Annotated in this window: 98 protein-coding genes and 4 pseudogenes; 33 read left to right on the forward strand and 69 right to left on the reverse strand. The window is 43.5% G+C overall.

All coding sequences use genetic code 11. The features are described 5' to 3' along the window. Positions 1 to 92 precede the first annotated feature (92 nt). Both R7F67_RS13905 and R7F67_RS13910 read left to right on the forward strand, forming a co-directional pair. Positions 93 to 608 carry an adenylate kinase gene (locus R7F67_RS13905; protein WP_017633773.1) on the forward strand — a complete coding sequence of 172 codons (516 nt, stop codon included), beginning with the start codon at positions 93 to 95 and terminating at the stop codon, positions 606 to 608. Positions 609 to 689: 81 nt separating this feature from the next. Beyond that, positions 690 to 1,460, forward strand: a complete 771-nt coding sequence (locus R7F67_RS13910) for a sulfite exporter TauE/SafE family protein (RefSeq protein WP_017633772.1) — start codon at positions 690 to 692, stop codon at positions 1,458 to 1,460. A gap of 293 nt (positions 1,461 to 1,753) precedes the next feature. Here R7F67_RS13910 and R7F67_RS13915 read toward each other — a convergent pair whose 3' ends face one another. The 14 genes from R7F67_RS13915 to sctW all read right to left on the reverse strand — a co-directional run bounded on the left by R7F67_RS13915 (position 1,754) and on the right by sctW (position 13,366). After that, positions 1,754 to 2,725: a TAXI family TRAP transporter solute-binding subunit gene (locus R7F67_RS13915; RefSeq protein WP_005388171.1), complete on the reverse strand. Its 972-nt coding sequence runs from the start codon at positions 2,723 to 2,725 to the stop codon at positions 1,754 to 1,756. Positions 2,726 to 2,984: 259 nt separating this feature from the next. After that, on the reverse strand, positions 2,985 to 3,350 hold the full coding sequence (locus tag R7F67_RS13920; protein WP_017821699.1) for a hypothetical protein: 366 nt from the start codon (positions 3,348 to 3,350) through the stop codon (positions 2,985 to 2,987). 353 nt (positions 3,351 to 3,703) lie between these two features. Beyond that, complete coding sequence (gene vopD, locus R7F67_RS13925; protein ID WP_017821326.1) at positions 3,704 to 4,708, reverse strand: type III secretion system translocon subunit VopD; 1,005 nt, start codon at positions 4,706 to 4,708, stop codon at positions 3,704 to 3,706. A gap of 10 nt (positions 4,709 to 4,718) precedes the next feature. After that, positions 4,719 to 5,918 (reverse strand): type III secretion system translocon subunit VopB, encoded by a 1,200-nt coding sequence (gene vopB, locus R7F67_RS13930; RefSeq protein WP_017634540.1) that lies wholly within the window; start codon positions 5,916 to 5,918, stop codon positions 4,719 to 4,721. A gap of 7 nt (positions 5,919 to 5,925) precedes the next feature. Further along, the gene (gene vcrH, locus R7F67_RS13935) at positions 5,926 to 6,411 is read right to left on the reverse strand and encodes a SycD/LcrH family type III secretion system chaperone VcrH (RefSeq protein ID WP_005377258.1); all 486 of its coding nucleotides are present in this window, start codon (positions 6,409 to 6,411) and stop codon (positions 5,926 to 5,928) included. A gap of 12 nt (positions 6,412 to 6,423) precedes the next feature. Further along, a complete protein-coding gene (locus R7F67_RS13940; RefSeq protein WP_318057228.1) occupies positions 6,424 to 8,247 on the reverse strand; it encodes a virulence-associated V antigen in 1,824 nt (607 codons plus the stop codon). Between the two features lie 10 nt (positions 8,248 to 8,257). Continuing rightward, positions 8,258 to 8,542: an LcrG family type III secretion system chaperone gene (locus R7F67_RS13945; RefSeq protein WP_005377254.1), complete on the reverse strand. Its 285-nt coding sequence runs from the start codon at positions 8,540 to 8,542 to the stop codon at positions 8,258 to 8,260. Positions 8,543 to 8,602: 60 nt separating this feature from the next. After that, entirely contained in the window at positions 8,603 to 9,016 is a 414-nt protein-coding gene (locus R7F67_RS13950; protein ID WP_053304394.1) for an LcrR family type III secretion system chaperone, read from the reverse strand. Further along, positions 9,016 to 11,142: a SctV family type III secretion system export apparatus subunit VcrD gene (gene vcrD / locus R7F67_RS13955; protein ID WP_104979251.1), complete on the reverse strand. Its 2,127-nt coding sequence runs from the start codon at positions 11,140 to 11,142 to the stop codon at positions 9,016 to 9,018. The genes R7F67_RS13950 and vcrD overlap by 1 nt, the downstream gene beginning before the upstream one ends. Next, a complete protein-coding gene (gene vscY, locus R7F67_RS13960; RefSeq protein WP_005377248.1) occupies positions 11,126 to 11,467 on the reverse strand; it encodes a type III secretion system chaperone VscY in 342 nt (113 codons plus the stop codon). Before vscY ends, vcrD begins: the two co-directional genes overlap by 17 nt. A gap of 5 nt (positions 11,468 to 11,472) precedes the next feature. Further along, a complete protein-coding gene (gene vscX, locus R7F67_RS13965) occupies positions 11,473 to 11,850 on the reverse strand; it encodes a type III secretion system protein VscX (protein ID WP_053350343.1) in 378 nt (125 codons plus the stop codon). Beyond that, positions 11,847 to 12,221: a type III secretion chaperone SycN gene (gene sycN, locus R7F67_RS13970; protein WP_042523772.1), complete on the reverse strand. Its 375-nt coding sequence runs from the start codon at positions 12,219 to 12,221 to the stop codon at positions 11,847 to 11,849. Before sycN ends, vscX begins: the two co-directional genes overlap by 4 nt. Further along, complete coding sequence (locus tag R7F67_RS13975; RefSeq protein WP_005377239.1) at positions 12,208 to 12,492, reverse strand: TyeA family type III secretion system gatekeeper subunit; 285 nt, start codon at positions 12,490 to 12,492, stop codon at positions 12,208 to 12,210. Before R7F67_RS13975 ends, sycN begins: the two co-directional genes overlap by 14 nt. After that, entirely contained in the window at positions 12,473 to 13,366 is an 894-nt protein-coding gene (gene sctW / locus R7F67_RS13980) for a type III secretion system gatekeeper subunit SctW (protein ID WP_005388156.1), read from the reverse strand. The genes R7F67_RS13975 and sctW overlap by 20 nt, the downstream gene beginning before the upstream one ends. A 185-nt stretch (positions 13,367 to 13,551) precedes the next feature. Here sctW and vscN point away from each other — a divergent pair, with 185 nt between their 5' ends. The 10 genes from vscN to R7F67_RS14030 all read left to right on the forward strand — a co-directional run bounded on the left by vscN (position 13,552) and on the right by R7F67_RS14030 (position 22,114). Further along, a complete protein-coding gene (vscN, locus tag R7F67_RS13985; protein WP_213916112.1) occupies positions 13,552 to 14,874 on the forward strand; it encodes a SctN family type III secretion system ATPase VscN in 1,323 nt (440 codons plus the stop codon). Beyond that, positions 14,871 to 15,332 (forward strand): type III secretion protein, encoded by a 462-nt coding sequence (locus R7F67_RS13990; protein WP_005377236.1) that lies wholly within the window; start codon positions 14,871 to 14,873, stop codon positions 15,330 to 15,332. Before vscN ends, R7F67_RS13990 begins: the two co-directional genes overlap by 4 nt. 9 nt (positions 15,333 to 15,341) lie before the next feature. Further along, complete coding sequence (locus R7F67_RS13995; RefSeq protein WP_318057229.1) at positions 15,342 to 16,553, forward strand: type III secretion system needle length determinant; 1,212 nt, start codon at positions 15,342 to 15,344, stop codon at positions 16,551 to 16,553. Next, positions 16,550 to 17,518, forward strand: a complete 969-nt coding sequence (gene vscQ, locus R7F67_RS14000) for a SctQ family type III secretion system cytoplasmic ring protein VscQ (protein WP_025768125.1) — start codon at positions 16,550 to 16,552, stop codon at positions 17,516 to 17,518. Before R7F67_RS13995 ends, vscQ begins: the two co-directional genes overlap by 4 nt. Beyond that, positions 17,515 to 18,165, forward strand: a complete 651-nt coding sequence (vscR, locus tag R7F67_RS14005; protein WP_005377232.1) for a SctR family type III secretion system export apparatus subunit VscR — start codon at positions 17,515 to 17,517, stop codon at positions 18,163 to 18,165. The genes vscQ and vscR overlap by 4 nt, the downstream gene beginning before the upstream one ends. A 13-nt stretch (positions 18,166 to 18,178) precedes the next feature. Further along, on the forward strand, positions 18,179 to 18,445 hold the full coding sequence (gene vscS / locus R7F67_RS14010) for a SctS family type III secretion system export apparatus subunit VscS (protein ID WP_005377227.1): 267 nt from the start codon (positions 18,179 to 18,181) through the stop codon (positions 18,443 to 18,445). Then, positions 18,442 to 19,227, forward strand: a complete 786-nt coding sequence (gene sctT / locus R7F67_RS14015) for a type III secretion system export apparatus subunit SctT (protein WP_318057230.1) — start codon at positions 18,442 to 18,444, stop codon at positions 19,225 to 19,227. Before vscS ends, sctT begins: the two co-directional genes overlap by 4 nt. A 15-nt stretch (positions 19,228 to 19,242) precedes the next feature. Then, the gene (vscU, locus tag R7F67_RS14020) at positions 19,243 to 20,292 is read left to right on the forward strand and encodes a SctU family type III secretion system export apparatus subunit VscU (RefSeq protein ID WP_042523790.1); all 1,050 of its coding nucleotides are present in this window, start codon (positions 19,243 to 19,245) and stop codon (positions 20,290 to 20,292) included. Positions 20,293 to 20,394: 102 nt separating this feature from the next. Further along, positions 20,395 to 21,105: an AraC family transcriptional regulator gene (locus R7F67_RS14025; protein ID WP_318057231.1), complete on the forward strand. Its 711-nt coding sequence runs from the start codon at positions 20,395 to 20,397 to the stop codon at positions 21,103 to 21,105. Positions 21,106 to 21,217: 112 nt separating this feature from the next. Then, a complete protein-coding gene (locus R7F67_RS14030; RefSeq protein WP_318057232.1) occupies positions 21,218 to 22,114 on the forward strand; it encodes a DMT family transporter in 897 nt (298 codons plus the stop codon). An 89-nt stretch (positions 22,115 to 22,203) separates the two neighbouring features. Here the strand turns inward: R7F67_RS14030 and R7F67_RS14035 are convergent, their stop codons facing one another. The 20 genes from R7F67_RS14035 to R7F67_RS14130 all read right to left on the reverse strand — a co-directional run bounded on the left by R7F67_RS14035 (position 22,204) and on the right by R7F67_RS14130 (position 38,312). After that, entirely contained in the window at positions 22,204 to 23,682 is a 1,479-nt protein-coding gene (locus R7F67_RS14035) for a hypothetical protein (protein WP_005387135.1), read from the reverse strand. A gap of 9 nt (positions 23,683 to 23,691) precedes the next feature. Continuing rightward, positions 23,692 to 24,150: a CesT family type III secretion system chaperone gene (locus R7F67_RS14040; protein ID WP_158156532.1), complete on the reverse strand. Its 459-nt coding sequence runs from the start codon at positions 24,148 to 24,150 to the stop codon at positions 23,692 to 23,694. A 230-nt stretch (positions 24,151 to 24,380) separates the two neighbouring features. Then, positions 24,381 to 25,358, reverse strand: coding sequence for a type III secretion system effector VopR (gene vopR / locus R7F67_RS14045; RefSeq protein WP_054579503.1), 978 nt, complete (start codon positions 25,356 to 25,358; stop codon positions 24,381 to 24,383). Between the two features lie 10 nt (positions 25,359 to 25,368). Continuing rightward, complete coding sequence (locus tag R7F67_RS14050; protein WP_054576980.1) at positions 25,369 to 25,815, reverse strand: type III secretion system chaperone; 447 nt, start codon at positions 25,813 to 25,815, stop codon at positions 25,369 to 25,371. A 255-nt stretch (positions 25,816 to 26,070) separates the two neighbouring features. Further along, on the reverse strand, positions 26,071 to 27,234 hold the full coding sequence (locus R7F67_RS14055) for a VopS family T3SS effector adenosine monophosphate-protein transferase (RefSeq protein ID WP_025768118.1): 1,164 nt from the start codon (positions 27,232 to 27,234) through the stop codon (positions 26,071 to 26,073). Between the two features lie 3 nt (positions 27,235 to 27,237). Then, entirely contained in the window at positions 27,238 to 27,669 is a 432-nt protein-coding gene (locus R7F67_RS14060) for a type III secretion system chaperone (RefSeq protein ID WP_025768117.1), read from the reverse strand. Between the two features lie 185 nt (positions 27,670 to 27,854). Beyond that, a complete protein-coding gene (locus tag R7F67_RS14065) occupies positions 27,855 to 28,493 on the reverse strand; it encodes an HrpE/YscL family type III secretion apparatus protein (RefSeq protein ID WP_005387146.1) in 639 nt (212 codons plus the stop codon). Further along, positions 28,472 to 29,137, reverse strand: coding sequence for a SctK family type III secretion system sorting platform protein VscK (gene vscK, locus R7F67_RS14070; RefSeq protein ID WP_318057233.1), 666 nt, complete (start codon positions 29,135 to 29,137; stop codon positions 28,472 to 28,474). Before vscK ends, R7F67_RS14065 begins: the two co-directional genes overlap by 22 nt. Next, positions 29,130 to 29,876: a type III secretion system inner membrane ring lipoprotein SctJ gene (gene sctJ / locus R7F67_RS14075; protein WP_086012989.1), complete on the reverse strand. Its 747-nt coding sequence runs from the start codon at positions 29,874 to 29,876 to the stop codon at positions 29,130 to 29,132. Before sctJ ends, vscK begins: the two co-directional genes overlap by 8 nt. After that, complete coding sequence (gene sctI, locus R7F67_RS14080; protein WP_005387149.1) at positions 29,876 to 30,220, reverse strand: type III secretion system inner rod subunit SctI; 345 nt, start codon at positions 30,218 to 30,220, stop codon at positions 29,876 to 29,878. Before sctI ends, sctJ begins: the two co-directional genes overlap by 1 nt. An 8-nt stretch (positions 30,221 to 30,228) precedes the next feature. Beyond that, positions 30,229 to 30,864, reverse strand: coding sequence for a YopR family T3SS polymerization control protein (locus tag R7F67_RS14085; RefSeq protein WP_206959796.1), 636 nt, complete (start codon positions 30,862 to 30,864; stop codon positions 30,229 to 30,231). Next, positions 30,861 to 31,220, reverse strand: a complete 360-nt coding sequence (locus tag R7F67_RS14090) for a YscG family type III secretion system chaperone (protein WP_005377200.1) — start codon at positions 31,218 to 31,220, stop codon at positions 30,861 to 30,863. Before R7F67_RS14090 ends, R7F67_RS14085 begins: the two co-directional genes overlap by 4 nt. A 3-nt stretch (positions 31,221 to 31,223) precedes the next feature. Further along, entirely contained in the window at positions 31,224 to 31,472 is a 249-nt protein-coding gene (gene sctF, locus R7F67_RS14095) for a type III secretion system needle filament subunit SctF (protein ID WP_005377199.1), read from the reverse strand. Between the two features lie 18 nt (positions 31,473 to 31,490). Continuing rightward, positions 31,491 to 31,694, reverse strand: a complete 204-nt coding sequence (locus R7F67_RS14100; protein WP_017821343.1) for an EscE/YscE/SsaE family type III secretion system needle protein co-chaperone — start codon at positions 31,692 to 31,694, stop codon at positions 31,491 to 31,493. Next, complete coding sequence (gene sctD, locus R7F67_RS14105) at positions 31,681 to 32,982, reverse strand: type III secretion system inner membrane ring subunit SctD (RefSeq protein ID WP_031781102.1); 1,302 nt, start codon at positions 32,980 to 32,982, stop codon at positions 31,681 to 31,683. Before sctD ends, R7F67_RS14100 begins: the two co-directional genes overlap by 14 nt. A 5-nt stretch (positions 32,983 to 32,987) precedes the next feature. Further along, positions 32,988 to 34,862 (reverse strand): type III secretion system outer membrane ring subunit SctC, encoded by a 1,875-nt coding sequence (gene sctC / locus R7F67_RS14110; protein ID WP_025768114.1) that lies wholly within the window; start codon positions 34,860 to 34,862, stop codon positions 32,988 to 32,990. After that, the gene (locus tag R7F67_RS14115) at positions 34,859 to 35,287 is read right to left on the reverse strand and encodes a YscB family type III secretion system chaperone (protein WP_017821346.1); all 429 of its coding nucleotides are present in this window, start codon (positions 35,285 to 35,287) and stop codon (positions 34,859 to 34,861) included. The genes sctC and R7F67_RS14115 overlap by 4 nt, the downstream gene beginning before the upstream one ends. 12 nt (positions 35,288 to 35,299) lie before the next feature. After that, complete coding sequence (locus R7F67_RS14120) at positions 35,300 to 36,280, reverse strand: T3SS regulon anti-activator ExsD domain-containing protein (protein WP_318057234.1); 981 nt, start codon at positions 36,278 to 36,280, stop codon at positions 35,300 to 35,302. Positions 36,281 to 36,428: 148 nt separating this feature from the next. After that, positions 36,429 to 37,289 carry an AraC family transcriptional regulator gene (locus R7F67_RS14125; protein WP_042523810.1) on the reverse strand — a complete coding sequence of 287 codons (861 nt, stop codon included), beginning with the start codon at positions 37,287 to 37,289 and terminating at the stop codon, positions 36,429 to 36,431. Positions 37,290 to 37,898: 609 nt separating this feature from the next. After that, positions 37,899 to 38,312 (reverse strand): YscW family type III secretion system pilotin, encoded by a 414-nt coding sequence (locus R7F67_RS14130; protein WP_318057235.1) that lies wholly within the window; start codon positions 38,310 to 38,312, stop codon positions 37,899 to 37,901. 388 nt (positions 38,313 to 38,700) lie between these two features. On the opposite strand from R7F67_RS14130, the gene exsC reads away from it, so the two are divergent. Then, on the forward strand, positions 38,701 to 39,147 hold the full coding sequence (exsC, locus tag R7F67_RS14135; protein WP_005377174.1) for a type III secretion system regulatory chaperone ExsC: 447 nt from the start codon (positions 38,701 to 38,703) through the stop codon (positions 39,145 to 39,147). Between the two features lie 8 nt (positions 39,148 to 39,155). Beyond that, on the forward strand, positions 39,156 to 39,461 hold the full coding sequence (gene exsE2, locus R7F67_RS14140; RefSeq protein WP_005377171.1) for a T3SS regulon translocated regulator ExsE2: 306 nt from the start codon (positions 39,156 to 39,158) through the stop codon (positions 39,459 to 39,461). A gap of 126 nt (positions 39,462 to 39,587) precedes the next feature. On the opposite strand, the gene R7F67_RS14145 is transcribed toward exsE2, so the two are convergent. Beyond that, a complete protein-coding gene (locus R7F67_RS14145; RefSeq protein WP_318057236.1) occupies positions 39,588 to 41,108 on the reverse strand; it encodes an aldehyde dehydrogenase family protein in 1,521 nt (506 codons plus the stop codon). Between the two features lie 239 nt (positions 41,109 to 41,347). Here R7F67_RS14145 and R7F67_RS14150 point away from each other — a divergent pair, with 239 nt between their 5' ends. Next, a complete protein-coding gene (locus R7F67_RS14150) occupies positions 41,348 to 43,114 on the forward strand; it encodes a sigma-54-dependent Fis family transcriptional regulator (RefSeq protein ID WP_318057237.1) in 1,767 nt (588 codons plus the stop codon). 61 nt (positions 43,115 to 43,175) lie between these two features. On the opposite strand, the gene R7F67_RS14155 is transcribed toward R7F67_RS14150, so the two are convergent. After that, a complete protein-coding gene (locus tag R7F67_RS14155) occupies positions 43,176 to 43,313 on the reverse strand; it encodes a hypothetical protein (RefSeq protein WP_005377165.1) in 138 nt (45 codons plus the stop codon). 578 nt (positions 43,314 to 43,891) lie between these two features. Between R7F67_RS14155 and R7F67_RS14160 the strand changes: the two genes are divergently transcribed. Beyond that, positions 43,892 to 44,095, forward strand: a complete 204-nt coding sequence (locus tag R7F67_RS14160; RefSeq protein ID WP_005377162.1) for a hypothetical protein — start codon at positions 43,892 to 43,894, stop codon at positions 44,093 to 44,095. Between the two features lie 10 nt (positions 44,096 to 44,105). On the opposite strand, the gene R7F67_RS14165 is transcribed toward R7F67_RS14160, so the two are convergent. The 4 genes from R7F67_RS14165 to zwf form a co-directional block, all read right to left on the reverse strand. Then, positions 44,106 to 44,633: a hypothetical protein gene (locus R7F67_RS14165; protein WP_151514835.1), complete on the reverse strand. Its 528-nt coding sequence runs from the start codon at positions 44,631 to 44,633 to the stop codon at positions 44,106 to 44,108. Between the two features lie 218 nt (positions 44,634 to 44,851). Continuing rightward, positions 44,852 to 46,300 (reverse strand): decarboxylating NADP(+)-dependent phosphogluconate dehydrogenase, encoded by a 1,449-nt coding sequence (gene gnd, locus R7F67_RS14170; RefSeq protein ID WP_005377160.1) that lies wholly within the window; start codon positions 46,298 to 46,300, stop codon positions 44,852 to 44,854. A 38-nt stretch (positions 46,301 to 46,338) separates the two neighbouring features. Further along, a complete protein-coding gene (gene pgl / locus R7F67_RS14175; RefSeq protein ID WP_005387158.1) occupies positions 46,339 to 47,055 on the reverse strand; it encodes a 6-phosphogluconolactonase in 717 nt (238 codons plus the stop codon). Continuing rightward, on the reverse strand, positions 47,052 to 48,554 hold the full coding sequence (zwf, locus tag R7F67_RS14180; protein ID WP_258476805.1) for a glucose-6-phosphate dehydrogenase: 1,503 nt from the start codon (positions 48,552 to 48,554) through the stop codon (positions 47,052 to 47,054). Before zwf ends, pgl begins: the two co-directional genes overlap by 4 nt. A 537-nt stretch (positions 48,555 to 49,091) precedes the next feature. Between zwf and R7F67_RS14185 the strand changes: the two genes are divergently transcribed. After that, positions 49,092 to 50,057, forward strand: a complete 966-nt coding sequence (locus tag R7F67_RS14185) for a helix-turn-helix domain-containing protein (protein ID WP_318057238.1) — start codon at positions 49,092 to 49,094, stop codon at positions 50,055 to 50,057. A gap of 99 nt (positions 50,058 to 50,156) precedes the next feature. After that, positions 50,157 to 52,292, forward strand: coding sequence for a TonB-dependent siderophore receptor (locus R7F67_RS14190; protein WP_017634564.1), 2,136 nt, complete (start codon positions 50,157 to 50,159; stop codon positions 52,290 to 52,292). A 91-nt stretch (positions 52,293 to 52,383) separates the two neighbouring features. Here R7F67_RS14190 and R7F67_RS14195 read toward each other — a convergent pair whose 3' ends face one another. Both R7F67_RS14195 and R7F67_RS14200 read right to left on the reverse strand, forming a co-directional pair. Further along, a complete protein-coding gene (locus R7F67_RS14195; RefSeq protein ID WP_258475337.1) occupies positions 52,384 to 53,070 on the reverse strand; it encodes a response regulator in 687 nt (228 codons plus the stop codon). Further along, positions 53,067 to 54,686, reverse strand: a complete 1,620-nt coding sequence (locus R7F67_RS14200; protein ID WP_005377131.1) for a sensor histidine kinase — start codon at positions 54,684 to 54,686, stop codon at positions 53,067 to 53,069. The genes R7F67_RS14195 and R7F67_RS14200 overlap by 4 nt, the downstream gene beginning before the upstream one ends. Positions 54,687 to 55,162: 476 nt before the next feature. Here R7F67_RS14200 and R7F67_RS14205 point away from each other — a divergent pair, with 476 nt between their 5' ends. The 5 genes from R7F67_RS14205 (at position 55,163) to R7F67_RS14225 (ending at position 60,257) form a co-directional block, all read left to right on the forward strand. Then, complete coding sequence (locus tag R7F67_RS14205) at positions 55,163 to 55,390, forward strand: hypothetical protein (protein ID WP_005377125.1); 228 nt, start codon at positions 55,163 to 55,165, stop codon at positions 55,388 to 55,390. Between the two features lie 130 nt (positions 55,391 to 55,520). Beyond that, positions 55,521 to 56,936 carry a TolC family protein gene (locus R7F67_RS14210; RefSeq protein ID WP_213968077.1) on the forward strand — a complete coding sequence of 472 codons (1,416 nt, stop codon included), beginning with the start codon at positions 55,521 to 55,523 and terminating at the stop codon, positions 56,934 to 56,936. Between the two features lie 3 nt (positions 56,937 to 56,939). Beyond that, positions 56,940 to 57,920 carry an HlyD family secretion protein gene (locus R7F67_RS14215; protein WP_005377122.1) on the forward strand — a complete coding sequence of 327 codons (981 nt, stop codon included), beginning with the start codon at positions 56,940 to 56,942 and terminating at the stop codon, positions 57,918 to 57,920. 22 nt (positions 57,921 to 57,942) lie between these two features. Continuing rightward, positions 57,943 to 59,109 carry an ABC transporter permease gene (locus tag R7F67_RS14220; protein ID WP_262630398.1) on the forward strand — a complete coding sequence of 389 codons (1,167 nt, stop codon included), beginning with the start codon at positions 57,943 to 57,945 and terminating at the stop codon, positions 59,107 to 59,109. Continuing rightward, a complete protein-coding gene (locus R7F67_RS14225; RefSeq protein WP_318057239.1) occupies positions 59,106 to 60,257 on the forward strand; it encodes an ABC transporter permease in 1,152 nt (383 codons plus the stop codon). The genes R7F67_RS14220 and R7F67_RS14225 overlap by 4 nt, the downstream gene beginning before the upstream one ends. Positions 60,258 to 60,543: 286 nt before the next feature. Here the strand turns inward: R7F67_RS14225 and R7F67_RS14230 are convergent, their stop codons facing one another. The 6 genes from R7F67_RS14230 to aspT all read right to left on the reverse strand — a co-directional run bounded on the left by R7F67_RS14230 (position 60,544) and on the right by aspT (position 67,810). Then, entirely contained in the window at positions 60,544 to 61,452 is a 909-nt protein-coding gene (locus R7F67_RS14230; RefSeq protein ID WP_017634569.1) for a LysR family transcriptional regulator, read from the reverse strand. 142 nt (positions 61,453 to 61,594) lie between these two features. Further along, entirely contained in the window at positions 61,595 to 62,023 is a 429-nt protein-coding gene (locus tag R7F67_RS14235) for a hypothetical protein (RefSeq protein WP_025768103.1), read from the reverse strand. Between the two features lie 17 nt (positions 62,024 to 62,040). Further along, entirely contained in the window at positions 62,041 to 63,210 is a 1,170-nt protein-coding gene (locus tag R7F67_RS14240; RefSeq protein ID WP_017634571.1) for a patatin-like phospholipase family protein, read from the reverse strand. A gap of 210 nt (positions 63,211 to 63,420) precedes the next feature. After that, positions 63,421 to 64,278 (reverse strand): pyridoxal kinase PdxY, encoded by an 858-nt coding sequence (gene pdxY / locus R7F67_RS14245; protein ID WP_033906186.1) that lies wholly within the window; start codon positions 64,276 to 64,278, stop codon positions 63,421 to 63,423. A 125-nt stretch (positions 64,279 to 64,403) separates the two neighbouring features. Then, entirely contained in the window at positions 64,404 to 65,999 is a 1,596-nt protein-coding gene (locus R7F67_RS14250) for a bifunctional aspartate transaminase/aspartate 4-decarboxylase (protein ID WP_230238510.1), read from the reverse strand. 95 nt (positions 66,000 to 66,094) lie between these two features. Continuing rightward, entirely contained in the window at positions 66,095 to 67,810 is a 1,716-nt protein-coding gene (gene aspT / locus R7F67_RS14255; RefSeq protein WP_042523827.1) for an aspartate-alanine antiporter, read from the reverse strand. A 426-nt stretch (positions 67,811 to 68,236) separates the two neighbouring features. Here aspT and R7F67_RS14260 point away from each other — a divergent pair, with 426 nt between their 5' ends. The 6 genes from R7F67_RS14260 to R7F67_RS14285 all read left to right on the forward strand — a co-directional run bounded on the left by R7F67_RS14260 (position 68,237) and on the right by R7F67_RS14285 (position 76,452). Next, entirely contained in the window at positions 68,237 to 68,449 is a 213-nt protein-coding gene (locus tag R7F67_RS14260; RefSeq protein WP_005377106.1) for a DUF1656 domain-containing protein, read from the forward strand. Positions 68,450 to 68,459: 10 nt separating this feature from the next. Further along, positions 68,460 to 69,323 (forward strand): HlyD family secretion protein, encoded by an 864-nt coding sequence (locus R7F67_RS14265; protein ID WP_262630401.1) that lies wholly within the window; start codon positions 68,460 to 68,462, stop codon positions 69,321 to 69,323. A gap of 13 nt (positions 69,324 to 69,336) precedes the next feature. Next, entirely contained in the window at positions 69,337 to 70,692 is a 1,356-nt protein-coding gene (locus tag R7F67_RS14270; RefSeq protein ID WP_318057240.1) for an FUSC family protein, read from the forward strand. A gap of 302 nt (positions 70,693 to 70,994) precedes the next feature. Beyond that, entirely contained in the window at positions 70,995 to 72,650 is a 1,656-nt protein-coding gene (locus R7F67_RS14275; protein ID WP_225466604.1) for a hypothetical protein, read from the forward strand. A 209-nt stretch (positions 72,651 to 72,859) separates the two neighbouring features. Further along, positions 72,860 to 74,899 carry a carboxylesterase family protein gene (locus tag R7F67_RS14280; protein ID WP_318057241.1) on the forward strand — a complete coding sequence of 680 codons (2,040 nt, stop codon included), beginning with the start codon at positions 72,860 to 72,862 and terminating at the stop codon, positions 74,897 to 74,899. A gap of 101 nt (positions 74,900 to 75,000) precedes the next feature. Continuing rightward, the gene (locus R7F67_RS14285; RefSeq protein WP_238844292.1) at positions 75,001 to 76,452 is read left to right on the forward strand and encodes a phospholipase D family protein; all 1,452 of its coding nucleotides are present in this window, start codon (positions 75,001 to 75,003) and stop codon (positions 76,450 to 76,452) included. Positions 76,453 to 76,509: 57 nt separating this feature from the next. Here R7F67_RS14285 and R7F67_RS14290 read toward each other — a convergent pair whose 3' ends face one another. From R7F67_RS14290 to R7F67_RS14360, 15 genes are all read right to left on the reverse strand, one after another. Continuing rightward, positions 76,510 to 78,168: an autotransporter assembly complex protein TamA gene (locus R7F67_RS14290; RefSeq protein ID WP_262637012.1), complete on the reverse strand. Its 1,659-nt coding sequence runs from the start codon at positions 78,166 to 78,168 to the stop codon at positions 76,510 to 76,512. Between the two features lie 335 nt (positions 78,169 to 78,503). Next, positions 78,504 to 78,968 (reverse strand): DUF2846 domain-containing protein, encoded by a 465-nt coding sequence (locus R7F67_RS14295; RefSeq protein WP_005377099.1) that lies wholly within the window; start codon positions 78,966 to 78,968, stop codon positions 78,504 to 78,506. Positions 78,969 to 79,137: 169 nt separating this feature from the next. Further along, on the reverse strand, positions 79,138 to 79,764 hold the full coding sequence (locus tag R7F67_RS14300; protein ID WP_005377098.1) for a LysE family translocator: 627 nt from the start codon (positions 79,762 to 79,764) through the stop codon (positions 79,138 to 79,140). 327 nt (positions 79,765 to 80,091) lie between these two features. Beyond that, positions 80,092 to 80,718, reverse strand: a complete 627-nt coding sequence (locus R7F67_RS14305) for a LysE family translocator (RefSeq protein WP_154204486.1) — start codon at positions 80,716 to 80,718, stop codon at positions 80,092 to 80,094. 129 nt (positions 80,719 to 80,847) lie between these two features. After that, a complete protein-coding gene (locus tag R7F67_RS14310; RefSeq protein WP_005377096.1) occupies positions 80,848 to 81,201 on the reverse strand; it encodes a DUF1428 domain-containing protein in 354 nt (117 codons plus the stop codon). Between the two features lie 97 nt (positions 81,202 to 81,298). After that, on the reverse strand, positions 81,299 to 81,904 hold the full coding sequence (locus tag R7F67_RS14315) for a hypothetical protein (protein WP_318057242.1): 606 nt from the start codon (positions 81,902 to 81,904) through the stop codon (positions 81,299 to 81,301). A gap of 92 nt (positions 81,905 to 81,996) precedes the next feature. Continuing rightward, on the reverse strand, positions 81,997 to 82,293 hold the full coding sequence (locus R7F67_RS14320; protein ID WP_005377084.1) for an antibiotic biosynthesis monooxygenase family protein: 297 nt from the start codon (positions 82,291 to 82,293) through the stop codon (positions 81,997 to 81,999). Positions 82,294 to 82,436: 143 nt separating this feature from the next. Further along, on the reverse strand, positions 82,437 to 82,724 hold the full coding sequence (locus tag R7F67_RS14325) for a putative quinol monooxygenase (RefSeq protein WP_005377083.1): 288 nt from the start codon (positions 82,722 to 82,724) through the stop codon (positions 82,437 to 82,439). Positions 82,725 to 82,852: 128 nt separating this feature from the next. Continuing rightward, positions 82,853 to 83,494 (reverse strand): alanine--tRNA ligase-related protein, encoded by a 642-nt coding sequence (locus tag R7F67_RS14330; RefSeq protein ID WP_031781320.1) that lies wholly within the window; start codon positions 83,492 to 83,494, stop codon positions 82,853 to 82,855. Positions 83,495 to 83,636: 142 nt separating this feature from the next. Beyond that, on the reverse strand, positions 83,637 to 84,182 hold the full coding sequence (locus tag R7F67_RS14335; protein ID WP_053304370.1) for a GNAT family N-acetyltransferase: 546 nt from the start codon (positions 84,180 to 84,182) through the stop codon (positions 83,637 to 83,639). A 253-nt stretch (positions 84,183 to 84,435) separates the two neighbouring features. Further along, positions 84,436 to 84,999 (reverse strand): sugar O-acetyltransferase, encoded by a 564-nt coding sequence (locus R7F67_RS14340; protein WP_005389307.1) that lies wholly within the window; start codon positions 84,997 to 84,999, stop codon positions 84,436 to 84,438. Positions 85,000 to 85,130: 131 nt separating this feature from the next. Beyond that, the gene (locus R7F67_RS14345) at positions 85,131 to 85,544 is read right to left on the reverse strand and encodes an RDD family protein (RefSeq protein WP_318057243.1); all 414 of its coding nucleotides are present in this window, start codon (positions 85,542 to 85,544) and stop codon (positions 85,131 to 85,133) included. A 141-nt stretch (positions 85,545 to 85,685) separates the two neighbouring features. Then, positions 85,686 to 86,294, reverse strand: a complete 609-nt coding sequence (locus R7F67_RS14350; RefSeq protein ID WP_149192529.1) for a pyridoxamine 5'-phosphate oxidase family protein — start codon at positions 86,292 to 86,294, stop codon at positions 85,686 to 85,688. 143 nt (positions 86,295 to 86,437) lie between these two features. Continuing rightward, entirely contained in the window at positions 86,438 to 86,839 is a 402-nt protein-coding gene (locus tag R7F67_RS14355) for a DUF2007 domain-containing protein (protein WP_005377076.1), read from the reverse strand. A gap of 1,078 nt (positions 86,840 to 87,917) precedes the next feature. Beyond that, complete coding sequence (locus R7F67_RS14360; RefSeq protein WP_017634591.1) at positions 87,918 to 88,439, reverse strand: GNAT family N-acetyltransferase; 522 nt, start codon at positions 88,437 to 88,439, stop codon at positions 87,918 to 87,920. 227 nt (positions 88,440 to 88,666) lie between these two features. Between R7F67_RS14360 and R7F67_RS14365 the strand changes: the two are divergent. Both R7F67_RS14365 and R7F67_RS14370 read left to right on the forward strand, forming a co-directional pair. Continuing rightward, positions 88,667 to 88,774, forward strand: a pseudogene (locus R7F67_RS14365) (type II toxin-antitoxin system Phd/YefM family antitoxin); the annotation flags it as partial. Then, positions 88,760 to 88,924, forward strand: a pseudogene (locus tag R7F67_RS14370) (type II toxin-antitoxin system RelE/ParE family toxin); the annotation flags it as partial. The pseudogenes R7F67_RS14365 and R7F67_RS14370, both read left to right, overlap by 15 nt. A 199-nt stretch (positions 88,925 to 89,123) precedes the next feature. On the opposite strand, the gene R7F67_RS14375 reads toward R7F67_RS14370, so the two are convergent. After that, entirely contained in the window at positions 89,124 to 89,633 is a 510-nt protein-coding gene (locus R7F67_RS14375) for an ATPase AAA (RefSeq protein ID WP_046876170.1), read from the reverse strand. Positions 89,634 to 89,776: 143 nt separating this feature from the next. Continuing rightward, positions 89,777 to 90,244: a cold shock domain-containing protein gene (locus R7F67_RS14380; RefSeq protein ID WP_029804521.1), complete on the reverse strand. Its 468-nt coding sequence runs from the start codon at positions 90,242 to 90,244 to the stop codon at positions 89,777 to 89,779. A gap of 749 nt (positions 90,245 to 90,993) precedes the next feature. Here R7F67_RS14380 and R7F67_RS14385 point away from each other — a divergent pair. Continuing rightward, positions 90,994 to 91,236, forward strand: coding sequence for a type II toxin-antitoxin system Phd/YefM family antitoxin (locus R7F67_RS14385; RefSeq protein WP_005442033.1), 243 nt, complete (start codon positions 90,994 to 90,996; stop codon positions 91,234 to 91,236). A 7-nt stretch (positions 91,237 to 91,243) separates the two neighbouring features. Next, a complete protein-coding gene (locus R7F67_RS14390; RefSeq protein ID WP_033006605.1) occupies positions 91,244 to 91,543 on the forward strand; it encodes a type II toxin-antitoxin system RelE/ParE family toxin in 300 nt (99 codons plus the stop codon). Positions 91,544 to 91,721: 178 nt separating this feature from the next. Here R7F67_RS14390 and R7F67_RS14395 read toward each other — a convergent pair. The 4 genes and pseudogenes from R7F67_RS14395 to R7F67_RS14410 all read right to left on the reverse strand — a co-directional run. Beyond that, positions 91,722 to 92,018: pseudogene (locus tag R7F67_RS14395) on the reverse strand (SMI1/KNR4 family protein); the annotation flags it as partial. Positions 92,019 to 92,269: 251 nt separating this feature from the next. Then, a complete protein-coding gene (locus R7F67_RS14400) occupies positions 92,270 to 92,905 on the reverse strand; it encodes a hypothetical protein (RefSeq protein ID WP_053304459.1) in 636 nt (211 codons plus the stop codon). A gap of 95 nt (positions 92,906 to 93,000) precedes the next feature. Continuing rightward, complete coding sequence (locus tag R7F67_RS14405) at positions 93,001 to 93,834, reverse strand: HNH endonuclease signature motif containing protein (protein ID WP_054577369.1); 834 nt, start codon at positions 93,832 to 93,834, stop codon at positions 93,001 to 93,003. A 150-nt stretch (positions 93,835 to 93,984) separates the two neighbouring features. Then, positions 93,985 to 94,091: pseudogene (locus R7F67_RS14410) on the reverse strand (GNAT family N-acetyltransferase); the annotation flags it as partial.

Raw genomic sequence — 94,091 nt, forward strand, 5'->3', positions numbered from 1 at the left:
TTTTTGATGCGCTCAGTATTTATCGAACCCACCCATAGCGGTGGGTTTTCTGTCTCTACCGTATGGGAAAAGCTCTCTTGGAGGCGGTCACAATGCAAAAAATAGCAGTTTTTGGTAAACCCGGCAGTGGAAAATCGACGGTAAGTAAAGTAATCGCGTCGGCTACCGGTCTTCCTCTTCATCAATTAGATTCAATAGTCTATAAACCAAACGGTGATCCCGTTGAGCGTAGCGTTTTTGATGAAGCTCATAGCAATATACTAAGCTCAGATCGTTGGATTATAGATGGCCTTGGACCGATCAGCTCTTTCAACGCTCGTTTAGATGCAGCCGATACTCTCATTTATATTGATCTACCATACTCAGTAAGCTATTGGTTTGTGACGAAACGTCTCCTTAAAGGACTATTCATTAAACCTGAAGGATGGCCTGATGGTAGTTCGGTACTGAAAGGAACGTTACAAAGCTACAAAGTTCTTCAGCAATGCCCTGCATTCTGGAATGATGACTTTATGTCTCGCCTCGAGGGGTACTCTCAAACTAAAGCCGTTCATGTCATCAAAAACGTTACAGAACTGAACAATTTTGTTTTAGAGCGGGTAAAGTAAACCTCATATCAGAACGTTAGAGCATGTGGGTTAGATCATCTGAAGCTCTAACAATGAAAAAGAACATAACAAGGATTGCTTATGCTTTTAGAACTAGCACTTTTATTCGTTGCTGGCGTAATTGGTGGGATCATTAACTCCATAGCGGGAGGCGGAAGCTTTATTACTTTTCCGGCTCTATTGGCAGTTGGTGTTCCTCCTATTATGGCTAACGCAACAAACACATATGCTTCATGTGCGGGTTACATTAGTGGAGCCGTCGGGTTCAGAGAAGAGATCATGAAGAACAAGCATGAACTGCTGTTCACAGTCTCATTCAGTTTAGTCGGCGGCGCTGTCGGAGCATATCTGTTGCTCAACACGCCAGAATCGCTATTTATGGAAGCCATCCCTTGGTTACTCTTATTTGCCACCGTGCTTTTTCTCATCGGTTCTCGTTTAACAATGCTAATCAAAACTGTCGCGAAAGAGCACAAACATGCTGGCATACTCGGAGCAATCGCGTTGGGTTTACTACTTGTTGGTGTCTCTGCTTACGGTGGTTTTTTCAACGCAGGTTTAGGGGTTATTGTTCTGAGCTATCTGGTAGTAGCTGGCCACCAAGACATTAATTTAATGAACGGTTTGAAATTGCTCGTATCTACGTGTGTTTCACTCATTGCTATCGTGATTTTTGTTGCCAATGGCTCCATTGACTGGCACACAGGTAGTGTTGTTTTGGTCGGTACGTTGGTAGGTGGGTATCTTGCAGCTCGTGTCTCTCGTCAACTGAATCCTAATCATGTTAAAGGGTTTGTTGCTCTTTCTTCTATTCTCATCACTATCTACTTTTTCATTGATGTTTATGTTTAAGCAAAACTTGTACAAGTGGATAACACTCCTACAAAAACGCCAGCGCGAAAGATTAATGCAGATGGCTTAACGATTTTTTGTGTCACTCCAGCGAGGTTAGGAATCTAATAGCACTACACTGAGCGGCTAATGAAACCATTTTGATCACAAAGTGCTCGGATGGAAGATCCTGTATCACGCTCCTTCGTCGCTGTACAGGATGACGAGAAATAGAAATATGCCACTCGCGGTTAAACGAGTGGCATTGATCGAGAAAGATGGCGTTTTACATCAATAATAAGAGAAAGTAACGCTTACTTAATCAGCCCTACTTCTTTGTAGTATTTTAGCGCACCTGGGTGAAGAGGCGCAGATAAACCGTCTTTTACCATTTCCTCTTTCTTCAAGTTTGCAAACGCTGGGTGGAGACGGCGGAAATCATCGAAGTTTTCAAATACCGCTTTAACCACGTTATAAACCACATCTTCTGGTACCGCAGTAGAAGAAACAAACGTCGCGCCCACACCAAAGGTTTGAACATCACTATCTGTGCCACGATACATACCACCTGGGACATTTGCGACACGATAGAAGCTGTTGTCTGCAACCAGTTTTTCTACATTAGGTCCAGCTACCGTTACGATATTACTATCACACGACGTAGTGGCTTCTTTAATCGCTCCACTTGGGTGACCAACGGTATAAATCATCGCATCAATTTTGTTATCACAAAGTGCTTTTGATTGCTCTGCTGCTTTTAACTCAGAGACAAGCTTAAAGTCGTCGTTACTCCAACCATACTGGTTCATTAGCACTTCCATAGTACCTCGCTGACCAGAACCAGGATTACCAATGTTAACGCGCTTACCTTTCAAATCATCAAAAGTTTTGATGTTCGCGTCTTTACGTGCAACGACAGTAAACGGTTCTGGATGAACGGAGAATACGGCGCGTAGCTCTTTAAAAGGCCCGCTTTCTTCAAACTTACTGGTTCCTTTGTAAGCATGATACTGCCAGTCTGATTGCGCGATACCGAGGTCCAATTCACCAGCACGAATAGTGTTGATGTTATAAATCGATCCCCCAGTACTTTCTACCGAACAACGGATACCGTGATCTTCTCGCGATTTGTTAACCAAGCGACAAATAGCGCCACCAGTCGGATAATAAACCCCTGTTACGCCACCGGTACCAATCGTGACAAACGTTTCCTCCGCAGACGCAGAAAAGCCTGTTGTGAGTGCCGCCAAAGAAGCCGCAAGTGCGATTTGCTTAAACTTAAACATTGAACATCCCTTTTACTTGTGTTGATGACCGTTTAAGTATAGCAACCGTTAACAATTTGATAACGTTTGAGTTCTCATCCTTGGCGGTTAGCTTAGTAATCACCATTTTATTGGCATATTCTGCCGTTATATAATGGCTCTATATAAGCGTAAACCGTATAGTCTAGAAAATTAAATCTTTAGACTGATATGTCCATTCTAAATTATCTATTAAATAGAAATACTCAGGTCAAATTACTATAATCTTGTTAAATAACCTTTATTCTATATAAATATGATGAGTTATAACTCCAGCCAGAAGACATGATGTACTTGAAATAAATAATACGAATGAGAGAACAAACAATCGTTGAATATGAATTGGAACCTTATCCCTCTTCTCTAACATTTTATATCGTTTCGCATGAAAAGTGCTCAGAAAAACAGTTCCATATTGTAATACTCCGTGACCTGATAAGAATATATTCAGAGTGTAGTATCGAACTCCATTATCAAGAGCATCTTCAAGATACTTCAACCACTTGGATTTCAAATAAATAACAAACAAAAACCAAGCAAATATACCTAAAATTCCAACCGTAGTCAGATAAATCACTAAATCTGATGCTAAACTGATATCTTCCATCTTCGACTACTTATTAAGTTGAGTTTTATATAATTCTGTTCCCAAATACTCACCAGTCGAACTACCATATTTTGTTATTGAGTATCTAATTACACCCTTCACTACAAAAAATTCTTAAACACACTTTTTGTGAATAATAATGGCACTTTAACTTAATTTTACGCAACAAGGCTACTATGAAGTTGTTAGCTTTGAGCTGAGTTCAACAAAAACAGTAACTTTTATGCAATGTAACTCACTACGTTATATTGCTTTACAAACAAATCACCCAGTAAATATCCGTATCTAGTTTAGATAGCTGAAATAAAAAAAGCGTTGTATAAACAACGCTTTGTAGTTAGTGAAACGGATGGTTACACCGTTGGGACTGACGCTCGCCACGCTTGGTTCTGGCTATCTGAGATAGATCGGAACAAGTCACGTAGCTCTTTCAATAAGCCTTCTTGGAAACCAATGTTTTCATCGGCTTTCTGTTTGGCTGCTTGTGCGCGAGTCGCTTGTACTTCATCATCTTTGCTGCGCGCTTGCGCTTTGGTTTGCTCTACATTCGATGCTGAGTTTGCCATCTGGCCCAAAGCTTGAAGAATCGCGTTCTTCGCTTGGTTTGAGCTCATCAACTTATCGAACTTACGGCCACCACTTGTCAGCTGCGCTGTCGTGTCTGCGATATTGTCTTTCGCTAGTGAGTGCGCACGCTTAACCTGATCTTGCTGCGTTTTAGACAAGCTATTGTTATTTAATAACTCTTCTGCTTGATCGAAGCCAGCTTTTTGCGTTTTAAGTACATTATTGCTCGCCATTTCATTCTTGATTTCTTTCCCTGCTTTGAAAGAACCAAGGGCACCAATAATTGCGGTAGCACCCGCTAGTACACCCGAAACGACTGCCATCGCGATCATCGCGCTTGCCGAGTTGTTGAGTTCTGCCGCTTGGCTTTCTAAACTCGCGACGTTTGCTTCAACAGCAATTTCACGTTGTAGCACTTGCTGCTCACGGCTCAGCTTTGATACTTGATACAACAATGTTAATAGCGTCAACGATTGTGATACCGCATCTGATGGTGACTTGATCACCTCCTCACCGTTAAGCGCTTTCATCGTTGTGCTCACTAATGAGCTCACCGTCGGCGCAAGAGCGCTCATTAGGTTTGCAACAACTTGAGCTTGATTACTCACTGTAGGAGCTTTAGGTGTCTCTAACTGGTAGCGTGCTGCACCAGAAACACCTGACTCACTTTGGCTTTTAACGGCGCCCGCTTCAAGCTTTGTTTCCGGCGCTTTTTCTGCTTTGTTGGTTTTAATGGTATCGCCTAAACCGTATAGTTCACCACGACCCGTTCCGCCTACTTTATCTAGCATAATAAACTCCTTATACCGTTGCAGGACGGCTTAACACCGTTTGCATAGTTTCACTTTTCGCTTGAATCATTTGCATGATGAGGCTCATCAGCTCTTGGAAGTCTTCCATCAACTTACCAATCTCTTCTTTGAGCTTATCAATGACAGCCTGGCTTAACGTCATTTTGGCTCGAAGGTCTGTGATATCAGCCTGAATCTCTGTCACGTGAGCATTGTTAGCAGCGTGGACACTGTCCGTTGCGCCTTTACCCACATTGACGGCAAGATCGACGGTTTCTGCGCCATAACGAATCGCTTTCGCTGTTGTTGTCGCAGCTTTTGTGCCCATATCCGCCACTTTCGCCATGTTTGCAGCGGCTTTCGTAGCGATTTCTGTGACCTTTTGAGCTACCTTACCAGCACCTTTTGCTGCAAGTTTCGCGATACCGCCAGCTGCTGCACCACCAAACGTCACAACAGCTCCAATAACCGCGACGGCGATTTCTAATGCCATTACGACTTTGTTTAGCACATCGACATTTATGCCCGCTTCTTTTAGCGCATCTTGAACGGCTGGCTCTTGCAGCGCCATGCTCACTGCTCCCATAACGCCACCAGCGATCATAAGTGCACCGGCTGCTGCACCAACACCCGTTGCCACCATTACGGCACCAACAACAATAGAAACCACCGCACTGATCCAACCAAAGATCTTCGCTGCTAAGCCTGATTTTTGGGCTTCTTTTGCAGCGGCTTCCGATTCTTTGATTTTGTCTTGGTTTTCCACCATCTCTTTTTCGTGCTTAGCTTTTGCGACCTTCACTTCCTGAATTTTCAGCTCGTTTTGAGCACTTTTCAGTTTATCCGTGATAGCAGCAAGCTCTACTTCAAAATCATCAGCAGATCCTGCGATGATTTTGACGGCAATCGAACCTGTTTGGTCTGCAACTGCATGGAGAGATTTTGCAATGGTATCGACGATCTTTTGCAGCTGTGCCATGGCTTTTAGCGTCAAATCATTCACTTTGTCACTAACAGCTGCGTTAGGTGCATCTAACTGAACTTTTACTTTTCCGGTGTTCAGTACATCTGCATCTTTACTCTTCACGTTTTCTACCGTCACAGAAGGCGTCGCTGTAGGCGCCGTTTTCTGCACGTTATCTAACGTGGCTTGGCCAGATTCAGGGCTATAAACCTGTGTCTGGATGCGGTCAAGTGCAATAGAACTCATAGTCTAATTACTCCTTTTTATTTCTCACCGCTTCTAACATGATGCCTGCACGCTCATGCAAATCTGCATATTGTGATTTTCCGGCAGACATCTCCTTCGCGCTGTAAAACCCACTCTCTGCTTCTGTCAGTTGTTCCAGTTTCAGGTGACATTCAGCAGAGTGAAAAGGTGGGCGTGGATCATTTACGTCCACTAGCGCTGCGTAGCTGTAGGCGTCTATTGCCTGCAGATACTCACCCAACTCCTGACGAGCCGCGCCAAGGCCAATGAAAAATCGCGCCTGATAATGATCAAGCATGCTGAGTAATTGGAATACTTTCGCTGCTTGCTCAATCTTTCCCGATTGGAAAAAGTTGTAACCTACGGCATAAATGTGTTCGATGGTGTCCTGAGACACATCGTGCAACATTTTTAGCGTGCCTCCCTCTTCCAAAAAAGACAGCAGTTCTTCTGCTTGCATTTGAGATGGATCGGTCGCGTTTGTTTTAGTCATGGTTGGTTATCCTTAAATGGCTCGTAGGATTTCTTGTAAAATACTGTGGTACTTCTGAACAAACTTGTTCATCGCTTCAACGGTCGAGTTGTATTGAGAACTGGTGTCGTTCAGCTCAGTGGTTTTGATTTGCACTTCATCGTTAAGCAACTTGGATTTAGCACTGACAGAACTAGAAAAATTAGACAGTTTTTTAGACTTCTCTTCGTCTTGGTACGACGCACCATCACCGATAGTAATACCTTGTGTTTGAAGGAAGTCTCGATGGTTGGTTATCTTATTATCCGTCAAATACTTGTACTCAGGTGAATCTTCAAAATCCGTTTGATTACTGTAGTTAAAGTCACTCGCTTTGAAGTTACTTTCTGGATATCCCGGTTTATAAACCCCATCAACACTTTGCGTAGAGTGAATTTTTGATTGCACAACACCAAAAACTTTAAGCTGTATTGTGAGATCCTCTAATGCCTCTTTCTGGTCATTACGTTTCTCTAAACGGTTAACACGACGCTCATTTAGTGCAAGCAGCACTTGCTCATCAAAACGGTCTCCAATGCTGGACTCAACAACGGCCAACAAATCACGAGCCGTTAGAGAGTGCTCTGCTCTCACCTCGCGATCCGCTTTCTCTTTATCGGTGATATTGAGTAGACGCTCTTTCAATGCCCCTAAGTTCTTGCGCAATGCCTCGTATCGCTCAGTAAATGAAGCCCCGGTAGATTCACCTTTTACTATTTTTTCAAACTGTAATCGGATATCTCGTTCGGTGTTTTCTTTGATCAAATTAACTTGAGCTGCCGTTATTTGTGTCTTTTGGACATCGGCTATCGCGCTGTCCTGGTAAAAGTCGTCGATTTCTATATTTGTTAAACTCACCGCGAAGTTGGCGAACAGACTAGAAAGGGTCAAAGGCTCAGTTCCACCAATAACAGTGTTAAGTGCTGCTTTTAGATTGTTCGTTCCACTCGCCTCACCATAAGCTGCGCTATATTGGCCTTTCACTTGAGCGGCCATTTCATCTAACGCTTCTTTAAGCTGCTGTTTAGAAATACCAGGAGTCCAGGTAATTCTGCTAGCTAGCGCACTTGCGTCATCGGTGCTTAAAGTAATACCAATGCCTTGAAAACTACTTTTTAATTGAGCTGAGACTTGAAGGGCGAAACTCTCTTTAGTCAACAGAAAGTCCGAGCTCTTCAGCTGCGCGAGATTAACGGAACCTAGGCTACTAAAGGCATTGCGAAGAAAAGAAATAGAAGCATCTCTCACTTCACGGGAGCCCATTTGATTAGCAAGCTCTGCAACAAAAAGAGAAATTTCTTTGGTGGCATTAGCCAGACCTGTCTCGGAGAGGTTGGCGATCTGCTCCGCTTGGTTACTCTGAGTGCCCAGATTAAATTGACTAACAAACTCAGTAGATAACGAGCTATCTACGTTTTCCGTCAGTAACTTACTAAACCAAGCCTGAAACTGATTTGATAGCGTTTGGTTTGTTTGAGCATTAAACTCGGCTGCGGTTAATTCGCCATCTGAGTTAGCACTTTGTAGCGACTTTATCCAAACAGATGCGGTGTCGGTCAATGATATATCAGCAAACGCGTTATTTTTCGCTTTTAGGTTTTCAAGTGTATCAACATAAAGCGCGATGCTTTGTGATTCCGTTTGTCCCGAGATAGTTGGCAATGAAGAGATTAGAGAGGCAAGTTGCTGAGTCTCTGCTTCACCCAGTACAGGGGTAAATGCCTCTATCAAGTTTTGTTGGAAAGTGGGTAATGGTGCACTACTCGCAGCTGTGTCTGTTGCTCCTATCGTAGAGCCAGTCGTTTTCATATTCGTCATTTCCAAACCTCTAAATCATCATGCCGCGCATCACTGTGGGACGCTTTCTGCGTTTACCTGACGTACCTTGTAGCTGAGTTTGTTGTTGCCGGCGGCGCTGGACTTCGTCTATTAGCTCTTGCTCTGCACGTTTCATGGTATCTACTGGTGCTTTTATGCCGCCAAGTAAAACATCACCCGCAACAGGACCAACACCTAAGCCTTCCAATAGCTCGTTAAAAATATCGGTTCTGTCTTCAGCTTTTCTAATGGCAAGCTCAGCGTTCTCAATCGCATCGGTAAACGGTTGCTTCATCTTGATTCCTATCTTAAAGCGGGTCATCTCATCGGTGCTGTCAGTAACAGTCGTGAGTTTTTACTTTTTCAACTTTTTCAAAGGTCTATAATCTGCTAGGCGTAAACAGTACCAGTCGTCTAGCTCATCATGGCTTGCACCGCATGCTTTTAGATAGAATTGTGCCAATCGCTGGCTGCTCATGTTGCTACCACGTAACACATCGACGTTGCCGCGAATGACCCAATCGGAGGGATAAAGTTGAATGGCATGTTCAGCCAAAAGAAATAAGCCGGCAAAGGGGTTACTCAACCCCAATTTGGGACGAACGCGTTTCAGAAGAACGATGATGATTTCACCGTCCTCCACCCGAAAAACGAGCTCTAAGCCTTCAACTTCAATTCGATAACCAAGTTGAATTTCACTTTGTTGCCAAAAGTATGGCGTCACTTCGATCCCCGCTTGCGCCAGCGAGAGTATTAGTTTTGTTTTCATTACATCCCCACCCTTCCAAGTGGCTGAATATTGATTTGCTGGGTTAGTTCTTGAAATGACAAAACGGGCAGATCGTAGTATTCCGATTCAATAAGCTTTCGCACATATCGGCGTACATCCATAGACACAACTAGCACAGGTTTATTCGGCATGCGGCTTAAGTCACCAATGGTCTGTTTCACATCACTGACAAATTGTTGCGTTACTGACGGGTCTAACGCCAAGTAACTCCCTGCTGAGGTTTGACGAATACCGCTGCGTATTGTGTCTTCGAGACTTTGATCCAATAAGTAAGCGGGCAACATGTTTTGTCCGCTCGCGTATTTGTAGCAAATGTAACGTTTTAAGCTGGAACGAATGTACTCCGTCAGCTGTACAACATCTTTCTCTTTTTGGCCCCACTCAACCATCGCTTCCAAGATCACGCGAAGGTTTCGGATAGAAATGTCTTCAGAAACCAAGCGTTGCAAGATTTCCGTCATTTTTTGCAACGGAACAATACGCTGGGCCTCTTTGACTAGCTCCGAATAACTGCCTTCCATCTGCTCCAACAGATAACGCGTCTCCTGAATACCAATAAAGTCTTGCGCGTACTCCTTAAGAACATGAGACAAGTGGTACGTTAAAATTCTGTCGGGTGTGAGAAAACCTACATGACTGGCTACGAGTTTTTGCTCATAACTCTGTGCCACCCAAATGCTAGAAATACCAGGTAGAAAATCTTCATCTTGCTCATAAGGCACGCCTAATAAATCGATCTGTTCATTCCCTTCTGTCACCAAGAGTTGATCTTTAACAATTCGTCCTCGTGCAACCGGGACTTCTTGTAACTGAATTAAGTACTCGCCATTTTGCATCCCCTCGTTAAAGCGCAGGTGGATGCCTGGGAAAGGCACGCCTAGGTCGAGATATAGTGCGCGTCTAACCCTTGCTAGCTCTTCATTTAATGCGACCGCTTCCAAGCTTTCCTGAAGGCTCGCGTCAAGATCGATCAAGAGTGGGACCGTCATGGCAAACTCTTCTTGCTCACCTAATTTGCCTTTACTGTTTCTAGATGGAGTGGGTTTGCTTGGCTTCGCTGCTGGCGAACCGGCCCCTTGCGAAACAAAGCTTGATAAGTCGGTGCTATCTGATTCAGCTTGTTTTTTCTGTTGATAGAAAAGGAAGAAACCACCACCACCAACCACGGCGGCCAAGACAAGAAAAGTGATTTTTGGAAACCCAGGGATGAGTGCGAACAGCACCAAAAGCACACCACCAATAAGAAGCGCACGTGGCTGAGCAATCACCTGCCCACCAATGTCCGACCCAAGATCAGAAGAGTCTTCATGAGAAACACGCGTCACGATAATACCGGCGGTAATCGCGATAAAGAGTGCCGGGATCTGCGACACCAAACCATCGCCAACGGTCAAAATCGCAAATAACTCAAGTGCTTCAGAAGCACTCATGCCTTTTTGCGTTACCCCGATCGTGACGCCACCTAAGATGTTGACCACAATGATGACCAGACCCGCAATGGAGTCGCCTTTAACGAACTTCATCGCGCCATCCATCGAGCCATACATTTGGCTTTCTTTTTCAATCAGTGATCGTCGGTGCCTAGCTTCGTGTACGTCAATTACTCCAGCACGCATGTCACCGTCAATACTCATCTGCTTACCAGGCATCGCATCGAGTGAGAAGCGCGCACTAACTTCTGCTACCCTTTCTGAGCCTTTGGTGATCACCATAAACTGAACAATGGTAATGATCAGGAACACAACAATACCGACCACTAAGTTACCGCCCACAACGAAGTTACCGAATGTATAAACGATTTGACCAGCATCGCCTTGTAGCAAGATCAAGCGGGTTGTCGTGATAGATAAAGACAGACGAAACAATGTCGTGATCAATAGCACCGCAGGAAATGCAGAGAACTCAAGTGGCGTGGTGATGTAAATCGCTAACATAAGCAGCACCACCGCAATGCTCATGTTGGTGCCAATCAGCACATCCACCAGTGCGGTAGGAAGTGGCAATATCATCATAAAGACGATCGCGAGTAACATCACCGCAAGCATGATGTCTTTGCGTTGCCCTACTTTGTTTAGAATATCGATCAACTTATTCATGTGATTCACTATTTAAAGATTGCAGATAGCGTCGGTGCGCTTGGCGTGCCCCATCGACGTCATTTTGTTTCCAACGCGCTTGGCTTAAACAAAACCAGAGTCCTGCCGAGTCAGGATGAAGGTCAGATTTTAATAAGTGCTCACACACCTCAATCGCCCGGGTATATCGACCACTTTGTAAACACGCCACAGCAAGTGTTTGCATCGCCTCTTTGTGCTGCGGTTCTATTTCTAGAACCGCATCGAGAATAGAAATGGCATGCTCTGGCTTTTGGTATTGAACTTGTAGCGCAGCGTGAACAAGTAAGAGTTCAATGTCTTTGGATCTCAACATGTTGGTTAGACCTGAATAAGGAGATTGAGCGCCATAGTGAGGTAACGCTGATCTAGTTGCGTACTTTGTAGCGTTTCAGATGCTTTGATAAAAGAAGCGGAGCCTGAATCCTGTGCAAGAACTTGCAGCTGAGCTAACGTTTCATCAAATTGTTGACGGTATTTTTCTGGACGCAACAACTCTGAGTGCAGCAGCTTGGGCTTAGTTAACGTGATGAGATATTGGTCTGAAGGCCTGAGATCATAGAGCTTCTCTAAATGTGTAGCGACCGCCTGCCCATCAGGAAGCAGTTGAAATCGCTCTGGGAAATCGGCCTTAACTTCACTATGAGTAACATGCGTAAAGGCTTCGATGCCTACGTTTAAAGTGCTGACTCGAGTCATGAGCCTGCCACATCGTTATGTAGACGAGCCAAAAGCGTAAACGCTTGCTCTAAGGTCGGAAGTGTTACTTCTTCTCCTTTTAGCCTTGCTGAAAAAACCAGAGTTTGTTCATCTAACAAGCCGGTTTTAATTTCGAAAGGCCAGCCTTGATCGGCATGACACAAACACAGTGCACTTTGAATAATGTCACTGGTTTGATGCCAAGATAACGCTCGAGACAACATCAAGAATAACTGCTCACCCTGTCGCTCAATATGCAGCGTACCACTTCGCTCAAAATCCAGCTGCACCCGTCCAGCTGAAGAGAAATCGACGGCATCGAGCCCCATTCCTCGGCAAAATTCATCGACGGATGCATCAATCCAACTCATCTTCCCACGCTTCCTCTTCTTCTATATCAATGGCTTCGTCTAGCGCCTTTTGTACCGCTTGGATTAAATTCTGTCGTTGTTCTTCATCGGCGAATACGTCAATTGGGATTGCGCGAACTAACTTATGGAACTCTCGAAAAAAATCGATTTTTTGTTCTACCGCCGTCAATTCCATTGCGTTGGCGACTTTCCATATCTCATCGCTGCTTACCCATCGCTGCTCTACCAACGCAATCACATCAGCCATCAAATTAGAAACTTGATAAGCCATAATTCGTCCTTTCCGGTTTAAACATTTGGAACAGCTGATTCACACGATCTTGCAACGTATTTAGAGTTTTGAGTTTTTGCATATCGGACATCAACCACTGCAACTTAACCGAATCGATACTGCTACCTTGAACACTAAGATCTGCACTCATGCCTTGCAGCATAAAGTCAACAGCGGTCGATACCTCCTGCTCACCAAAGCGCGCCACCACATCTTGATAAGCAGCGCCGAGCCCTTGATAACTATGAACGGTATCGCGGTAGAAGCCGCGCAGCTGATGCAAAGAGCTAAACTCTTGCTCTTGGCTGTATTCATCAGCAAAATTTGAGACACGGATTTCCGTATCAATTTGAGACCATGTATCTGGGTTTTGCTCGATTCTTAGAAGTGCTTGGTCAATCAGCGCTAGTAGGTGTTTACTTTCTGGACTCGCACTCAAAAACTTTTTCACGGCTTTTAACGCAAGGTATTGATGGCTTTTCTCCTCTGAAAATCCATTCAAATAAGCTTGCAATTGAGCGATGGTCGAGATATTCCCTCCCGCCATTTTTGTAGCCAAATCTTTGATCTTTTGGTTCTTTTCAAGATCAGGGACTTTTCGCAGATAGTCAGAAACGAGTTCGTGCGCTTCATTAACTCGAACACCACTGTCTTTCACTTTGCGCTTGGTCAGATCTTTCTCTGCTTTTTCGGAACCGAGTGAAGTGAGTTCTTCCATCGCATCAAAAAGTGATTGTGTGGCATTGTGAACACGGACGGTTTCACCGCGATAATTGCCTTTTTGTGAAACGTCGGGACGAGACGATTCCAACCCGTTTTGGATAGACGCATCAAACTTTGGATTTGTTGCGATATGATTGTTGATAATACTCATTCACTTGCACTCCTTCCGCACAATACAGGCGAATTATAGGAAGTGCGCTTTGTTGAAGCTGTCAAAATCAGACGTGTTTTTTTAGTGCGCTTTCAGTTTTCTAAAAACTCCCGACTGATATTCACTATAAATTGATTCTTATACTTTCTATCCTCTCAGCATCAATCATTGCGCATATTTTTACCTTGAACGATTTCTCATACATCACTGATATCCAACAATCTGCGATTAAACAAACGCGTTTGATCCAAATTCGCGGGCGCGTTACACAAGTCACCGGCACCATTATCAAAGCTGTCGTCCCTGGCGTTCGTGTAGGTGAACTGTGTGAGTTGCGTAATCCCGATCAAACTCTGTCTTTGTTAGCGGAAGTGGTTGGCTTCCAGCAGCATCACGCTTTGCTCACCCCGTTAGGAAATATGTTTGGGATTTCCTCAAATACAGAAGTAAGCCCAATGGGCAAAATGCACGAAGTGGGTGTTGGCGACCACCTGTTAGGTACAACGCTTGACGGGCTTGGGCGTCCTTTCGATGGTACGCAAAGTCAGGAACCAAGTGCTTGGTATCCTGTTTATCGCGATGCGCCACCACCAATGCAACGTAAACTGATTGAAAAGCCAATCTCTCTTGGCGTTCGATCCATTGATGGGCTACTGACCTGTGGTGAAGGTCAGCGCATGGGTATTTTTGCAGCGGCTGGCGGGGGTAAAAGTACCCTACTGGCAAAACTGATTCGCTCCGCAGAAGTTGACGTGACCGTTCTCGCTTTGATTGGTGAACGTGGACGCGAAGTGCGCGAGTTTATTGAGCATGACCTAGGCGAAGAAGGTATGGCCAAATCGGTTTTAGTGGTCGCTACCTCTGATCGCCCAGCAATGGAGCGCGCCAAAGCCGCCTTTGTTGCCACTTCTATCGCAGAATATTTTCGTGACCAAGGTAAACGCGTGCTACTGCTGATGGATTCGGTGACGCGTTTCGCCCGCGCACAGAGGGAGATTGGACTAGCCGCAGGCGAGCCACCAACACGACGTGGCTATCCACCTTCTGTTTTTGCCGCTTTGCCAAAGCTGATGGAACGAGCTGGACAATCAGACAAAGGATCAATTACAGCACTGTACACCGTGTTGGTGGAAGGTGACGACATGACGGAGCCTGTCGCGGATGAAACTCGCTCAATTTTAGACGGGCACATCATTCTCTCGCGCAAACTTGCGGCAATGAACCATTACCCCGCCATTGATGTACTTCGGTCAGCAAGCCGAGTGATGAATCAAATCGTTGAATCCGATCATCAGGTGTCTGCTGCTCATATTCGCGAAATGTTAGCTAAGTATGAAGAAGTTGAACTGCTAATCAAAATTGGCGAATACCAACATGGCGCAGATAGCCGAGCGGATATGGCCATTGCACAAAGTGATGATATACGCGCCTTTTTACGCCAAGGCACTCATGAACCAAGCGATCTTGATGGCGCTATCGCTCAACTTAAAGGGATGGCGAAACAATGATAGAACGCTTATTAGAAATCAAAAAAATTCGCGCTGACCGTGCGGATAAAGCCGTCAAGCGTCAAGAATACCGAGTGTCAAACGCCGCAGCACAGGTTCAAAAGGCCGAACGTTCTGTCGCGGACTATCACGTTTGGCGCCAGGAAGAAGAAGAGCGACGTTTTGCTAAAGCAAAACAACAAACGCTCGTTCTTAAAGAGCTGGAAACATTAAGACAAGAAATCGCGTTGTTAAGAGAGAGAGAAGCCGAACTTAAACAACGTGTGGCCGAGTCAAAAAAAGCGCTTGAAATCGAACGCTCGGCACTTAAAGAAAAGCAAAAAGAGGCGCGACAAGCCCATAAAACCAAAGAAAAATTCGTTCAGTTGCAGCAACAAGAAGTCGCGGAAAAATCGCGAGAAAGGCAATACCAAGAAGAACTCGAACAGGAAGAGTTTCGCACTGTCGACATTATCTAAAGGTTCACTATGCGCATTACCCCAACAACTGAAACATCGAATACGCTGCACAAATCAACGCCGGAACAAGTGCCTCTCGAGAAGGAGGCCGAGCTTCAATCACAATTCGAGTATGCAATGACGAAGAAGCCTAGCAAGGGAAAGGAGTCTATCGTTGCGAATCCCCAAAAAAATCATACTGGCGAAGAAGACATACCGCTAAGGCATAAGACATCTCAAGGTCTAGATAAGAAACCTAACTCATCGAACCAAGAAGCCAACGCTGACAAAAACACCTCCACTTTAAAAGGTAAAAGTGACGTCGTCACTAAGAGAGATATAGAGAAACCGCAAGACGACGCAGCAAATAGCGAAGAAATAATTAGCGAAAACAATAAATTGCTTAAAAATGATGGAAAAAGCGATGGCGACACAGTTCTAAGCTCCCCTTCTACCGAGCGTGTTGATCCTCACTTTCAAGCTCAAGCTCATTTGAAAGATGATAAACCGACGCCGATGGATAAACATACCTCGCCGGATTGTCTCTCTACGCTTGAATCTGGCTTGCTCCCCCAAAGTGCGACAGCGACAGAGCTCGCTCAAGATGGGATTAACATTGTTGGCTTAACGAAAAAGCAAACTGAAACAGCGCACAATAAGCGTGCAACTCCGCCGCTACAGAATACAGGCAAACGATCAGACCAAACTGGTGGCCTGCCTGAAACCAAGCCTCTTGAAAAAATCGTGACGAAAAGCGCACTAGTCGCCGTTAAAACGGATGAAGAAAAAGTGCCTTCTCAACCCCTTGCAAGTGCGGTAACACAAGGCGATGTCATCCTAAAAAGTGTTGCTTCGCAGGCTCAACCAAGCCCAACGCGAGACGTAAACCAATTACTCCAGCAATTGGTGGATAAAATCTATGTTGCTCTGCCAACCGCATCGGACAACAAAGAGGTTCGGCTGTTTCTAAGTGAAGGACAATTAAAAGGTGGCGAAATCCACATCAAGTTGGACGCTCAAGGGTATAGCGTGACGATTCGACAAGAGCATGCCCTTTCCATTATTAGCCAGCAAGCTAGACAAGATCTTGCTGAACGGCTAAACCGATTCGGTGGTGAGCAGCCACTTCGCTTAGCGATCAGCGAACAAACTCAACAGCTCGATCAACAACAACATGAACAACAACACTCACGCCAACAACGCAGCGTGTATGAAGAATGGCAAGCGGAGAATGACCTATGACACCGTTAATAATACCCAAAGTGGATGCAGAAAGTATCGCGCTCAGCAATCAACTTTGTGCAAAACAGTGCCACTTCCAAGGGACTGATGGTCAGAGCGTATCGATTACTGTTGCTCAAATCCCTTCATTTGAAGGGTTCCGTTTAACCACGTTGATTGGAGGGCAAACCCTACAAGTAGACTTTTCTCGTGCGCAGCTCCAACATTGGCTGAAATCGACCTTAAATGCTACTGCGTTTGAGTCCCTGCCTAACTCCCTCCAGTTAGCACTTTTGAGCTCACAGATAGAACCGCATAGTGAGGCAATCAAAGCGCTATTTGGTCAGTTACCCATTCTTAGTCAACTACAGCCGTTAGAGGCGAGCCAGGCCCAAGAGCATACTTTAATGTTAACGCTCAATAAGCCTAACGGCTCTCTTTGTTTGTGGGTTAGCGAAGGATCAGACGTGTTGTTGGATGCGCTACCAAACAGCGCTGCTCTACAAGCTCGACACCTCGCTTTACCTGTGTGGTTAAGTCTTGGAAGGACCCATTTGACGTTAAGCGAATTTAATTCGCTCGAGCTGGGAGATGTCATCTTTTTTGACGATGGTTACATCGCCAAGCAACAAGCCATTTTTCAAGTATCTAACCAGAATCTCTGGCGCTGCCAGCTAGATGACCAAACTCTTCACATTATTGAAAAAGAAACCAATATGAATGACGTAAACACTTCAGAAATGTTAACCGACCACCAGCAACTGCCTGTGGAACTCACGTTTGATATCGGCCATCAAACCATCACGCTAGAGCAGCTTAACCAGCTTCAGCCAGGGTACGTATTCGAGCTAAACCAGCCTGTATCTAAGCCGGTAACATTGCGTGCCAACGGCAAAATCATTGGTGAGTGTGAACTGGTTAATGTTAACGAACATTTAGGTGTGCGCGTACTGGAGCTGTTCGGTGGCACGCAGGAGCCAGCATGATCCAGTTACCCGACGAGCTCAATCTCATTGTCAGCTTAGCACTGCTGGCACTGATCCCATTTATCGCTATGATGGCGACGTCGTTTGTGAAACTCGCCGTTGTATTCTCACTGCTGCGTAACGCTCTCGGTGTACAGCAAATTCCGCCGAATATGGCGCTTTACGGATTGGCTATCATTCTGTCAATTTTCATCATGGCTCCCGTCGGGTTTGAAACCTACGACTACGTAAAGCAGCATGATATCTCCCTTGAAGATTCTGCAAGTGTAGAAGGCCTCATTGAAAGCGGTTTACAGCCTTATCGAGAATTTTTGAAAAAGCATATTCGGGAAACCGAAGCCATATTCTTCACTGATGCTGCACGCACATTGTGGCCGCAGAAGTACGTAGACCGTTTAGAGTCGGACAGCTTATTGCTCTTACTGCCCGCATTTACCGTCAGCGAGCTTACTCGCGCTTTTGAAATTGGCTTTCTGTTGTACTTACCGTTCATCGCTATTGACCTAATTGTGTCGAATATCCTACTCGCGATGGGGATGATGATGGTATCGCCAATGACGATTTCCCTCCCCTTCAAATTGTTGCTTTTTGTCTTGCTTGACGGCTGGACAAAGCTCACCCACGGCTTAGTGTTGAGTTACGGTTAATCACGGAGAAAGTATGCATTCTGCTGAAATCATTCATTTCACGACTCAAGCATTAACCCTAGTGTTGTACTTGTCATTACCGCCGATTTTAGTCGCAGCATTGGTTGGTACATTGGTGTCGCTTATTCAGGCGTTAACTCAGGTCCAAGAACAAACGTTAGGCTTTGTGGTCAAGCTTATCGCGGTCATTATTACGCTGTTCGTCACAACGCAATGGCTAGGGGCAGAGCTCCACGCCTTCGCCTCGCTTGCTATGGATAAAATTCCTCAAATACGATGAGTTATCACGACTTACACCAGGCTTTATTTTTGTACAGCCTGACGTTACCTCGGTTAATGGCATGCTTCATCTTTTTGCCTATTTTGAGCAAGCAAATGCTAGGCGGCACCATGGTGAGAAATGGTGTACTTTGCTCACTCGCGCTGTTTATATTTCCGATGATTAATCAGCAAAGCTTGCCTGCAGAAACCGACGGCATTTTGCTGATAGTGATTTTGGGTAAGGAGGTATTAATTGGGCTATTGATAGGGTTTGTTGCTGCTATCCCTTTTTGGGCGATAGAAGCGGCCGGTTTTCTGGTCGACAACCAACGTGGGGCTGCCATGGCAAGTATGTTTAACCCAACGCTAGGCTCACAATCCACACCAACAGCGGTATTACTGACCCAAACGTTGATTACCCTGTTCTTCTCTGGCGGGGGCTTTGTCACTTTTATCTATGCGTTATTCAAAAGCTATACATCTTGGCCGATCATGGACTTTTTCCCAACCGTTAGCGACGCATGGGTGAGCTTCTTCTACGCGCAATTTGAACAGCTTATGTGGCTTGGTGTGTTGATGTCCGCTCCATTAGTGTTGGCAATGTTTCTTGCTGAGTTTGGTCTGGCGCTTATCAGTCGTTTTGCACCGCAATTGAATGTTTTTTTCCTTGCCATGCCAATAAAAAGTGCCATCGCGAGTGTTTTACTGATCGTGTATCTCGGAATAATGATGGATCACTTTGAAGTACAGTTTTACGGCATTACCCGATTCGCAGAACAACTCAATACCATTTGGCAATAACGCTTAGGATTCTTTATGAGTGCAGAAAAAACAGAGCAACCCACCGCAAAAAAGTTACGCGATGCTCGACAGAAAGGTCAGGTTGCCAAAAGCCAAGAAATCGTATCGTCTGCATTAATTTTGGCGCTCATAATTGTACTGTTTGCGTTCGCCGATTATTACATGTCGCACATCTCAGCGCTTATTCTACTACCAAGTAAGCTTGCTTATCAGGGTTTCCAAGATGCGCTAGTCGATGTCGCTATTGCCATCGCAAAAGAAATTGCCTATCTACTCGCCCCGATTATTCTGGTTGCTGCACTCGTCGCCATCTTTTCCAATATGGGGCAGTTCGGCTTCCTATTTAGTGGTGAATCCGTTAAACCCGACATCAAAAAGATCAATCCCGTCGAAGGGGCCAAACGCATTTTTTCCCTTAAGAGTGTGATTGAGTTTATCAAGTCGATCCTTAAAGTCTCTCTTCTTTCCTGCATTATCTGGGTGACATTACGCGGTAACATCAACGCTTTAATGCAAATTCCAACTTGTGGGCTAGAATGTGTCCCGACCATTACTGGCGTCATGATTAAACAATTAATGATTATCTCTTCGGTAGGCTTCATCGTCATCGCTGCCGCAGATTTTGCGTACCAGAAATTTGATCACACGAAAAAGCTCAAAATGAGCAAGGACGAAGTGAAGCGCGAATACAAAGAGATGGAAGGCAGTCCAGAAATAAAAAGCAAACGTCGTCAGTTGCACCAAGAGCTACAAGCCTCCAATCAGCGCGAAAACGTTAAACGTTCTAATGTATTAGTTACAAACCCAACACATATCGCGGTTGGCCTTTATTACAAGAAAGGCGAAACGCCCCTGCCCGTCATCACTTTGATGGAAACCGAGGCGGTAGCCAAACGTATGGTCGCAATCGCTAAAGAAGAAGGCGTTCCTGTGATGCAAAAAGTCCCTCTTGCTCGTGCACTATACGCCGACGGCAACGTCGACCAGTACATCCCAAGCGATCTTATTGAAGCAACTGCGGAAGTGCTTCGTTGGTTGGCCTCGTTAGAGTCCGAGGCGGACTGACAAACCACATCCCATTCAAGATCTGGGCTTACAACTGCCCAGCTTTCAACCTCGATACTTTCAACGCTATAATGCGGTATCCTTTAACTGTATGTTGTTTTTATGAAATCTAGCTTAAGCATTCGCTCCTACACGAAACGTATGAGCCGACATACTCATAGTGATTATCATCAACTGGTGCTTCCTCTCCAGGGCAACATACATATTGATATGGATAGTTATGTCGGAAAGGTGGCGGTTGGCGACTGCATAGTCATCCCCAAAAGTTGTGCTCACGGTTTTAATGCCGAAGAGTTATCACGCTTTATTGTTGCGGATATGACCACTTTGCCCACTCATTTGATGGATAGTAGTGTGGCTGTGTTTTCGATTAGCCCGCCTCTACTGAGCTTTATCCAATTTGTCGAAAAGCAACTTGAGTATCAGGTTAATGATGAAATTGAAAACTCAATGGTTGCAACCTTCTATCTGTTGCTAGAGCAGCAAAAGCGGTCTCGCTCCGTAGATTCGCGTATTCGAGATGTACAGGTTGTGATCGCCGAGCAGCTTGATCAGCCACTCACCATTGCCTCATTAGCGAATGCCGCTTGCTTGAGTCCGACGCAGTTTAAAAAGCTTTTTAAAGAGCAATTAAAAGTAAGCGTCCATAAGTACATTACACTACAACGTATGGAAAAAGCCAAAGCACTACTGACTCATACAGACCTTCCAGTTCAGTTGATAGCTGAACGAGTTGGCTATAGTGACCTTTCCGCGTTTAGTCGACGGTTTTCAATGCATTTTGGTATGTCTCCTAGAGAGTTTTCCCGATAGTCACTAAAATAGTCTTCTGGAACAAGTATTCCGTCTTTTCAGCACAAAACTCTCTATCGCTTTCTTTTATTCTTACTACCCTAAAACAGCCATTCACTAGGTAGAAACTACAGTGTTAAAAAAACATTTCACCGACTATCAATTAGGAACTTTATCCATACTTTTTGCTTCAACCCTGTGGGGGACGACGGGCACCGCTGCTAGCTTGGCACCGGATGTCAGTGCTCTCGCCATTGGCGCATTTTCTATGGGTATTGGTGGTTTTATGCAAGCATGTCTATCTGCGAAGTCACTGAAGAGAGATTTTCGAAAAGTCGTACATAAGAAGAAAACGTTACTGATTAGTATTATCGCCTCAGCCACCTACCCACTGGCTTTTTATTCATCAATGCGATTCGCCGGTGTGGCTATTGGTACGGTTGTTTCTATCTCCACTGCACCTTTCTTTTCTGCTTTGTTAGAGTGTCTCTTTAGCCGAAATCAGACCATAACCAAGCGCTGGATGATGAGTTTCGCAATCGGGGTCATTGGCATTACCTTGTTGCTGGCTTCTGAGTCATCCGCAAATAGCTTATTTGATCAGGATATGAAGCATTGGGGTGTATTACTTGGCCTATTGGCAGGTTTGACGTACGCCATTTACTCATGGGGAGTAAAGGCTATGATTGACCACGGCATTGAATCGCAAACGGCCATGGGAAGTGTTTTTGGTATTGGTGGAGTTTTGCTTCTACCAACACTTTTTATCACGGGTGATAATCTATTTGCATCGTCAACTAATACGACGGTCATGCTCTACATGGCCTTGATTCCAATGGGGTTAGGTTACATCGCTTTTGGGTTTGGGCTACGGTTTGTTACAGCCAGTGGAGCTAGTATACTCACGCTATTTGAACCTGTTATCGCAGCAGCACTAGCAGTTGCGATTGTTGGGGAAGAAATTTCTCTCATTGGTTGGGTTGGTATAACGTTGACACTTGTGTGTTTGTTTCTTCAGTCGAAAAATTAAATTCAATGGCGATGAGCCAGCCCCAAAAAGTAACGCTGACGGTAGATAAAGTAAGGAGCAGCACCTACTCCCTACTTTACCATTTGAAATTACACCCAGCCTTCTGCCAAGTACATCAATCGCAATTGACTTGGTGAGCCTAGTTTTTCTAGCGCATCTAATTGGACGTCACTCAGGTTTGGGCATTTATCAAGATAAACCCGTCCGTTTGCTGCATCTAGGGGGAGCTTGTAGGTGAGCTTTTCGTTGATTTTACTTGCTTCCCCTTTATCAATCGCTCGAACAGCTGGCATGAGCCAATCCCAATCTTCTCCTAACAGTTTTTTAAACGCCCCGTTAGCAATAGACTCGGTTTTACTTGGTGCATCCTCTGGGCTTAGCTTCAAGATAGAGTCTACGTCAGGAACCAAGTGCTCACTTGGCTCTGAACCCAACATCTTTTTCAGTGTTAATCGAGCGGCTTCCATCTCTTGTGCCTCTTTAGGCGCTTGAGGAGAAGTCATTGCAGTATTCTCCTTAGGGCCAAGGTACGCCATTAATGCGCGGACAGAAGCCGGATCTTGCATACTGAAGGTAAAGTCTCCTTTTGCATTGGAAACTTCAAGTCTAGGTAAAACACCAGACATTTCGCCTTGCATAAGTTGCTCTTTTACTTCCGTATTTAGCCCGTATGCCCCAGCTTGGTTCGCCACAAAGCCACCGCCACTCATGATAGCAGTCGTTGCCGCAGAACCGATTGCCTCTTTTGCTATCGGTGTGACGCCCACCGTTGCTACAGAGCTAACACCGAACGTGCCCAGGCTCCCCGTCGCCATACCTAACGTAGCTCCAATGCCACCTTCAGCCGACAGTATCGCATGACCTTGAGCCAAGGTTTGCTGCATCGGCATAGAAAGACGTTGATCTCGCCCTGGCAACTGTGAAATTTGTTCTAACTGATGATGGTAAGCCTCAGCATCACCATTTACGGCCGCTTTGTGCAACTCTCGACCTGTAGAAATCAATAAGCCAACGCCAGGTAATGCCAAGTTAATAACGGCGTTAACACCAGAACCTTTTAGCTTTTCTTTGCCCATCTGCAGCAGTTCAGCAGCAAAGCCATCCATTTTTCCCGGATACTGGGCTTCTAAGCTCACCTGCATACGCGGATCTTTGCTGATCGCATCAAACGTATTTTTAAGCTGCTGGTACGTATCGCTGCTCACTTTTATTTCATCCAATAGGCTGACAACTTCTAAGATTTTACGCTCAGTAAGTGGCTCACCGCGATAGCCTGAAGGACTCACTAGGGAGTAAGCCAACAGCGCAACCTCAGGTTTTTCTTGCTTAAGTAGCGCCTGCTTTAAATCAAGGTGAGTTTTGATGTTTTCTTGGAAAAACTTAGTGTATTTGCTTCTCAATACGCCTTCGTGAATAGAAGCAAACTTGTGACCTTTGTGGAATGTGGAAGGTTCTTTTACTTCACCTCTTTTACTGATCACTCGGTCATCTTTTTGCGCAGCAACTGCACGAAACTGCTCTAGATCAGGTACTGGGCTTTGGCTGATTTTTTGTGTTGTATTAACCATTTTTCTCTCCTACACACGAAGTGATTGAACATGAGCTTGTTCATGATTAGAGGTGGTTGGAATCGCTTGATCCAACATTGCGAAACGCGCTTGCCACAGCTCGGCCTGTTCAATAACTTCGTGAAACCAAGCGGTAAGGTTCGTCGTATTTAGATGCTCAAAGGGTTTACGTCCTGCTAAGACAAGCTGTCGACCATTTGGAGCTAAAGCAAGTGCGAGGCTGCCACTACCAATTCCTTGATAGTTAGCATGAGCAAGAAGCTCTAAACCTTTTAGTCGTTGTTCACCGGATTTTTCTAACCCTCCGAACGTTACAGACAACATCAAATCATCCGTATCTGTCGCGATGAAATACAACATGTAGCGATCATCGACCAGTAGCTGACAACGTTCATTTTCTTCAAAATTCAGTTCGGGCAACTCATTGAGTTGGCAAAACTCCAAGAGCAGTTGTTGAATCGTGTTCATAACTTTTTCCTTTTGTTTCAATAACTCTATTGAACAACGATTGCAGATTGAACGATGTCGGTAATGGCTTTATTTTTGTCACTTTTTCGCCTTCATTGTGAGGCTTTCCGCAGAAATCTCGCTCTAAAATCGAGTTGCCAGAGTAATAAAAAAGAGCAGCTCAGAGCTGCTCTTTCAATAAAGGTTAGATGCTTAGCATGGTGTATTTGCTCACTTCTTTTGCAGAGTGACTAACCCAGTTTATGGCTATCAAAAATGACTTCTGTTGGCGGGAACATATTCGAAACAGGTGGTCGTTGTGCATCTCCAAACATTGGTGCACCGAATGCAGATGTCGCCCACGGGTCAACAATTTTCACATCCTTACTCCACGTTGATGGATCTTTTATGTCGCTCCCCTCTTGTCGACCAACCAGTACATAAAGGTGTGTACCTGAATGACCCTTTTTAAACGCAACCACTTCTACTTTGGGTTCACTTTCAGGTGTTCCTGACATGCCTTGAATCATCTCAGCGGCGGCAGCAAAGGCAAATGTAGTACAGCAGCCGGCTTTCGCGGTTTGTACTGCCTTAGCAATGTTCTGTAGAGTGCTTAATTGCGGTGCGGTTCCTCTTTGTGCTGCAGCTTGAACTCCGTTTGCGGACATCGTCGCTCTGTGATCTTGCATGATTCGCGCTTGATCCGCGTGAAGCTCTTTTAGTCGTGGCTTTCCTTTTGTTTCATAAAACTGTGACCCCTTAACACCGAACGTATTTAAGTCCGTACAGGCAAAATCACCAAGCTTTTGAAGGTTGGCTTTATGTTCGTTGATAAGCGCGACACTCGATGAGGCTTTATTGGTTTTGGAAGAAGAGGCTGCCGTTTGTGCCGTTGGCCAATTTGAGCTAGGGCCAGACGACAATCTCTCAAGATTTTTCAGGCTCCCAAGCGTTAACTTGTTTTCACCGTTCAACACATTTTTCAGCATGAGCTTCGCAACATCTTTAGGAATACCCTGCTTAGTAAGCAGGTTCACTACAATATCTTTCGCTTTATTCTGGTGGCTAATACGCGCGCTGATACTTTTATTTTTTGGTGCACCCTCTTTAACAAAAATATCTTTGCCGTTGTGTGCTCGAACCTCTTTGTCGTCAGCTTGATTTTGTGTCGCCAAATGTGACGTTAACTGACTCAACGAGTGCATGTGCGATGTATTAATATTGACCATGTGTGATGCCTTAAACTTGAATAAATGCGTGTACGTCTGTTTGACTAAAATCTACAACCGTGTTGTTTTGAAATAACTGTACCCAAGTATCAACTAATTCATTCAACTGAATGATTAAGTTAGCAATGTTGGTGAGTTCACTTCCAGCCGCGATAGCGACTTGAAGAACAACGTCTTTGCGTGTTGGATTCACACAAAACTGCACACCACCTGTTTCTCGATACAAAAAGTTGTATTCAAGTAAAACTTGAAGTTTATCTAGCGTAATATCATCTTGTTCTATAAGCAGGTTTTTGGAAATCAATAACTCGCCTTTTTCCTCTACGAGCAGAACATCGACACTGTTGTTTTCAGCAAAATGCAGTGACCACATTTGATCGTCATACGCTGTCACGCGCTCAAGGTTCAGCACTTCTCCTAGCTCAGAGAGAAGCATATTAATCTTTCCTGTATCCATGTTGTGTCCTGTCTAATTTATTATAACTAAGTGACATCGATATATTTGTTTCAGCGAAGCCACTTGGGTATAACGGCTCATTTAAATAAGCGAATAAGGATAAAAGAGATTTTATGGCGAGATAGAAACCGACACTTTATTTCAACGTCTCATTTTTATTGCTATTAGCCGTTTTATTGAGAAGAAAAATTAAGGTTAAGCTGGAAAATAAAAGAGCGGCAATCGCCGCTCCAAAAATTAAATAGAAGTAAAAAATCACTTAATACCGTGAAGGCTATTTTCTGCATCCATAGCTAAAGGATTGAACGAGTCGTTACGAAGTTCTGCTATCGCGTATAGCATGCGCCCCATGCGACCATTTCCATCGGTAAAGCCATGGTACCCGATAACTCCGGCGAACAAATGTTTACCTAAGTCTTTATCTTCTACAGGGTTCTCTTTCAAAAAGCCTTCAATGTGCTGCTTTAACATGCCCTCACCGCCAATACTTGAAGGCAAAGTACCACCCGAAATATTTGGCCCTCGGTAATCACGCTCAACATTAGGCACCAATCGAGCGTGTAGCTCTTTTAGGTTTTCCATATTCAATAAATCTTTACCATTAGACGCGTATTCTTTCAGTAAAGACGTAATATTTTCGGCATCGTTTCCTTTAGAGTTAGAAGCATTAATGATCCACGCCGCAGCTCTTTCAACATTATTGGTTACGCCACTTTTGTTAAACGCGTCCTCTGCCAGTCCTTCAGCGTATACACCTTGGCTTAGATCGGTGCTTGCTAGACCTTCGATATGACGTTGCGCCGATTTAAGATGCATCACCTCCATATCAAACACCGCTTGCATTTGATTAATGCTACCTGCCGGGTTTTTCTGCGCTGCAGATACACCACCGCCGTAGTCTTTTACTACACGTCCAGCAAGCGACTTCGCTGCACTTTCGCCAATCAGTGATGTTAGGTTTTTACCAGAATCGGTTTCTAACATTGCCTCTGTCATCGCTCGCTCTGCTAACTGGTTTAGCTCAGCAGAGTTCGACTGAACTGATTTACTGTCTAACTTCGCAAAGGCATTTAAGACATCTGATGCGGTTTTTATGCTTCCATCTTTGAAGAACATTTGTCCATGCTCAACAGAAGAAGCAGCTTGTAAACGCTGAGCTTGTCCTTGCTCATTATCAAATACGGCTTTTGTAAGGGCTTTCGCTACCGATTGTGGGCTACCTTCGCGAAACAGTTTTCCTGTCGCTTCAAAAAATCGCGCTACTGCACCATTCGTAGGATTGGCGCGAGTAAATTCTTGGGTCGCTGCGTTGATTTGGTATTCTTTGCCACCAATACTCAGCTTACCTTCGTTAAGTATCTCGTTACGAGCTTGCGGCATGGCGGCCTGCAACGCGCTAACACTTCCAAAACTGATCATGTTTTAAACCCTTAATGTGGAAAAATGAGTGGTATTCGTTTCCGGTACTTCGGTTGTTTTATTGGTTACTTCTTGTGTATTCGCACTTTTTAACCACTCGATGAAATTCGCAAATGACTCATCGAAAAAAGATGCAGTTAGCAGTTGCTGAGGCAGGTGTATGAAACCGATATATCCGGTCTCTTCCTCCCAGCATACCGCTGGAGAGCCTTGCGTTAAGGCACCTTTCATATGTTGATGCAAAATATCAGCACTCGGTTCATCACCTGAAATCAGCCCGATAAGCGTCACACGATCTTCTTGTGCACGAATTGTGATTGCTGTGTTTTGCTCAACGAGTAGATGGCAACAATCATCCTCATCAAAAACCAACGGCTCCAATTGGCAGCGGCTGGCAAAATCTGTCAGTAAAGAAGTTATAAATCCATTAGCCATTCGACTAAATAATCCTATTTTTGTTGTTTTAGAGGCGCTGCTTGGTTACAACACTTATCAACTAAGCAGCTTTCTTAGGTGTATTCTTAAGGATTTATGGCAGTGAATATTTTAGAAATGGTCGGATTTTTTTTGTTTAAAGGCATTAAAATGAAAAAACTCAGCAAGTGCTGAGTTTTTGAGGTTTATTCATGAATCGTAATTTTACGCTCGCTGAGCTGCTTCACCATGGCTTGCTTTAATGCATGCAGCTGTCCATCAATACTAGCGTCGATGATCCCAACTTCTGTTTCCAAAATGCAGCCTCCATTTTTCAAGCGCGCATCTGCTACCACGTCAACGTAACCGACTTCAGGGAAATCACTTAATACTCCAGCCACCTTTTCTCTCACCTCAACAACCTGCTCTGGGTGGACATGTAAAATGACCTGCTTTTGGTTACTCACCAGTTGCAACGCTTCTCGAACTACACTCACCGTGGTATCGACATCATCGAAGGTATCGATGATCTTACGTACTGCTTCTAACACCACACCTGTCATTTTTTCTTCGACTTGCTGATAGTAGTCATTACAACGTGCTAAGGTTTCAACCATCGTTTGCGCATTTTCAATCTTGGCTTGTGCAAGGCCATCTTGATAACCACGTTGTTTTTCGGTTTCGTAGGCTTGTTGGGCATTAGCAATGATGCTCTCAGCTTTGGAGTTCGCGGCTTCAACTAAGTGTTGCGAATCCAGATAACTGGCATAATCTTTCGCTTTCAGCACCTTTAAGCCAGGTGCCAGCTGCAAATTGTCTGTTTTTATTTCAACAAATGAAACCATTGAGGAATAACCTGTTTTGCGATTTTTTTTGTGAGTCGATACGCCAGATCTCGTTGATCCGCTTCCAACCAGTTAGCTGTTTCCGCGTTTTCGCTAAGTTGCTTTTCTAATTTGAATTGCCAACGAAGAACAACATCTTCTGGTGAGTTAATCAAAATAAACCTCATCCAAAAATATCCTAGCGCCCTCATGCTTGCTTCAACAGACCTTTCATCCAATAGTTCTGGTAACGAACGCTGCCAGCCTTGCGGCCAGCTGGATAACAGCATCGGCCCGTTTTGAATTAAGAACCGAGCGCCTTCCAAACCAAATACGTTGTTCAGAACCTGTTTAGGATGTTTTAAAACAACGCTTCGCATCGCAACGCAATGCAAAGCTCCGCCCACCATCAATACGAGTTGGTTCAACGCATCCGCTGGGAGCAACGCCAAACTATGACAAGGTCTGTTAAAAGCCGTCTCAGGAACGGGAGATAACGCCCACTCATTGATACACCACTGGTTGAACATGGGGTTATCTCTCCAGCCTTCGATATTTAGTAACCAAGGCTGCTTTTGCTCTATCCAACTTCTATGGATGTACTGGCAAGGCGCATAGTTAAACTGGTGTTGTACCTGCGCGAGTGGTGTTTCTGGTTTAACCACGCTTCGTGTTCCTACGACACCATGTAAAAGTAGCGATATTCGAGCCGATGAGTGCCGCTACCAAGAACACCAAAATGGCGATAAGATTATTCGCCGTCTCTTTGGTGACCTGAACCGACAAAATGCTTTTAAATTGATTGTTTTGAGTAGCAACTCGAACCTCTGATGAGGGTACCATCACTACGCTGATTCGATCGTAGTTCAGCCCCTCAATGCTATTGTTCACTAATAATTTGATCTGCGGAACATATGAATCAAGCGCAATATCTGCCGCGTGTTTAATAAATACGGAGGCAGAAGCTGGAGTTGGACGCTCTCCTGGACGCAGATCTTGATCTTCCAAAACAACATGAACACGTGCCACCAGCACACCATCAATCTGAGATAAGGTTGACGAGAGCTCTTGAGATTTCGCGTACACCAAACGGGCTCGTTCTGCTAATGGTGACGAGATCAAATCGTCTTTAGGAAACACCTCTTTCAGTGTAGAAAACTGCTCTCTTGGATAACCTTTTCGCTTTAGCGCATCTACCGCGAAGGCGATTTGAGAACTGTCTACCATTAACTTGACGGTGTTGTCTTTGTCAGGTTCTTTTGTTGCAACGACACCTTCGGATAGTAAGATCGACAACATCTCATTACCCTCTTTCTGAGTAACGTTGGTGTATAGCTCGGTCTGACAACCTACCAGAAACAACGTGAGCATGATGAAAACTGCTCTCATTTTATTCATCATCACTATTGTGCCTTCAATAAGGTTTCTACGTTTTGTGTGGTTTTACCCACGGTTTTCGCGATCAGCTCTTCTTGAAAAGTAATGCGTGTCAGCGCCCACTGCATTTGCAGTAATTGCGCCGGATCATCACCCACCATCTTCATGTTGTCTTGCAGGTTACTTTTCGCGTTATCGATAGTGTTTTTCAACTCGCTGATGTTTTCTAGCAAACCTCCCTCCAGGCCATTACTTGCCTCGGGAACCGACATGGCTTGCTCAAAACGTTCGCTTAAACCGTCTTCGACTTGCGCATCCTGTAACTTATCAATGTTGGTTTGCATCACCTCGGTGTACTGCGTGTTTATCATATGTACTCCTAAGATAAATCTAACTTGTGACTGTGAGTCATGATGTTTTTCACCATCGCATTTTTTTGGATCATGAAGCTAAGTTCATCACGAACCATGTCCAGTGTTGATGCCATATCAGGTAACGACTTCAACTCTGCCCAGCAATGCCATAAGGCTTGTTCTTTCTGGGCACCCAGTGGAAAATGCTGCGCTAGCATTGCTTTTAGTGCTGTTTTATCAGCAGGTGGTTCGGCAATAAGCTGTCCCGAAAAATTCCCTAGTAACTCCTGCTTCAACACCTTTAACAAATCAGATTGTGGCTGCTCGTTGCCTTTTTCACTCTTCGCCTCATGAAAGGCGTACCACATTGCCTCTCGTTTAACTTGAGGGTCGGAAAACGCTTCATTTAACGATGATAAGACACTTTGTTTACTGACAACCTCTGCGTCTTTTAATGATTCGTACCACGCTTTAATCTCCGCCAGTTTCGCTTCTGTTTTCTCTAGCGTCTCTTTTGGAGAAACATGTGAAACTTGCTCTTGCTTGTCACTTCGCTCCATGAGCGTTTTCATCTTGTCTTCATCGCTCCGCTCATAATGACGCGACTCCGACTGACGCAAAGATTGGTGTTGAAGACCTAGGTTACTCGAATCAATTATCATCCAAGATTCCTAATGTCCTGAGAAAAGCTCGCAGCAAATGCTTGGCTTTCTTCGCTTCCTTGTGACGCAAGTTCTACCCAGCTTTCCGCTTTGCTCAGTAAACCGGCTTTGGCAGAAGCAAGAGCCGCTAAGCTGATCAGATCTGGATAGGCGTTACAAAGTGGTTCGAGTAATTGATGAGCCTCTTCATACAAGCCTTTATTCATGAGGCTCATTGCACGAATCATCGCAACGGTCTCTTCAGAACCTGAGCTTGCTTCAAGGCCATCTGCAATCGTGTTGGCTTCTTGATGACGATGCATACCTGTTGCCATCAGCGCGATTTCAGCCAGCAGTTGGCGCGTTTCTCGTTCCATGCTTTACACCTTCTGGAGAATCGACTGCATCACATCTTTAATCGCACGAGTCGTGGTCGCATTGATATTGTAAACAACAGACCATTTGTTGATCGCGTGCTGAAGCTCGGCAAGCTTTGATGGATCATCGGCATTGGTTTCTAGGTTCTTGATGGCTGCCGTCACTTCTGTGTTAGCATCTTTCGCTTGTTGTTCTAACTTAGCTTTAACATCATCAAGGTTTACACTGTTACTAGCATCGTAAAATGACATAAGACTTCCTCGTATTTTTTAGTTAGCTTCGTATGATTCAACGACCGCATAGGCGGCTGTGTAAGCTTCATACTGTTTGAGTAGCAATTGGTACTGCTGTGGTGAGCACCCTAAATCCAACTGACGTTTCACCACCGCTTGTGCTTCTAAGAGCTTGCTCTTAATCTTGTGCACTTCCGCACCGTTTGTGTCGTTATTTAAAATTTGTTCAAGATTTGTCATTGTTCGTCTCGCCTTCATATCCGAGTTCTATTGTTATCACCCGCCCGCCTTTAACCAACTCAATACCAGCAGGTGTAACACTGGATATTCGGTAGCCCTGAGGCGTTCTTGCACCGACCATATAGCGAACGTTATCGGTCAGAATCACATATGGAACCTGGCCAAAGTTAACGCTACGAAACGGGAAATCGATGTTGGTGCCTTTACTCACCTTAGGTATGGATTTCAAAACTAAGTACGGTTTCTCACCATATTGTTCCCGGAAGTCTCGGGTCACACCGTAAAATCGAGTCGTTTCGATATCATCAAGCTCACCACGAACTTCGATGCGATCACCGCTGGTGACCAACTGGACTTTCTTCAGTAACTCCGCATCCGTCAATAACGCTTTTAGCGTATCCATGTAGGCACCCGCTCGCTGCAGTTCAACCTTCCACGCAATAAGACCCGGCACGTCTCGCTCCAAGATTTGTTCAACTTGGTTCCAGCGGCTTGCATCATCGATATAGCCCGTCAGCAGCAGTGTGCCGGTCTCATCGCCATTTTCGACTTTCACTTGGTGATAGCCGAGGTTGCGCAAAATAAATCGAACCCCGCGACGGATTTCTTCCATCGTTCTTAAGTCACTTTTGTAATTGATGCCCAATACATCAATTCGACCAAGCAGATCGAGTTTCTGTGTTCGGTCTTCAACATAGCCCTCTAAGACTGCTTGGCGTGCGGCGGCATTCCATTCCACACGAACGTCGCTAAGTTTGAGCTCGCCTAAGATGTTACGTACCAAAACAATGGGTTCTGCTTCTGTAACAATTTCATTGTTGCTTCCGTTAGCTTGGCTGTACCACATACCAGCAAAAATGACACTCGGGACAAAACTACAAAGCAAAGCGATGAGCGTTGTTTTTTTCCAGCTAGAGCGTTGCACAGCAACCACAGGTGTATTCTGTTGGCTAGATTCGTCGCTGACGTTACTCACAATTAACGCATCTTCCGCGTATCCCAGAGCGAACTTCACAACGCCGACCGAGACAACAGCATGGCGTGACAACTCGATACCATCACCTGCAACAGCGATGTCTTCACTGTTAATATTTGCCTCTTCGCAGCCTCGTAAAATGACCGAGTCTTGCTGGCAAACGAGGGTGAAATGGTTCGCTTCGACCCCAGCATCAGACAGTACAAGATCAGCAATAAAGTCGTCACTGCCAAGCACGAGAGCACCTTCAGGCAAGGTGACTTCTACTCCGGTATGCACGCCTGATAAAATACGAATTTTCCATTGCTGCATCGCGGTTAAGACTCCTCTGAAGGGCGCACACACTCACTTTGTGAGTCATCACATTCCAATACTTTCACCCGCCAACCCTTTTGCCCTGTTGGTAATCGGCACTGCGTTAATTGAGACGACTTTTGCTGTGACAATAAGTCTTGTTGATAGCGCTCGGCTTGAACCCTCGATGTGCAGCTATATACTTCCACTACCGATTTAAATTCAGCGCTATTGTTGGAGATGTTGTTAAGCTTGCCGATACTTGGTCGCAAGTCATATTCGTTGCCAATCAACACACTATCGCCAATACCATCCACAACAATTCGAGGTTCTAAAATAAACATTCGTACTGTGCGGCGCTTAGTATTGGTATTACTTCTAAACAGCGCGCCTAAATATGGGATGTCTCCTAGCAATGGCACTTTACGTAACTGATGGCTCACTTCATCTCGGTACACACCACCGATAAGTAAGCTTTGCCCTTGTTTAACCGTCGCTAAGGTGCTGATTTCAGTTTTACGAACGGAAGGAAGATCATCGACACCACCATCAGCGATCTTTGCACCGTCTTCGAGATGAAGGCTCAGGTTAATTTCAGGTCGTGCAGCAAATCTATCACCAACGATACGTGGGACAATTCTCAGTAACGTGCCATACGTGACCTCTTCCAGCGCTGCGGTTTCTTTACCAACCAGCTTGACGTAAAACGTGCTGCTGTTGTTCAGTACCGCTTCGACATTTTCCTGAGTTAACAATGTTGGTCTTGAAACCACTTGAGCACTGCCTTTGGATTCCAATAAACGAATTTGAGCCAGCAAGTAATTTAGGTTGGTTGAATCAAGCAAGGACTTAAAGTTCTGTCCACTGCCGAGCGTCACATCCCCCGAATTCACATCACCTGTTGTTTTGATATCGACAATGCGGTTGTTTCCGACAGACACTCCCGCTCGCCAATCCACGCCTAACTGACTTAAATCGTTGGCACTGATATCGACAATCGATAGCGCGACTTCAATTCTTGATTGCGGCTGGTCTAATTGCGCGACCAGTTTACGATAGAGCGGTAATCGTGCTTGAGTATCACGAACGATAATCGCATTAAGGCCCGGCTCTGCTTCAACTGTTGCGCCACCATGAACTGAGGCGGTTTTATTACTTTTTACAGGCTTATCTGGACTGGTAACTTCTTTGCTAGACGCACTCGCCACTTGAGTTTGAACACCAGACACGACCCGTTTTAACACCGATGCGATGCCAGGGACCGTAATTGTCTGATCTCGATATGCAATTTCTCTATCCGTTGCAGAAGCGTACTTCAAAGGAATTATCTCAACGAATAATTCGTCGGTTGAATTCGATTTCTGCAGCAAGCGCGTTTCCAATGCCTCCGCCGTTTGTACCACTAAGTCGACATAACGTGGAGGACCCGCAAGATAGACTAACCCTTTGCTCTCAGCAGCTCTCCAACCATAACGAGAATCCCAAACGCCGGTGGAAATTAACGTACTGCGTAGCTCTCTAGCCGTAAGTAATTCCAATTGAAGTAAACGTGAGCGAGTTTCTGTCGCCTTATAGACATGTAAGACGGCACCATCGAAATACCACATCAAGTTGTACACTTGCGATAAGTAATCGAGGAATTCCGCCGGATCTTCAGGGGTAAAACGCCCATTCACTCGATCGTTGACTTTGTCACTAACAGAAACCGAGACACGATAATTTGCACCGAAGTTATTCAACAACTCTTTTAATGAGTCGTTATCTGCATAGTAGCGGAACGGTTGTTCGGGCCAGTGTAAGTCTGTTGCTTGCGCGTATCCCAAAGGAACAACACTCACTGCGCATAACAATGCCTTTGTTGCAGCACGCCTAATGTTGGGAAAGATTTTTAGCATCATGGTAACCACACTGTATGGTTGATTGTGTGGTTCACGCGTGCTTGTTCCAGTAATGCAATGTAACGTTCGCATAGATTGACGTGCTTAGAAAGCAAAGCAGAGAACCGTTCCACCGAACAGTCCTCAACCCTTACTTTACTTTGCAAAATCAATTGCTGATCATCATTGGTTGTCAGTACGCCGCCATCCTCACGAATGGTTTTTAATGAGAGCTGCATGCAACGTTGTAACGCTTGTTCTTGTTGATAATCTAGATGCTCTTTAAACTGGAAGGGTAACGTCGCTTCCCATAAAATCCATGACGCATGTTGCTTGATGGTCAGTGATAACTGGTCAACCTCGATGTTGTAAGAACCATTTTCTGAGGCAATAAAATCCCCTACCTTTAGCGCTTCCGCTAAAGATTTCATCATCTTATCTAACATTTAACGCCCTATTTAGATCTGGCTGAGGTGATTGCAAGCCTGGCCGCACTGACCACTTTGAGTATCAAAATAGTAGTGATCGATATCACCAACAGTTTGCATGTTCTTGAACCATTGCCATAATTTCGCAACCGCATTTTGGTCGTTGTAAACCACATCGCATGCATCCCAAACTTCGTTCAGCTCGGGGGCCTCAAGTCGCACTTCCGAACACCAATTTTTCCACTCAGAAATAAATTGTTCGGTTGTAGAGGTGTACTCCGCGAACCCTTTCAGCTCGTCTAAAGACAGTTGCCACTTCTCAATTAACGAACGATGACATTCAATCACTTGCAACTGTTGTTCGCTTAACGTCCCAAGTTGCTTTTTAAGTTGATGCTGCTGGCTCTTAATGAGATCGAGTTGCTGTTGAACAAAGACGGCACTGGTGTCTTCCCCTGATAGCTTCGACCAATATTCCTTCTGAATATCGAGTTGATTGATAAGTTGTTCAACTTTAATCGAAGCATGAAGAGCACTTTGATCGACTTGTCGGTTAATCCACTCGTTGAGTGATAAATGGAAACAAAGCATCAACGTTTTTGGGACAGCCAAATTAAAGCGAAAGCCCAGACGAGAGTTGATGTAGTCCAGCCTTTGTTCGAACGTTGTGATTGTGCTGCTATCACTGAGCTGCGATCCAATTTCCAAAAATAAACGCATGGCAAACCGGTCTATCGAAGCACCAAGTTTTTGATACGTTTTTACTAACTGGCTAGCGCACAGGCTATCGACGACATTTCTATCCAACAAGCGTTGAAGTAAAGATAACTGCTCATAATTTATGACGCCTTCACTCAACAATTGTCGGTGATTGACGTGCACAACATTGAGATCCTGCGTAGGTTTCGAGGCGCTTTCATAACGAGCTCCTCTTTGTAAAACAGTCACTTTCCGCTGTGTCACTATGCTGTCTGGAAAAAGCGAACGGCGTCGCCAATGCTGCTTTTTCATTTATGTTCGTCTCCGCACCCCTTTCGAACAATCCAGAAAGAAAGAGATGTAATAATTTTTAATCGTTCGTTGTTACACGATACATAATAGAATTTACACTGGTGAGTGACTTTCAAAATTAGTCAGAAAATTTTAGTCCCAAGTCATTTCATTTCGCGATAGCCACTTGATCGTCTCCCGAACGTACGCGGCTTGGGGTCGTTCCAAAACGACGACGGTAACTCTGCGTAAAGTAAGACTGGCTGGAAAACCCTGCCTCCATCGCCACATCTACAATGCTCATCTTGCTCGTCAACAGCAGTTTATGAGCATGCAGTAGTCGACGCTCACTGATCCAAGCTCTTGGAGAAATGCCATAGTGCTCATTAAAAAGCTCTTTAAAAGTGGTTAAGCTGGCACCAAACTCCTGCGCGTAGTCTGTCAACTTCCATTCTTTTAAGTAATGCTGTTCCATAAATCGACGTAACCGTTCCGACGTACGGTTTGTTTGTTGTGACAGCAACGCATACAGTGATTCTCCTCCTTTGCTGTGTAGCAAGAGAATGAGTAGTTCTTCGTATTTTAGGCACATAATGGCATCAGGGTACGCTTGTTGCTCAAGCGTCTGCATGCTAGAAAGCACTTGTTCAACGAGTATGTTCAAACCAAAAGTAAACAAACCAGAACAAACTTTGTCTACCTTAGGCAGCATCATCAAGAGATCACTGTGTTTTTGCAGCAACTGACTAACGAGTTCACTGTCGTAAGCAATAATCGACGCTTTGTATGCCCCATCTAGCGGAGAGTACTCTAACAAGTAATCTCCTTGGGATAGAAATACCCCATTTTCTGCAGCAACATCGATTGTGCAATCACCTGTTTGAACTCGAAGCTGACCATTGTGAACGACAACAATGTGAGACTGGTCTGAGTGAAATACTTCGTCAGATTTTTCATAGCAGGAAAAACTACGAATTTTTCGTGAACTCGAGTCGACCCTTTCTGAGTTTAGTTGGCCTGACACATCCATTTTCTACCCTTCATTATTTTGAGTTTCTCAGTGCAAATGTTGAGAAACTTTCAAAGCACTACTTTGATTGTTGTTATTTCTAAGTACTGCTGTATGAATTAAAGAAGCAAAGAAAAGAGCATAGAAGTTCTATCACTTACCATACCCCCCGAATAATTAGCAAATAACCCAAGCATTACCTTTACCTAAAGGTAAAGGTTTGACTTAGTAAATTTCTGCTGTCCGTCTTTATTATTTTTATCAGATAGCGTTTATCATTAGCCAAAACTTAAATATCATTTCGTTATTTAAGTTTGGTTGTTTTGTTATACATTAGAATACAATTAAATAGATTTCGGCATCGTTTCGAGAACAAAATTAAATTTCCAAAATCATAAAAATGTATGTTTTATAGCCTAAAACGCCAAGCCAACGTGTTCAAGGAGCGAGATATAATCATAAAAAATACTGTTTTTGCAACAAGTATGAGTCTAAAAAACAACTGACCCGATGACTTCAAAGTCATGTAATTAATGTTTATAAAAGACAACAAATCTTTCACAAAAGGAAAGATATGGTCTTTATTTTTATAAATTAGAAAATTCTAATAAAAATGTAGTACTTAAAATTTTATCTGTTTATTTTTGGAACAAGAATCAAGTTTTCTTGTTTATTTCCCTCTAAAAATAAATAGTTCTTTTCTTTTTCAGCAACGAGCTCACCGTTTGAATAAAGCTTTCCAATAATCTTCATTTTTCCTTCACCAGCTTGAATTGGTGCAATTAAAAACGAATACTGCACAGGCAACTGAACGCCTTGGTAGCTCTGAGATGCCGATTTAAGACATTGATTATCAATAACTTTACATATTCCCACTTCAAGAGAAGTAATCGAAGGTGGAAAGTAGCCGTCGACAGAAACCCAACCATAGACTGATGCCTGACTCTGTGTATCAAAGCCATCCACCCCATTGACGGACACAGTCTGACTGCACCCACTCAGTATGAATAACCCAATAAAACCAGCCCATATAGAATTGTTCATTATGACCCCATAAACGTATTTTATATAATCTAGCTCATTTGAAATTCACACAATTCTTTATGTAAAAATATAAAAGATCAACTTATATTTATACTACAAGCGGACAATAAATCGCATTTTTCAACAACACGTAGTTAACATGGACTGTAATTTCAAAAACAGTTTCTGCTCTCTTTCATTCCTTCCTTAATTGAAGTTCATTAGAGAAAAGTGATATTCATATATATCATTGCCATCGAGATATGCATCTGAACACTCTTACTTTTATCTTTCTATTTCTCTCAACACATTTAAAAGCCAAAATATAATAACAACCGACTAATATTGATAAACATGAAGAGATACATCTAATATTTTCCTTGATAAAATTTCAAAAGGGACTATTCCTATGTCAGCACGCCAAACTATCGATGAGATTTTGCTAAAGTTTGCTCATCAAATAGGCTTGCCTGCACTGCATCTAACGGAAAATGAAGTAAGCTTAGCCTTTGATGATAATCTAAGGGTGCATATCATCTTTCATCCTGAATCGACAACTCTGCAGCTCGAAGCTGAGATTGTTGGCCTTCAAATTGTAAATTCCGATCTCTATCGCTCTTTCTTGGCTTTTAATTATCACTGGCCTGAGCACCAGTTATTTTTTAGTTTAGATAACCACCGACATGTCCTATGTTTAAACCGACTCATTAACATTAGGCGACTGGATTACGAATATTTTGAAACAGCTTTAGCAGAATTGCTGACGCACAGCGAGTCGTGGGAAGCGTTATTGTCTTCGCATGTAACCATTGATGAGGCACCACCGATGCCACAAACTTTAGACTTGAGAGTTTAGGTGTCTTTATGTCCAATGACATCCAATCCACATACACCAATTCATCGGTTCATGACGTTCAACAAGCGCAGCAAAGTGATGCAGTGCCGCAAGGAACGTTTCATGGCCGTAAAGTCACCCTACTCTCCTCATCAGAAAGCAGTATGACGCGAACAAGCTCTAAAAGAGAGCTTGGTGAATGTTTAAATCAATTTGCCAGTCTCGAATCTTGCAATCGCGTTTTGGACTTTGATCCGCAACTCAATATTGACAAGCAAAACGCCGCCGTAGAAAAGCTTATGGAACGAAAAGTGGCGATAATTCAACGTTCCTGATATCACAATATAAGCAGGTTAAACATCTAAATTAACCTTCAGCCGACAAGCTCACGCTAATAAAAAACCCCGAAGATTCGGGGTTTTGATTCATACTGCTTTTTCTTTATTAATTACTTAGTTTCACTAGAAGAAGCCTAACGGGTCGGTGCTGTAGCTAATCAACAAGTTCTTAGTATTCTGGTAGTGGTCCAGCATCATCTTGTGCGTTTCACGCCCGATACCCGATTTTTTGTAACCACCGAACGCTGCGTGTGCAGGGTAAGCGTGGTAACAGTTAATCCAGATTCGACCAGCTTCAATATTACGGCCCATACGATATGCGACGTTCGCATCACGTGTCCAAACACCTGCGCCTAAGCCATATTCGGTGTCGTTTGCGATTTCCAACGCTTCTGCCTCATCTTTGAATTTGGTGATAGCGATCACTGGGCCAAAGATTTCTTCTTGGAAGATTCGCATCTTGTTGTGGCCTTCCAACATGGTTGGCTGAATGTAGTACCCCTGGTTGATAGACTCTGGCTGTTCTGACACTCCACCACCAAAGACCACTTTTGCGCCTTCTTCACGGCCGATTTCCAGGTAACTTAAAATCTTATCAAACTGTTCTTGAGAAGCCTGAGCACCAACTTGAGTATCGGTATCGAGCGGATTACCTTGTTTAATCAGCTGTGCACGTTCCGTCAGTTTCTCTACAAACTTGTCATAAATCGCTTCATGAACCAGTACGCGAGATGGACAAGTACAAACTTCACCTTGGTTGAAGAAACCAAGTAACGTACCTTCGATACACTTATCAAGATACTCATCTTCGTAATCGAAGATATCTGAGAAGTAGATGTTTGGAGATTTACCACCTAACTCAACTGTCGATGGGATCAAGTTGTCTGCTGCACATTTCAGAATGTGGTTGCCAACTTGCGTAGACCCGGTAAACGCGAGTTTCGCAATGCGGTTGCTGGTTGCTAATGCTTGACCCGCTTCAGAACCATATCCGTTTACAACGTTGATGACACCAGGAGGAAGAAGGTCACCGATTTTTTCCATCAGAACCAGAATGGATGTTGGGGTTTGCTCTGCTGGCTTCAATACCACACAGCAACCCGCCGCTAGTGCCGGTGCTAGTTTCCAAGCCGCCATCAACATTGGGAAGTTCCACGGAATAATTTGACCAACCACACCAATCGGTTCTGGGAAGTGGTAGCTTGCGGTGTGCTCATCCAGTTCTGCCGCACTGCCTTCTTGTGCGCGAATACAGCCAGCGAAGTAACGGAAGTGATCCACTACTAAAGGTAAATCTGCCGCCAAGGTTTCGCGAACTGGTTTGCCGTTTTCCCAAGTTTCTGCAACTGCAAGCTCTTCTAGATGCTGCTCAATACGGTCAGCAATTTTCAGCAAGATGTTCGAACGTTCTGTCACGCTAGTTTTGGCCCATTTTGCTCTGATGTTGTGCGCGGCATCCAGTGCTAAATTAATATCTTCCTCGCCAGAGCGAGCAACTTTACAATACGCTTGTCCGTTGATTGGTGAGATATTGTCAAAGTACTCACCACCCGTTGGTTTTACCCATTCCCCACCGATAAAGTTATCGTAATGCGATTTAAAGTTAACAATGGCATTTTCACTACCTGGCTGTGCATAGATCATAACTCTTCCTTTTGTTTCTCGTTCAATGTGTTATTGCAGTGTCGTATCGCACTGTTCACAAAGAGCATTACGCAAGTCACACGCCAACTACGCCACACTTGTTGTTAATTAAATGTAAAACTATGATTACCAAGCGATAACAAACCAAGTGAGCGATGTTTGAGCGGATGTATGGTGTGAACACCAATGTTCAAGTGTTCCAAAATGGCACACCCTCACTGTGACAAAATGGTACAGTCATGGAACTTCAACACATTAGCGATAACAATTGGCTTTCAACTTCATGGGTCAGAAGTGAACAAGCGGGTTTAAAACAGCGTCGACGCCCTGAAGATATTCGAGTAACGCCAGCAACGCTCCAAGATAGGCGTCACCAACTCAATTTTTTGCTAGAGGCAGTCACTCAATTTGCGCTCCCTCTGTTTAATCAGCTATTTGCTCATAGCGACAGTCGCTTAATTTTGACGGATTCAGATGGTGTCATCATCGGCAGTTGGGGACAGCCTAGATTTCGTGAAAAGTTAACGGAAATCTCGCTAAGCTCTGGTGCATGCTGGCAAGAAAAGGTCAAAGGCACCAACGCGATTGGTACAGCCTTGGTTGAAGCAAAGCCCGTTTCTGTTATTGGTGATCAGCACTTTATCCAACACCATCGTTTTATTAGCTGTTCGGCTAATCCTATTTTCGATCATCTTGGTAACCTCATTGGCGTATTAGATATTACGAGCGAGCAAAAGAGACATGACTTCTCAACGCAAGTACTAGTACAAAACATGGTCCAGCAAGTGGAGAATCAACTACTTAACTTGATTCCACAAGGGCATATTCGTGTGGATTTAGCGTGCGAAAAAGGTTTACTGAATAGTGGTTGGCAAGGAATTATCATTGCAAATGAAGACGGACAAGTTTTGGCTCACAATCAAGTAGCCTCTCAACTTTTTGCGCAAAAAAGTATCATTGGGCAATCCTTAGACGACATTCTATCCACTCGGGGAAATGAGCACCCTTTCGTTTTCAAAACAAAACCGCTTACCGATAACGATAGCAAGGTCAAGTCTCGTGCTGTAGCGGCGTCCAATGATCTTCATTATGGCGACTCCGCTGTTGAGCACTGTTGGCAGCAAGCCAATCGCGTCATCGATAAAGACATCAGTTTGTTGATTCTCGGAGAGACTGGTGTTGGCAAAAACGAGTTTGTGAAAGCACTCCATAAAAACAGCCAGAGAAAAACGGGACCGTTAGTTTCCGTCAACTGCGGAGCGCTACCAAAAGATCTGGTTGAATCTGAATTATTTGGCTACGTAGCCGGTGCCTTTACTGGCGCAAACAGCAAAGGCTATCAGGGAAAAATTCGCCAAGCACACAAAGGGATTTTGTTTCTAGATGAAATCGCAGATTTACCCTTGGAAGCTCAAAGCCGATTGCTCCATGTATTGCAAGATAAAACCGTGCTTCCCGTGGGTTCCAACCAAAGCATTCAAGTCGATACGCAAATCATTGCAGCCACGCATAAAGATCTGGAACATTTGGTCAGCGAAGGATTGTTCCGCCAAGATTTGTATTATCGCCTTAATGGCTTGATCATTGAGCTACCTCGCTTTGAGGAGCGTGAAGATAAACGACAACTGATTGAGAACATTCATCGGCGTCACGCCGAATCTGAACAACAGCTTTGCCCTCACCTACTTTCTCTGATGCTGTCTTACTCATGGCCAGGAAATTTGCGTGAACTCGATAGTTTAATCAAAGTATCCGCCTTAATGGCGCAAGGTGAAGAAATATTGGAACTCACACACGTCCCAGCCCACCTAAGTAAGAAACTCAGCCAAGCTCAAGAAGTGGCAGCATCCGCTGAACCAACTTCAGAACTGCGTGCAACCGTCGAAGATAAGTTGCTCAAAACATATCAAGCCAACCAGGGGAACATTAGCAAAACGTCTCGTATGCTTGGTGTGAGCCGAAATACCATTTACAGAAAGTTGAAAAGCCTTGGCATATTAAGTTAATTCTACGACCTCAGATACAAAAAGAGCACCGTTGCGGTGCTCTTTCTCTTTGAAACCTAGCTTACAGGCCGCCTTGTTGTTGTGCCTGTTTTACTAATGCCTGACGTTGAGTTTCCTTCTCAGAGATCACTTGATTGTCCTTGTGCATTTCCTGTTCCAATTCTGCTGGAATGAAAACAAAGTACTTGTTAAGAGTCATCTTAGAACCTCAATTTGCTGTGTTAATTACCTTCTTGGTCGACGTAAACAAAACCAGAAAAACATGTTTTACTGGATCCTTGTTGCTAGTTTCAAAAAATAAAGGATGTTCATATAATAAACATCCTCCATGTGGGCGCTAATTATAGGCGTAGTTTAGAGGCTTACCTAGCACTCTTTTTCACCTTTTGTGCAATCTGAGTTTCGATCGAAAAACAGATTTAATTGCCCGTAGTTACTAAGGTATTGTTAAACAGAGAAAAAAGCTTTTACTGTAACTGACGACAGGGATGAGCTTACGAGTGTAGGTTCACTTACAATTGTGTATCGTAGAGTTCGAATACGATAATAATAGCGCTACATGCCCTTAATCTGCGTAGTTAAAAACTTTGAAGTGATAGACAACCGAAGTCATATCTGTGCAACTCAGTTTAACGATTTGTCTACCAGTTCAATATTTCACCTTTTTTGAGAAATCTTTAGCCACTTTTTTGTGTGAAACGTCCCAAAAGAGCAGACAATTAAAAGTGTGGCATATGACCACAATTGTCTATTCCCACTTAGCATCGGGAGGCGTTTATGAAAAGTAACAAACTTGGCCATGTGATGTCTTTCAGCAGGATGTTTTCCTTCATCGCATTCTTGACGGCCACATTCGCATGGATTCTCAGCATGTACGCCCTATTTACTGTTTCTTTAGTGGCTCTTGTGGTCAGTGCAATTCTCTACCTAAAAGACAGGTTTTATCAAAACAAGAAAACGACCACTGAAAAGAGCGCCTAGGCGCTCTTTTCTATTGAATGTCATTTCTGTGTGACTTGATATAGTTATCAATCCGTTCGAGTTCGTGAAAATAGCCATACATACCAATACGATTAATTTCTGGTTCTATACAGTATTTTTCTTCTTTTACCATAGCTTCTACAAACATTCCGCTTGATGCAATTGTGAAAGGTGGGCACGCTGAGTAACCATTATTTTCTGCAATATACTTCAATCGCCCAAATTCAAAAATTTGACCTGGAATAGCAACGATAAGGGACAAGACAATTGTTATAGTTATCACTTTAATCGGCACTTTGACTAACTGAGTCATTCGATCAAATAAAATATAGACCAATAATGTAGGGCACAAGAGTAAGCTTGCGATACTTAAAACATATGACGCATCAATGTAGACCACTTGAAAACCACTACTGAGCTGACGCGGTAGAGATTCGAAAACGAAATGATGATAAAGGCTATAGATGGAGTAAGTAATCAGTAATATGAACATAAGCAACACGAAAGCTGTGTGAAATGGATGCTTCTGTTGTGTCATTTCTATTACCTTATAGTTGAGGAGACGGCAGAGAGCGGCTTAGCTTCACTCTTCGAAGAGAAATATTAAACTGCTAGCAAATGCATGCTCTCCCATTTCTGAGAAGTGCGTGACGAATCAACGTTTAATGTAACTTTTAAATCTACCAATATCTTACAGACGCAAAAAAGGATGCCACTTGGGCACCCTTTTGCTTTGATCAGCTTACTGACCGCGGATTAAACGTCGTAAGTTGTGGACGCTGTGTCGCCGCCTGTACCAGTCCAGTTAGTGTGGAAGAATTCACCACGTGGACGGTCAATACGCTCATAAGTGTGAGCACCGAAGTAGTCACGTTGAGCTTGAAGCAGGTTCGCTGGTAGACGAGCAGTTGTGTAACCGTCTAGGAAAGATAGCGCAGAAATCGTACATGGCATTGGGATACCAGACTCTAGAGATTTCGCTGCTACTTTACGCCATGCTGCTAGGCTGCCTTGTAGGATGTTTTTGAAGTACTCATCAGAACCAAGGAATGCGATGTCTGGGTTCGCTTCGTACGCATCACGGATGTTGCCTAGGAACGCAGAGCGGATGATACAACCACCACGCCACATTAGTGCTACGTTACCGTAGTTTAGGTCCCAACCGTTTTCGTTCGATGCTTCGCGCATTAGCATGAAGCCTTGAGCGTAAGAGATGATCTTAGAAGCTAGTAGCGCTTGACGTAGTGCATCAACCCACTCTTGCTTGTCGCCTTCAACTGGAGTGATTGTCTTACCGAATAGAGATTCAGCTTCAACACGTTGGTCTTTCAGTGCAGATAGACAACGAGAGAATACAGACTCAGAGATAAGCGTTAGTGGAATACCTAGGTCTAGTGCGTTGATACCAGTCCATTTACCAGTACCTTTTTGGCCTGCTGTGTCTAGGATCTTTTCAACGAGAGGCTCACCGTCTTCATCTTTGTAGCCAAGAATGTCAGCCGTGATTTCAACAAGGTAGCTGTCTAGTTCAGTCTTGTTCCAATCAGCGAATACTGCTTGCATCTCGTCTGCAGACATACCAAGACCGTCTTTCATGAACTGGTAAGCTTCTGTGATAAGCTGCATGTCACCGTATTCGATACCGTTGTGTACCATCTTAACGAAGTGACCAGCACCGTCGTTACCAACCCAGTCACAACATGGTTCACCAGCGTCAGTTTTCGCAGCGATACCTTGGAAGATAGGCTTAACCGCTTCCCATGCTTCAGCAGCACCGCCAGGCATGATAGATGGACCGAAGCGCGCACCTTCTTCACCACCAGATACACCAGTACCGATGAAGTGGATACCTTTTTCACGTAGTGCAGCAACACGACGGTTTGTATCTGGGTAGTTAGTGTTACCACCGTCAATAATGATGTCGCCTTTGTCTAGCAGAGGTACTAGCGCTTCGATGAACTTGTCTACAACGTCACCAGCGCGAACCATCAACATTACTTTACGCGGCGTTTCTAGCTTCTCTACTAGTTCTTCTAGAGAGTATGCACCGATGATGTTCGTGCCTTTTGCTGGACCTTCCAGGAACTCGTCTACTTTAGCAGCAGTACGGTTGTGAGCAACCACTTTAAAGCCGTGATCGTTCATGTTTAGGATAAGGTTTTGACCCATTACTGCTAGGCCAATTACACCGATATCACCTTTCATTGTTTCTCTCCAATTTTATTTCATCGACGAGCAGCGTCTTAAGCAATTTTTGCTGCCGCGTCTAAATCTAAATACCATTCCGTTAGGCCCGATTTCGCTTGAATCTTAGCCGCTGGGTATGGCAGTGCGTGTGCTGGTGAACTGTTAATTTCTTCAACAATGTCCGCTTTTCCTGCACCAAGCACTAAGTAACTAATGCGTTTCGCTGCTTCTAATACGCGTGCGGTTTTCGACACACGAAGTTGGCCCGATTCAGGATGCGACGCCACAAGAGATAGGTTCGCATCATCATAATTCGTTTGGCCAGGGAACAGAGAAGCTGTATGACCATCTGCACCAACGCCTAATAAGATCCAGTCAAACACAGGTGTGCCGTTTTCATTCGGGATTACCTCTGCCATCTCTTTTGCAAAGCGCTCGGCTTCTGCTTTAGGCTCATCTTCGCCACGGATGCGGTGAATGTTTTCTGCAGGAATATTTACTTGGCTAAACAACAACGTGTTCGCTTCACCGTAGTTGCTTTCTGCATCGTCAGGGGCAACACAACGTTCGTCACCCCACCAAAAGTGGAGGTTTTCCCATTGAATGGAGGTTGCGTAAGCCTCTGAAGCCAGTAGTTTAAACAGCATTTTAGGAGTGCTGCCGCCAGAAAGAGAGATGTGAACAGGTCTGCCCATTTCGCTAAACGCTTTCATATCGTTAGCTAGGCTTTCAACTACCTGTTCTGCTGTTTGGTAGATCTTATGGTTGATCATAGTTCACAGTAATCCGTATCTGTTAAGTTTTTACATGGGAAACGCCAAGCGCGGCCATCACGCTGTAACAAGTCATCTGACTCTTTAGGTCCCCAAGTGCCGCATGCGTACCCGAAGAGGGATTGTGGATCTTGCTTAAAATCTAAGATTGGCTGTACGTATTGCCAGCACGCTTCCACCGCATCACTACGTGCAAATAGCGTAGCATCACCATTCAAAGCATCAAGTAGAAGGCGCTCGTATGCCGTTAGCATTTGCGTTTCTTGCAAGTCAGCGTAATGGAAGTTCATTTTCACTTCCTTCGCTTCAAAGCCTGCGCCTGGCTCTTTCAAGCCAAAGCTCATTTGAATGCCTTCGTCTGGTTGAATACGAATGATCAGCTTGTTTTCTGGTGCGTTTTGACCAAACACAGGATGCGGTGTTTGTTTAAAGTGGATAACCACCTCAGTAACGCGTGTTGGAAGACGCTTACCAGTACGCACGTAAAATGGCACGCCATTCCAACGCCAGTTGTTGATGTACGCTTTCAAACCGATGTAAGTCTCTGTACGAGAATCGTCTGCAACTCCCGGCTCTTCACGGTAGCCGCGTAGGCTTTGCCCACGAACTTCAGACGCCGTGTATTGGCCTAACACTAGGTCGTTGCGCAGAGCGTTTTCGTCTAATGGCTTTAAGCATTGAAGCACTTTTACCACTTCATCACGCATCGAGTCTGCATTGATTTGCGCTGGTGGTTCCATACCTACCATTGCTAATACTTGTAGCAAGTGGTTTTGGAACATGTCGCGCACAGCGCCAGAGTTGTCGTAGTAACCACCACGCTCCTCTACGCCAAGGAATTCTGCGCCTGTGATTTCAACGTAATCAATGAAGTTACGGTTCCAAAGCGGCTCAAACATCGCATTAGAGAAACGAAGCACAAGTAGGTTTTGTACCGTTTCTTTACCTAAGTAATGGTCAATTCGGTAGATTTGATGCTCTTGGAAGTGCTCGTGAATTTCTTTGTCCAGAATACGCGCCGATTCAAGATCATAGCCGAATGGTTTCTCAATGATCAGGCGTTTCCAGCCATCCTCTTCAGTGTTAAGACCATGTGCTGCAAGACTTGCAGGGATCACACTGTATAAACTTGGTGGGGTTGCTAAGTAAAAAAGCGTATTGCGTTGCTCGAATTGATATTCGTCCGCAAGTTGGTCTAAGCGAGAAGATAGCTTACCGTAATCTTGTGTGTCAGAAGTATTAATTGCTTGGTAGTGCAGATGGTTAATAAATGCATCAAGCGTTTCTGGCTCAGTATTTTCCATTTCCTGAAGCGATTTTTTCAGCTTCGCGCGGTAAGACTCATCACTGTATTCAGTGCGACTTACACCCAGAATGGCAAAATTCTCTGGAAGCTGCTTGTTCGCGTAGAGGTGGTATAAAGCAGGAATGAGCTTACGGTACGTAAGGTCACCTGAAGCACCAAAAATAACGATGCTGCTGTTTTCTGGTATTACCATCATCTTTCCCTTAAAAACGAGGTACTTATTGTGTGCCCGGATACGGCTAGAGAATGAGCCAACCCTATCAATGGCACCTCAAAATAGAAAATTGGTCTTACCTATTACGTTGATAGGTAAAGTCTATGGGCCCAAAGAACCTTAAGAAGTTGCATTTCCGATTCTTGGAAACACGACGTATTGAGGTCATTTAAGTCACTTATGTCTCAAAAGTACACACTGTACTCGCTGGAGGAGAGTCCGACACGGGGCGATATTGTCTACGACTATTTGATTTACATCAACACTTGCCAGTGCAAACGTTTAAATAAGTTGCACAAAACGTCATAAGCGATTGTATTTTATTGATAAAAAAAGTTTCATCTGAACGCTCCAAAATTTAAGCAAAAACTCTAATATGGGTAAAAATCACTCATACTTGCAATCCATTACAGTTTTATCGTGATCTGTGTTACTTACTTTTTATTTCATCATCCTATTGATAATGATACTCAATTAAAGATAATGAAATCACTATTAATGTGAAAGTAGAACGCCATGAAATCAAGCGCCATTAACCCACATCCCATTAACCGAATACAATCGGTGCTTGACTACATTCACACCAACTTAGACAGCACTCTGAGCGTAGATGAAATATCAAAAGCAAGTTGTTGGTCGCGCTGGCAACTGCAACGCGTATTTCAACAACACACTGGCGTATCCGTCGCTCACTACATCAGAGAGCTTAAACTTAGCCTTGCGGCTGAGCGCTTAATCCATACTTCTGACCGCTCGTTAGATATAGCGATAGAAATGGGATTTACATCTGAACACGCATTTAGCCGAGCGTTCAGGAATATGTTTTCAAAAAGCCCCCGCGAATATCGAAAAACGCAACAACTCTCCGGGTTGAGGCAACCTTTGACGCTGCGTAAGACACCAGAAGAAGAGAAAAAACATCAGCGCTTTATTGAAGTTCGAATAGAAACAAAACCGGCTTTTGAACTTGCTGGTTATCATGAACCTATTCACGGATTGTTTTCCGCTACGCCCGATTTCCAATCCAAAGTACCGTCACTTTGGTCACGTCTTTATTCATCTGAAAACCTTAACAATTCGGAAAGTAGTTACTTTGGCGTGATTGATGTGACGCAAGCGTATTCAAACAACCAACAACTTGAGTATTGGGCAGGTTATGAGTGCAGTCCAACAGCAAACGCACCAAGATCAACGAACTCTTCCGACTCGGGGTTAGACCTCTTGGCTGTTCCTGAGCAAACCTACGCCGTCATTACACACATAGGCAAAGCATCAGAGCTCGCCTCAACGCTGGAATGGTTTATTTTACATTGGCTACCCTACTCTAATTATCATGCTATCGATGGTTATGAGTTAGAGCTTTATCCAGAAGGTTATGATGTTGATAGCGAACAAGCACAAATGCAGTATTGGATTCCTGTCGAGCCAAACGACTCGCTATCTTTAAAACCTAAGAACAGAAGAATAAGTTCCAAAGATTAGTGTTTTGCACCAAATTGTTAACTTTTCCTATTTCTTTGAATATAGAATACAAATAACAATCATTATCAATAAATAGAAAAAGTAGTGGAATTTATAAATATGGAAAGTCCGATTCGATTTCATCGTTCAGCGGTTGCTATCGTCGTATCCGCATTGCTCGCTGGCCACGCCAATGCGACTGAGAGCGTATCCCAACACGAAACGATTACGGTGCTAGGAGAAACATACCGAAACACCGCAACTAAAACCGTTTTAGAACCGGAGGAAACACCGCAAGCGATCACGGTAATCACTAAAGATGACATGGACCTACGCGGCGTAAACTCGGTGAGCGAAGCATTGCGTTATGCGCCTGGCGTAAATACAGAATTGCGTGGTGGTGCCGTTTCCCGACTTGACCTATTCAATATTCGTGGTTTTATTAACTACACCAACTTTTATGATGGTCTTCCTTTGCTGTACAACGGTTGGAACCTTCAACCGCAGGTCGATTCCGTTGCTCTTGAGCAAATCGAGGTTTTTAAAGGGCCAACGTCTGTTCTTTACGGCAATATTCCACCAGGAGGTATGGTCAACATTATCGCCAAGGCGCCTCAGTCAACACCCTCACACTCTGTCTCGATTAGTACTGGGACTAACAACCTAAAAGAACTGACGTTCGACACCACAGGACAAATTGGTGATTCTAATGTGGATTACCGTATCGTCGGCCTGGCAAAACAGCGAGATGGTCAAGCCGATACGTCTGAAGATGAACGTTATGTACTCGCCCCATCTTTCAATTGGCAAGCGACAGAAAGCACATTAGTGAACGTGAATGTTTACTATCAAAATGATCCATCAGCAGGTATCTACACGACTGTGCCTGCATCTGGCTCAGTGATTAAAAACCCACTTGGCTCGATGTCACCAAGCACTTATTTAGGGGATGAGGACTGGAACACTTACGAACGCGAAGTTCTGATGATGGGTTACAAAGTCCAACACGACTTTAACAACAATTGGCAATTTCTACAGAATGCCCGCTACATGACCGCCGATGCCTATCAGGAAAACACATATAACGGTGCACTTGAAGCGGATAACCGTACCGTTGGTCGAAATGCCTATTTAACCGATGAAAAGTCCAAATCCTTTGTGATTGACAACCAGCTATCTGGCTACGTTAAAACAGGAAATTTTGAACATAACTTATTGTTCGGGCTTGATTATCAGTATTTAGATTCAGATGTAAAATACAAAGACACGCTTGGGTATTCGCTAACTCAGGACATTTTTAATCCTGACCACAACAGCATTGATCGTAATGCACTGAATTTCCAATACAAACAAAACTTAGATATCAAAACGAAGCAGATTGGCGTTTATTTCCAAGATCAAGTTCGTTACGACCAACTTGTAATGATTGCAGGTCTTCGTTGGGATAAATACGATTCAAATACAGACGCCGTTAGCGATTATCTAGGAGCAGTATCCAACAGCAAGGAAGAGTTAGACGATACCAACGTATCTTTCCGAGTCGGTGGTTTGTATGAGCTAGACTTTGGTCTCTCGCCATACCTTACTTACTCGGAAAGTTTCGAGCCAATTGCGGGTGCCGACTCTTCTGGTAAAGCATTTGAGCCATCAACCGGTCATCAATGGGAGTTAGGCTTTAAATACGCCCCATTATCTGGTGATATCTCAGGTAACTTAGCACTCTTCCATATTACGAAGAAAAACGCGATCTTGACCGATCCGAATAATCCTTATGCACCGAACTATCAAGCGGGCGAAGTGGTATCACAAGGTATTGAACTTGAGGCAAAATGGCAAGCCACAGCACAAGCTGATTTCACTCTAGGCTATACATATACCGATATGGAGATTACCGAGGACAGTTATTACAACCAAGAAGGTAAAACGCCGGTTTGGGTACCTGAGCAAACGGCCTCTCTATGGGCCAATTACTTCTTTGAAGGAAATCTTTCAGGCCTTCGTACCAGTGCTGGCGTTCGCTATGTCGGGGAAGCACAAATTGATGCACAGAATAGTCAAAAAGTACCGGACTACACCTTGTTTGATTTGGCAGCAAGTTACGATTTCTCAACGGTATCTGAATCAATGAAAGGGGCTAGCGTCACGCTTTCTGCAAGCAATCTATTCGATAAAGAATACTATTCTTGTTACGACAAAAATAACTGTTGGTTTGGCGCTGAGCGCTCTATCGAAGCGAAGTTAGAATACAACTTCTAACCTCTCAGAACAGAACAGCAGTAATTTGTAAAGCGATGGTTTCTACAACAAGCCATCGCTTTTTATTTTGCATAGAGCATCAATATAAACACTACCGTGTCACTTTTTTATAGCACCTTTCCGGCCTACCTACCGACCCATAGTTTAAATCAGCCTCTAGTTCACCAGTGCTGATCAGATACTCCAAATAGCGCCTTGCCGTTGTTCGGCTCACTCCGATTTTTTCACCTGCCTCATCAGCGGTCAGCGCACTGCCATTTGGGAACAACTCTCTGATCTTGTCTAGGGTTACACCATCAATCCCTTTTGGTAATCGGTTCGGCAAGTTGTCTTGATTGGCGTGAGACTGCAGCATTTTATCAACGAGGTTCTGATCCAAACTCTCTACGATGTCTAGTTGTTGGCGTTGGGACACATACTTTTTCAGTGCGGCATCTAAACGTGGAAACATCACTGGTTTTAACAGGTAATCGACAACGCCACCCCTCATCGCCTGTTGTAACGTATCGACATCCCTTGCGGCTGTAATCAAAATGACATCACACGTTTGGTTACTTACACGCAGTGTATTAAGTATCTCAAGCCCTGTGCCATCGGGAAGATAGACATCCATCAATAGTAAATCTGGCTTAAGAATGTCGAGTTGCATTTCCGCTTCCATTCTCGTGGTCGCAATTCCGACCACTTCCAAACCTGTCAGTTGGCTTAAGTATTTGTGGTGCAGCTCAGCAATAGCCAGATCATCTTCAATGATCATTACGCGAGTCGCCATACTCATAATTGTTCTTCCTTGGGTAAGTACACCGTTATTCTTGTCCCATAATTTGTATTGGGTATCATCTCAACATGGCCGTGATATCGAGTAGCAAGCTGATTGACAAGGTGTAACCCAACACCTCGATTTTGACGAGATTTCGTCGAAACGCCTTTTGTAAATAATGTTTGTGGATCCATTGTTTTTGGGAGGCCACAACCATGATCTATCACCTCAAGTATCACTTCATTTCCGTAATCGCTAACGGACACATCAATGTTTCTGCGTTCTGACGCAACATTTGATTCATCGCGAATTGAAGTTAACGTGGCATCGAAAGCGTTATCAATCAAATTACCCAAAATTGTGACAAGGTCTTCCGAATTTAGCCACTCAGGCAGGGGCTCCAGACGACTACCTTCCTCAACCACCAGTTGTAAGCCTAACTCGCGAGCACGTTCAGTTTTTCCAAGCAACATACCTGCAATTAGCGGGTCTTTAACGGTATCTCTTAAAAACTCAATCATTGCTTGATAGTGTGCGGTTTCTTGTCCAATTAACTTTTGCACCGCATCAAGCTCACCCATTTGTACTAGCCCGCTAATGGTGTTGAGCTTATTTCGATGCTCATGGGTTTGCGAACGTAACAAATCTGCATATTCCTTGGTTTGTGATAGCTGTTCGGTTAGATCATTGATTTCATCCCTTAAACGGAAACTCGATACCGCCCCCACGATTTTTCCATCAACATAAATTGGAGAGCGATTTGCAATCAGGCGCTTATGATTAAGGAATATTTCAATATCATGATCTTCCTGCCCGCTTTCTAACACTGTATATAGATCGCTATCACGCAGCGTGTCAGTCAAAGGTTTATTGAGCGCTGATTCTCTATCAATACCGAGAATCTGGCAGGCACTACGATTTATCGAGCGAAGTATCCCTTGGGCATCAATGCTTAACACGCCCTCTTTGATGGTGCTCATCGTCACTTCTAATTCGCCGTACAACCTCCCTATCTCTTCAGGCTCAAAGCCTAAAATGGCGCGCTGAAACTTTCTCGACGCATAATTGGATACAATGGCATTAGCGACGACAACTACGATGACCATTAAAATCAAAAAGGCCAAAAATGGTTCGATGCGGTCTTGCAGTCGGTCGAGCAAATAGCCAACCGAAACCACACCAATGATGTTCCCTTCCTCGTCAAAAATCGCAGCTTTACCACGAACTGAATAACCTAACGAGCCCTGTGCCGTCGAAACATAAGACAACCCCTGTTCTAGCGCTCGACGATTGTCGCCACCTCTCATTGGCTTGCCCAACCGCTCATCAACAGGGTGGATTAAGCGTACTCCCTTATGGTCGCCAATAACGATGAATGCAGCACCTATGGCTTCGGTTAATTCTCTAAAGCGAAGTTGGTATGGCTGGGGGTTTTGGGTTTCGATCATTTCACGAACAACCGCTGAGTCCGCTAAAAAACGGGCAACACCCAGTGCTTTTTCTCCCATTTCTTGCTCTTGATTGATTTTGAGATAAGTGAACCCTGCGGCGACAAGCAATAACAGCTCTATCAACCCCGATAGCGTCATGATAATGAGCATCCGCTTACGAAAGCTGATGGTTTTCCAACTCATTGATACATCCTTGTGATTCACTCTTGAGCGTAACGTTAACATTCAGTTAACAGCATGACGTTGTCGCGGTGATAAATCTGTGAGGAAGGCAAACAAACCGCAGAGTTTACGGTTAATTAATCGACGAGCTGAAACATAAAATTACAACCATTCACCAAATTTAGCATTCCTCTCTGATACTCAATTCCATACATAAATTGCCCTTAAAATCATGATCGTGATCACATCGATTTTAGCGGTTTTTGAGGCGTTTTTAGACTTTACAACGTATAATTTTTAATCAACGAAACCAATGAGAGTTTCGGTTTGAAAGCAGTGAAGCTGGAAGTCTATTAAAAGCTCAACATTGATGTCAGTGGTTTGGACACAAATAAAACAAAATACAAATACTGACTATATGACAAACACTTAGACACCATCTGAAAACTGGAAAACTATAAACAGAGGTGCATTTATAGTTAGAAGGAACACCAAACATGGAACGCGATACCTTTGGAATATGCCTGAATAAGGCGATGCTGTCAGAGAATATGTATTCAACATTTACACACGTCAGGGCTTATGAAAAAAACGGAGGCGGTACTTCTGATCTCAAAGTCCTGTTATCGTTCCCTCAAATGAGTGGAAAAGATCTATTGAATACGATGCGAGGTTCTCGTCAGCTCGAGTGGAGAGCGGAGTTTCACTGTCCATATACGAAATAAATTTGTAACATCTCCCGCGCCCAGCACAAATATAACTGGGCGCATACTACTGCCCAATTTTCCCTCCTACTTAACACGCAGTTACGAATCCTTTATATTAGAGCTAATACTCTACGACAAAGCAGCCATTATGAAAAAAACAGGAAAGTTTTGGATACTGGGCTTACTTAGCAGCTCGATTTCCCTTACCTGTCATGCGGCACCGATCACTTTTGATACCGCATGGCAGCTATTGCTAGAAAACAACTATTCTCTTAAAGCTCAACGCTCAAACGTCGAGAACTACCAATACCAAGAGAGTGCCACCAGCAATCTCAACTTACCTCAGGTTACTATTGGCGCGAATTACACGCGTTTAGATACCGATATCACGCTGTCGGGAAAACAGATCCTAGACAGCACAGAAGCACACATTAACGTACCTCCTGCTTTTCAGCCTATTTTTGGTGCCTTAGCTAATACCACTTCGACCATAACCGAGCGCGATATTTTCTCTTCGTCTATTCGTGCCATTTGGCCAATTTTTACTGGTGGTCGAATTTCTGCGGCTCAATCAGCAGCAGAAGGCAAAACGGATGAGGCGAAAAGTCAGCTTTTAATGGAACAACAAGCGCGTTTTGAAGATTTATCGAAGTACTACTTTTCTGTCGTACTGGCAAAGGAAGTACTCGCAACGCGGCAAGCGGTTGAAGCAGGGCTAAAAAAGCATCGAGATTTTGCCATTAAGCTTGAAGAGCAAGGACAAATCGCGCACGTTGAGCGCCTGCAAGCCGAGGCTTCTTTAGATAAAGCATCCGTAGAAACACGTAAAGCTGCCAGCGATTTGAGTATCGCTCAGGCTGCATTAGGTAAATTACTCGCACAAGATGATGCCGTAGAGCCCGCTGAATCTTTGTTTATCAACGACAGTCTTCCCCCTCTTAGCGCTTTTGTCGATCAAACGTTGCTTACCTATCCGGGGTTAGAACTTCTGAGCGCTAAACACAAACAAGCCTCTAGCTTAATCAAAGCAGAAAAAGGGAAATACTACCCTGAAGTTTATCTTTACGGCGACTACAGCTTGTATGAAGACGATTCTCTCGCAAGCCAAATGAAGCCAGACTGGTTAGTTGGTGTTGGTGTCAGCATTCCACTGATTGAATCATCAGGGCGAAGCGAAAAAGTCAAAGCCGCTCAAAGCGTCGTCTCGCAGGTCGACTCATTAAAGTCCCAAGCCAAACAAGACTTATCGCTGTTAGTCCAAAAGACATACTTGGAGGCTCAGCAAGCCATTGATGAAGTACAAGGGCTCGCATCTAGCATTGAACTCGCTAACGAAAACCTGCGCTTGCGTGAAAAAGCATTTACTCAGGGTCTGTCGTCTTCTCTGGATGTTGTGGATGCACAACTTTATGTCGCGAGTATAGAAACACAACGTTCAGCGGCGCGTTTCCGCTATTTAATATCTTTAACCAAGCTACTCGCATTGAGCAGTGAAATAAACAGCTTCGAACAATATCAAAATACCGCTTATATCCCTGCTTCAACATCCAAAGAGGTGAAATAAATCATGGCAGCTAAATCACTAAAACCCGTTTTACTCTCACTTTGTGCTTTGGGTGTTGCCTCTTGGGTTGGGTATCAATTTTACCAAGCCTATCAACCAGAACCGATCCGCTTACAGGGATTAATTGAAGCCCAGCAATACAGCATTTCCTCAAAAGTCCCAGGGCGTATTGATGAGGTAATGGTACGTAAAGGCGACGATGTAGAGAAAGGTCAGCTTATTTTTACCCTTCATAGTCCTGAAATTGAAGCGAAGTTAGAACAAGCAAAAGCAGGTGAAAAAGCGGCGGACGCCTTAGCTCAAGAAGCTGAGAAAGGCGCACGTGAGCAACAAATCCAAGCAGCAAAAGATCAGTGGATGAAAGCCAAAGCCGCTGCGAATTTAATGGAAAAAACCTACAATCGTGTGAATAACCTTTATAACGATGGCGTGGTTGCAGAACAAAAACGCGATGAAGCTTTAACTCAATGGCAAGCAGCGAAATACACAGAAAGTGCCGCGTTTCAAATGTACGAAATGGCAAAAGAAGGCGCTAGAAGTGAAACCAAAGTGGCTGCGGCGGAAAAAGCGCGCATGGCATCAGGTGCCGTAGCCGAAGTAGAAGCGTACGCGAAAGATACTCAGATCTACAGCTGGTTCGACGGCGAAGTCTCTCAAGTTCTACTTCAAAGTGGTGAATTAGCACCTCAGGGCTTCCCGGTTGTTACTGTGATAGATACAGAAGATGCCTGGGCGACACTTAATGTGCGTGAAGATTACCTTCAACACTTTAAAAAAGGAGCAACCTTTGATGCCTATTTGCCTGCCTTAAACAAAAATGTTGAGTTCAAAGTAACGCATGTTGCCGTTATGGGTGACTTTGCAACGTGGAGAGCAACCGATGCTTCTCAAGGTTTTGATCTTCGTACCTTTGAAGTAGAAGCTCGTCCAGCTCAACCCGAACCTGAACTGCGTATGGGAATGAGTGTTGTCGTTGAACTTTAATCACAACCACTAGGTTAATGCTATGACGATTAAGATTTCACAGCGGCATATCTTACGACGAGACAAGTGGTTGCTTTCGTGCCTTACTTGGATACCGATTTTGCTCGCGATGATGATTTGGGGAGTGTTCTCTGCGGGCATTGCCCGGGATCTGCCAATCGGTGTGGTTGATCTACAACATTCCCAACTTTCTCGAAAGCTCATTCAATCTTTGGATGCGTCGTCGAGTCTGGCTGTTAACTATCACTACACCAGTACAAGCGAAGCAAAAAATGCGATGATTGAAGGCGATATCTACGCTTACGCGGTCATCCCATCTAAGTTCGACCAAGATATTCTCCAACACCGCCAACCTCAACTTTCTGTCTTTTACAACAGTCAGTACATTTTGGTAGCGAAACTGATCAACTCTGCCGTTGCGCAAGCACAAGGCTATTTCGACGCTCAGGTTGAAGTAATGGGAAACTTGGCTAAGGGTAACACCACAACGTTAGCAGCGGCTGGACAAGCTGTACCCGTGTCGACACAAATAACCGCATTATTTAACCGTAACAATAACTACGCACAATTTTTGGTAACGGCTATCGTGCCAGCCATTTGGCAAATATGTATTGTAGTAAGCACTATTTTGATTCTTGCCGCGCACTTTCGCATTTATGGTGGAAAGAATGGATTTGCATTTTTGGGCGAAAAGCCATACGCCAGGCTCACTACCCTATTAAGTCAGTACATTCCGGTCTTTATGGCGCAAGGTGCGTTGTTCTTGTACTGGTTTTATTCCGTGCTTGATTGGCCAATGGAAGGCAGTTTTGTGGTTATGCTACTAGCACAATTGGCGACGGTTATCGCCTGTATCATTATGGGAGCGTTGTTCTTCTTCTTGTCGATGGATCCTGCACGTGCGATGAGTTTTGCTGGCGCGTTTACGGCTCCAAGTTTCGCTTTCATGGGAATTACATTCCCAGTTTCTGACATGAACACGCTCGCTTATGCATGGCGTTCATTATTGCCGATTACCCATTACATTGAAGTACAAGTGAGTCAAGCAAGCTATGGAGCATCGGCCGCACAATCTTTAAGCTCGCTATGGCCTATGATTGGTTACGTTATGCCTCTGCTCATTACCGCAGCCTTGATGGGTAAACATCGAACAGCTTCATCAACACGCCAAGCGAAGGAGGCGGTATGACATTGTGGCAACTGATTAAAGCGGAACTTAAGGCCGTTCTAACCAATCCAGTCGTTACGTTGACCGTGTTTGGTGGTGTCGTATTTTACTCGTTTTTATACCCTTTGCCTTATGCACAACAAACGCCTCGTGAACAACCAATCGCGATTGTTAATCTAGATGGTAGTCAGACGAGTTTAAAGCTGGAACGTATGGTTGATGCCACCCCGCAAGTCAACGTAGTCACTCGACTTCATACGATTGCCGATGCAAAGCAAGCATTTTTACAACGAGAGATCACCGGTTTTTTAGTCATACCAGAACACTTTTACAAAGACCTAATGCTAGGTAAAAGCCCGACTCTAGCCTACGCTGCGGACGCCTCGTATTTTCTCGTGTACGGAACCGTGGTAGAAGGATTGGCCCAAGCGGGAGGCACATTAGGGGCCCAAGTGAAAGTCAGTAAAATGGTGATAGATGGTGTGCCCATGAGTATGGCTAGCCATAATTACTCTGCTATTAAGCTTAATATGAAACCGACGTTCAACCCAACCATGGGTTACATCGAATACGTAGTGCCGGCAGTATTTGTTCTGATTTTACAACAAACGTTGATCATGGCGGTTGGATTGCAAACGGGAACACAGCGTCATGGTCGTGGCTATTGGTCACAAGTATCAACGGGATCGCTGCTGCTTGCGAGAACGTTAGTATTTGTGGCAATTTATTATTTACTCGGCGCCTATTATTTTGGTTTTAGCTTCGAACGCTTAAACGTAAACCATATCGCCAATGCGGGCGAATTGCTGGCTATGTTGTTCCCGTTCTTTTTAGGTTGTTGCGGACTAGGCTTCTGGCTAGGTTACTTATTACCTCGGCGTGAACTTGTCACCTTAGTCGTCTTAGTGAGCTCTATGCCGCTCATTTTCTTGGCTGGTTTTATTTGGCCGATTGAAGCCATACCTACTCCCTTACTATGGATTGCTGATTTAAGCCCAAGCACTTGGGCGATAAAAGCTTTCTTAGCGCTAAACCAAATGGGGGCAACCTGGCAACAAGTCGCTCTACATTGGACGGCACTTTGGGCACTCACTGTGCTTTGGGGTAGCGTTGCGTACTGGATTGCTAAGCGAAGTAACAAGCCAGTTGTAACAGAGAGCTTGGGGTGACAGCTGACATTTTCTATTACTATAAAAAAAGCCGGGTAACTAAACCCGGCTGAAAATCTGCGTCCTTGCAGCGGACATATGGTAAAAACACTTTTTGCTCTGGGCTTACCCATTGAGCGAGATTAGATTAAGCCAAAAAGTATGGATTCCATACTCTCATATAGAGGGTCATATCCTTCCAATAGACATTAGTCTTCGCTAGAAAGATAACGTTTTTCAGACACAAAAAAACAAGACTCACATTGAGTCTTGTTGTTGATAGGGATGAGCAGGATACATGTCGCCGCTAAGTCATATCACGGATTATTTTCTCTCGGTATTCTGTAACGACCTTCATGATTGAATTTTTTACATCACCGACTTGCTTAGAGGGTTGGCACCATAGGCCAAAACCAAACTTAAAACCTTCCAATAATTCAGAAGCTTCCACTGGCTCTATATGATTATTAGAAAACTCCGAATGGGCAAACGTTCTGGGGAGAATCGCCCATCCTAAACCTGCTTCAACCATTTTCACTACAAGGGCCAATTGGTCGACCTCTTCATGGTTCGAACTTACGATGACTTTTTCGCCCATTCCCTCTTCAATAAGAGACCGCAGTACAAATTGTTTACTATTCCTCAAGGCTGTCAATACTCGATCTGGTGCCATAGAAGCGAGTTCACCACCTTTCTGGACGAAAGGAACAAATTCAAAATGACCTAAAAACGTCGCATCCAGACTATGTATTGCTCGACTATCATGCACATTGACAATACCGAATTGATAATCACCATTCTGTAAACCCTCTTTAATTTCGTTGCGATTACGAACAAGAAAGTTAACTCGCATCATCGGAAAATCTGCTGCTAATTGAATACGAAGCAATACAAGAAAACGGTGTGGTATAGCGCTTGAATAGGCGATACTAACATTCTCTAACCCACCGTAAGCTAGACTTAATGCGACTTTATCGAAAGTACGTGCTTGTTCGATGGTTTGCTTAGCATAGTGGTAAAGAAGATGACCATCTTCTGTCGGTTCTACCGAGCGCCCCACTCGCTCAAACAGGTTGACCGCCAGTTGGTCTTCAAGATTGGTAATCACCTGCCCTATTGTGGTTCGGTGCTTATTGAGTTTGACCGCCGCCTTACTAAACGAAAGCTGTTCATAAACGGTTACGAACGCGAGAAGTTGTTCAAAACTAAAATTCATAGGTTGTGCTTACTTTTTAGAGTTATCTAATTAAATTACCACAAGATCGTAGAATTGCTACTTGGTAACGGAAACAATCTGCGTTTGAATTCCTTCTCGACGACACAAAAAAACCTACTAGCTTCAGTAGGTTTTCTCTAACTTAGTTGTACTCAACGACACGAGCTAAATAGTTGAATTCTCCTGAGTCACCATGGTAATCGCGGTAGACATCGACACTGAAATATTTAGGTTGATCAGCGTAAATGTGGTCAACGACTTTTTGCTCAAGTGACTCCAACGTTTCACCGACCTGAGAGTACACGAACTGCTTGTTCACTTTTTCCAATTTACGTTTTTTCGCTTCTTTGTGTGACACATAGTTGTTGATCTCTTCCCACTTTCCCACGAACTCGACCGCCACGTAACTCGAGTTCTCGTCAATCATGATAAAGGCTGCACCTTCTTCTTTGATTGCAGACAGTTGCTGCATATCACTATCCACTTTTTGCTGGTCAAGATGGGCTCCACTTTGGGCGAATGCAGTCGCGGAAGCGGTAAGTATCATGAGTGTAAGAACGGCTTTTTTCATTGTATCGTTTTCCTGTATTAAGGGAGTTCAGTTACCCAAAGTTGCCCTTGGGTGGCTTTTTTGAATCCATATTCGTAAATCGTCAGCAAGTAGCGGTGATCGAACATATCTTTCGTTACTTTGGCGTACCTGAAATCTTGATCAATGTAGGTAAACTGCATCTCGATATCGTTGATTTCACTGATGTATTTCATTCGATAGAGATCACCACGAGTTTGCGCTAGCGTAAGGCTTGAGACACTTTTCGATACCAAGTCCAAACCTTTGTCTTTTAGTGGACGATACGGCGCTTTTAACGCACCATTGCGAATCACATCCAACTGAGGCGCTTTTTCTAACCCCAAAGCATCTGAGATTTGTTGATAGTTGAAGTTAGACGGATTAAAGAACACCTGCGCTGCGAGACCGCCATCTACGTGTAACTCCTCAAGTGTTTCTCCATCATGTTCAACATCGATAAATTGTGGAGGGAAAACACCAGGGATCGATGCGCTCGCAGCAAGCACCTTGTAAATAAGTTCAGATTTGTCCGCTAAATCACTGTTCGCAATCGCACCAATATTCCAAATCACCAGTTCGCCTGAATCAAAATGGGTACTGCCAATAAAGAGGCGTTTACCATTGCGGTGTTGCTGCGCCATCGCCTCGATCATGGGCTCAGGGTAAGCGTCTGCGATGAAATCATAGAGGTTCTCACCATCGGTAAACGCGTCCTTAAACAGGGTATTTAAGAAGTTCTTCTTACCCAAAATATTCTTATCATTGATGTTGAGCATGACTTCTTTCATCTTTGGCATCGCATCACCGCCAATGAAAACAAAAGGAGCGATTAGGGCACCCGCACTGACTCCAGTAATGATGGCATAATCTTTTAGCTCCCCCTTTTCCTGTAGCCCCATCAAAACGCCGGCCCCGTATGCACCGTTTACGCCACCACCCGATAAGGCCAAAATATTGAGCTGTTCACCCTCTACTTTGATCGGTGTGGTTTGATTGTGCGCTGAGTAGAGAAAATCCGGCGCTTCATTGGCCCACATTCGAAGTGGCTCATTTGGTGTCGAACTCGCGATCTCGACATCTTTATAGTTGCTTTGAGAAACACGAACATCCAGCGTATGAGGTGAACTACAAGCTACTATCAGCAGCGAAAGTGCAACCGTCACACCAGAGGAAATTAAACGATTCATAATCAGTCTCATTTAATGTTCTCTGGCGTATGACCAGAGACTCAGTTTGAAGTTAATTGGGTCAAAATGAAGTCCGTTTCGTTGTTTGGAGTTACTATAGCTAGGCACGGCTAAACCCCATAATCGCGATTGTAGGATGCTATCCATCAAAGCAATTATGCCAAGTTTCTATATGCTAACTTTACGCTTCTCCGTTAATTAGGTACTGCGCTAAGCAATTTTCACGACGTTGAACTCATGCGTCGGTTCGACAAATTCGTATTGGGCATTGATCGTCTGTAGCTCCCATGTGCCATAGCCTTTTGTGATCTCCAATACACCGTAAACGGCGTTATGTGTATGACGAAAGGCTGCGACAGGAGACATCTTCTTCACCAAACAAGAGGTAAAAATCGCAGAAATTAAATCACCGACTCCGACTGGCTGCATAGCAAATTCAACACTAGGTCGTTGGGCCAAATAGCTTGCTTTCGGCGTCGCTAAAATCATACTGAAGGCGTCATCTGTTAGTGCATGCAGGTGTTTCACCAATACCATTTTCGGTCCTAACTCTAAGGCTTTTTTACATGCAGTGACCGCATCATAAAGAGAGTTAATTTTCACACCTGTTAACTCGCTCAGTTCAAACTGGTTAGGAACAATCACATCAGCGATGGGCAACAAGCTATGGCTTATCGCTTCTTTGACACCGTCTGCCACAATGCAACCTTTGTCTGGATCACCCATAACTGGGTCACACACATAAAGTGCACTATGGTTACGCGATTTGACTAAACTTACCGCTTCGGCCACCGCTCGACATTGCTCTGCGCTGCCTTGATACCCGGACAGTATCGCGCCACATTCTCCTAACTTCTCAATGTTATCTAAGCCTCTCATTAGAGAATGAATTTCATCTGCCCCAAACTTCTGTCCAGTCCAACCTTGCTGGTACTGAGTGTGATTTGAAAACTGAACCGTGTGGATTGGCCATACTTCGAGGCCCATTCTCTGCATCGGGAAGACGGCAGAGCTGTTTCCTGCGTGGCCATAAACCACATGAGATTGAATAGAAATAATGCTTTTCATAAGTCACTCTTAATAGGGAAGTTTGTTAGCTTGGCGACTAAATAAACACAATATCGCGCACTGTGCTTATTTGGTCGGAATAGCCTCGACAACGCCGAGGCTTATTCTTAATCAGGCTGGATTAATTAGCCTTGGAACTCAGCGAAGTACTCATCCAACACTTTGCGCGTTGCACGACCGATAAGCTCGTATTCGTGATGAGTAAGGTTTGCTAACGAAACTCGAACTGATGCGTGTACTACATCGAAGCCTTGGCCTGGAAGTAGGATAACGCCGGTTTCATGTGCAAGACGGAACAGGAAGTCTTTGCCCTTCTCGCTCGCTTTGAACCATTCAACGAAGGCTGGTCCGTACAATTTGCCGCCCAAAGTGTCGAGCTCAAGCAGTGTGTAGTAGTCCACACGATCTTTGTTTTCTTCAATTTCTACACCCATGTTTTTGTACAGAGTTTTGTAACGCTCGCGGATGATGCGTTTACATGCTTCTTTGTAGTTTTGTTCTGAGTCCATCAAGCAGTTCAATGAGAACAACGCCATTTGAACTTGTTGAGGAAGAGACAAACCTGCTGTGTGGTTAAGCGCTACGCTGCGGCTGTCTGCTACGATACGGTCAATAAACTTAATCTCACGAGGTTCCGGAGTCAGTGTTTTGTAACGATCGTCCAACTCAAGTTGACGCGCTTCAGGAAGGCTGCGCATTGCATCGTCAAACACGTTGTTGTGTTGAATCGCAATCGAGCCTAAACGCCAGCCTGTTGCACCGAAGTACTTAGAGAACGAATACACACAAAGCGTGTTGTATGGCAGTTTTGCAAACAGTGAGACAAAGTCGTCCGCAAATGTGCCGTATACATCGTCAGTCACAATGAACAGGTCGCTACGTTCGTTGTTCACAAAATTTGATAGGTTATCCAGAGTCTCATCCGAGAACTTCACAGACGCTGGGTTTGCCGGGTTAACAACACAAAGCAGTTTGATGCCTGTATCTGCAAGCTTTTCGATTTCAGACATCGGCAGTTGCCATGTTGTCTCATCCAGACGTAGTTCAACGATTTCCAGTTCGTATTCACTCAGTTCTGGAATCTCTAGGTAAGGCGTAAAGATTGGAGTGATTAGCGCAACCTTGTCACCTTTCTTCAATAGACCGTTGTTGAACATAGTTTGGAACGTGTACGTCATAGACGCTGTGCCGCCTTCCGTTGCAAACAGATCGAAGTCTGTTGTCATTGGCATTGGGCCGTACATCTCTTCTGCGATGTACTGCTTCACAACGGTTTCGATGTTCGTCAACATACGTGGTGGCACTGGGTAGTTACATGCAAGGTATGCATTAACCAGTTCATTCAAGAAAGCTTGCTTCTCTAGACCCAAACGATCTTTTGCGTAGCTCAGCGACTTTTCTAAGAACTGCACACCTTGGTCTTTCTTATTGTCGCTTGCAAACGTGTCAAAGCGTTCAACAATGCCCACACCATCTGGAATGCCACCGAAACCACCATCTAGGTATGAATAAGTGCGCTCGGCTTCCAATATTGCGAACTCACCCAAACGAATGAACGCTTTACGCGGTAGTGTCGCAAGAAAATTAGGATTACCACGACCTGCATCTAATAAAGCGCGGTCAGGAACAGTTTGTGCCACTTCAATAAGTTTATCTTTTAATTCAAATGGGCTTAAATCTGCAAATTTTGAAAAATCAATTGTTGTATTTTGCGTAGTCATAATATTTACCTGAATTTATTATTTAGTAAAATTTGGATAATACTTCCCCTACCGCCTATTTAATTAGGCGATAAGATTGTTCGAATTTATTTAAATTACATGCCTGCGTTTAAAGTAATAATGCCGACAATAATTGGACCCCATAGGGTAAGCAGTACATTGGCGACTGCATAAGTCACGGTGAATGAGAATACTGGTGTTGCATTACCTGTTTTTTCCATTAAAGCCGCAAATGCTGGGTTCGCACTTCGTCCACCTGTCACACAGCCAAGTGCTTCAACTGGATTCTTAATCTTCAATACAAAATATGAGAAGAAGAACGAAATAATCTGAGGGATAATCGTTACACCCATGCCAAGGAACAACAGAGACATACCGTGTTCTTTGATGGTGTCGACCGCTTGAGGCCCAGCCTCAAGGCCAACAATGCCCACAAATGCTGCCAAACCGAAATCTCGAATAAAGTTCGCGGCCCCCACAGGAAACTGAGCAACATGCGGATTGCGGCTACGCAACCAACCCACAATCAAACCTGAGATCAAACAACCTGCACCAGAACCGATAGTGACGGGAATACCAGCAATCTTAAAACTGATTAGACCAATTAATAGACCCACCACCATGCCCATACCAAGCACGACTAAGTCAGTCACGTTTGCTGAGCCCATTCGCTGACCAATGTTTTTCTCAACGCGATTGATGTCTTTTGCGGTACCTGTAAGCTGGATGACGTCATTTTTCTTCACCACAAGATCCGGCGTCATTTCAATTGAGTTGCCTTCACGAATATAGTCTGTCACATAAATACCGCGCATAGAGCCTTGGTTCGAAGCCTCTTTAATCTCTTGCAGCGACTTACCAATCAGTTTGCGGTTGTCTGCGATCAGTTGACGGTTTTCTTCAATAACTTCATAGCCTTCTGGAAGTGCAATCTCGTTGTCAGCCAAACCATCTTGCAGCTGATGTACTGCATTACGGCGACCTGTTACAACAATGACATCCCCTTCTTTCAGTGCTGTGAATTTGTCCACGTCTAGCACTTTGCCATCGCGTTGAATCAATTCAATACAAGCAGCCAGAGCGTGTTGGTTTAACTGGGCTAAGGTTTTGCCTGCTAGCCCACCATCTTTGCTCACTTTAAATGCTCGTGTAACCAGCGCTGTGACAGCGTTGAACTCACCCGGCGCTAAATCACGCTTACCATTTGAATTTTTCTCTTCTAGCGCAATCGCTTCTGCTCGGATATCCCACTTCATCAGTGTTGGGAATACCCATGTCACCATCAGAATTGGACCAAGCGAACCAAAGATGTACGTAACTGCGTAGCCTACTGCGACGTTGGTCTGCATTAGGTGCTTCGCTTCTTCTGTCACACCACCAAGACGTGCGATCGCATCACCCGCTGTACCGATGATTGCCGATTGAGTCAAACCACCAGCTGCAAGGCCTGCTGCCGTACCTCTGTCTAGATCAAACATCCAAGCTGCTGCTAGTACACAAAGCAGGCCAGACACCGTCATCACTACAGCAGAAAGTAGAATGTTGATGGTTCTAAAGTTCAATGCTTTGAAGAACTGCGCACCACCTTGATACCCTACTGCGTAAATAAAGAGCGCAAAGAAAATGCTTTTTACGCCGGGATCAATATGAACACCAAATTGCCCAATAATTACACCCATTAATAATGTTCCGGCAACACCGCCAAGAACAAATCGACCAATGGTAATTTTACCAACCATATAACCGAGAGAGAGCGTAATAAAGAGAGCAACAAATGGTGCCATGTCAAAAAGATTAGAAATAATTTCCATGACAATTTTACTCTTACTAATAAATATAAAACTCAAATAATCTAACGAATAATCTGTCACTCATATTTGTTGGATTATTTAATTTAAAAAGCATCTCGTTTGCTTCGAAGCGAATATTAGGAACAAAACCTCACAACTCGTAATCCCATTTGAAGGATGAAACCATCACTTCGCATATTCAAAAGCAAAAATCGATCAATAATTGTCGAAAATTTAATAACTTAGCGTTCTGCAATGAACACCAGATAAATCGCAAAATAATTTTATTTTTGTTTTCGCGCTTCAAAAAGCGGTTTGGTTGCATCATTCCCTCTATATAGCGCATAACACCTTTCTCTTGATGGATTAGATCCTACAAAAGCGATTATCACTGATGCCATCACTTGCCTTATCTTTACATTCATCAAGTTAATAGAGAAAAACACCATGAACTCAATGCCACATGAACTTGTGTGGGGCGAAGTTTACTTCCCTCCCTTGTTGCTGGTTATTGCATTGGCTTACATGCTCACCATTTTGGTTGGAACCGTTGCAACAAAACTGGGACTCCACAAATACGTTGCATTTCCCGCGCTCGCTGAGCTAAGCCTAATTGTGATTTTTACTGGCGTTATTGGTCGATTCATTACCATATTTTGAGGCAAATTCCGTGATAAAACGTTATCTCATCACACTGCTATTACTGTGTTCCGCTGGCACCGTGATTTTCAGCTACTACCAATCATACTCTGACAACCCTTGGACTAGAGATGGCCAAGTTAGCGCGCACATCGTTTCTATAACCCCCCGCGTAACAGGACAAATCATCCAAGTCTACGTCGAAGACAATTCGCAAGTGAAACAAGGCGATTTGCTGTTTGAGATTGACCCAAGCATCTATAAAGCGGCGTACCACAAAGCGCTAGCAGCTCAAAAGCAAGCCATTGCATTACTAGCAAAGGCCAAAAATGAAGAGCAGCGAGCACTTAAGTTAGAAAAGCGCACACCTGGCGCTGTACCTGTACTGACATTGAATAACCTAGACAATGCGGTGGAGACAGCCGTTGCCAACGTAGAACTCGCGAAAGCCAATGTTGAAGAAGCCAAGCTAAACCTTGATTACACAAAAGTTTATGCGCCAACGAATGGTTATATCACTAATTTGAACTTACGCGTCGGCTCTCAAGTCGTCGCTAACTCCCCAATCGTGGCTTTGATTGATGAAGACAGCTTTTGGATCGAAGGATATTTCAAAGAAACGGATTTAGTTGGCGTTGATCCACAAGATAAAGCCTACGTGACCTTAATGATGCACAATGAAGCTGTGCTGGAAGGCAAAATCAAAAGCATTGGCTACGGCATTGCGAAGCAAGATGGTAGTACTGGTAACGATCTTTTGCCCAATGTGAACCCTAACTTTCAGTGGATACGCTTAGCTCAACGCATTCCAATTAAAGTTAAATTAGATCACTTACCGAAAGATTTTCAACTACGTGTTGGTATGACGGCCTCTATCAAAATCATCAAACAATAATGCGGTGGAATGTATGTTTAATGCCTCAACCAAAGAAGCAATCAAAGCTGCGCTGTCTATCGTTATCGCGATCTGCCTTGCCTTATGGTTTCAATGGGAGAAACCGTATTGGGCAGCGATCGCAGTCGCGGTAATGGCATTAAATGAAAGCTTCGCTCACTCAATAAACAAAGGTCATAATCGCTTATTAGGAACCCTCCTTGGCATCGGTTATGCCTTTTTCCTCATCACGACGTTTTCTCAAGATCGCTTTTTGTTTCTCACCTTCTTCACCTTGTTTTTAGGTGCGTGCATTTTTATGTCGAGCGACGAAAAGTATGGTTATGTGTTCTCTATCGGTTTTGCTGTGTGCTCCATCATCGCATGTATGGGAGGATTTGATAGTCAAGCAACGTTCCACTTCGCTGTTCTTCGCATGCAAGAGACGATTCTTGGTGTGATCACGTTTTCTGTTGTGTACCGATTAGTCTGGCCAGTCAGTACAGAACAAAACTTCATTCAACGTTTTGAGACCAGCAGAGAGGCGATGCTTAACGCTATGAAATCGCCCAATGATATAGATACTGAAGCTCTTGAGACCAACACCGCCAACATAGAAAAGTTATTCCAACTGGTCGGCTTACCACTTACTGGCAGCTACCACTTGAAAGAACATCGTCAGCTATGGCGTGCGCGTTTAAATGAGATGGCACAAATCCAAGACCGATTGCTAGAACAAGCAGATAAATCGCAAAGTCGTGAGATCGATTGGCCAACACTAACGCAGCAACTGCAAAGCTTTGATATTAAAAATCCAAGTACGTCGCTCATTGGTCACGTTGCTTATGTCATGCAAAGAGAGAAAAACACGGTTTGGCATCACGAGCATCGAACGTTTATCCAGCATTTGAATGAAGACGGCAGAAAGGTATTGCAAGGTGTATCCATGTTCGTCACTTCTTTGTTGATCTGGATTTATCTGCCCGTACCCGGAGGTTTCATTTTTCCGATGCTAGCAGGCGTGTTCTCTTCAATCGTTCCTACTATGCCACCAAGCATTATTAAAGATGCATTTTTTGGTGTGATAGGCACTGGCACGGTGATTCTATTGCAATACATTTTCCTAATGCCAATGATGACCGAGCTTTGGCAGCTTGGGCTATTCTACTTCATCAACATCATCGTAATTTGGAAAGTCTTTTCCACACCAAAACTGATGGTACACAGAATTCTAGGTATTAACTTATTGGTTGTCTTGACATCAGGAGCGCTCAATTTAACCCCAGCGTATCGAATTGAAACGCCCTTGCTGATGCTGGTAAACATTATGATCATTTTGATGATTGCCAAGTTGTTTACTGATCTGTTTCGTGTTCGCGTTACGGTCTAAGCGTCAGCTCCGTACTTGAAACTAAAGCCCTGCATTGCTTCTGCTATGCGGGGCTGTTTGTTTGTGAGCTAGCCATTATTCTTTCGTAACCCATAAAGCGAGGATAGTATCCATCAAAAGCGATTAACGGTATTTCTCTTCACCTCATAAAATCCTCTCATTGATTCACGAAATGCAATCGAAAACCATGCATTCACAACGTCAATCACAGCAAACATATCTATCTAACTGAACAAGAAGTTCAGTGACACATTAACTGTCTGAGTCTCGAAGGTTTGAGACTATTCAGAGTGGAAACTGTCATGAGTTTTTTTGAATTACGCGCCGGCAAGACGTCTTCTCTTACTGTGCTCGCGAGCGCACTAATGCTTACTACCCCCACTTTTGGCTTCGCCGCTGAAGAGACGACGACCTACAACGAAGTAATCGAGCAAGGCCGAGCACTGTTCGACAAATACGGTATCAGTCATGATTTACCAAAACTGGCCATCAGCTCTCTAGTTCAAGGCGAGCATTTGGTCGAGCATGCCCACCGAAGTGTTAAAATCGGTGATAGCGTTCGCGATTCGTCCGTCTACTTGGTTAAGAACACCGATAACAAAGGCAACATTGACCTGCGTATCAAGTACAACCCTGAACAACTCGATGAAAATGAAAAAGTACTTGATGAGATCGAAGCTTTCACACGAACAGAATACCGCCTTCGAAACTACGCGGAGAGTTTTGACCCGTCATCAGTAAGAGCCAAAGAGGATCAGAATGGTAATGTGATCATCAGTTTTAATTACTCAAAATACGGTCTTCCTCAAGATATCGCCTACTTCCGCTTTTTAAGCGTTGATATTGAGTTGGTTAATGGTGAACCGAAACGTATGGTCATTACCAACGATAAACCGTTCACACATCACAACTACCAAGTGGATTCTTACGATCAAGAGATCCTCTTCCAGAAATTAACATCAGGCAAAATTGCGATTGCCAGTAAAAACACCAAGATAGTTGGTTCAAAGAAAAATAAACCACTCGAAATGATGAGCAGCGTAAAACCGGTAGCGATTTATGAAGATAAGATTGGCGTGCAAGTACTAGACGAAAAACGCTTGAATGAGGTCTCTGATCCACGCATGCAAGAAGCCAGTGTTAAGCTAGACCGAGTTTTTCCTTTAATGGGTGATATGGTTCGTCGTCAAGGTATCGATTTGCCTCTGCCGTTTGGTGTGTCACTAGCGTATCGAAATCAAGATATGAATATTCCATTTAATGATTTCACGATTGAAGGCATCGGCCTTAATGAACTGTTTGATCCAGAAGACAGTGTCGGCATCGTGAGTGCTGAGAGCATGACGCTTCGTGGCGATGTAAACATCCTGCCATTTTGGAATGTATTTGGTTACATCGGAAAAGTTAATGTCGATGCCAATGTTGATGCCGCCTACACGGGTGAAGGTGGCCAGTACATAAAAGATAAGCTGAACGATAAACTGCCAGGATTAGGTGATAAGTTTTGCGATGGTTTATCTGCACTTTGTAGTCGCGGACGCCTAGACGTGCCGCTGCATTTGGAATATGACCTTCGTGGTATAGGTACAACCCTTTCGGTTGGCTATAAAGAATTCTTTGCTTCTGTCACTGGTACCTATTCGCAAACTCGCTTAAAGGGCTTAGATGATTGGGGCGATGGTATTGTTACTGTACAGCCGATGTTGGGTTATCAACTTGTCGATTATCGCACGCAGTTTTTTGTCGGAGCAGAATATCAAGGACTGGACGCTCGAATGGACGGGCATGTAAAAAGTGGTGATATCGAATTCGATTACGACATTGGTGTAGATCTTAATCAATGGGCGTTTTTGACTGGTTTCAATAAGCAAATCGGCAAAAACTACAACCTGACCTTTCTCTATAACAAAGGGGAAACTCGAGAGTCAGTAACCTTAAATCTTGGTTACCGTTTCTAGCTCTCATAAAGAGCCCGCCCCTAGACGATGGTAGGACTGCATCCTACAAAGGCGATTACTGAAACTGTCGCCGATGTCCTACCATTTGAGCCATCAATACAACAAGCCATCCAACCATTCACGGATTAATGCCAAAGCGTCAGGACGTCGCTTGTTAGATGCCGTTTAACATTTTCGGTGTACGCACCAAATGACTTTTGGACATAACAATGACTTTACTCAATCGCTCAACTTTAGCCATTACCATCACTCTTGCCTTAGCAGCTTGCAGTGATGACTCTGGTAAACCTAGCGTTCCTAACGGCCCGAAGCCACTACAACCCTTACCACCAGAGCAAATCGCTTTGGAAATTGGCGATGCAACCATTCAAGCGACCAAAGAGTCCCTTGTCATCACACCGCTTGATGCGGATGAAAAACTGGCAGCGGTAGAGGCGTTCAAAGGTATCCAATTTGCGCAAGCAGACCGCTTTAAGCACAGCCTTGTAGCCCCACTTGAAGGCGATATTGATGCGACTCAGTTCGGTGATGCGTGTCCGCAATTAAAAACCACGACTCAAACGCAGTCAGAAAATTGTTTGAACCTAAACATTTGGCGACCAACCGGGATAGAAGCGTACGCAGATTTGCCAGTTTATGTCTTTATTCACGGTGGAGACTTTGAATACGGCGCAGGCTCAGAACCGCTGATTCATGGTGATATGGTGGTTGCACAAGGTGCTGACGATGGTAACCCGTTTATTGCAGTTACTTTTAACTATCGTTTGGGCTTGCTAGGCAGTGTTTGGATCGATGGTTTGGACAACCCTGAAGGCGGTAACTTTGGTCTAGGCGATCAAAAACACGCGCTTGAATGGGTTCAACAAAACATAGAGGCATTCGGCGGCAATCCGCAAAACGTGACACTCATGGGTCAAGGTGCGGGTGCCATGGCGGTGGGAATTTTACAGCAATCAAAAGGCGATGCTGCAATCGCAGGTGAGCACTTTCAACGTGCCATCATGCAAAGCAACCCTTACGGCTTTGAATATAAAAGTTACGATGTTGCCAAGAGCCAAAGACCAGAGCAAAGCGTTGAAGATCTTGCGTTACTACCACTTGAAGAGATCATGAAGGTACAAAGCGAGATGCTTGATCCTATTCAACGTCTTAAGAACTGGGTACTGACCGCCGTGAATATTCCGGTTATAAGCCCAACACGCGACAACAGCCCATTAGCTACATTGATGCCATTTGCGCCTTACATCGAGCATCGCCCACCAGCGTTTCTAGTGAAAGAAGTACCAGGCTATCACTTTACTGAGCAAGCCATTGAGAGTGAATGGATCGTACCGACGGTAATTGGCTCAAACAGTGCAGAAAGCAATACTCTGGGCATGCTACCGAGCCTGACATTTTTGATCCCAACTATCACTGAAATCTTGAGCCAAGAAGCGCCAGAAGTCATTGAAAGTGGTGACGAAAACTTAATCGTCGAATACATGGTGGAGTGGCTAGAATCGGAAACGAACTTAAACCGTTTACGCGCTGAATATCGTTCATTACTCAACGATTCAGCTTCGATTGAACTCGATCTTTCTGACTTATTGGAACTGCTGCCTAGCACCGCTTATGAGGCGATGACTAAGTTGTTCTTCGGTTTGGGGAACTCCGATTCAAGCACGGAGTTACTTGCTCTGGCTGACTTCTTCCCTAACGATGAAAGCGAACTGAATGGCGCGGCGAAAAACATGCAGCAATTCAAAACCATGTTGCATGATTTGCTCTTCACGGGTCCAAACCGTCATAAAGTTTCAACTGAAGAAGCAACAGGAGCAACGCCAAGCTTCTACTACTTTGACTACAAACCTGGATTCAACGTATGGACTTACAATACCAAAGGTGAAAATGGCGATCTCGACGTTGGCGATTTACTCAAAAGCATCAGTTGTATTGTCGGCGCTTGCAATGCATCGGAATTACCATTTGTGTTTAATAAAGCATTAAAGCTTGATGGTTCAAGTGTTCGTCCAGGTAGCAAAGACAAAGCAATGATGAACGAGCTCTCTCGTATGTGGTTTAGCGAACGTTTATTTGAAGACTTCCAATACAACAGTGCGACTGATCGAGTTTTGCTGATCGATAACGATGGCGGTATTCAATCCACACAAGACTGGGACAATGCTCATCACTCAGGCATCGATCCAAAACTGCGCCAAGGTCGCCTCAACGGTCTCGAGGAACTTGGGCTGATTCTGAGTCACATGTAACTTCATCCTCAGCCACTAAAAACTCGTTACCGAATACCTAAAAGCCAGTCCGCTGGCTTTTTTCATCCTTATTCCTTGAACATAATTAGGAAGGTTAACTCATGTTTCCTAACGCCCTTCGTGCTCTGCTACTCTTTATCTTCGGCGCGCTGTTGGTTGGCTGTGCCCAGCCCTACCCTCAAGTTGAACCGGATTTTGAAGCCAATTGGCAAACTACTCAACATCAATCCGAAGTTTACTTAATTCCTACCGCTCCAGAAGCCTTTGCTCGTCGTGTTGAACTGGTAAGAAACGCTCAGCAAAGCATCGATATGACTTACTTTTCTTGGGAGAGTGACACGCTTGGTTTGATGCTACTCAATGAACTCAAGCAAGCAGCAGATCGAGGCGTGCAAGTTCGACTCACTCTCGATGATTTATTGGTGTTTAACGAGAAATGGCTTGCTGATCTCAGCGCTCACGACAACATTCAAATCCGTTTATTCAATCCGTTTGATTCACGTAAGTCAGGCTGGATTGGTCGCGCCGTCAACTTCTCTACTCATCAACAACGTTTGGACAATCGTCTGCACGAGAAGTACTTCAACGTCGACCATCAATGGATGATTCTAGGTGGACGTAACATTGGCAACGACTATTTTGGTTACAGCCGCAAAGCGAACTTCTTTGATATGGACGTCTTGTTCAAAGGCAGCATTATTCGAGTGTTCGACCAGAACTACCAACAACTTTGGAAAAGCGAGCATGTCACGCCAATAGAAAACATCGTTAACGTTACCCCAAACTATTCCGCGTTTACTAAAGCGCTTAATAAAGGTGAGAAAGACAAAAGCATCATTCTGGCGGAAGTTGAAAAACAGGTTAAACACCTGACCAGTCCCGACTTCATCACTGCGCAAGTCACCCCCGTTTTCGACTCATTAAACAAGTTAGAAAACAACAAACCCTACTTTAGAAAACGTGCAGAACACCAAGTTTGGCAACAAATAGCCACTGCGTCTAAAGCCGTGATATCAACGCCTTACGTGGTACCAAGTGATGGTGAATTTGCCTTTATTGATACCTTGATGGAGCAAAAAGCGGACATCACGTTAATGACGAACTCGTCTGCTTCTAATGATTCTGGCTTTATTCCGGCTTATTACGAGGAGCATCGCCAAACCCTGTTGGATAAGGGCGTTCATATACTTGAGTACAAAAACCAAGCGAAAAATGATGACCATTACTTCCATGCGGATACTTATTATCACAACAAGACGGTGATACTCGATGATCGGCTGACTTATATCGGCTCATCAAACTTCGACCCAAGATCGGATTTCCTCAATATGGAATTTGGTGTGTTGGTCCAAAGCAGAGCCTTTGCAGAACATGTCATGCACTACTTAACTCGGCAACAAGATGAACTGTTTTGGCGAGTATCTCGAGATGAACAAGGCCAAACTCAGTGGCAATCAATGAATGAGATCCATACTAAGAATCCAAACTATGGTGGATGGCATAAGGCACCTAACTGGATATTCAAGAAACTGAATGGTGAGTTCGAACTCTAAACAATCAAGACTTAAAAGGCTCTCTATCTGCAAGGATGAGAGCCTTTTTAATGTCCGCTAAAACTGCGTGCCTAGCGAAAAGTGAACGCGGAATTGGTCTCCTTGAGGAGCATCTAAACCATAAGCAAAGTCCACTTTGACGGGCACGTATTTTGAATTCCATATCAAACTCAACCCTGTACCGCTTTTCCAATCCACCCTATCGTTGAAGGCATCACCAACATCATAAAATGCCCCAAGCCACAATTGGCGGTAGACCTGATATTGATATTCCAGCCCAGCAGTAAACATGTAACGGGCACCCGTTAAATCGCCATTCTCATCTCTAGGAGAGATAGACTCATAACCATAACCACGAAGATTGCCATCACCTCCCGCAAAGAAGCGTAACGAGGATGGAATATCGCTCAAAGTGTCAGCGACATTAATACCGACATTAGAACGAAAGTGAAACTTGTGTTTTTGACTAATATCCCATGACAGAACACTATTGCCCTCAATACGCAGCAAACGAGAATCGGAGAAAAAATTAGGATCTGAGTATTCCAATGAGTAAACGTGACGGTGCCTTACTTCTAATTGATCGTTCTTGCGATCAAGCAGTGAAAATGTCACCCCCGGTAATAACAACTGTGATTCGTTATTCTCCGACGCTTGTCGATAACTTTCTTGCAAATAACGAACGTGCATGGTGCTTTGCCAATCACTGTCTAACTGCCAGTGTTTTTCAAACGATAAATCATTAGAAAAACTCGATGTGTCTCGATAGTCGACATGCTTAGATTCAAACTGAATCCCGTAGTAATCCGTTAGAACATTTTGGGTGGGAATTTTGTAACCAAGTAATAGTGATTGTTCCGGTTTGGAAGCGTACGCTTGTGCCTCAAAACTGTGTCCACGTGCGTTATACCAAGGCTTGGTCCAGTTCAGCGAAGCGCGTAATCCCAAGTCTGTCGAATACCCACCACCGACTTGCACAATATTGCGTGAATTCGGCTCTGCGAGCACTTCTATCGGCACCTTATGGCCATCGGATATCTCCTCGAAATCCGCTTTCACAATCACACTGCGAAACCAATCAGTACTGGAGAGATCGGCCTGATATTGACTCAATTTCAAAGTATCAAAATCGTCGCCCCGTTCAAATGTTCTCATCGCTTCTATTCGTGCCGTTTCGATACCCGACGTAAGAACAGAGAGTTCTCCAAATTGGTAACGAGAACCACTAGAGAAATGCAGATTCACATGGGCTTGATTCAAACTTGGAATGACTTCCAAAGACGATTCGATAAAACGTCCATCTAAATAACCTTTTTGCTGAGCCAATGAAATCAAGTTTCGCTTTAGCGTATCGTACTCAGAATGAAGCAACGGCTGCCCTTGCTTAAGTTGAGCTTGATTGATTAGTTCGATGAAATCCTGATCGTTACTGGCCTCTCCCGACACAGCAAGATTAGATTTTTTGACCAACATCACCTCCCCCGCGTCAACCTCAAGCGTGATGAGATCATTCTCTGATCTCTGAACATTGAGCTCGGAATGATAGTAGCCATAAGGGTTTAACGCATTATTAACCATCTGCGTTAGTCGATTTGAGGTAATGTTTGAAACAGAGAGTTTCGTTAGTGGTGTAAGGTGACTTTCAAGATTTTTCTCTAATATTGATGTTAGCCCTTTGATTTTAAATTGCGCTCCGAGTGCATGATGTAAAGGCATAGAAGCTAAAACTGATATACCTATTATTTGTTTAATGAGAGGAGACACACCGCTACCTAGTTTAGCAATACACTCGACAAGGTTAATGATGGAATGGCATATCAGCTAATCGCGTTTGTAGGATTGCTCCCTACGAAATCCTCTCGAAAATTCACGTTTCACAAGTAGATACTTTGAACGATAAATTGGCTCAAGCTAGGAGGTGGCAAATCATGCGGTCTGAAATAGGTATACTGTTTGCCAAAAATACAAAACCCAACGCTGAATGGATCTCATCAAGCGTTGGGTTACATTGATAATGTGTTTTTAATCTAAAAAGCGGTCTGTTTGTAAAACTAGATCGAAGAACAGTTTCCTTTTTCTGCCATGTCGACTTTTAGTACTTCTGCTTTACCTTTGCTTTCGTCTACGAGTTCTACGCCCGCACCACCAACAAATACACCCATTTTAATGTATTGATTAACGAAATAATTACGGCCCTCTTCCGTTAAGATAGTTAAGTGATTTTCAGAAAACTCAGACTCTGTACTTACTTGATGTTCTTTATTGCCTTCGACCTCATGGTAGAAGAATACACCAGGAGCGGTTTCACCAATACATTCCCCATCGACGTAAACATACTTTTTAAGCGCTGCTCCGACAAAAGCATCTTCTCGGTAAATGTAAATCCCTGCGTTCCCCTTTTGAGGTGCTTCAAATGATTTCATTTGATTTGATACTGTCGAATCAACAGTAGGAACAGAAGCACAACCTGACAAACCCAAAAGGAATGCGGAACACAGAATTACTTTATTTTTCATGTTATTAACCTAGCTACGATAAAATCGCGCCAACCATACTATAAATAAATACGTTCACTTATTGGTATTTTTGAAATTTGTGATTCAGCCTATGCAATAGCACTCATTTAGCGTATAGATTGAGCAAACATTAGCCATATAATAATCACGAGAATAAAATGCCCTGTATCTAACGATCACTAAATGCCACTTTACTCGCTAGACTGATAAGTAGAATACCTGAAACACCTTCAAGAGTTCTTGAATAACGCTGAGAGTGTGGACGACTAAATACCCAATTACCCACAGAGGCGTACAAAACGTTACATGTCGTCGCAAGTACGCTGAACAGCAAGCCAAGTACTAATAATTGCATTGATGTTGAGCTTGCAGACGTATCAATAAATTGAGGCAGAAACGAGAGAAAGAATAGCGCTACTTTTGGATTCAAGACGCTGACGATAACTCCCTGAACAAACACATTTTTATTATTATCAACATTTTTGTTTTCAACGATTTTACTTTCTCCACGCCACATGGACAGTAATGACTGAACACCTAAATAAACTAGGTAAGCAGCCCCTAACCATTTAACAACGCTAAAAGCCAAAGATGAACTCAGAATTATTGCTGACAAACCTAAACATGCCGCTAGTGTATGAAAAAAGTAACCAACACCAAGCCCCAGAGCCGCTTTCAGCCCAGCAGATAATTTACCTTTCATTGTATTGGAAACAATATAAATTACATCAGGTCCAGGAATCATGTTGATAGCGAGACAAGCGACAACAAATAATAATAGTGAGTTTGAATCCATTCTTTTCTCCAAATTAACGTCTTGCGGGATAACATTTCATCGAACTACAAGTAATGCAACGTCCAGGTTTCAATTGGTTATATTTAGTATTAACAACACGTTACTAATACTACAGCACTGCACGAAGAGCACAATCATGAACAGTGATACGAATTAAATTATGGGCCTTTGTTAGCCCTTTGAATGATAATATTTAGCATCATTTGGTTGTAAGCTTTTTCTAGCCAGCAGCTCTTATGGAAGTTAACAAATCGGCTACTTAGTATACTTAATAGACCGTCAAATCAGATAGATTATCTATTCTTATTTCTTCAAGCCTTTTGTGCTTCACTTTCCTGCCTCACTAAGCAGCAACTTAATACTTGCCACACCAAAAAATAACGCGAACACGCCTTCAAAAACTGCTTTGGATCTGAGATAGGTTTGCCTGACCTTTTTATACGCGAAAAGAAAAGCATAGCCAAAGAAAACCAAAGCACTAACCAGCCCTACAACAAAAATTACCGACAACAATTCCAACGGACTGGCCGTAGGAGGAACCCCTATCGAATAAAGCGCACCGAAAAACAGAATAGCCTTTGGGTTAGTTAAGTGAATTAACACTCCGGTTAAGTAGTTACCCTTCTTTGTCGTTACGTATGTTTTGGGTAACTTTAGCTGCTCGATGTTGCAGGCAGAATGTACGGACTTTAAAGCCAAATATAAAAGATAAAATGCCCCACAATATCTAAGAATTTCAAAAAGCCAAACATTGCTATAGAGTATGGTTGCGAGACCAAAAGCGGCTGAGGTTGACCAAAATAAAGACCCCGTTAAAACACCTGCAGCCAAATACCCTCCAAAGCGTCGACCGTGGTTCATTGACGTGCCTGCTATCGCAAGAGTTGCAGGTCCGGGGCTAACGATGGCAGCGATAGCTGATACGACAATCAGTGAATAATTTATCTCTTCCATTTTTACTCTAAGCCTCCAAATGGAGTTTTATCAACACTTATCGCGGAATACTCTATTGAACGTACATCAGAAGCGTAATACTGATTAAAACACCAAGTGTTACGAATCGAGTTGAGATTCTTTGGTATTTTACTGCTCCAAAATAACATCAAATCCGCCATAAATGAGACGCTTTCCATCAAAGGGCATTGGGTTATTGTCTGGACTCATTCGAGGATCAGCCATGATCCGCTGCCACCCTGAGTCCCGAACTTCTTTTGAAGGCCAGACTACCCACGAAAACACAACGGTTTCGTTGCTTTCAGCGTTAACTGCCATGGGAAATGATGTGATCTCACCATCTGGTACTTCACTCCCCCACGTCTCAACAACCTTTAAGGCCCCAAACTCCCTGAACATTTCTGCTGCTATTTTTGCGTGTGCGATATACTTTTCTTTATTCGCTGTCGGCACTGCAGCGACAAACCCATCAATGTATGACATAAGTAAACTCCTTTCATTGGAGTTATAACCATAGCTCAATAAAAAGAATGCACATGATGCCAAACCATAGAAGCAGGTACGTAATACAGCTTGAGAGCTACATACCTAGCTTGGACTTTATATGCATATTTGAAAGGTATGTGTTTGGATCAAGCTTGGTTAGCATATTTATAATCTCCAAAACACTCGAATACTCAATACGTTCCTCTTCAGCATGCCCGATCCCACCTATTGTAAAGTGAGTAAAGCGGTAATCACGATAAACGTTTTGCAGCTGGCTAGAAATATCTTTGAGTAATCTTTTACTGAGGGTGAATGCAGGGTATTCACTACTTTCTGAAAGCTCGGCTGTAGATCCAATAGATACAATATTGCATTTATCGTTAAGTGAACCTAAAGCGTTAAGTTCATTGACTAGATTAAGAAACCCAATCGGGCCAACATTCATAAACTCAATCAGTTCGTTTGTTGTCAATTCTGAAGACTCTCCCCACATGGACGCCAAATAAACTATGATGTCAAACTCTGCACCTTTGAAGCACGTGTAATCTGGTTTTTTATCGGGATCAACGTCAATACAAACAGAAACTACTCCATCCTCAACTAGCTTTGATCTAGAAATCGTATAAATTTCTGTACCCTGTAAGTTCGTAGCCAAGAACCTTCCTAGCCCCTTACTACCTCCAACAATTAAAATCTGCATAACCCCGTTCCTTCGTTAAGGTTGTCTTTCATATTATCCGCCAAACTGTGCATTAGGCATCACTTTAACGTTTCTGTTGTTTGCTTCTAGCCCTACTTAGTTCTATCTTCAATTTCATCGAATGGTTCAACTGAAATACGCTCTGCAATTTCACTCATCTTCTTCATTTTTTCTGGGTTACTAGTTCCCCAAAACCGCTCCCAGTCTTCACGTGTTCGCCACTTGGCAATAGTTAAAACCTTTTCCGGTACATCGTAAGCACGAAGCATAAAACTACCAAGCGCCCCATCTACTGACTGATGAATTGAATCTGTCGTCGAACGCCATATATTTTGAAACTCATCCATTTTTTCACTTGGCACACGCCATTCATACACAACTCTAAACATAACACTTCCATTAAAATTTCTAGATTTAATACGGCAAAGTATTAAGAACACTAAGCCAGGTGAATAGCTGAATAAAGCAACATAGTAGAGCGTAGAGCAACTTGAAAAGCAAAGTGTAAACGCTCTAAATCACTCCGATTCTATTAGTCATGCACACATTCAAAGATTTCGTATTGACGTTTAACATTGGCAGTTACTTTTCCCCAATGCGAGGCTTGAACTCTTTCCTGATGTTGCTTAAAAGAGGCTTTGTCGACGAACTCTTCATAGACATCAAAACGAAAAGGATTAGTCGAGCTTTGAGTCACAAGAAAAGTAAGGCAGCCCGGCTCTTCTAACGTGAGCCTTTTGTGAGTTATTAACGCATGTTTTACTAATTCTAAATCCTTTTCCGGAACTAAAATAAAGCCTTTCAATGTTACTTTCGACATATCATCCTCTCGCCCCTGTTAAGAAGTAGCCAACACGCCCTCAATCTCAACCATCATATCGCAAATGTGAATCTCACCATGAATTAAAATGCCACGTGTTAGGAATCTATTTCTAATGCCCTATCGACTTACGAGCATAAGGTTATCTCTACCCTTTCTTTGCCTTTACCGATGTTCTTGCGTTTTAATTGAATTTGGCCGACTTCTGATGTGCGCTTTAAATGAGTGCCACCGCAAGGTACTTGCGCAAACCCATCCACTCTCCAATACCTTCTTTCACTCTCTTGATCGGAAAAGTCACTAATAATAACTGAATCAGAGTTAATCAAATCTTGCACATCAGTTTCAATTTCTTTCAATAACGGACCAATATTTTCAGACCACTCGAAATCTATGCGACTCTTATTTTCAGAAATATGCGCGCCTATCTTAACAATGCCTTCCCGACGCTGATAAAACATCTCGAGCACCACTTCAGCCGCAAAGTGTAGCTTCATTAAGGCGTATCTACGCTTCCAATCAATACTCGTAGTTACAATGTCACCAAGAGTAAAATTTGGAGAGGATTCCAATGTGTAAATAAGTCGAACACCTAACTTTTGAGCAATCAAAACCGGAATACCATTAATCGTTCCTTTATCACTCTCTTGGCCTCCAGACTCTGCAAAGAAGATAGTCTGGTCCAATTCAACCTTATTTCCGTCTACATTGGTCACTCTTGAGTTAAGTTCTGTTTGGTAGGGATTAACCCAAAATAATTTCTCGCTCATGCTGCTATCCTTGCAGTAAGTCCTATCCTTGATAGTACATTCAGTGACCACCAAGTCAATTCAAGAAACCTCGCCGTCAAGTGTAAGGCTGTGTATTGAATGCGAGCAGGCTAGATCTATTGGATGCTTTTAAGGCCGGGTACTAAACGCTGTCTAGGGGTTTAGCTAACAACCCGTAAATTGCGGAATCTGAGACTACTCCATTCACTTCCCAACGCTGCCTTAGGAAACCTTCCTTTATAAAACCTAACCGTTCCAAGACTTTACCTGAAGAAGTATTGTCTGGATCTATCTCAGCCTCGATTCGACGTAGATTCAGTGTTTTGAATGCGTGTTCGATTAATGCAGTTCCCGCCTCTAATACAATGCCTTTACCCCAGAAATGACGACTAACGCCAAAGCCAATTTCTGCGCGCCTAGACTCTTTCACGTGATTAAACAGCATTATCTTACCCAGAAGTTGGCCATTGCTCTTTAGGAAGATGCCTAGTGTCACTTCTGTATTGCTATTCATGGCCTGTGTACTCTTGGCTATAAATGTCCGCGCTTCTTCAATTGAAACCCAAGGGCCAGAGTTCCAATATTTCATGACCTCATGGTCTGAGAAGATGTCAAACAATTCGCTTGCATCATCTTCAACTAGCTCTCTTAGAATTAATCGTTCCGTTTCAATCTTTGTTACTAACATTTTGGAGCCAGCCTTTTGGTTTGTTATTGGTGACGAAAATACAATAAAAGTGTGAGACACGTAATACAAATGATTTCGTATGAGACTTTTAAACAAGCTCAACGCACGGTAAAAGCGCCACGTGTCACGATTCTATATTGAAGCAAATTTTAGACATTCAAGTGCGTCAACAAGTAACCGCTGAACGCATCAAAGCTTGGAGTGAGTTGATCATAAGTCCTAAACTCAGGCTTAAAATAGTCCATATACTTTATTATCGCTTAGTGACGATTTCCTTCAGTACTCTGGCTGGGTTGCCACCAACAACGACATTGTCTCCAAAACTCTTTGTAACGACTGCGCCAGAGGCTACCACCACGTTGTTCCCAAGTGTTACGCCAGGGTTGATTACGGCATGGCCACCTATCCAACAATTGTCACCAATGTTTATGGGCTTTGCTAGCTCTAAACCACTGTTCCTCTCGATAGGATCTAAGGGATGAGTCGCAGTATAAATTCCAACTTGAGGCCCGAGTAAACAGTTATCACCAAACTTAACTTCCGCAACATCCAAAATCACACAACCAAAATTAGCGTAAAAATTATCTCCAACGTGAATGTTGGATCCGTAGTCGCAATTGAAAGAAGATTCAACATGAATATCGTCACCTGTTGTGCCGAACAAGCGCTTAGTTATTTGAACTCGCTTTTGTTTATGCTCAACAGACGTGGCATTCAATTTTTCAGTTAGTAACCTAGCGCTCAACCTTAACTTTAATAACTCTTCATCACTTGGGTCATAAAGCTCACCTGCTAACATTTTCTCTTTTTCTGACATAAAACTTGGACTCCAATACCAATTTTCTTACAACGCTACATTAAGTATGTGAGTAACGCTACCTCCTAAGCGAGGCTGTTCCACCACGAAAACAAAGCCCGACTTGAACCCTAGTCCTCAGCGCTATCAATTTAGTGCACTACCACCACCGTTCTCACTAACTTATCACCGAGACGTTGCCTCTTTTTACCAAGAATGAAAATTGAGTCAATAAAACCGAAGAATGGAGTAATAACATTTCGAAAGAGCGACTGAAAAATATTGCACTTTTTACCCGTTCTTGCACTTATAACTGCAATGCCCAAAAGTTTTTTACCCACACTTTGACCATTTGGTAAACAATCAGAAAAAAGGTAATACGATACAGTCGCAGTTACTGCTGTAGCGCGCACAAGCTCTTTTTCAATACCGATTTCTAAGCCGACCCATAAAACGAGAGTAAAAATGCTAAAACTGACAAAAAGATCAATCATTTGTCCAACACACCTAACTCCCGAACTAGCCAAAACGTAATGTTCTAGAGTAAATTTTCCTGCATTTTTCATTTTAAAATTTGGACTAACAATTGTTTATTTGTGAACTAACGCTATTGAGACAGTAACATCCCCACTAAACCTAATCCATACTTCCGCAGAGTACGGTCGAACCTGATTTTTCTATCTTTTCAATATATTACCACGCTCGTTCTAAAGGCTAGATTGGTAATATTTCAACATCTCTTCTTGATTAAGCGCTTTACTTTCTAACTTTTGTTGATCTTTAAAGACTTGAGCTAATGAAGGGAGAATTGAGCGATTTACTTTATAGTCATCAGACCAAAGTTTCCCTCTCATCACCGCTTTCGCACAATGAAAGTACATACTCTCGATGACTATTTTGATAACAACCTTAGGATCTTTACTTCCATCGGGGCAAGCAGATATCAAGTTGGCGTCGGTGTGAATACTTGCGATTCCTTTAATACGGAGCACTTCATCAATACCATTTACCATCAATAACAACCCTACCTTGGGGTTACTAATGATATTTTTTAGACTATCGATACGATTGTTCCCCGAGCTATCAGGGAGCAACAATGTTGATTCATCTAAAACTTTTACGAAGCCAGGCTCCCCTCCTTTAGGAGAAAGATCGATATACCCTTGTGAATCAGCGGTACTTAGAACTGCAAAATGGCAGTTATTAATTAATGTAATCGCATGAACATCCAGCACAGGCAGAGCTTTATTTTTAGCTCTCGCACTTGGCTCTGCGTAAATTTCTTTTAACTGCTCTATTGTTTTAATTTCACTCATTCAATGTTATTCCTTCACTATCGTATAATGCTTTGCTTGTAAGCAAGCAGTAACTCTGACTTCTTGTATAGGCACTAGACCTAACTCATCGTAAAAATACTACGAGTACAAGTTGTCTCTTTAATGCCTTGTTATCTGAAGATTTAAAGTTTTTCACTAAACTCCCCACACTGCTTACACTTATAACCATGCTTGTAAAAAAACAGTGGAAAACCCAGTAAAATAAAAACTAAGAAAGCTGGGCGTTTACCTTTTGTAAATGCAAATAGATCTTTACTACCACATTTAGGGCAAACGTCTTTTTCTTCATCAACGTCAACTTCATTTCCCAATGATTCTGAGAAATCGCTACTAAGTATTTGTTTCGCATCTTCTGCATCACTTTCGGCCACCATCAGACGGACGCCGCCTATTGCATTTGAATAAAGCCACTGAGTATTTACCGTGTGCTCGTCAGCGATGTAACTTTCTATTCCGACACTATCTAGGCTTGCTCTCGCAATATGAGCTTCATGAGGAAAAGAAAACCTTGCTACTACAATCACATATTGCTCCTTGTGGGAAAGCGCTCCCGTAAGGTATAAGAAACGCTAATTGGAAATGCTATGTATGGTACGCTAGCCTGAGTAGTTTGTTGTACCTAATCACCCAACCACAGCTATTGAAGCTACATCGACATCAAAATCATATGAAAAAATAACGGCAAACAAACAGCCACATGAGCCATGTCGGTGCTTGATACATTTTTCAACTTTATCACGAGCACGACCATAACCCACACTGTAGCGGACGCTAAGCCTAGATAATTATCTAAGTCATTGTAATAATCATACTTATCAAGGAAAGATAGAAAGTTACTCTCTTTAGTTTCCACCGCCTTTCTAAGCACCTCATTTGCAATTGAGCAATAGTATTTCGAGAAACTCAGGAAAGTGAACTGAACGAGTGTTGCTACTATTAAAAATATCTTCATATTTACATCACCGCATAATGCCCCGCTAAGAGATGAGTAATTCAATACAGAAACCACTAAAAATCATCTTAATCACTCAACGTATTGCGCCGTAAAAATACCACACGTTGCGAATCAACTTTGAGCAGTTTGTTATAACTCTGATTTCGCATTAATGTATAGCTTATGAACATCGTCTGAATTAGAAAAGTCTATACAGTAGGCCAATTTGATCACGTTACCATTTTTTGATTTGTAAATAACCATATCATATTTTTCCAATAGCTCGCTAACCCCAAAGAATGACTCCAAAGGAAGCTCGGAAAACTCTCTGTAGCCTTGCATCGCCGTTATCGCATCTTTCGCAACAGCTGATCCTTTGTAATTAGTCGCAATTCAAGATGAGAGAGCGAAGTTTTTAAACAGTTGCTCATCACTTTGAATACTTAGTGGATTCGCGGCCATTCCTACACTACAAAGAGCAATACTTATGCTGGTTACTAGTACTCTACATTCCATAAATTAAGCCTTTTGCTTCCTAAGAGTTGCAGCACATTATTAAAGAGTGAGTATCACAATACAAAACTGCCCCACATCACTTAAATCAACTCATAGTGAAAATGCCATGTGTAACCACTCTTGTTGTGAACCAATTATTAGCCCAATACAGACTAATATATATACCCTAACCAATCTATATGACCAACAGCCCAAGTTTTACCGCTGATAGGTTTAACATATAAATCATCTAGTTGTTCTACAGCAACACCGTAATTTTTATGTTCGTGAACTCGCAACCAAGAACTTAGAGAGTTAAGGCGCTGATAACCATTAGCCACATAAAAACGCTCCAAATCGGAGACTAAAATGATGAAGTCGACATCTTTAGTTGAGGCATAATCGCTGAGTTGAGACAACATTGTTGTTCCAATACCTTGCCTTTGAGCTGTGCTCTCGACACAAAAGTCACTCACACCTAATACTTTATAAATTTCATCACCAACGCGAACAACTCTGTAGTCTAATCCCATGTAACCAACTAACTGATCGCCTTCGTAATTCAGAACTCTCATATGCGGGAGTTGCTTATAGTAAGAGCGAGTAACTTGATGTTCAGGAAACGACTTGTTTCTAAGAGCTTCAATTGCATTATGCTGCGCTTTAGATAACTCGATTTCTGGGTAAATATCCATATTTGACCTTTGAGTATTAATGACCTTTTGGAGTTGAGCAACGCAATACAAAAGCCGCCGCATACCGATTTAATCACTGAGCTCAACGCCCAGTTAATGCCACGAGTTGAGAATCAATATTAGACAGTTTGTTAGTTTACATTTCGCACGAATCACGCGATTTAATTAAATTGAACATTTCATGCGATACATTATGATCTAACTGTGCACTCAATTGGGAACTGGCCATGCATACATTAACAGCCAATGATGCCAAACAAAATTTCGGCGAACTACTTCTAAGCGCACAACGCGAGCCAGTAAAAATCAGCAAAAACAGTAAAGATACTCTGCTATCAGGGTTTCAGATGCTAGCTGATAATCCAGATTTAGGAAGAAGTTGTGACGAGATGTACCCAAATGGCTTTTATTTCCCGATAGGAAAACACACAGCTTATTTCACCAAAGAAGATAACTTTATCTTAGTTGTTGCTGTATTAGGTTAATCACAGCTACCCCAGAATCATCTGAAATAACACGATTTTCACCTTAGAAGCATAATTAGGGTGAGAGTTTATCCATGTAAACTAACGCCCTGTTAAGGTGTGAGCAACGCAATACCTAAGCTTCCGCATACCACCTTAACCACTAAAACCAACGCATAGTGAAAATGCCACGCGTTGCGAATCACTCTTAAACAGTTTGTTAGCATGTTGTTTCCGCTACAAACTCATTCACTTGAGAGCGTGTTGTGAAACGTACTTTAGAACCGTGAAAATCTCTGAACAATTGCTGATGGAACTGTCGTGAACTTTTGGATTCGCGAACCGAGTATTCAGAAGCCCATTTTAATAATTCACGAAAATTCTTCTCCGCCTGTTCCTCATTAAGTTGCTTCGAGCTCTCCGAACCACGAGCATAAAGAGAACTTTTACATTCAGACCATTCCAAATCCAAAAACAACAGCATGTCAGCAGAAAAAATAAGCTGTTCGGCTAAAGCACCAAATACTCCCTCAACTACCCAGTTGCATTGAGACTTTATACTAGCAATTTCATTTTCGATTGCTCCGGTGGAGCGTTTTTGATTATAGCCACCTGGCTCCCATACAATCGAGTCCAAGTTAACTTCTTGCAACTGAAGTTTTCGGGATAACTGGGTCGACAACCAACTCTTGCCTGAGCCAGAATTACCGATGATGAGAATTTTCTTCATATTACTCCCGCATGCTAACGCCCTGTTAAGGTGTGAGCAACGCAATCCCGATGCCGCTGCATACCACCTTAAACACTAAAACCAACGCATAGTAAAAATGCCACGCGTTGCGAATCACTCTTAAACAGTTTGTTATGCCGATCCTACCAACTACCACATAACTGACTCTCGCAAGGAGTACCATCATTGTCGCCATCTATTTTGACATTTGGACAATTTGATAAATAAAACTTTGCTTCATCACAAGACGCCATTTCGCTACAGTAAGTCTTGCCTTGACAACTGAACCCCATATTTTCATATGCAGGGTTTAACTTAGGCTCTATATAAAACAGATAGAAGGCTGCGCCTATTAGACCGACGATAACTGCTGATAATACAACTGAAAAAGAATTGCTTTTCTGTGGTTTGACACCGACTAACTGAGCACTTTCCGCACTTAACTTAGGCTGAGTACTTGCCAGTTGAAACTCTACTTGGTCCCCTATTCGGGGGCGTCGGTATCCTTTTTTGAACTTGGATACATGAACAAAAATGTCACCATCCAGTTCATTGGAATTTATGAACCCAAAACCGCGCTCATCAACCCAGCGAACAATTTCCCCTTTCATGTCCTCTCCCGTTTTTCATATAGCGGCATAACGCCCTGCTAAGGGGTGAACAACGCAATACCAAAGCCGCTGCATACCACCTTAATCACTGAAATCAACGCATAGTAAAAATGCCACGCGTTGTGAATCCCTCTTGAGCAGTTTGTTAGTTTGCAGGCCCAAAGGATTGATTTTACTTTATTTTAAACTTTGCGAACAACAAGCTTTATGTGCTTTGATGCATTTAAGTCAGGCGTAGTCTCAAAGCGGCTAGTCAATGAAACCACATGAACTTACCACACCAGAGAAAACGTCATTTCAGCGAGAAAATCGGCTTTTGTACCAACAAACTCAACGAACAGAGTTTCAACAAAAAAGTTCGACTCAGTGAACCAAAAAGTCGCCGAACCAAAGAACAAATCAACCGTTGAAACGATGCCAATTTTGGATTTCCACCACGCTAGTTAACACTGAAATTGAACGCCGATACGACAATTTAGACTTTGAGCTTTTACCACTAGAGCTTGCGATATAGTTGCGTTTTTCCTCTTGCAAACTAACGCCCTGTTAAGGGGTGAGCGACGCAATACCGATGCCCCCGCATACCACCTTAACCACTAAAACCAACGCATAGTAAAAATGCCACGCGTTGCGAATCCCTCTTGAACAGTTTGTTAGTTTGCATTTCACACAAATCGCACGATTTAATTAAATTGAACATTTCATGCGATGCATTATAATCTAACTGTACACTCAATTGGGAACTGACCATGCATACATTAACAGCCAATGATGCCAAACGAAATTTCGGCGAACTACTTCTGAGCGCACAACGCGAGCCAGTAAAAATCAGCAAAAACAGTAAAGATACTGTCGTTGTCATGTCCATTCGTGACTTTGAAGAGCTAGAAGCTATGAAAGTTGAGTACCTCAAACACTGCTTTAAGTCAGCTAAAGAAGACTTGAACAATGGAAACACTGTTGATGGCGAAAGCTTTCTGAACTCGCTGTAACTAACTTATGCAAAAGAACAAATACAAGCTAAGTAACTTAGCGCAATCTCACTTGCGCAAAGTAAAAAACTACACTGTTGAAAACTTTTCTGAATTACAGTGGCGTAACTACAAAGATACTCTGCTATCAGGGTTTCAGATGCTAGCTGATAATCCAGGCTTAGGAAGAAGTTGTGACGAGATATACCCAAATGGCTTTTATTTCCCGATTGGAAAACACACAGCTTATTTCACCAAAGAACATGACTTTATCTTAGTCGTTGCTGTCTTGGGTCAATCACAGCTACCCCAGAATCATCTGAAATAACACGACTTTCACCCTAGAAATAATAACTGGGGTGAGAGTTTATCCATGCAAACTAACGCCGCGTTAAGTGGTGAACAACGCCAACCACCAAACCTAAACCATTCTACCGTAAACACTAAATTCAACTTAAGCTAAGGTCGCCAAGCGTTGTGAATCCGCCTTAAACGCTTTGTTATGCCTAGGTGCTTATTTTTCCTGTTAATTGCCACTCGATGTATTTTTCCAAATCAGGTGCAACCCAAAACCGGCTATCATCCTCATGATTCCATACAAAAACATCATCTCGTCTGATTTGTTCTGCCTGAATAGGAAATGCAAACTGATCACCATTGCCTGCATCGGCAAAAAATAGCAAGGAATCAAACGGCATATATAGTTGATTGTAGTTTGGGCTTTGGCGGAACTGAAGATTTGTATGAACAATTTTATCCAATGGCCATACCAATCCTAAATCGTACTCTCCATAGATTCCATTTGCTTCTTGAAGTCATTCCTGCAATTGGCGCGGGAACGAAACATTGAGTAATTTTTCAGCATTATCGATATCTAACTTCCTCGCAGGACTTTCAAACCTACTATTGTTTTCTAGTGTACTAACTAGATGCTTCCACATAATTACTCCTTGATAAGGCATAACGCCTTGCTAAGGTGTGAGTAACGCAATACAAAAGCTACCGCACGGCGCCTTAATCACCCTAAGCCACCGCAAAGTAAAAATGCCACGCGTTACGAATCACTCTTAAGCAATTTGTTAGGCTCTGTGGTCAATACTGCCTCTTGTTGTGGGCTAGTATGCTCAGAGTCAGCTGAAACATAGATTTGATACGCTCCAATAGCAAAACCACCAATACCGACTAGAAGACCAATAATAGAAATTACGGAGTTTCGTTTTTTCTCTCCTCTAGCTTGATCTGTATATTCTTGAAGTTGGGAAACAAGTAACTCTATCATATGTTGATGTTCTGGAGCTTCTTGCCTTATTCGTTCTAATGGTAGCTTTAATTCTGGTGGTATTCCCTCAAATGGTTCATCTGACTTAAGCTTGTTTGCCCACTCCTCAAGTAAGGCTAAGGATTTACTATCTTCTGTAACTCCGTTTACAACCTCTTGCTTTATTAGGTTATTTAAACTTCGCTTTAAGGAGTTGGGAGACAGCAAAGAGTAACATGATTCGATTACTTTGATATGTTCCCAGGTTGGCACACCATTTTTAAGTGCATTAGCAATGTCTTCTTTTAGCTTACGATCATTCTTAGACTTAATTACATCCACCAAAACAGTCAAAATCTGCCAAAGTGCAAAGAGCAGAGCAATCACTAAACTAACTGAGGCACCAATTAGCGTAATTATACTTTCGTTCATTATTTTCCTCTAAAGAGCCTAACGCTGCATTAAGGTGTGAGCGGCGCTTGGCTATACTTGAGCGAAGCGAAACCGCCAAGCGTTGCGAATCACTCTTAAATGCTTTGTTGGGCGATTTTTTCTTCGATGCTAAGGGCTATTCTTAACAACTGTTCGTTGAACTCTTTGCTGTCGATTGAATAATGCGCTCTCCTATGGCACGTAGGACATAGAGCGATAACATTTTCCGGGCAGTCAGCACCACCGTCAGCAAGCCTAGTTAAATGATGGACTTCTAGATAAGGTCCTGCCTTAGTTTCAAAGGGTGACCCGATTCTGCAACCTTCACAAACCCCATTTGCGCGCTTTTTGGCATATAACTTTATAGCCTCACTGCGATAACGGACATGAGCAACTTGTTCTTTAACGTCCACATCATTCGGGGTCACAGCCGTAGCAATATCGCGCAACTGCTTAAGTGATTTGCTTTTAGTCGGTTTGGTTAAGTAAGGAGCCTTGCCATTTTCCACTCCCGGAAGCCTTGGTTGCGGAAGTACGTCCAAGTGAAAAATGAAAGCATCTCGAAGCTGACCATTTTTGTCAGGTCGCTGCTCGATGTGGTGTTCAATGTAACTACATACTCCGGCAAAACGCACAAAGCCTTTGGTCGTCGACTCAAACAACAAGATTTCTTTTTTGTTTTGCTGGTGCTCGAAGATTGCCAAATTACCTTTGGCCATCTGCATATCACCTACTTGACCTTCGCCTGTATACCTAAACGTACCATCAGGACCAAAACCATCGGAATAGCCGAACTCTTCACCAGCATCACTGGTAAATATAAATACATAAGAATGATTAGCTGGCGTAGCGATACCACCATACTGTTGCCCTTTGTATACGCCGTGAATATCAGAGCGACGGTTATAGATTTTACCAACTTCGAACAATGAACTCTCCTAATCGCCTAACGCCTTGTTAAGGTGTGAGGCACGCAATACCTAAGCTTCCGCATACCACCTTAACCACTAGAACTAACGCATAGTAAAAATGCCACGCGTGCCGAATCACTCTTGAACAATTTGTTATGTAGCCGACTTTCAGGTTAGTGCTTTCTGTCCAATTTGGATCTTGGGCTCAATACCAGCTTTGCGATACAAAGCTAGAGCTGATTCATTGAAAGAATATACTTCTAACCACAGCTCTT

The organism is Vibrio sp. YT-17, from assembly GCF_033337375.1.
Lineage (GTDB): Bacteria > Pseudomonadota > Gammaproteobacteria > Enterobacterales > Vibrionaceae > Vibrio > Vibrio alginolyticus.

Coding starts and splice junctions, on each gene's coding strand:
- R7F67_RS13905 (WP_017633773.1), top strand. CDS start 93: ATGCAAAAAATAGCAGTTTTTGGTAAACCCGGCAGTGGAAAATCGACG.
- R7F67_RS13910 (WP_017633772.1), top strand. CDS start 690: ATGCTTTTAGAACTAGCACTTTTATTCGTTGCTGGCGTAATTGGTGGG.
- R7F67_RS13915 (WP_005388171.1), bottom strand. CDS start 2,725: ATGTTTAAGTTTAAGCAAATCGCACTTGCGGCTTCTTTGGCGGCACTC.
- R7F67_RS13920 (WP_017821699.1), bottom strand. CDS start 3,350: ATGGAAGATATCAGTTTAGCATCAGATTTAGTGATTTATCTGACTACG.
- vopD (WP_017821326.1), bottom strand. CDS start 4,708: ATGCTAGATAAAGTAGGCGGAACGGGTCGTGGTGAACTATACGGTTTA.
- vopB (WP_017634540.1), bottom strand. CDS start 5,918: ATGAGTTCTATTGCACTTGACCGCATCCAGACACAGGTTTATAGCCCT.
- vcrH (WP_005377258.1), bottom strand. CDS start 6,411: ATGACTAAAACAAACGCGACCGATCCATCTCAAATGCAAGCAGAAGAA.
- R7F67_RS13940 (WP_318057228.1), bottom strand. CDS start 8,247: ATGACGAATATGAAAACGACTGGCTCTACGATAGGAGCAACAGACACA.
- R7F67_RS13945 (WP_005377254.1), bottom strand. CDS start 8,542: ATGAAGCAACCGTTTACCGATGCGATTGAGAACGCTGAGCTTGCCATT.
- R7F67_RS13950 (WP_053304394.1), bottom strand. CDS start 9,016: ATGAAAACAAAACTAATACTCTCGCTGGCGCAAGCGGGGATCGAAGTG.
- vscY (WP_005377248.1), bottom strand. CDS start 11,467: ATGTTGAGATCCAAAGACATTGAACTCTTACTTGTTCACGCTGCGCTA.
- vscX (WP_053350343.1), bottom strand. CDS start 11,850: ATGACTCGAGTCAGCACTTTAAACGTAGGCATCGAAGCCTTTACGCAT.
- sycN (WP_042523772.1), bottom strand. CDS start 12,221: ATGAGTTGGATTGATGCATCCGTCGATGAATTTTGCCGAGGAATGGGG.
- R7F67_RS13975 (WP_005377239.1), bottom strand. CDS start 12,492: ATGGCTTATCAAGTTTCTAATTTGATGGCTGATGTGATTGCGTTGGTA.
- sctW (WP_005388156.1), bottom strand. CDS start 13,366: ATGAGTATTATCAACAATCATATCGCAACAAATCCAAAGTTTGATGCG.
- R7F67_RS13990 (WP_005377236.1), top strand. CDS start 14,871: ATGATAGAACGCTTATTAGAAATCAAAAAAATTCGCGCTGACCGTGCG.
- R7F67_RS13995 (WP_318057229.1), top strand. CDS start 15,342: ATGCGCATTACCCCAACAACTGAAACATCGAATACGCTGCACAAATCA.
- vscQ (WP_025768125.1), top strand. CDS start 16,550: ATGACACCGTTAATAATACCCAAAGTGGATGCAGAAAGTATCGCGCTC.
- vscR (WP_005377232.1), top strand. CDS start 17,515: ATGATCCAGTTACCCGACGAGCTCAATCTCATTGTCAGCTTAGCACTG.
- vscS (WP_005377227.1), top strand. CDS start 18,179: ATGCATTCTGCTGAAATCATTCATTTCACGACTCAAGCATTAACCCTA.
- sctT (WP_318057230.1), top strand. CDS start 18,442: ATGAGTTATCACGACTTACACCAGGCTTTATTTTTGTACAGCCTGACG.
- vscU (WP_042523790.1), top strand. CDS start 19,243: ATGAGTGCAGAAAAAACAGAGCAACCCACCGCAAAAAAGTTACGCGAT.
- R7F67_RS14025 (WP_318057231.1), top strand. CDS start 20,395: ATGAAATCTAGCTTAAGCATTCGCTCCTACACGAAACGTATGAGCCGA.
- R7F67_RS14035 (WP_005387135.1), bottom strand. CDS start 23,682: ATGGTTAATACAACACAAAAAATCAGCCAAAGCCCAGTACCTGATCTA.
- R7F67_RS14040 (WP_158156532.1), bottom strand. CDS start 24,150: ATGAACACGATTCAACAACTGCTCTTGGAGTTTTGCCAACTCAATGAG.
- vopR (WP_054579503.1), bottom strand. CDS start 25,358: ATGGTCAATATTAATACATCGCACATGCACTCGTTGAGTCAGTTAACG.
- R7F67_RS14050 (WP_054576980.1), bottom strand. CDS start 25,815: ATGGATACAGGAAAGATTAATATGCTTCTCTCTGAGCTAGGAGAAGTG.
- R7F67_RS14055 (WP_025768118.1), bottom strand. CDS start 27,234: ATGATCAGTTTTGGAAGTGTTAGCGCGTTGCAGGCCGCCATGCCGCAA.
- R7F67_RS14060 (WP_025768117.1), bottom strand. CDS start 27,669: ATGGCTAATGGATTTATAACTTCTTTACTGACAGATTTTGCCAGCCGC.
- R7F67_RS14065 (WP_005387146.1), bottom strand. CDS start 28,493: ATGGTTTCATTTGTTGAAATAAAAACAGACAATTTGCAGCTGGCACCT.
- sctI (WP_005387149.1), bottom strand. CDS start 30,220: ATGATAAACACGCAGTACACCGAGGTGATGCAAACCAACATTGATAAG.
- R7F67_RS14085 (WP_206959796.1), bottom strand. CDS start 30,864: ATGATAATTGATTCGAGTAACCTAGGTCTTCAACACCAATCTTTGCGT.
- R7F67_RS14090 (WP_005377200.1), bottom strand. CDS start 31,220: ATGGAACGAGAAACGCGCCAACTGCTGGCTGAAATCGCGCTGATGGCA.
- sctF (WP_005377199.1), bottom strand. CDS start 31,472: ATGTCATTTTACGATGCTAGTAACAGTGTAAACCTTGATGATGTTAAA.
- R7F67_RS14100 (WP_017821343.1), bottom strand. CDS start 31,694: ATGACAAATCTTGAACAAATTTTAAATAACGACACAAACGGTGCGGAA.
- sctD (WP_031781102.1), bottom strand. CDS start 32,982: ATGCAGCAATGGAAAATTCGTATTTTATCAGGCGTGCATACCGGAGTA.
- sctC (WP_025768114.1), bottom strand. CDS start 34,862: ATGATGCTAAAAATCTTTCCCAACATTAGGCGTGCTGCAACAAAGGCA.
- R7F67_RS14115 (WP_017821346.1), bottom strand. CDS start 35,287: ATGTTAGATAAGATGATGAAATCTTTAGCGGAAGCGCTAAAGGTAGGG.
- R7F67_RS14120 (WP_318057234.1), bottom strand. CDS start 36,280: ATGAAAAAGCAGCATTGGCGACGCCGTTCGCTTTTTCCAGACAGCATA.
- R7F67_RS14125 (WP_042523810.1), bottom strand. CDS start 37,289: ATGGATGTGTCAGGCCAACTAAACTCAGAAAGGGTCGACTCGAGTTCA.
- R7F67_RS14130 (WP_318057235.1), bottom strand. CDS start 38,312: ATGAACAATTCTATATGGGCTGGTTTTATTGGGTTATTCATACTGAGT.
- exsC (WP_005377174.1), top strand. CDS start 38,701: ATGTCAGCACGCCAAACTATCGATGAGATTTTGCTAAAGTTTGCTCAT.
- exsE2 (WP_005377171.1), top strand. CDS start 39,156: ATGTCCAATGACATCCAATCCACATACACCAATTCATCGGTTCATGAC.
- R7F67_RS14145 (WP_318057236.1), bottom strand. CDS start 41,108: ATGATCTATGCACAGCCAGGTAGTGAAAATGCCATTGTTAACTTTAAA.
- R7F67_RS14150 (WP_318057237.1), top strand. CDS start 41,348: ATGGAACTTCAACACATTAGCGATAACAATTGGCTTTCAACTTCATGG.
- R7F67_RS14155 (WP_005377165.1), bottom strand. CDS start 43,313: ATGACTCTTAACAAGTACTTTGTTTTCATTCCAGCAGAATTGGAACAG.
- R7F67_RS14160 (WP_005377162.1), top strand. CDS start 43,892: ATGAAAAGTAACAAACTTGGCCATGTGATGTCTTTCAGCAGGATGTTT.
- R7F67_RS14165 (WP_151514835.1), bottom strand. CDS start 44,633: ATGACACAACAGAAGCATCCATTTCACACAGCTTTCGTGTTGCTTATG.
- gnd (WP_005377160.1), bottom strand. CDS start 46,300: ATGAAAGGTGATATCGGTGTAATTGGCCTAGCAGTAATGGGTCAAAAC.
- pgl (WP_005387158.1), bottom strand. CDS start 47,055: ATGATCAACCATAAGATCTACCAAACAGCAGAACAGGTAGTTGAAAGC.
- zwf (WP_258476805.1), bottom strand. CDS start 48,554: ATGGTAATACCAGAAAACAGCAGCATCGTTATTTTTGGTGCTTCAGGT.
- R7F67_RS14185 (WP_318057238.1), top strand. CDS start 49,092: ATGAAATCAAGCGCCATTAACCCACATCCCATTAACCGAATACAATCG.
- R7F67_RS14190 (WP_017634564.1), top strand. CDS start 50,157: ATGGAAAGTCCGATTCGATTTCATCGTTCAGCGGTTGCTATCGTCGTA.
- R7F67_RS14195 (WP_258475337.1), bottom strand. CDS start 53,070: ATGAGTATGGCGACTCGCGTAATGATCATTGAAGATGATCTGGCTATT.
- R7F67_RS14200 (WP_005377131.1), bottom strand. CDS start 54,686: ATGAGTTGGAAAACCATCAGCTTTCGTAAGCGGATGCTCATTATCATG.
- R7F67_RS14205 (WP_005377125.1), top strand. CDS start 55,163: ATGGAACGCGATACCTTTGGAATATGCCTGAATAAGGCGATGCTGTCA.
- R7F67_RS14210 (WP_213968077.1), top strand. CDS start 55,521: ATGAAAAAAACAGGAAAGTTTTGGATACTGGGCTTACTTAGCAGCTCG.
- R7F67_RS14215 (WP_005377122.1), top strand. CDS start 56,940: ATGGCAGCTAAATCACTAAAACCCGTTTTACTCTCACTTTGTGCTTTG.
- R7F67_RS14220 (WP_262630398.1), top strand. CDS start 57,943: ATGACGATTAAGATTTCACAGCGGCATATCTTACGACGAGACAAGTGG.
- R7F67_RS14225 (WP_318057239.1), top strand. CDS start 59,106: ATGACATTGTGGCAACTGATTAAAGCGGAACTTAAGGCCGTTCTAACC.
- R7F67_RS14230 (WP_017634569.1), bottom strand. CDS start 61,452: ATGAATTTTAGTTTTGAACAACTTCTCGCGTTCGTAACCGTTTATGAA.
- R7F67_RS14235 (WP_025768103.1), bottom strand. CDS start 62,023: ATGAAAAAAGCCGTTCTTACACTCATGATACTTACCGCTTCCGCGACT.
- R7F67_RS14240 (WP_017634571.1), bottom strand. CDS start 63,210: ATGAATCGTTTAATTTCCTCTGGTGTGACGGTTGCACTTTCGCTGCTG.
- pdxY (WP_033906186.1), bottom strand. CDS start 64,278: ATGAAAAGCATTATTTCTATTCAATCTCATGTGGTTTATGGCCACGCA.
- R7F67_RS14250 (WP_230238510.1), bottom strand. CDS start 65,999: ATGACTACGCAAAATACAACAATTGATTTTTCAAAATTTGCAGATTTA.
- aspT (WP_042523827.1), bottom strand. CDS start 67,810: ATGGAAATTATTTCTAATCTTTTTGACATGGCACCATTTGTTGCTCTC.
- R7F67_RS14260 (WP_005377106.1), top strand. CDS start 68,237: ATGAACTCAATGCCACATGAACTTGTGTGGGGCGAAGTTTACTTCCCT.
- R7F67_RS14270 (WP_318057240.1), top strand. CDS start 69,337: ATGTTTAATGCCTCAACCAAAGAAGCAATCAAAGCTGCGCTGTCTATC.
- R7F67_RS14275 (WP_225466604.1), top strand. CDS start 70,995: ATGAGTTTTTTTGAATTACGCGCCGGCAAGACGTCTTCTCTTACTGTG.
- R7F67_RS14280 (WP_318057241.1), top strand. CDS start 72,860: ATGACTTTACTCAATCGCTCAACTTTAGCCATTACCATCACTCTTGCC.
- R7F67_RS14285 (WP_238844292.1), top strand. CDS start 75,001: ATGTTTCCTAACGCCCTTCGTGCTCTGCTACTCTTTATCTTCGGCGCG.
- R7F67_RS14290 (WP_262637012.1), bottom strand. CDS start 78,168: ATGCCTTTACATCATGCACTCGGAGCGCAATTTAAAATCAAAGGGCTA.
- R7F67_RS14295 (WP_005377099.1), bottom strand. CDS start 78,968: ATGAAAAATAAAGTAATTCTGTGTTCCGCATTCCTTTTGGGTTTGTCA.
- R7F67_RS14300 (WP_005377098.1), bottom strand. CDS start 79,764: ATGGATTCAAACTCACTATTATTATTTGTTGTCGCTTGTCTCGCTATC.
- R7F67_RS14305 (WP_154204486.1), bottom strand. CDS start 80,718: ATGGAAGAGATAAATTATTCACTGATTGTCGTATCAGCTATCGCTGCC.
- R7F67_RS14310 (WP_005377096.1), bottom strand. CDS start 81,201: ATGTCATACATTGATGGGTTTGTCGCTGCAGTGCCGACAGCGAATAAA.
- R7F67_RS14315 (WP_318057242.1), bottom strand. CDS start 81,904: ATGCAGATTTTAATTGTTGGAGGTAGTAAGGGGCTAGGAAGGTTCTTG.
- R7F67_RS14320 (WP_005377084.1), bottom strand. CDS start 82,293: ATGTTTAGAGTTGTGTATGAATGGCGTGTGCCAAGTGAAAAAATGGAT.
- R7F67_RS14325 (WP_005377083.1), bottom strand. CDS start 82,724: ATGTCGAAAGTAACATTGAAAGGCTTTATTTTAGTTCCGGAAAAGGAT.
- R7F67_RS14330 (WP_031781320.1), bottom strand. CDS start 83,494: ATGAGCGAGAAATTATTTTGGGTTAATCCCTACCAAACAGAACTTAAC.
- R7F67_RS14335 (WP_053304370.1), bottom strand. CDS start 84,182: ATGTTAGTAACAAAGATTGAAACGGAACGATTAATTCTAAGAGAGCTA.
- R7F67_RS14340 (WP_005389307.1), bottom strand. CDS start 84,999: ATGTCAGAAAAAGAGAAAATGTTAGCAGGTGAGCTTTATGACCCAAGT.
- R7F67_RS14345 (WP_318057243.1), bottom strand. CDS start 85,544: ATGAAAAATGCAGGAAAATTTACTCTAGAACATTACGTTTTGGCTAGT.
- R7F67_RS14350 (WP_149192529.1), bottom strand. CDS start 86,294: ATGAGTGAAATTAAAACAATAGAGCAGTTAAAAGAAATTTACGCAGAG.
- R7F67_RS14360 (WP_017634591.1), bottom strand. CDS start 88,439: ATGGATATTTACCCAGAAATCGAGTTATCTAAAGCGCAGCATAATGCA.
- R7F67_RS14375 (WP_046876170.1), bottom strand. CDS start 89,633: ATGAAGAAAATTCTCATCATCGGTAATTCTGGCTCAGGCAAGAGTTGG.
- R7F67_RS14380 (WP_029804521.1), bottom strand. CDS start 90,244: ATGAAAGGGGAAATTGTTCGCTGGGTTGATGAGCGCGGTTTTGGGTTC.
- R7F67_RS14385 (WP_005442033.1), top strand. CDS start 90,994: ATGCATACATTAACAGCCAATGATGCCAAACGAAATTTCGGCGAACTA.
- R7F67_RS14390 (WP_033006605.1), top strand. CDS start 91,244: ATGCAAAAGAACAAATACAAGCTAAGTAACTTAGCGCAATCTCACTTG.
- R7F67_RS14400 (WP_053304459.1), bottom strand. CDS start 92,905: ATGAACGAAAGTATAATTACGCTAATTGGTGCCTCAGTTAGTTTAGTG.